The 101,069-nt window shown below is 59.5% G+C and carries 103 protein-coding genes and 1 pseudogene (1 of these 104 only partly in view); 55 read left to right on the top strand and 49 right to left on the bottom strand.

Translation table 11 applies throughout. The features are described 5' to 3' along the window. Positions 1–321 precede the first annotated feature (321 nt). The 14 genes from iolE (at position 322) to AC3WMT_RS07855 (ending at position 16,419) form a co-directional block, all read left to right on the top strand. A complete protein-coding gene (gene iolE / locus AC3WMT_RS07920) occupies positions 322–1,212 on the top strand; it encodes a myo-inosose-2 dehydratase (RefSeq protein WP_103303404.1) in 891 nt (296 codons plus the stop codon). Next, the gene (gene iolB, locus AC3WMT_RS07915) at positions 1,212–2,021 is read left to right on the top strand and encodes a 5-deoxy-glucuronate isomerase (RefSeq protein WP_103303405.1); all 810 of its coding nucleotides are present in this window, start codon (positions 1,212–1,214) and stop codon (positions 2,019–2,021) included. Before iolE ends, iolB begins: the two co-directional genes overlap by 1 nt. Positions 2,022–2,051: 30 nt before the next feature. Continuing rightward, on the top strand, positions 2,052–3,551 hold the full coding sequence (locus AC3WMT_RS07910; protein WP_103303406.1) for a CoA-acylating methylmalonate-semialdehyde dehydrogenase: 1,500 nt from the start codon (positions 2,052–2,054) through the stop codon (positions 3,549–3,551). A gap of 25 nt (positions 3,552–3,576) precedes the next feature. Beyond that, positions 3,577–4,398 (top strand): TIM barrel protein, encoded by an 822-nt coding sequence (locus tag AC3WMT_RS07905; RefSeq protein WP_103303407.1) that lies wholly within the window; start codon positions 3,577–3,579, stop codon positions 4,396–4,398. A 48-nt stretch (positions 4,399–4,446) separates the two neighbouring features. Beyond that, complete coding sequence (gene iolD, locus AC3WMT_RS07900) at positions 4,447–6,378, top strand: 3D-(3,5/4)-trihydroxycyclohexane-1,2-dione acylhydrolase (decyclizing) (protein ID WP_103303408.1); 1,932 nt, start codon at positions 4,447–4,449, stop codon at positions 6,376–6,378. 29 nt (positions 6,379–6,407) lie between these two features. Beyond that, positions 6,408–7,418: a bifunctional inositol 2-dehydrogenase/D-chiro-inositol 1-dehydrogenase gene (gene iolG / locus AC3WMT_RS07895; protein ID WP_103303409.1), complete on the top strand. Its 1,011-nt coding sequence runs from the start codon at positions 6,408–6,410 to the stop codon at positions 7,416–7,418. 184 nt (positions 7,419–7,602) lie between these two features. Then, entirely contained in the window at positions 7,603–8,463 is an 861-nt protein-coding gene (locus AC3WMT_RS07890) for a sugar phosphate isomerase/epimerase family protein (RefSeq protein WP_103303410.1), read from the top strand. 160 nt (positions 8,464–8,623) lie between these two features. After that, entirely contained in the window at positions 8,624–9,676 is a 1,053-nt protein-coding gene (locus tag AC3WMT_RS07885) for a Gfo/Idh/MocA family protein (protein ID WP_103303411.1), read from the top strand. Between the two features lie 111 nt (positions 9,677–9,787). Continuing rightward, positions 9,788–10,714 carry a sugar ABC transporter substrate-binding protein gene (locus AC3WMT_RS07880; protein WP_103303412.1) on the top strand — a complete coding sequence of 309 codons (927 nt, stop codon included), beginning with the start codon at positions 9,788–9,790 and terminating at the stop codon, positions 10,712–10,714. Positions 10,715–10,784: 70 nt separating this feature from the next. Then, complete coding sequence (locus tag AC3WMT_RS07875; RefSeq protein ID WP_103303413.1) at positions 10,785–12,350, top strand: sugar ABC transporter ATP-binding protein; 1,566 nt, start codon at positions 10,785–10,787, stop codon at positions 12,348–12,350. A gap of 169 nt (positions 12,351–12,519) precedes the next feature. Then, positions 12,520–13,542 (top strand): ABC transporter permease, encoded by a 1,023-nt coding sequence (locus tag AC3WMT_RS07870; RefSeq protein WP_103303414.1) that lies wholly within the window; start codon positions 12,520–12,522, stop codon positions 13,540–13,542. A 327-nt stretch (positions 13,543–13,869) separates the two neighbouring features. Continuing rightward, positions 13,870–14,274, top strand: a complete 405-nt coding sequence (locus AC3WMT_RS07865; RefSeq protein ID WP_103303415.1) for a TraR/DksA family transcriptional regulator — start codon at positions 13,870–13,872, stop codon at positions 14,272–14,274. Positions 14,275–14,498: 224 nt separating this feature from the next. Beyond that, the gene (locus AC3WMT_RS07860; RefSeq protein ID WP_103303416.1) at positions 14,499–16,103 is read left to right on the top strand and encodes a methyl-accepting chemotaxis protein; all 1,605 of its coding nucleotides are present in this window, start codon (positions 14,499–14,501) and stop codon (positions 16,101–16,103) included. Between the two features lie 112 nt (positions 16,104–16,215). Then, positions 16,216–16,419, top strand: a complete 204-nt coding sequence (locus AC3WMT_RS07855; protein WP_103303573.1) for a hypothetical protein — start codon at positions 16,216–16,218, stop codon at positions 16,417–16,419. A gap of 6 nt (positions 16,420–16,425) precedes the next feature. Here the strand turns inward: AC3WMT_RS07855 and AC3WMT_RS07850 are convergent, their stop codons facing one another. Further along, positions 16,426–16,662 (bottom strand): DUF2789 family protein, encoded by a 237-nt coding sequence (locus AC3WMT_RS07850; RefSeq protein ID WP_103303417.1) that lies wholly within the window; start codon positions 16,660–16,662, stop codon positions 16,426–16,428. A 48-nt stretch (positions 16,663–16,710) separates the two neighbouring features. Beyond that, positions 16,711–16,986, bottom strand: coding sequence for a hypothetical protein (locus AC3WMT_RS07845; RefSeq protein ID WP_103303418.1), 276 nt, complete (start codon positions 16,984–16,986; stop codon positions 16,711–16,713). A 422-nt stretch (positions 16,987–17,408) separates the two neighbouring features. Here AC3WMT_RS07845 and AC3WMT_RS07840 point away from each other — a divergent pair, with 422 nt between their 5' ends. From AC3WMT_RS07840 to AC3WMT_RS07830, 3 genes are all read left to right on the top strand, one after another. Continuing rightward, complete coding sequence (locus AC3WMT_RS07840; RefSeq protein ID WP_177431379.1) at positions 17,409–17,858, top strand: hypothetical protein; 450 nt, start codon at positions 17,409–17,411, stop codon at positions 17,856–17,858. 8 nt (positions 17,859–17,866) lie between these two features. After that, on the top strand, positions 17,867–18,064 hold the full coding sequence (locus AC3WMT_RS07835; protein WP_103303574.1) for a hypothetical protein: 198 nt from the start codon (positions 17,867–17,869) through the stop codon (positions 18,062–18,064). A 127-nt stretch (positions 18,065–18,191) separates the two neighbouring features. Continuing rightward, positions 18,192–19,208, top strand: a complete 1,017-nt coding sequence (locus AC3WMT_RS07830; RefSeq protein ID WP_103303420.1) for an ABC transporter substrate-binding protein — start codon at positions 18,192–18,194, stop codon at positions 19,206–19,208. A 115-nt stretch (positions 19,209–19,323) separates the two neighbouring features. On the opposite strand, the gene AC3WMT_RS07825 is transcribed toward AC3WMT_RS07830, so the two are convergent. Both AC3WMT_RS07825 and AC3WMT_RS07820 read right to left on the bottom strand, forming a co-directional pair. Beyond that, a complete protein-coding gene (locus AC3WMT_RS07825; protein ID WP_103303421.1) occupies positions 19,324–21,456 on the bottom strand; it encodes a TonB-dependent receptor in 2,133 nt (710 codons plus the stop codon). A gap of 92 nt (positions 21,457–21,548) precedes the next feature. Continuing rightward, the gene (locus AC3WMT_RS07820) at positions 21,549–21,935 is read right to left on the bottom strand and encodes a DUF2946 domain-containing protein (RefSeq protein ID WP_103303422.1); all 387 of its coding nucleotides are present in this window, start codon (positions 21,933–21,935) and stop codon (positions 21,549–21,551) included. A gap of 93 nt (positions 21,936–22,028) precedes the next feature. On the opposite strand from AC3WMT_RS07820, the gene AC3WMT_RS07815 reads away from it, so the two are divergent. After that, a complete protein-coding gene (locus AC3WMT_RS07815) occupies positions 22,029–22,469 on the top strand; it encodes a DUF3995 domain-containing protein (protein WP_103303423.1) in 441 nt (146 codons plus the stop codon). 160 nt (positions 22,470–22,629) lie between these two features. Here the strand turns inward: AC3WMT_RS07815 and AC3WMT_RS07810 are convergent, their stop codons facing one another. From AC3WMT_RS07810 to AC3WMT_RS07780, 7 genes are all read right to left on the bottom strand, one after another. Next, entirely contained in the window at positions 22,630–22,992 is a 363-nt protein-coding gene (locus AC3WMT_RS07810) for a Na+/H+ antiporter subunit G (RefSeq protein ID WP_103303424.1), read from the bottom strand. Continuing rightward, positions 22,989–23,267 carry a K+/H+ antiporter subunit F gene (locus AC3WMT_RS07805; protein ID WP_007910754.1) on the bottom strand — a complete coding sequence of 93 codons (279 nt, stop codon included), beginning with the start codon at positions 23,265–23,267 and terminating at the stop codon, positions 22,989–22,991. Before AC3WMT_RS07805 ends, AC3WMT_RS07810 begins: the two co-directional genes overlap by 4 nt. Next, positions 23,264–23,752 (bottom strand): Na+/H+ antiporter subunit E, encoded by a 489-nt coding sequence (locus tag AC3WMT_RS07800; RefSeq protein ID WP_103303425.1) that lies wholly within the window; start codon positions 23,750–23,752, stop codon positions 23,264–23,266. Before AC3WMT_RS07800 ends, AC3WMT_RS07805 begins: the two co-directional genes overlap by 4 nt. Continuing rightward, entirely contained in the window at positions 23,749–25,428 is a 1,680-nt protein-coding gene (locus tag AC3WMT_RS07795) for a monovalent cation/H+ antiporter subunit D (protein WP_103303426.1), read from the bottom strand. Before AC3WMT_RS07795 ends, AC3WMT_RS07800 begins: the two co-directional genes overlap by 4 nt. Further along, the gene (locus AC3WMT_RS07790) at positions 25,425–25,769 is read right to left on the bottom strand and encodes a Na+/H+ antiporter subunit C (RefSeq protein ID WP_008085854.1); all 345 of its coding nucleotides are present in this window, start codon (positions 25,767–25,769) and stop codon (positions 25,425–25,427) included. The genes AC3WMT_RS07795 and AC3WMT_RS07790 overlap by 4 nt, the downstream gene beginning before the upstream one ends. Further along, positions 25,769–28,687, bottom strand: coding sequence for a monovalent cation/H+ antiporter subunit A (locus AC3WMT_RS07785; RefSeq protein ID WP_103303427.1), 2,919 nt, complete (start codon positions 28,685–28,687; stop codon positions 25,769–25,771). The genes AC3WMT_RS07790 and AC3WMT_RS07785 overlap by 1 nt, the downstream gene beginning before the upstream one ends. Positions 28,688–28,938: 251 nt before the next feature. Continuing rightward, a complete protein-coding gene (locus AC3WMT_RS07780; protein WP_103303429.1) occupies positions 28,939–29,874 on the bottom strand; it encodes a DMT family transporter in 936 nt (311 codons plus the stop codon). Positions 29,875–29,959: 85 nt separating this feature from the next. On the opposite strand from AC3WMT_RS07780, the gene AC3WMT_RS07775 reads away from it, so the two are divergent. Together AC3WMT_RS07775 and AC3WMT_RS07770 are read left to right on the top strand one after the other, a co-directional pair. Then, on the top strand, positions 29,960–30,523 hold the full coding sequence (locus AC3WMT_RS07775) for a helix-turn-helix domain-containing protein (RefSeq protein WP_103303430.1): 564 nt from the start codon (positions 29,960–29,962) through the stop codon (positions 30,521–30,523). Continuing rightward, on the top strand, positions 30,524–31,927 hold the full coding sequence (locus AC3WMT_RS07770) for an FAD/NAD(P)-binding protein (RefSeq protein ID WP_103303431.1): 1,404 nt from the start codon (positions 30,524–30,526) through the stop codon (positions 31,925–31,927). A 206-nt stretch (positions 31,928–32,133) separates the two neighbouring features. Here AC3WMT_RS07770 and ppnN read toward each other — a convergent pair whose 3' ends face one another. Further along, positions 32,134–33,507 carry a nucleotide 5'-monophosphate nucleosidase PpnN gene (gene ppnN / locus AC3WMT_RS07765; RefSeq protein WP_103303432.1) on the bottom strand — a complete coding sequence of 458 codons (1,374 nt, stop codon included), beginning with the start codon at positions 33,505–33,507 and terminating at the stop codon, positions 32,134–32,136. A gap of 224 nt (positions 33,508–33,731) precedes the next feature. On the opposite strand from ppnN, the gene AC3WMT_RS07760 reads away from it, so the two are divergent. After that, the gene (locus tag AC3WMT_RS07760) at positions 33,732–34,259 is read left to right on the top strand and encodes a DUF3087 domain-containing protein (protein ID WP_103303433.1); all 528 of its coding nucleotides are present in this window, start codon (positions 33,732–33,734) and stop codon (positions 34,257–34,259) included. Here AC3WMT_RS07760 and AC3WMT_RS07755 read toward each other — a convergent pair. Beyond that, positions 34,256–34,642 carry a DUF2784 domain-containing protein gene (locus AC3WMT_RS07755; protein ID WP_103303434.1) on the bottom strand — a complete coding sequence of 129 codons (387 nt, stop codon included), beginning with the start codon at positions 34,640–34,642 and terminating at the stop codon, positions 34,256–34,258. The genes AC3WMT_RS07760 and AC3WMT_RS07755 overlap by 4 nt on opposite strands. Before the next feature lie 133 nt (positions 34,643–34,775). Between AC3WMT_RS07755 and AC3WMT_RS07750 the strand changes: the two genes are divergently transcribed. From AC3WMT_RS07750 to AC3WMT_RS07740, 3 genes are all read left to right on the top strand, one after another. Beyond that, positions 34,776–35,474, top strand: a complete 699-nt coding sequence (locus AC3WMT_RS07750; protein ID WP_103303435.1) for an AzlC family ABC transporter permease — start codon at positions 34,776–34,778, stop codon at positions 35,472–35,474. Next, on the top strand, positions 35,474–35,785 hold the full coding sequence (locus AC3WMT_RS07745; protein ID WP_177431384.1) for an AzlD domain-containing protein: 312 nt from the start codon (positions 35,474–35,476) through the stop codon (positions 35,783–35,785). The genes AC3WMT_RS07750 and AC3WMT_RS07745 overlap by 1 nt, the downstream gene beginning before the upstream one ends. Before the next feature lie 63 nt (positions 35,786–35,848). After that, the gene (locus tag AC3WMT_RS07740) at positions 35,849–35,998 is read left to right on the top strand and encodes a hypothetical protein (protein WP_177431380.1); all 150 of its coding nucleotides are present in this window, start codon (positions 35,849–35,851) and stop codon (positions 35,996–35,998) included. Between the two features lie 44 nt (positions 35,999–36,042). On the opposite strand, the gene AC3WMT_RS07735 is transcribed toward AC3WMT_RS07740, so the two are convergent. The 4 genes from AC3WMT_RS07735 to AC3WMT_RS07720 form a co-directional block, all read right to left on the bottom strand. Continuing rightward, positions 36,043–36,315 carry a hypothetical protein gene (locus AC3WMT_RS07735; RefSeq protein WP_103303437.1) on the bottom strand — a complete coding sequence of 91 codons (273 nt, stop codon included), beginning with the start codon at positions 36,313–36,315 and terminating at the stop codon, positions 36,043–36,045. Between the two features lie 332 nt (positions 36,316–36,647). Then, positions 36,648–37,328 (bottom strand): SOS response-associated peptidase, encoded by a 681-nt coding sequence (locus AC3WMT_RS07730; RefSeq protein ID WP_103303438.1) that lies wholly within the window; start codon positions 37,326–37,328, stop codon positions 36,648–36,650. Between the two features lie 47 nt (positions 37,329–37,375). After that, positions 37,376–38,218 carry an ABC transporter permease gene (locus tag AC3WMT_RS07725; protein ID WP_103303439.1) on the bottom strand — a complete coding sequence of 281 codons (843 nt, stop codon included), beginning with the start codon at positions 38,216–38,218 and terminating at the stop codon, positions 37,376–37,378. A gap of 61 nt (positions 38,219–38,279) precedes the next feature. Further along, a complete protein-coding gene (locus AC3WMT_RS07720) occupies positions 38,280–39,266 on the bottom strand; it encodes an aliphatic sulfonate ABC transporter substrate-binding protein (RefSeq protein WP_103303440.1) in 987 nt (328 codons plus the stop codon). A 293-nt stretch (positions 39,267–39,559) separates the two neighbouring features. Here AC3WMT_RS07720 and AC3WMT_RS07715 point away from each other — a divergent pair, with 293 nt between their 5' ends. The 3 genes from AC3WMT_RS07715 to AC3WMT_RS07705 all read left to right on the top strand — a co-directional run bounded on the left by AC3WMT_RS07715 (position 39,560) and on the right by AC3WMT_RS07705 (position 41,891). Continuing rightward, positions 39,560–40,507: an ABC transporter substrate-binding protein gene (locus tag AC3WMT_RS07715; RefSeq protein WP_103303441.1), complete on the top strand. Its 948-nt coding sequence runs from the start codon at positions 39,560–39,562 to the stop codon at positions 40,505–40,507. Between the two features lie 131 nt (positions 40,508–40,638). Beyond that, complete coding sequence (locus tag AC3WMT_RS07710; protein WP_103303442.1) at positions 40,639–41,538, top strand: polysaccharide deacetylase family protein; 900 nt, start codon at positions 40,639–40,641, stop codon at positions 41,536–41,538. 110 nt (positions 41,539–41,648) lie between these two features. Further along, a complete protein-coding gene (locus AC3WMT_RS07705) occupies positions 41,649–41,891 on the top strand; it encodes a DUF1652 domain-containing protein (protein ID WP_103303443.1) in 243 nt (80 codons plus the stop codon). A gap of 3 nt (positions 41,892–41,894) precedes the next feature. Here AC3WMT_RS07705 and AC3WMT_RS07700 read toward each other — a convergent pair whose 3' ends face one another. Then, positions 41,895–42,257 carry an NUDIX hydrolase gene (locus AC3WMT_RS07700; RefSeq protein ID WP_103303444.1) on the bottom strand — a complete coding sequence of 121 codons (363 nt, stop codon included), beginning with the start codon at positions 42,255–42,257 and terminating at the stop codon, positions 41,895–41,897. Between the two features lie 222 nt (positions 42,258–42,479). On the opposite strand from AC3WMT_RS07700, the gene AC3WMT_RS07695 reads away from it, so the two are divergent. Beyond that, the gene (locus AC3WMT_RS07695) at positions 42,480–42,677 is read left to right on the top strand and encodes a DUF2188 domain-containing protein (protein ID WP_103303445.1); all 198 of its coding nucleotides are present in this window, start codon (positions 42,480–42,482) and stop codon (positions 42,675–42,677) included. Positions 42,678–42,736: 59 nt separating this feature from the next. Here the strand turns inward: AC3WMT_RS07695 and AC3WMT_RS07690 are convergent, their stop codons facing one another. Beyond that, the gene (locus AC3WMT_RS07690) at positions 42,737–42,976 is read right to left on the bottom strand and encodes a hypothetical protein (protein WP_103303446.1); all 240 of its coding nucleotides are present in this window, start codon (positions 42,974–42,976) and stop codon (positions 42,737–42,739) included. 200 nt (positions 42,977–43,176) lie between these two features. On the opposite strand from AC3WMT_RS07690, the gene AC3WMT_RS07685 reads away from it, so the two are divergent. Further along, a complete protein-coding gene (locus tag AC3WMT_RS07685; protein WP_103303447.1) occupies positions 43,177–43,512 on the top strand; it encodes a hypothetical protein in 336 nt (111 codons plus the stop codon). Between the two features lie 74 nt (positions 43,513–43,586). Here AC3WMT_RS07685 and AC3WMT_RS07680 read toward each other — a convergent pair whose 3' ends face one another. After that, positions 43,587–44,135 (bottom strand): RrF2 family transcriptional regulator, encoded by a 549-nt coding sequence (locus tag AC3WMT_RS07680; protein ID WP_103303448.1) that lies wholly within the window; start codon positions 44,133–44,135, stop codon positions 43,587–43,589. 291 nt (positions 44,136–44,426) lie between these two features. On the opposite strand from AC3WMT_RS07680, the gene AC3WMT_RS07675 reads away from it, so the two are divergent. Together AC3WMT_RS07675 and AC3WMT_RS07670 are read left to right on the top strand one after the other, a co-directional pair. Continuing rightward, a complete protein-coding gene (locus AC3WMT_RS07675) occupies positions 44,427–45,629 on the top strand; it encodes an NAD(P)/FAD-dependent oxidoreductase (RefSeq protein WP_103303449.1) in 1,203 nt (400 codons plus the stop codon). A 268-nt stretch (positions 45,630–45,897) separates the two neighbouring features. Further along, positions 45,898–46,503, top strand: coding sequence for a DUF6338 family protein (locus tag AC3WMT_RS07670; protein ID WP_103303450.1), 606 nt, complete (start codon positions 45,898–45,900; stop codon positions 46,501–46,503). A 203-nt stretch (positions 46,504–46,706) separates the two neighbouring features. On the opposite strand, the gene AC3WMT_RS07665 is transcribed toward AC3WMT_RS07670, so the two are convergent. Further along, positions 46,707–47,591: a LysR substrate-binding domain-containing protein gene (locus AC3WMT_RS07665; protein WP_103303451.1), complete on the bottom strand. Its 885-nt coding sequence runs from the start codon at positions 47,589–47,591 to the stop codon at positions 46,707–46,709. A 159-nt stretch (positions 47,592–47,750) separates the two neighbouring features. Between AC3WMT_RS07665 and ydiJ the strand changes: the two genes are divergently transcribed. Next, positions 47,751–50,777, top strand: a complete 3,027-nt coding sequence (gene ydiJ / locus AC3WMT_RS07660) for a D-2-hydroxyglutarate dehydrogenase YdiJ (protein WP_103303452.1) — start codon at positions 47,751–47,753, stop codon at positions 50,775–50,777. Here ydiJ and AC3WMT_RS07655 read toward each other — a convergent pair. From AC3WMT_RS07655 to AC3WMT_RS07645, 3 genes are read right to left on the bottom strand one after another with little or no spacing between them, the layout of a single operon-like run. Beyond that, entirely contained in the window at positions 50,710–51,399 is a 690-nt protein-coding gene (locus AC3WMT_RS07655; protein ID WP_103303453.1) for a paraquat-inducible protein A, read from the bottom strand. The two genes, ydiJ and AC3WMT_RS07655, sit on opposite strands and share 68 nt — an antisense overlap. Further along, the gene (locus tag AC3WMT_RS07650) at positions 51,396–51,992 is read right to left on the bottom strand and encodes a paraquat-inducible protein A (RefSeq protein WP_103303454.1); all 597 of its coding nucleotides are present in this window, start codon (positions 51,990–51,992) and stop codon (positions 51,396–51,398) included. Before AC3WMT_RS07650 ends, AC3WMT_RS07655 begins: the two co-directional genes overlap by 4 nt. Positions 51,993–52,038: 46 nt before the next feature. Next, positions 52,039–52,938: a LysR family transcriptional regulator gene (locus tag AC3WMT_RS07645; RefSeq protein ID WP_103303455.1), complete on the bottom strand. Its 900-nt coding sequence runs from the start codon at positions 52,936–52,938 to the stop codon at positions 52,039–52,041. Positions 52,939–53,202: 264 nt separating this feature from the next. Here AC3WMT_RS07645 and AC3WMT_RS07640 point away from each other — a divergent pair, with 264 nt between their 5' ends. Then, complete coding sequence (locus AC3WMT_RS07640; RefSeq protein ID WP_103303456.1) at positions 53,203–54,738, top strand: MFS transporter; 1,536 nt, start codon at positions 53,203–53,205, stop codon at positions 54,736–54,738. A 203-nt stretch (positions 54,739–54,941) separates the two neighbouring features. On the opposite strand, the gene AC3WMT_RS07635 is transcribed toward AC3WMT_RS07640, so the two are convergent. After that, on the bottom strand, positions 54,942–56,333 hold the full coding sequence (locus AC3WMT_RS07635; RefSeq protein ID WP_103303457.1) for an aldehyde dehydrogenase family protein: 1,392 nt from the start codon (positions 56,331–56,333) through the stop codon (positions 54,942–54,944). 103 nt (positions 56,334–56,436) lie between these two features. Here AC3WMT_RS07635 and ptrR point away from each other — a divergent pair, with 103 nt between their 5' ends. Continuing rightward, positions 56,437–57,315, top strand: coding sequence for a putrescine utilization regulator PtrR (ptrR, locus tag AC3WMT_RS07630; protein WP_103303458.1), 879 nt, complete (start codon positions 56,437–56,439; stop codon positions 57,313–57,315). Positions 57,316–57,392: 77 nt separating this feature from the next. Here ptrR and AC3WMT_RS07625 read toward each other — a convergent pair whose 3' ends face one another. Together AC3WMT_RS07625 and AC3WMT_RS07620 are read right to left on the bottom strand one after the other, a co-directional pair. Next, on the bottom strand, positions 57,393–58,970 hold the full coding sequence (locus AC3WMT_RS07625) for an aldehyde dehydrogenase (NADP(+)) (RefSeq protein WP_103303459.1): 1,578 nt from the start codon (positions 58,968–58,970) through the stop codon (positions 57,393–57,395). Further along, positions 58,967–59,605, bottom strand: a complete 639-nt coding sequence (locus AC3WMT_RS07620) for a cysteine hydrolase family protein (RefSeq protein WP_103303460.1) — start codon at positions 59,603–59,605, stop codon at positions 58,967–58,969. The genes AC3WMT_RS07625 and AC3WMT_RS07620 overlap by 4 nt, the downstream gene beginning before the upstream one ends. A 99-nt stretch (positions 59,606–59,704) precedes the next feature. On the opposite strand from AC3WMT_RS07620, the gene AC3WMT_RS07615 reads away from it, so the two are divergent. Further along, positions 59,705–60,205: a winged helix-turn-helix transcriptional regulator gene (locus tag AC3WMT_RS07615; RefSeq protein WP_103303461.1), complete on the top strand. Its 501-nt coding sequence runs from the start codon at positions 59,705–59,707 to the stop codon at positions 60,203–60,205. Between the two features lie 6 nt (positions 60,206–60,211). On the opposite strand, the gene AC3WMT_RS07610 is transcribed toward AC3WMT_RS07615, so the two are convergent. Both AC3WMT_RS07610 and AC3WMT_RS07605 read right to left on the bottom strand, forming a co-directional pair. Then, positions 60,212–60,835 carry a glutathione S-transferase family protein gene (locus tag AC3WMT_RS07610; protein WP_103303462.1) on the bottom strand — a complete coding sequence of 208 codons (624 nt, stop codon included), beginning with the start codon at positions 60,833–60,835 and terminating at the stop codon, positions 60,212–60,214. A 99-nt stretch (positions 60,836–60,934) separates the two neighbouring features. After that, positions 60,935–62,350 (bottom strand): purine-cytosine permease family protein, encoded by a 1,416-nt coding sequence (locus tag AC3WMT_RS07605; RefSeq protein ID WP_103303463.1) that lies wholly within the window; start codon positions 62,348–62,350, stop codon positions 60,935–60,937. A gap of 366 nt (positions 62,351–62,716) precedes the next feature. Between AC3WMT_RS07605 and AC3WMT_RS07600 the strand changes: the two genes are divergently transcribed. Beyond that, positions 62,717–63,628 carry a LysR family transcriptional regulator gene (locus tag AC3WMT_RS07600; RefSeq protein WP_103303464.1) on the top strand — a complete coding sequence of 304 codons (912 nt, stop codon included), beginning with the start codon at positions 62,717–62,719 and terminating at the stop codon, positions 63,626–63,628. 18 nt (positions 63,629–63,646) lie between these two features. Here the strand turns inward: AC3WMT_RS07600 and argE are convergent, their stop codons facing one another. The 5 genes from argE to AC3WMT_RS07575 all read right to left on the bottom strand — a co-directional run bounded on the left by argE (position 63,647) and on the right by AC3WMT_RS07575 (position 68,767). Beyond that, on the bottom strand, positions 63,647–64,798 hold the full coding sequence (gene argE / locus AC3WMT_RS07595; protein ID WP_103303465.1) for an acetylornithine deacetylase: 1,152 nt from the start codon (positions 64,796–64,798) through the stop codon (positions 63,647–63,649). Then, positions 64,798–65,472: a DUF1028 domain-containing protein gene (locus AC3WMT_RS07590; RefSeq protein WP_103303466.1), complete on the bottom strand. Its 675-nt coding sequence runs from the start codon at positions 65,470–65,472 to the stop codon at positions 64,798–64,800. The genes argE and AC3WMT_RS07590 overlap by 1 nt, the downstream gene beginning before the upstream one ends. Before the next feature lie 343 nt (positions 65,473–65,815). Further along, positions 65,816–66,232, bottom strand: coding sequence for a RidA family protein (locus AC3WMT_RS07585; protein ID WP_038367990.1), 417 nt, complete (start codon positions 66,230–66,232; stop codon positions 65,816–65,818). A 57-nt stretch (positions 66,233–66,289) separates the two neighbouring features. Then, positions 66,290–67,609 carry a flavin-containing monooxygenase gene (locus AC3WMT_RS07580; RefSeq protein ID WP_103303467.1) on the bottom strand — a complete coding sequence of 440 codons (1,320 nt, stop codon included), beginning with the start codon at positions 67,607–67,609 and terminating at the stop codon, positions 66,290–66,292. 339 nt (positions 67,610–67,948) lie between these two features. After that, positions 67,949–68,767 carry an alpha/beta fold hydrolase gene (locus tag AC3WMT_RS07575; RefSeq protein ID WP_103303468.1) on the bottom strand — a complete coding sequence of 273 codons (819 nt, stop codon included), beginning with the start codon at positions 68,765–68,767 and terminating at the stop codon, positions 67,949–67,951. A gap of 176 nt (positions 68,768–68,943) precedes the next feature. On the opposite strand from AC3WMT_RS07575, the gene AC3WMT_RS07570 reads away from it, so the two are divergent. The 9 genes and pseudogenes from AC3WMT_RS07570 (at position 68,944) to AC3WMT_RS07530 (ending at position 73,651) form a co-directional block, all read left to right on the top strand. Further along, the gene (locus AC3WMT_RS07570) at positions 68,944–69,393 is read left to right on the top strand and encodes a winged helix-turn-helix transcriptional regulator (RefSeq protein ID WP_103303469.1); all 450 of its coding nucleotides are present in this window, start codon (positions 68,944–68,946) and stop codon (positions 69,391–69,393) included. Positions 69,394–69,620: 227 nt separating this feature from the next. Next, positions 69,621–69,878, top strand: a complete 258-nt coding sequence (locus AC3WMT_RS07565) for a hypothetical protein (protein ID WP_146041229.1) — start codon at positions 69,621–69,623, stop codon at positions 69,876–69,878. Positions 69,879–69,905: 27 nt separating this feature from the next. After that, positions 69,906–70,175: pseudogene (locus AC3WMT_RS07560) on the top strand (winged helix-turn-helix transcriptional regulator); the annotation flags it as partial. 356 nt (positions 70,176–70,531) lie between these two features. Next, positions 70,532–70,843 carry a DUF7957 family protein gene (locus AC3WMT_RS07555; RefSeq protein ID WP_213028378.1) on the top strand — a complete coding sequence of 104 codons (312 nt, stop codon included), beginning with the start codon at positions 70,532–70,534 and terminating at the stop codon, positions 70,841–70,843. Positions 70,844–71,067: 224 nt separating this feature from the next. Next, the gene (locus tag AC3WMT_RS07550) at positions 71,068–71,508 is read left to right on the top strand and encodes a hypothetical protein (protein ID WP_103303473.1); all 441 of its coding nucleotides are present in this window, start codon (positions 71,068–71,070) and stop codon (positions 71,506–71,508) included. Beyond that, positions 71,502–71,936: a hypothetical protein gene (locus AC3WMT_RS07545; protein ID WP_103303474.1), complete on the top strand. Its 435-nt coding sequence runs from the start codon at positions 71,502–71,504 to the stop codon at positions 71,934–71,936. The genes AC3WMT_RS07550 and AC3WMT_RS07545 overlap by 7 nt, the downstream gene beginning before the upstream one ends. Before the next feature lie 405 nt (positions 71,937–72,341). After that, on the top strand, positions 72,342–72,578 hold the full coding sequence (locus tag AC3WMT_RS07540) for a hypothetical protein (protein WP_103303475.1): 237 nt from the start codon (positions 72,342–72,344) through the stop codon (positions 72,576–72,578). Positions 72,579–72,751: 173 nt separating this feature from the next. Further along, on the top strand, positions 72,752–73,117 hold the full coding sequence (locus tag AC3WMT_RS07535) for a hypothetical protein (RefSeq protein ID WP_146041230.1): 366 nt from the start codon (positions 72,752–72,754) through the stop codon (positions 73,115–73,117). Positions 73,118–73,159: 42 nt separating this feature from the next. After that, positions 73,160–73,651 (top strand): hypothetical protein, encoded by a 492-nt coding sequence (locus AC3WMT_RS07530; protein WP_103303477.1) that lies wholly within the window; start codon positions 73,160–73,162, stop codon positions 73,649–73,651. Between the two features lie 112 nt (positions 73,652–73,763). Here the strand turns inward: AC3WMT_RS07530 and AC3WMT_RS07525 are convergent, their stop codons facing one another. Then, the gene (locus AC3WMT_RS07525) at positions 73,764–74,807 is read right to left on the bottom strand and encodes an LLM class flavin-dependent oxidoreductase (RefSeq protein WP_103303478.1); all 1,044 of its coding nucleotides are present in this window, start codon (positions 74,805–74,807) and stop codon (positions 73,764–73,766) included. 157 nt (positions 74,808–74,964) lie between these two features. Beyond that, complete coding sequence (locus tag AC3WMT_RS07520) at positions 74,965–75,450, bottom strand: flavin reductase family protein (RefSeq protein ID WP_016987069.1); 486 nt, start codon at positions 75,448–75,450, stop codon at positions 74,965–74,967. A 324-nt stretch (positions 75,451–75,774) separates the two neighbouring features. Here AC3WMT_RS07520 and AC3WMT_RS07515 point away from each other — a divergent pair, with 324 nt between their 5' ends. From AC3WMT_RS07515 to AC3WMT_RS07505, 3 genes are all read left to right on the top strand, one after another. After that, positions 75,775–77,214: a purine-cytosine permease family protein gene (locus AC3WMT_RS07515; RefSeq protein WP_103303479.1), complete on the top strand. Its 1,440-nt coding sequence runs from the start codon at positions 75,775–75,777 to the stop codon at positions 77,212–77,214. Between the two features lie 292 nt (positions 77,215–77,506). Then, the gene (locus AC3WMT_RS07510) at positions 77,507–78,607 is read left to right on the top strand and encodes a polyamine ABC transporter substrate-binding protein (RefSeq protein WP_103303480.1); all 1,101 of its coding nucleotides are present in this window, start codon (positions 77,507–77,509) and stop codon (positions 78,605–78,607) included. A 133-nt stretch (positions 78,608–78,740) separates the two neighbouring features. After that, positions 78,741–79,328 carry a LysE family translocator gene (locus tag AC3WMT_RS07505; RefSeq protein ID WP_103303481.1) on the top strand — a complete coding sequence of 196 codons (588 nt, stop codon included), beginning with the start codon at positions 78,741–78,743 and terminating at the stop codon, positions 79,326–79,328. Between the two features lie 184 nt (positions 79,329–79,512). On the opposite strand, the gene AC3WMT_RS07500 is transcribed toward AC3WMT_RS07505, so the two are convergent. Then, positions 79,513–80,346, bottom strand: coding sequence for an AraC family transcriptional regulator (locus tag AC3WMT_RS07500; protein ID WP_103303483.1), 834 nt, complete (start codon positions 80,344–80,346; stop codon positions 79,513–79,515). A 35-nt stretch (positions 80,347–80,381) separates the two neighbouring features. Then, the gene (locus AC3WMT_RS07495) at positions 80,382–80,885 is read right to left on the bottom strand and encodes a VOC family protein (RefSeq protein WP_103303484.1); all 504 of its coding nucleotides are present in this window, start codon (positions 80,883–80,885) and stop codon (positions 80,382–80,384) included. Between the two features lie 148 nt (positions 80,886–81,033). Here AC3WMT_RS07495 and AC3WMT_RS07490 point away from each other — a divergent pair, with 148 nt between their 5' ends. Further along, complete coding sequence (locus tag AC3WMT_RS07490; protein ID WP_103303485.1) at positions 81,034–82,371, top strand: XAC2610-related protein; 1,338 nt, start codon at positions 81,034–81,036, stop codon at positions 82,369–82,371. A gap of 13 nt (positions 82,372–82,384) precedes the next feature. Here AC3WMT_RS07490 and AC3WMT_RS07485 read toward each other — a convergent pair whose 3' ends face one another. The 3 genes from AC3WMT_RS07485 to AC3WMT_RS07475 all read right to left on the bottom strand — a co-directional run bounded on the left by AC3WMT_RS07485 (position 82,385) and on the right by AC3WMT_RS07475 (position 86,404). Beyond that, the gene (locus AC3WMT_RS07485; protein ID WP_103303486.1) at positions 82,385–84,826 is read right to left on the bottom strand and encodes a TonB-dependent siderophore receptor; all 2,442 of its coding nucleotides are present in this window, start codon (positions 84,824–84,826) and stop codon (positions 82,385–82,387) included. Positions 84,827–84,912: 86 nt separating this feature from the next. Beyond that, positions 84,913–85,875, bottom strand: coding sequence for a FecR domain-containing protein (locus tag AC3WMT_RS07480; protein ID WP_103303487.1), 963 nt, complete (start codon positions 85,873–85,875; stop codon positions 84,913–84,915). Positions 85,876–85,879: 4 nt separating this feature from the next. Further along, complete coding sequence (locus tag AC3WMT_RS07475) at positions 85,880–86,404, bottom strand: sigma-70 family RNA polymerase sigma factor (RefSeq protein ID WP_103303488.1); 525 nt, start codon at positions 86,402–86,404, stop codon at positions 85,880–85,882. Between the two features lie 280 nt (positions 86,405–86,684). On the opposite strand from AC3WMT_RS07475, the gene AC3WMT_RS07470 reads away from it, so the two are divergent. Next, positions 86,685–86,927: a transmembrane sensor/regulator PpyR gene (locus AC3WMT_RS07470; RefSeq protein WP_103303489.1), complete on the top strand. Its 243-nt coding sequence runs from the start codon at positions 86,685–86,687 to the stop codon at positions 86,925–86,927. A 141-nt stretch (positions 86,928–87,068) separates the two neighbouring features. Here AC3WMT_RS07470 and AC3WMT_RS07465 read toward each other — a convergent pair whose 3' ends face one another. Together AC3WMT_RS07465 and AC3WMT_RS07460 are read right to left on the bottom strand one after the other, a co-directional pair. After that, positions 87,069–87,737, bottom strand: coding sequence for a class I SAM-dependent methyltransferase (locus tag AC3WMT_RS07465; RefSeq protein WP_103303490.1), 669 nt, complete (start codon positions 87,735–87,737; stop codon positions 87,069–87,071). 100 nt (positions 87,738–87,837) lie between these two features. Continuing rightward, positions 87,838–88,200: a DUF6124 family protein gene (locus tag AC3WMT_RS07460; protein WP_103303491.1), complete on the bottom strand. Its 363-nt coding sequence runs from the start codon at positions 88,198–88,200 to the stop codon at positions 87,838–87,840. 634 nt (positions 88,201–88,834) lie between these two features. Between AC3WMT_RS07460 and AC3WMT_RS07455 the strand changes: the two genes are divergently transcribed. Beyond that, on the top strand, positions 88,835–89,227 hold the full coding sequence (locus tag AC3WMT_RS07455) for a GFA family protein (protein ID WP_103303492.1): 393 nt from the start codon (positions 88,835–88,837) through the stop codon (positions 89,225–89,227). Between the two features lie 159 nt (positions 89,228–89,386). Here the strand turns inward: AC3WMT_RS07455 and AC3WMT_RS07450 are convergent, their stop codons facing one another. Continuing rightward, positions 89,387–90,217 carry an alpha/beta fold hydrolase gene (locus AC3WMT_RS07450; RefSeq protein WP_103303493.1) on the bottom strand — a complete coding sequence of 277 codons (831 nt, stop codon included), beginning with the start codon at positions 90,215–90,217 and terminating at the stop codon, positions 89,387–89,389. Positions 90,218–90,474: 257 nt separating this feature from the next. Between AC3WMT_RS07450 and AC3WMT_RS07445 the strand changes: the two genes are divergently transcribed. From AC3WMT_RS07445 to AC3WMT_RS07430, 4 genes are read left to right on the top strand one after another with little or no spacing between them, the layout of a single operon-like run. Continuing rightward, a complete protein-coding gene (locus tag AC3WMT_RS07445; protein ID WP_103303494.1) occupies positions 90,475–90,930 on the top strand; it encodes a (2Fe-2S)-binding protein in 456 nt (151 codons plus the stop codon). Positions 90,931–90,943: 13 nt separating this feature from the next. After that, positions 90,944–93,106: a xanthine dehydrogenase family protein molybdopterin-binding subunit gene (locus AC3WMT_RS07440; protein WP_103303495.1), complete on the top strand. Its 2,163-nt coding sequence runs from the start codon at positions 90,944–90,946 to the stop codon at positions 93,104–93,106. 1 nt (position 93,107) lies between these two features. Then, on the top strand, positions 93,108–93,686 hold the full coding sequence (locus AC3WMT_RS07435) for a hypothetical protein (protein WP_103303496.1): 579 nt from the start codon (positions 93,108–93,110) through the stop codon (positions 93,684–93,686). Between the two features lie 60 nt (positions 93,687–93,746). Next, the gene (locus AC3WMT_RS07430) at positions 93,747–94,712 is read left to right on the top strand and encodes a GGDEF domain-containing protein (RefSeq protein WP_103303497.1); all 966 of its coding nucleotides are present in this window, start codon (positions 93,747–93,749) and stop codon (positions 94,710–94,712) included. A gap of 247 nt (positions 94,713–94,959) precedes the next feature. Here AC3WMT_RS07430 and fabI read toward each other — a convergent pair whose 3' ends face one another. The 5 genes in view from fabI to AC3WMT_RS07405 are tightly spaced (at most 19 nt apart) and all read right to left on the bottom strand, a layout consistent with a single transcriptional unit that may run on beyond the window. Further along, positions 94,960–95,754, bottom strand: a complete 795-nt coding sequence (fabI, locus tag AC3WMT_RS07425) for an enoyl-ACP reductase FabI (RefSeq protein WP_007910591.1) — start codon at positions 95,752–95,754, stop codon at positions 94,960–94,962. Positions 95,755–95,773: 19 nt separating this feature from the next. Beyond that, a complete protein-coding gene (locus AC3WMT_RS07420) occupies positions 95,774–97,384 on the bottom strand; it encodes an ABC transporter ATP-binding protein (RefSeq protein WP_103303498.1) in 1,611 nt (536 codons plus the stop codon). A 1-nt stretch (position 97,385) separates the two neighbouring features. Next, on the bottom strand, positions 97,386–98,405 hold the full coding sequence (locus AC3WMT_RS07415; RefSeq protein WP_103303499.1) for an ABC transporter permease: 1,020 nt from the start codon (positions 98,403–98,405) through the stop codon (positions 97,386–97,388). Between the two features lies 1 nt (position 98,406). Continuing rightward, positions 98,407–99,480, bottom strand: coding sequence for a microcin C ABC transporter permease YejB (locus AC3WMT_RS07410; RefSeq protein ID WP_103303500.1), 1,074 nt, complete (start codon positions 99,478–99,480; stop codon positions 98,407–98,409). Positions 99,481–99,484: 4 nt separating this feature from the next. Next, on the bottom strand, positions 99,485–101,069 hold the 3' portion of the coding sequence (locus AC3WMT_RS07405) for an extracellular solute-binding protein (protein WP_103303501.1). 257 nt of this gene lie beyond the right edge of the window; 1,585 of the gene's 1,842 nt are visible here — the last part of the coding sequence; the start codon falls outside the window, past its right edge — the gene reads right to left on this strand; its stop codon occupies positions 99,485–99,487.

Here is a 101,069-nt window from a genome sequence, read left to right as displayed (position 1 = left end):
TTTACGGTCGTATTCAATGGTTATGTAAGAACAATAAAAGGTGCAGCCATGCCCGCAATCCGAATTGGCATCAACCCGGGGAGATCGATGATGAATCGCTGATCCGCCAGGTGCAGGGCACGTTTGTCGAACTGATCGAAGCCTGGCGCAAGGCGCGTGGCTAAGCATTCACACCGAACGTGTGGGAGCTGGCTTGCCAGCGATGACGGCGGCACATTCAGCATCGAAGGTGACTGACGAAACGCCATCGCTGGCAAGCCAGCTCCCACAGGGTTTACGGTCGTATTCAATGGTTATGTAAGAACAATAAAAGGTGCAGCCATGCCCGCAATCCGAATTGGCATCAACCCGATTTCCTGGAGCAACGACGATCTGCCGTCCCTCGGTGGCGAGACGCCGTTGAGCACGGCCCTGAGTGAGGGCAAGGAAATCGGTTACGCAGGTTTTGAGCTCAACGGTAAATTTCCCAAGGATGCCAAAGGCGTCGGTGACGTGCTGCGGCCTTACGATCTGGCGCTGGTGTCGGGCTGGTATTCGAGCCGACTGGCAACACGTTCGGTGGCCGAGGAAATCGACGCCATCGCCAGCCATGTCGAGCTGCTGGCGCAGAACGGTGCCACCGTTCTGGTGTACGGCGAGGTCGCCGATTCGATTCAGGGTCAACGTATTCCGTTGGTCGAGCGGCCACGTTTTCATAGCGAACAGGCGTGGCAGGCCTACGCCGACAAACTCACTGAACTGGCGCGCTTCACCCTGTCCCGAGGCGTGCGTCTGGCGTATCACCACCACATGGGCGCCTACGTCGAGTCGCCGTCAGACATCGATAAACTCATGGCCCTGACCGGCAGCGAAGTCGGCTTGCTGTTCGATTCCGGCCATTGCTACATGGGCGGTGGCGAGCCGCTGCAAGTCCTGAAAAAACACCTCGAACGCATCTGCCACGTGCATTTCAAGGACGTGCGCAAACCGGTGGTGCAACTGGCGCGCAATAATCTGTGGAGCTTCCCGGATTGCATCATCAACGGCACGTTCACCGTGCCCGGCGATGGCGACATTGATTTTGCCGCGCTCCTGGACGTACTGGTGGCCGCCGATTACCACGGCTGGCTGGTGGTAGAGGCCGAGCAGGACCCGGCAGTGGCGCCCAGTTACCTCTACGCAAAAAAGGGCTACGACACCTTGCGCGCCCTGCTCAACGAAAGGGGTTTGTGATGAGCCTTCTAGTCAAGAGCCAGGCCCATGGCCGCACCATGGTCGAGCTGGAACAGGGACGTCTTCAGTACGTCGGGTTCGCCGCCTATCGACTGAGCCTCGGCGAAAGCCTGCCCGTGACAGCCGGCGATCAGGAGTTGTGCCTGGTGCTGCTCAGCGGCCGGGTCAGCATCAGTGGCGAGGCGCCGGGGCTGGGCGCATTCGAGTGGGACAATCTAGGCGACCGGCAATCGGTGTTCGAAGACAAATCACCGTTCGCTGCGTACCTGCCGCCCGGCAGTCAGGCGCGGGTGACTGCGTTGAGTGACGCACAAATCGCCGTCTGCGCCGCGCCCGGGTCGCTCAGCGCCAACCTCGGGCCACGGCTGATCCGCCCGGAGTCGATGAAACGCAGCGTCCGTGGCAAAGGCGCCAACACCCGTTACGTCTGCGACATTCTGCCGGACAGCGAACCGGCGCATTCGCTGCTGGTTGTGGAAGTGCGCACGCCGTCAGGGCATTCGTCGAGCTACCCGCCGCACAAGCACGACACCGATGACCTGCCGCACCAGAGCTTTCTCGAGGAAACCTATTACCACCAGATCAACCCGCCGCAGGGTTTCGTGTTCCAGCGCGTGTACACCGATGACCGCAGCATCGATCAGGCCATGGCCGTGGAAAACAGCGATCTGGTGGTGGTGCCCAAGGGTTATCACCCGGTCAGCGTGCCGTTCGGCTACGAGTCTTATTACCTGAATGTCATGGCCGGGCCGAAACGTGTCTGGCAGTTCCATAACGACCCGCAGCACAGCTGGCTGCTGGATCTCTGACTTCCTACGTTTGAACGGAGCGCGACAACAATGAGCAATGCCCCGGTAATCGGCCACTACATCGATGGTCAGGTGCAGGACAGCGGCGAGCGGTTCAGCAAGGTGTTCAACCCGGCCACCGGCGCGGTGCAGGCGCAAGTGGTGCTGGCCAGCGTCAAAACTGTGGAAGAGGCTGTCGCGTCCGCGCTGAAGGCCTTCCCGGCGTGGTCCGAGCAATCGTCCCTGCGTCGTTCGCGGGTGATGTTCAAGTTCAAGGAGTTGCTCGACCGGCATCACAACGAACTGGCTGAAATCATCACCCGCGAGCACGGCAAAGTGCTGTCCGATGCCAAGGGCGAGGTCACTCGCGGCATCGAAATCGTCGAGTACGCCTGTGGCGCGCCGAATCTGCTCAAGACCGACTTCAGCGACAACATCGGCGGTGGCATCGACAACTGGAATCTGCGCCAGCCGCTGGGTGTTTGCGCGGGTGTTACGCCGTTCAACTTCCCGGTGATGGTGCCGCTGTGGATGATCCCGCTGGCGCTGGTCACCGGTAACTGTTTCATCCTCAAGCCTTCGGAGCGTGATCCGTCGGCGAGTTTGCTGATGGCGCGTCTGCTCACTGAGGCCGGCCTGCCGGACGGCGTGTTCAACGTGGTGCAGGGCGATAAGACGGCCGTGGATGCGCTGTTGCAGCACCCGGGCATCGAGGCGATTTCCTTTGTCGGCTCGACGCCGATTGCCGAGTACATCCATCAGCAAGCCACTGCACGCGGCAAGCGTGTACAGGCGCTGGGCGGGGCGAAGAATCACATGATCGTCATGCCTGATGCCGATCTCGATCAGGCCGCCGATGCCTTGATCGGCGCGGCTTACGGCTCGGCCGGCGAGCGTTGCATGGCGATTTCGATTGCTGTCGCGGTGGGCGATGTCGGTGATCGTTTGATCGCCAAACTGCTGCCGCGTATCGATCAGCTCAAGGTCGGTAACGGTATGCAGGGCGACAGCGAAATGGGCCCGTTGGTGACGGCTGAGCACAAGGCCAAGGTTGAGGGCTTTATCAGCGAAGGTGTGGCCCAGGGCGCGCAGTTGTTGGTGGATGGCCGGGGTTTCACAGTGCCGGGGGCCGAGGGTGGTTTCTTCGTGGGTGCGACCCTGTTTGATCAGGTCAGCAGCGAAATGAGCATCTATCAGCAAGAGATTTTCGGCCCGGTGCTGGGCATCGTCCGCGTGCCGGACTTCGCCAGTGCCGTGGCATTGATCAACGCCCATGAGTTCGGCAACGGCGTTTCCTGCTTTACCAGCGATGGCGGCATCGCCCGCGCATTTGCCCGCACCATCAAGGTCGGCATGGTCGGTATCAACGTGCCGATTCCGGTGCCGATGGCCTGGCACTCGTTCGGAGGCTGGAAGCGCTCGTTGTTCGGCGATCACCACGCTTACGGTGAAGAGGGCGTGCGTTTCTACAGCCGCTACAAAAGCGTGATGCAACGCTGGCCCGACAGCATCGCCAAAGGCCCCGAATTCAGCATGCCGACTGCCAAATAAATCGTCTGCGCGGAGAACAACAAGAATGACTCAGCCCCTGCGTTTTGCCCTTAACCGGATGGTCGCGCCACGGCTTTCCCTGCCTGCGTTCATTGATCTGGCGGTGAGCCTCAAGGCCGATGCCATCGAGATCCGCAATGACCTCAAAGGCGTGGAAATCGAGGACGGCACGGCCGCGCAAACCGTTCGCCAATTGTGTGCGGCGAAAGGCATCAGCGTGCTGTCGATCAACGCGCTGTATCCGTTCGATGTGTGGAATGACGAGCGTCGAGCCCAAGCCACAAAACTCGCCGTGTATGCCCGGGAGTGTGGGGCGCAGGGTTTGGTCATGTGCCCGCTGAACGATAGCGGCGACATGCGCACTCAAGCGCAACGCGCCGTTGGCCTGCGCACGGCGTTGAGCGAACTCGCGCCGATCCTGCGTGAGCACGGCATTCTCGGCTTCATCGAGCCGCTGGGGTTTGAGGAGTGTTCGCTGCGGCGCAAGCGTACGGCGGTGGATGCGATCCAGGCGGTTGGTGGGCTGGATGTGTTTCGGCTGGTGCATGACACCTTTCACCATCACCTCGCCAGTGAGCACGAGTTTTTCCCCGAGCTGACCGGGTTGGTACATATCTCCGGCGTCGAGGATGCCGAGGCGCCGCTGGCGAGCATTCGTGATGGCCATCGGGTGTTGGTGGGCGAGGGCGACATTCTCGGTAACGCGGCGCAGATCGACACGCTGTTGAGCACCGGTTACACCGGCTTTCTATCGTTCGAACCGTTCGCTGACAGCGTTCACGGTTTGCCGGATATCGAACAAGCCATCAACGCCAGCATGGCCCACCTACAAAAATCCCTGACCTGATACGGCTCTTGCAGGGGAATGGGATTTACCTTTGGAAAAGGTGCAAGCATGACCACAACAAGACTGACCATGGCCCAGGCCCTGGTGAAATTTCTCGATAACCAGTACATCGAAGTCGATGGCGTGCAGAGCAAGTTCGTCGCCGGGATCTTCACGATTTTCGGTCACGGTAATGTGCTCGGCCTCGGTCAGGCGCTGGAGCAGGACAGCGGCGACCTGATCGTCCATCAGGGCCGTAACGAGCAGGGCATGGCCCACGCCGCCATCGGTTTCGCCAAACAGCATCTGCGCCGCAAGATCTACGCCTGTACCTCGTCGGTGGGCCCGGGCGCAGCGAACATGATTACCGCTGCGGCCACCGCCACCGCCAATCGCATCCCGTTGCTGTTGTTGCCCGGCGACGTCTACGCCAGTCGCCAGCCGGACCCGGTGCTGCAACAGATCGAGCAGTTCCATGATTTGAGCATCAGCACCAACGATGCCTTCAAAGCCGTGAGCAAATACTGGGACCGGATCAACCGCCCCGAGCAGTTGATGACCGCCGCGATCCACGCCATGCGCGTACTGACCGATCCCGCCGAAACCGGTGCGGTGACTCTGGCGCTGCCGCAGGACGTGCAGGCCGAGGCTTACGATTACCCGGATTACTTCCTGCAAAAACGCGTGCACCGGATCGAACGGCGACCGGCCACCGAAGCCATGCTCGGCGATGCGTTGGCGCTGATCAAAGGCAAGCGCAAGCCGTTGCTGATCTGTGGCGGCGGCGTGAAGTATTCCGGGGCCAACGCCGCGTTGCAGGCGTTCGCCGAGCGCTTCGGCATTCCGTTCGCCGAAACCCAGGCGGGCAAAAGCGCGGTGCTTTCCAGCCATCCGCTGAACCTCGGCGGCATCGGCGAAACCGGCTGTCTGGCAGCGAACCTGCTGGCACCCGAGGCGGATCTGATCATTGGTGTCGGCACCCGCTACAGCGATTTCACTACCGCGTCGAAATCCTTGTTCAAACACCCGGATGTGCAGTTTCTCAACCTCAACATCAGCCCGTGCGATGCGCTGAAACTCGACGGCGTGCAACTGCTGGCCGACGCGAAAAGCGCTTTGCAGGCCTTGAGCGAAATTCTCGGTGACTACCGCGCCGAGTGGGGCGATCAGCCGCGTGAGGCCAAGGCACAGCTTCACGCCGAGGTTGAGCGGATTTATCAGGCCGAATACCAGACTGAGGATTTCGTCCCGGAAATCAACGACCACATGGACCCCGCCGTACTGCGCGAATTCATCGAGCTGACCGGCTCGTGCCTGACCCAGAGCCGCGTGCTGGGTGTACTCAACGAAACCCTGGCCGATGACGCGGTGATCGTCGCCGCCGCCGGCAGCCTGCCCGGTGACTTGCAGCGCAGTTGGCGCAGCAAGGGGGTCAACACTTACCACGTCGAGTACGGCTATTCGTGCATGGGTTATGAGGTCAACGCGGCGCTGGGCGTGAAGCTCGCCGAGCCGGACCGCGAGGTCTATGCGCTGGTCGGCGACGGCTCTTACATGATGCTGCACTCGGAGCTGGCGACCTCGATTCAGGAGCGCCGCAAGATCAACGTGGTGCTGCTGGACAACATGACGTTCGGCTGCATCAACAACCTGCAGATGGAACACGGCATGGACAGCTTCGGCACCGAATTCCGTTTCCGCAACCCCGAGACCGGCAAGCTCGACGGCGGCTTTGTCCCGGTGGATTTCGCCATGAGCGCGGCGGCCTACGGCTGCAAGACCTACAAGGTGAACACGGTTGAAGCGTTGCAGGCAGCGCTGGCCGATGCGCGTTTGCAGACGGTATCGACGCTGATCGATATCAAGGTTCTGCCCAAGACGATGATCCACAAATACCTGTCGTGGTGGCGGGTCGGGGTGGCGCAGGTGTCCACCAGTGCGCGCACCGATGCGGTGGCGAAAACCCTAAATGAACGGTTGGCCAAGGCCCGCCAGTACTGATTGTCCTGAACCCGAAATGGAGAATGTTCATGTCTTTGAAGCTTGGCGTTATCGGTACCGGGGCCATCGGCCAGGATCACATCCGTCGTTGCAGCCAGACTTTGCTTAATAGCCAGGTCGTCGCTGTCACCGACATCAACTTGCAGCAAGCGGCCAGGGTTGTTGCCGATCTGAAGCTGACTGCCGAGGTTTACCCGGACGGTCACGCGTTGATCAAGGCGCCAGAAGTCGAGGCCATCCTCGTCACCTCCTGGGGTCCGAGCCACGAAGAGTTTGTGCTGGCAGCGATTGCCGCCGGCAAACCGGTGTTCTGCGAGAAACCGCTGGCGGTGACTGCCGACGGTTGCCGCAAGATCGTCGAAGCAGAAGTCGCCCACGGCAAGCGTCTGGTGCAGGTGGGTTTCATGCGTCCTTACGATGAAGGTTATCGCGCGCTCAAAGCGGTGATCGACAGCGGTCAGATCGGTGAGCCGTTGATGCTGCACTGCGCGCATCGCAACCCGAGTGTGGGCGAAAACTACAAGACCGACATGGCAATCACCGACACGCTGATCCATGAGCTGGATGTGCTGCGCTGGTTGCTTGATGACGATTACGTGTCGGTACAAGTGGTGTTCCCGCGCAAGTCGAGCAAGGCGTTGGCGCATTTGAAAGATCCGCAGATCGTCCTGCTGGAAACCGCCAAGGGCACGCGCATCGATGTCGAGGTTTTCGTCAATTGCCAGTACGGCTACGACATTCAGTGCGAAGTGGTGGGGGAGACCGGCATCGCCAGACTGCCGGAGCCGCAACAGGTGCAAATGCGCAGCGGCGCCAAGCTGTCGAACGCGATTCTGATGGACTGGAAGGACCGCTTCATCGGCGCCTATGACGTCGAGTTGCAGGCGTTCATCGATGGCGTGCGCGCCGGTCAGGTGGGGGGACCCTCGGCATGGGACGGCTTCGCCGCCGCCGTCGCGGCAGATGCATGCATCGAAGCTCAGAACAGTGGCCAGATAGTAAAAGTCAGCCTCCCTGACCGGCCACGCTTTTACGGTTGATTTTGAGATCACCCCCTCACCTCAACCCTCTCCCCGAGGAGAGGGGGCTGATCTCCTTGTCTTTGAGATATTCATTCAACCTGGACTTTCAGGTCGCTGCTCCTCCGGAGAAACACCCGGTCGGCTTCCTCTCACTCCGGGAGGCTGGGATGAGGGGGGCGCCAAGTACAATCAGGAGAAAAAGATGCGCATCGCACTGGATCCCTACATGTACCGCCATCTGCCCTTGGGCAAGATGGTCGACAAGGTCGCCGAGCTCGGTTACGAACACATCGAACTCTCGCCTCGCGAAGACTTTCTGCCGTTCTACAAAGCCCCGCGCGTCGATAAGGCGCGGATCAGGGAGTTTCGCAAAGCCTTGAGCGACACCGGGGTCAAACTCTCTTCCTTATTACCGATGTACCACTGGGCCGCCGCCGATGAAGGCTTGCGTGTTGCCGCCGTGCGCAACTGGAAGCGGGCGATCCAGATTGCCGTGGAAATGGACTGCGAGCTGGTCAACACCGAATTTACCGGGCAGTCGGACAACCCGCTGGTGTGTGAGAACCAGTTCATGCGCTCGATGGACGAGTTGATCCCCGAGTTCGAGCGCGAAGGCATCCAGCTTGATATTCAGGCCCACCCGTATGACTTCTGCGAGCGCAATAACGAGTCAGTGGACATCATTCGCGGACTCGATCGCGACTGGATCAACTACCTCTACGCCGCACCGCACACGTTTTTCTACGACGACGGCGTCGGCGATATTGCCTCGATGCTCAAGTATGCCGGCTCGAAACTCAGCCACCTGATCATCGCCGACACCTACAACCACAAGGCCTCGTCGGGGTTGCGCTACATCGTCAACCCGCCGGGTGTTACCGCGACCGTGCATCAGCATCTGGACATCGGGCAGGGCGAGGTCGACTGGCAAGCGTTTTTCAGCACCTTGCGCGAGATCAAGTTCGACGGCATTGCCACGGTCTCGGTGTTCGCCTGGGAAGACCGACCGGATGAATCCAACCGGATGATGCTCGAACGGGTGAAAAGCGAACTCTGCCGCTGACTCAGTGCGCAATACCCGTGGGAGCGAGCTTGCTCGCGAAGGCGGCAGTACAGTCAGCATCGATGTCGCCTGAAACATCGCTATCGCGAGCAGGCTCGCTCCCACAAAGGCCGCGGTGACACAGTGAGCGGCTCACAGAACAATAAGAAGGAGTCGAATCATGCGTATCGGACTTGTCGGTTACGGCCACGGCGGCCGGTTTTTTCATGCGCCGCTGCTCAGCAGTCTGCCCGGTGCCACATTCGCTGGCGTGGTGACTCGCTCCCCGGAGCGCCGACAATTGCTGGCCGCTGAACACCCCGGCGTAGCCGCGTTCGACAGCATCGGCCAACTGGTCGAGGCCGGCGTCGATGTGTTGGTGATTTCCACGCCACTGAAGGGCCGTCCGGCGCTGGTGCTCGATGGCCTCGAACACGGGGTGATGGTTGTCAGTGACAAGCCGTTCGCCGCCGATGCGCAACAGGCGCAAACCCTGATCACCATGGCCGAGCGCCAGGGTGTGCGGCTCAGCGTTTATCAGAATCGCCGCTGGGATTCGGACTTCCTGACCGTGCGTAAACTCATCGAGTCAGGCGCTCTGGGGCAGGTCACGCGCTTCGAATCGCGGGTTGAGCGCTACTCGCCGCAGTCAGTGAACAACAGCAGCGGCGGTGGTTTTCTGCGCGATCTGGGCAGCCATCTGGTGGATCAGGCGTTGTTGCTGTTCGGCCCGGTCAGGCAGGTGTATGCCGAGCTTGATTACCAGGACCAAGACCAGGCCTGCGATAACGGTTTTTTTGTCTCCCTGACCCACGTCAACGGGGTGGTCTCCCACCTCGGCGGCAGTTGCCTGCAAAGTTCGCCCGGCCCGCGCTTTCGCGTCACGGGAACGCTGGGTTGTTACAGCGTTGATGGCCTCGACGGACAAGAGGCTCAAGCGCTGGCCGGGCTCTCGCCAAAATCTGCCGGTGAACGCTGGGGTGTCGAAGAGCATCGGCGCTGGGGCTGGTTTGAACACGCTGGCGAACGCGAGCGCGTGCCGTCGGAGCGGGGTTGCTGGCAGCAGTTCTATCTACAGCTACAAACCGCGTTACAGACTGGCGGCCCATTGCCGGTCGAGCCCCGTGATGCACTGGCGAGCACTCGTGTTCTGGATGCTGCGCGGCAAAGTTTCGAGCAACGTCAGGTGGTCGAACTGAGCCCGTTTGCGGGCCATGGAATGGATTTGGAATAAAATTCTAAAATGAGTTGATATAGAAAATAAATTCCAATAGAGTCAATTTTGCCTACAGAAATCGTCACGACTGATCCATAAAACCAACAAGAATGTGGAGAAAGACAGTTCATGAAGACCCATCTGCGTTTTGCCTCGCTGGCCCTGTCCTTGATGTTTGTCAGCGGCGCTGCCCTTGCCGATATGAAGATCGGCGTCAGCATGTCCCAGTTCGATGACACCTGGCTGACTTACCTGCGCGAATCCATGGACAAGAAAGCCAAGTCCTACCCCGATGGTGTGCAGCTGCAATTCGAAGACGCCCGCAGCGACGTGGTCAAGCAGTTGAGCCAGGTTGAAAGCTTCATCAGCCAGAAGGTCGACGCCATCGTGGTCAATCCGGTGGATACCGCCGCCACCCGAAAAATCACCGAAGCCGCGGTAAAAGCCGGAATCCCGCTGGTCTACGTCAACCGTCGCCCTGATGATCTCAAGCTGCCAAAAGGTGTGGTCACGGTCGCGTCCAACGACCTGGAGGCCGGCGAAATGCAGATGCAGTACCTGGCCGAAAAACTCGGCGGCAAAGGCGAAATCGTGATTCTGCTCGGTGACCTCGCCAACAACTCCACCACCAATCGCACCAAGGGCGTCAAAGAGGTGCTGGCCAAGTACCCGAACATCAAGATCGAACAGGAACAGACCGGCATCTGGCTGCGGGATAAAGGCATGACCCTGGTCAATGACTGGCTGACCCAGGGCCGCAAGTTCGACGCGGTGGTTTCCAACAATGACGAAATGGCGATTGGTGCCGCCATGGCGCTGCAACAGGCCGGTGTCGAGAAGGGCAGTGTGTTGATTGCGGGTGTCGACGGCACGCCGGACGGCTTGAACGCGATCAAGAAAGGCAACATGGCGGTGTCAGTGTTTCAAGACGCCAAAGGTCAGGCAGACGGCTCGATTGACACTGCAGTGAAGATGGCCAAAAACGAGACGGTGGAGCAGAACGTCTGGGTACCCTATCGCCTGATCACGCCGGAAAACGTCGACACTTTCAAATAGTGCCTCGGTTCAATAACAACAATAATCCTGCAGGGTTGCTGCTGCGACCTTGCTGACGGAGTACCTGAACATGTTCGCTTCAGCGACCGCTTCGAGCACCTCGTTGGTGGATATCCAGCCAACTGCAACACCTGTCGATGAGCCGTACCTGCTGGAGATCACCAACATCAGCAAGGGTTTTCCCGGTGTGGTGGCTTTGTCCGATGTGCAACTGCGAGTACGTCCGGGGTCCGTACTGGCCCTGATGGGCGAGAACGGCGCGGGTAAATCGACGCTGATGAAAATCATCGCCGGCATCTACCAGCCCGATGCTGGCGAGTTGCGCTTGCGCGGCAAACCGGTGGTCTTCGAAACACCGTTGGCGGCACTTCAGGCGGGGATCGCGATGATCCACCAGGAACTCAACCTGATGCCGCACATGAGCATCGCCGAAAACATCTGGATCGGCCGCGAGCAGCTCAACGGCCTGCACATGATCGACCACCGCGCCATGCACCGCTGCACCGCGCAACTGCTGGAGCGCTTGCGCATCAACCTCGATCCCGAGGAGCAGGTCGGCAACCTGAGCATCGCCGAACGGCAAATGGTCGAGATAGCCAAAGCGGTGTCCTACGACTCCGACATTCTGATCATGGACGAGCCGACCTCGGCCATCACCGAAAAGGAAGTCGCGCACCTGTTTTCGATCATTGCCGACCTCAAGCGCCAGGGCAAAGGCATCATCTACATCACGCACAAAATGAACGAAGTGTTTGCCATTGCCGATGAAGTGGCAGTGTTTCGCGACGGCGCCTACATCGGCCTGCAACGGGCCGACAGCATGGACGGTGATAGCCTGATTTCGATGATGGTCGGGCGCGAACTGAGCCAGTTGTTCCCGGTGCGCGAAAAGCCGATCGGCGACCTGCTGATGTCGGTCCGCGATCTAAAACTCGACGGCGTATTCCAGGGCGTCTCGTTCGACCTGCATGCCGGGGAGATTCTCGGCATCGCCGGGCTGATGGGCTCGGGCCGCACCAACGTTGCCGAAACCATTTTCGGCATAACGCCCAGCGACAGCGGCGAGATCCGTCTGGATGGCGAGGTGGTGCGCATTACCGATCCGCACATGGCCATCGACAAGGGGTTCGCGCTGTTGACCGAGGATCGCAAGCTCAGCGGTCTGTTCCCGTGCCTGTCGGTGCTGGAAAACATGGAAATGGCGGTGCTGCCGCATTACGCCGGCCACGGCTTTATCCAGCAAAAGGCCTTGCGTGCTCTGTGTGAAGACATGTGCAAGAAGCTACGGGTGAAAACCCCGTCGCTGGAGCAGTGCATCGACACCTTGTCTGGCGGCAACCAGCAGAAAGCCTTGCTCGCCCGCTGGCTGATGACCAATCCACGGATCTTGATTCTCGACGAGCCGACTCGCGGCATCGATGTCGGCGCCAAGGCCGAGATCTATCGGCTGATCTCCTTGCTAGCCAGCGAAGGCATGGCGGTGATCATGATTTCCTCGGAACTGCCGGAAGTGCTGGGCATGAGCGACCGGGTGATGGTCATGCACGAGGGCGATCTGATGGGCACCCTCGGCCGGGACGAAGCCACCCAGGAACGCGTCATGCAACTGGCCTCGGGCATGGCCCAGGTCCATTGACAGCTTACGGTCTCTGTGGCGAGGGAGCTTGCTCCCGCTGGGCAGCGAAGCGGTCCTCCAGCATGGGCTTGCTGCGCAATCGCGGGAGCAAGCTCCCTCGCCACACGAAAGCAGCTTGCATCCAAAGGTATGTATTCGATACCGGGTTTTATTTGAAGGGTGAGTGGTTATGAACGCGATACTGGAAAACAAGCCTGCAACGGCACCGACCAAGAGCCGTCGGCGCTTTCCAACCGAACTGAGCATTTTTCTGGTGCTGATCGGTATCGGTCTGGTCTTCGAAGTGTTTGGCTGGATCGTTCGCGACCAGAGCTTCCTGATGAACTCCCAGCGTCTGGTGCTGATGATCCTGCAAGTGTCGATCATTGGCCTGCTGGCCATCGGCGTGACTCAAGTGATCATCACCACGGGGATCGACTTGTCATCCGGGTCGGTGCTGGCGCTGTCAGCCATGATTGCGGCGAGTCTGGCGCAGACGTCGGATTTCGCCCGCGCAGTGTTTCCGTCGCTGACTGACTTGCCGGTGTGGATTCCGGTGATAGCCGGGCTCGGGGTCGGGCTGCTGGCTGGGGCGATCAACGGCAGCATCATCGCCATCACCGGCATTCCACCGTTCATCGCCACGCTCGGCATGATGGTTTCGGCGCGCGGTCTGGCGCGTTACTACACCGAAGGCCAACCGGTCAGCATGCTCTCGGACTCCTACACCGCGATCGGTCATGGGGCGATGCCGGTGATCATCTTCCTGGTGGTGGCGGTGATCTTTCACATCGCGTTGCGCTACACCAAGTACGGCAAGTACACCTACGCCATCGGCGGCAACATGCAGGCGGCGCGGACCTCGGGGATCAACGTCAAACGCCATTTGGTGATCGTCTACAGCATCGCCGGTCTGCTGGCGGGGCTGGCTGGCGTAGTCGCGTCAGCCCGGGCGGCGACGGGGCAGGCCGGGATGGGCATGTCCTACGAGCTCGACGCGATTGCTGCTGCGGTGATCGGCGGTACCAGTCTGGCCGGCGGCGTCGGGCGCATTACCGGGACGGTAATCGGCGCGCTGATTCTCGGGGTGATGGCCAGCGGGTTCACCTTCGTCGGCGTCGATGCCTATATTCAGGACATCATCAAAGGCTTGATCATTGTGGTGGCGGTGGTCATCGACCAGTACCGTAACAAGCGCAAACTCAAGCGCTGAGCGCCGAATAATCGCGAAAATGCGCCACACCCGATCGGTGTGGCGTAGCCGTTTGTCTTCTATATACAGCCGCTCGACTGAATTTCTTGCTATAAACGCACTCCGATAACCGCCGTGAAGCCTGTATCAGAGCAGTTTCCGGGCTTTGTCGGACAAATTTGCTGGATTTCCAGTTGCTGAGGCCTCAAGTCGGCCTTAGACTGCCGCCCCTCGTAAATTGAGTGCCGGGTGGCGTTTGCCATAAACGATGCCTTTCCGTCGACCGGACACGGTTCGCCGGAACGCTCCCTAATTCGCCTTAATGCACGTTTTTTTATAGAGATATCAATGACAAAGGACAAGTTGCTGGCCATGCCGGCAGATGACTACATGAATTCCGAGCAACACGCTTTCTTCAGCGAGCTGTTGCAGAACATGAAAGTCGAAACCCATGAGCGCATTGAGCAAAACCGTATCGCCATCGAAAGCCTGGACACCCCGGCTGACCCGGCGGACGCGGCTTCGGTTGAAGAAGAGCGCACTTGGCTGGTCAACGCGATCGATCGCGACCAGCGCATGCTGCCGCAACTGGAACAAGCCCTCGAGCGCATCAAGGAAGACAGCTTTGGCTGGTGCGACGACAGCGGCGAGCCTATTGGCTTGAAACGTCTGCTGATCAGCCCGACCACCAAGTACTGCATCGAAGCTCAAGAGCGTCACGAGCAAATCGACAAGCACCAGCGTCAGGCCTGATTCCTGAGGCGACCCATGAAAGTGGGTCACCCCGAAAAGATCGCAGCCTTCGGCAGCTCCTAAACAGAGCTGGCGGGGCTGCGATCTTTGTTTTTGCTTGTCTGCGATATTCCCCGCCGTTCCATTGACCTGCCACAGGCCCCACGACTAACGGACCATAGATAATGGCGTTGTAGTGGCGTTTAATGCAGCCACAACAATGAGAACAAGCGTGGGGTGTTGATATGACGAGAGATGGATCTCTGGTTGGGGCGCTGCCTGCACCAGTGCTTTTGCCGAAAAACCGCTGGATCGCACCGACCCTGCAAAGCATCGCCCTGATGCTGTTGTTGGCCGGCATGACGCTGGGTGAGTGGTCGCTTTACGTTGGCATGCCGTTGGCGGTGCTGATTGTCTGGCTGCCGCGACTGCGCTCCCGGACCCTCCCCGATGTACAGCCTGCCGACAATGGCAGCGCCATTTCCGAACTGACCCGAGACCTTTCTTACACCACCAGCCATAACGCCTTGTCGGCGGCCGGGGTGGCGTTTTCGGTCAAGGAGCTGGCGAGCAAACTTGAATCGCAACTCGATGCTGCGGCGCGAATCGTCAGCAATGCCGAAGTGATGATCGCCACGGAACAGGCGACTTCGCAGCTCAGCCGCGAAGCACTTGAGGCTGCCAGCGAGGCACATCACAGCAGTGCGGCGGGACGTACCGAACTGGGTGACTCAATTACGCGTATGCATCAGCTCAGTCAGCGCGCCAATGCCAGCCGTGAATTGATCGAGGCCTTGAGCCTGCGCAGCGACGACATTCAGCGGGTGACGCTGGTGATTCAGTCGATTGCCAGCCAGACCAATCTGTTGGCGTTGAACGCAGCGATCGAAGCGGCGCGGGCCGGTGAGCATGGGCGGGGCTTTGCGGTGGTGGCGGATGAGGTGCGCGGGTTGGCGGCACGCACGGCGTCGGCAACCGGCGAAGTCGGCGAGATGGTCGCCGACATCCAGCAACGCACGGCGCAGGTGGTGGAGCAGATCCGTGAGCTGTCCAGCGATCTGCAAACGGGCGTCGAACAGGTCGAGCACACCGGTCAGCATCTGGAGAACATCGCGCGTCTGGCCGCCGGGGTGGAAAGTCAGGTCGGCGAGATCGCCCGTGGCGCGGAGACCAATCGCGAGCAACTCGACAGCCTGTTTAAAGCCATTGAGCAGATGCGCAGCGATTTGGCGATCAGCGATCAACAGACCCGTCGACTCGCCGAAGCGGCGGTGCAGATGGAAGGGCAGGCGGAAACCATCAGCGAACGTCTGGCTGAAGTCGGTCTGGATGACTATCACCAGCGCATTTATGACCTGGCGCGAGAAGGCGCGAGCCAGATCGCGGCGCGGTTTGAGGCGGATGTCGAGCAAGGGCGGATCAGCCTCGAGGATCTGTTCGATCGTCAGTATCAGGCGATCCCGAAAACGCAGCCGGCGAAGTATCAGACACGGTTCGACCGATACACCGATCAGGTTCTGCCGGCGATTCAAGAACCGTTGCTGCCGCGCCACGAGGGGCTGGTGTTTGCCATTGCCTGCACGCAGCAGGGTTATGTGCCGACGCACAATCAGGCGTTCAGCCAGCCGTTGACCGGTGATGCCCAGGTCGATGCGGTCAACAATCGCACCAAGCGCAAGTTTGCCGACCGCACCGGGATTCGCTGTGGCAGCCATCAACAACCAGTGCTGTTGCAGACCTATACGCGTGATACCGGCGAGCTGATGCATGACTTGTCGGTGCCGATCATGATCAAGGGCCGACATTGGGGTGGATTGCGTCTGGGCTATAAACCGGAAGGTCCGCGCTGAGCGATTGTTACGGTTGATGCAATGAATCTGTGCAGGGCCGTTGCTGTTTCCTCCTTGGGGAAATCATTAACATGCCGACTTAGTTAGGTGGCTAATGATTTTGGAGGTCAGCATGCAATGCAGAGTTGATGTCGCCGTGATGATCGGCAGTGGCGTGCCCGCCGGTTTGCGCGCAATGGGGCAAAGCGTCTGCTGGGTGGTGTTGCTCAATGGTGAGCGGCGCGGCACCGCGTTTGCCAGTCGCGATGAGGCCGAGGAGTGCAGGGCTGCGTGGCTCGCGCAGTTGCAGGCTGAGCCTGGGGACAGCCTGCACTGATCAGGGTTACTTGCCGTCGTGTATGCGTACGTTCAGTTCATCGAAGACTATTGCCCTGTCGTCGTCCTTGCCAATCCACTCTTCAAGCGTTTGCTTTTGCGATTCTGACCAGAAGGGGGCATCGACCAGTTTGGTGTCGGCATCCAGTGGATGGGCTTCAATGAAGTCGTCGATATCTGCGCTTTCTGAAGGCAAACCCAACTGATCGAACAGTGTTTTCAAGTTGTAAGCTTCCAGATCCATCATGTGCTCCTTTCTGAAATGCGCCGGTATGGCGCAGTCAATCACTCTTTATCTGAGGCAGCTGCTGGCCAGGAGTTCGATTTGCATTTCGAGTGAGCGAGCCAGCGCACACGCCTCGTTGTGATCTTCGCGGAAACCTCTTACGCGTCCGGTCGATTTTTCCTTTATGTGGTAAAAGGCATTGCCCGCCGGCACCACTTGAAAGCGTGGGGCCTGAGCGTTTTCGCCGGGGTGCTGCAGATCGTTCATATCGGTCACATGCAGGATCAGAGGCGATTTGAGTCGGGCGTCAGCGGACATGGCGAAGTGAGTCAGGGTGCACATGTGAAGTCCTTTTCATCAGTTGGCCGATAATTACAGGCCGTTTCGGGTAGTCGTGAAGAGCATCGCTGCTCTAGAATCGCCAGTACCTGTTGACGACAGGGCTTATCTAAAGCAATTTTTCGCGAGCGATATGTCGGAAAAGTGCTTTTTTTCGTGCGAATTTTCCCTAAAGTTCGTAGTCAGCTTTCTCTGTCAGCCGTTAAGGATTTTTCCTTCGAGCTTTGGCGACATCGGGTGGCGTTTCGCGAGTGACAATCCCGTAGTCTTGCAAACCTCGCGTTGAACGAGTTCGCTGCTCGGTTCGGGTTTTTATTTGAGTATTTCGCAGTTCCATCGGCCTGGCCGTTTTTTTGCCGTGCGCGTTTTCCGTGTGCGGTTTTTTCAGATCTGGGGATGTTTCTTTGGCAGTCAGTAATCTCGATATGCATGCTTTGTTCGTGTTGGGTGATTTGCGTGCAAAGCTGGTCAAGTTGTTCCAATCGCGTTTTGTTTACATCACCGAGCAAAACGCCGAAGGCATCTATGTCGCTGAAATCGACACCGAAAATGCTTTGGTGGTGGATGACAAGCCGGGGCTCAAGCTCAAGGTCGGCGATCATTTCAGCGCCTCGGTCTTGCCCAGCCGCGAAGGCGGCAAGATGGACATCCGTTTTCGCGAAATCAAACTGACGGTCTATGGAATTGGCGATTACGCCTTCGTCGAGACCGCTGATGGCCATGCGATCCTGTTCAAGGAAGGTCATAGCGTGGTGACCGTGTTTGCCGCCCATCAGCAATTGCAGGAAGGCCTGACCAAAACTCTGAAAGCAGTCACCGCCAAAGCCGCGAAGTGGCGCAAGGGCGAGCTGGTGACGTTCAAGGCCAGTGAGTGATCGGTGGTTTGAGCCGCGCCGATTTCCATTCGCAGAACCTCGACAGCGCGCGTGAGGACGCCAGGCGGTTGTTCGCGGCGAAGGCCGAATTGCGAGGCGCGTGGCTGGGTTGGGTGGCGTCGCAGATCTACGCGCTGCGTCCAGCGGAATACGCCAGCATGGTCAGACGCGAGTTGCAGAGCTTGCAGGAAAATTCTGATTCGTAACCTCGTCCGGGCCCAGGCCCTGAAAAAGCAGGAACCTCGTCTACAGTCAGTTGACTGAGTATTCAGAGGCTTGCGGTCTTCTCTCAGGCCATCCTGCCATTGCTGTGAACAGCACGAGGTGCAATGCATGAACGGATTTCGACGGTTACTGGCCGCCAGCGTGGCCACATTCGCTTTGCTGGGTTCGGCGCAATCGGCCGTGGCGGCACAAGCGCCGATCCATTTTGCCGACCTGAACTGGGAAAGCGGCAGCCTGATCACCGATGTCCTGCGGATCATTGTCGAGAAGGGCTACGGATTGCCCACCGACACCTTGCCCGGCACCACCATCACCCTAGAGACCGCGCTGGCCAACAATGACATTCAGGTCATCGGCGAAGAGTGGGCGGGGCGCAGTCCGGTGTGGGTCAAGGCCGAGGCCGAGGGCAAGGTTGTCAGCCTGGGCGATACGGTCAAAGGCGCCACCGAAGGCTGGTGGGTGCCGGAATACGTGATCAAGGGCGACCCGGCCAAAGGCATCAAGCCGCTGGCGCCGGACTTGCGCAGTGTCACTGACCTGAAAAAATACAAGGACGTGTTCAAGGACCCGGAAAGCCCGAGCAAGGGACGTTTCCTCAACAGTCCGATTGGCTGGACGTCGGAAGTGGTCAACAAACAGAAGCTGACGGCTTACGGGTTGCAGGACGACTTCACCAATTTCCGCAGTGGCTCGGGTGCGGCGCTGGACGCCGAGATCAGTTCTTCGATTCGTCGGGGTAAACCGGTGCTGTTTTACTACTGGTCGCCGACGCCGCTGCTGGGCAAGTTCAAACTGGTGCAGCTGGAAGAACCACCATTTGATGCCGAGGCGTGGAAGACCCTGACCGACGCCGATAATCCCAATCCGAAACCGACGCGCTCGTTGGCGTCGAAGCTGTCGATTGGCGTGTCTACGCCGTTTCAGAAGCAGTATCCGCAGATTGCCGAGTTCTTCAGCAAGGTCGATTTCCCGATCGAACCGCTGAACAAGGCATTGGCGGAGATGAGCGAGAAACACACGGCACCGCGGCAAGCGGCGGAGGCGTTCATGAAGGCGCATCCGGAAGTGTGGCAGGCGTGGTTGCCGAAGGATGTGGCGGACAAGGTTTCAGTTGAGCTGAAATAGAGGTCGTTGCGGCTGGACTCATCGCGGGCAAGCCCGCTCCCACAGGTTTTATTGTCGGGCACAAAGTGCATGTACGACACTAAACACTGTGGGAGCGGGCTTGCCCGCGATGCTTTTAGAACCGGGTTTGTACCGCCAGTTCGAAGGTACGCGGTGTGCCCAGGTAATACGCCGGCGACACATGCGCGAATTCGGCATACACCTCATTGGTCAAATTGCGCACGCGGCCGGTGACGGTGGTGTGCGAATCAACCTTGTAGCTGAGGAAGCTGCCAAACAACGTGTAAGACGGCACGGTCATGGTGTTGGCGCTGTCGGCGTACACCGAGGCCACGTAACGCGCATCGACCCCGCCTTGCCACTGCGGCGAAAAATCATAGGTCAGCCACAGATTGCCGACCCGATCCGGAACGTTGGTCGGCGTGTTGCCCTTGCGCGACACCACCACGCCAGCGGCATTCTTTTCAGTGAAGTCATCGTACTGCGCGTCGACCCAGGCGAAGTTGCCCTCGGCGAGCAGTTTGTCGGTGATCCGCAACGAACTGGCAATCTCGATGCCTTTTGACGTCTGCTGGCCGACCGGAATGCTGCTGGTCGGGTCCAGCGGATCGGTAACGGCGAAGTCCTTTCGTTCGATGGTGTAGGCCGCCACCGTGGCCGAGCCGCGTCCGTTCAGATAGTCGAACTTGCTGCCAATTTCCCATTGTTTGCCGGTCGAGACGTCGAAGTCCTGCGTGCCGTTAGGTTGCTCCGCCGCAGTGCTGTACTGCACGTAGACATTGGCCGACGGGATGAACTGATAGGTCAAACCGGCACGACCGGTCAGCGGTTCCCAGCTACGTTTGAGATGCTTGGGATTGGTCGCGGTGACGGTGCGGTGGTTGGTCACGTCGAGGTCGATATCGTCATAACGCAGGCCGGTGAGCAGCGACAGTTTGTCGGTCAGCGCCAGGCGGTTTTCCACAAACAGTGCTTTGGTGGTGACCTCGTTGGTCTTGTCGCTGATCAGCTTGGGATTGGTGCCGGGAATGTCGTAGAAATGCCCGGGCCGATAGCTGTTCGGGTCCACCGTGCTCGCGCCTTTGATGTTGAGCGGCGAGTTGGTGGTCTGATTGACCTTGTACTCGAAGCCACCGGACCACGTCGTGTCCAGACCGAACAGCGTGTTGTCGTGACGCAACTCGAACTGGTTGCCGTTCTGTTCGCCTTGATGCCGCACCTGATAGGCCGTCGAGCGGTTCACCGCGGAATTGTCGGCGTTGTACTGGTAGGTTTCGAGGTTGCGGTAATCGCGCTGGCTGTCGAGGTGATACAGCGTGTTGCGCAGTGTGGTGCTGTCGTTGATCCGGTAGTCGATGATCGAGCGTACCCAGATCGTCCGCTGCTCGTAGCGACCGTCTTCGACGTTGTAGTTGTTGAAGCGATTGTGTTTATCGATCTTCAACTCGCCGGCCTTGGGGTTGAGCACGGGGGTGCCCCAGTACGGACTGTCTTCGTGTTCATCCTGATATTCCAGAGCCAGGGTGTGCGACAGGTTTGGCGTGAGGTCGCTGAGCAACGAGAACGCCACGCTCCAGGCATCGCGCTCCTGGCGGTCGATGTAGCCGTTGCTGGTGTTGTGACTGACGTCCAGTCGCGCGTAGTGCTGCACGTCGCTACCCGGGTCGGTCAACGCATGGTTGAGACCGAACGCGGTTTCGGTGGTGTCGTAGCTGCCGTAGCTGACCCGGCCTTCAACAGCTTGTTCATCGCGGCTCGCCAGTTTGGTCACGTAGTTCAACGAGCCGCCCACTGAACCTGCGCCGTTGATCAATGACGACGGGCCGCCGACCAGTTCGACCCGATCGTAAATCCACGCGTCCACCGGCCGTGCGAGGCCGCCGGATACGTTAATGCCGTTGAACATCTGGGTGATCTGGCTGCTGGTGAAACCGCGATAGGAGACGAAGCCGCCAAAGCCCGGCGGTGCGCTGGCGTTGACTCCGGGCAGGGTGTTGGCGGCGTCCTGGAAGTTCTGCGCGCCGTGGCGTTCGATGTCGTTGCGGTTGGCGATGGCGACCGTGGCGGGCGTGTCGCGCACGCTCAAGCCGAGGCGCGAGGCCATGCCGCTGGATTGGTCGAGGCTCAGGCCCGGCTCCGTGCCGGATTCGCCATCGATGGTGATGGGCGCCAGATCTACGGTGGATTGCGCCCAGACGTTAACGGAAAGGCAGCCGCACAGGCTCGCCAGCAGAGTGAGTTGTTTCATTGTTGAATCCTGAATGCTTGTCTAGGAATCAGCGCACAGGCAAACGCCGCGCATTGGCGCAGTGAGCTGAAAAATCAAAAAGGCAAAGACACTCAGGCGAGCGGCGGGGCGCGAGGGTTGGCAGAGGGCCAGGTGAAGCGAGCAGGGAGGTCGGCACTGAAGATAGGGGCCAGTGGCGGGCTGTGTTGCTCCGGCAGGATCGCCAGGGTCAGGCTGGAGTTGAACGCCGGGCCCATGCCGCCAGTCGAGCACAATGGGCAGCCAAATGCTTTGGACAGCGTCGGCAGTTTTTCTTCGGTGGGATTGCTGGTGAGCGGCGCTTGAGTCGCCGGATCGACCGTACAGAACTGACCACCGATACCGTTGAGCTGCATCCCGACCATTTGTCCGTGACCGATGCTGCAGGCGAACACGTTGAACAGGACGCAGCAGTAAAGCATCCAGGCCAGCAGTGAACGATCGGTACGGGAGAATTTCATGGGGCGGCACTTTACCGTACCGCTGATCGGTCGTGCACTTGAAAAAATTGCGACTAGGATGATTTGTTCAAATCCCTTTCAAGGATTTCAACCATGACCTTTGTGTTGGCTCAATGGCTGGTGACTGTTTTTGCGGTAATCGCCCTGGTGCATGTGTACTGGGCGCTGGGCGGGCAATGGGCGGCGGTGGCGGCAGTGCCACAAGTTCCGGTGGCAGGCTTGGTGCCGACAGTGCGACCGGCATTCAAACCGACGGGCTGGATCACGTTGGTGGTGGCTGCGGCTTTATTGGCGATTGCCGCGCTGGTGTGTCTGCGGGTCGGCTGGGGCGTGCCGGCGGTGCATCACAAGGCGTTGCAATGGCTGATCAGTGCGATCGCGCTATTGATGTTTGCCCGGGCGATTGGTGATTCGCATCTGGTGGGGTTTTTCAAGGAAGTGAAGGGTTCGCGGTTCGCCCGGCTGGATACCTGGGTGTATTCGCCATTGTGCGCGATGTTGGGGGCGGGGTTGTTGGCGGTGGCTTGGGTTTGAGGTCAGGTCGGATTTGTGTGGTTGCTGAACTGGCCTCATCGCGGGCAAGCCCGCTCCCACAGTGATTGTGGGTGTACACAAATACCGGACCCCACCTAAAACCCTGTGGGAGCTGGCTTGCCCGCGATGAGGCCAGCACCAACACCACAAGGATTCGGAATCAACTACCGCTTTCAGTGCGGCGGCTGCTGACTTCGGCCGGCACATCATCCCCGGCCATGCGCTTGCGGAACAACGCCGCCCGGGCCAGCAGCAAAGTGGTCACCGGCACGGTGATCGCCAGCAGGATCGGAATCAGCCACGCATGCACCACCGGCCCGGATTTCAGCGCCGAAAAGCAGATGATCGAGGCCAGCGCCACGCACCACGCGCCCAGCGTCGAAGCCAGTGCCGGCGGATGCATGCGCTGGAAATAGTCCTTCATCCGCAACAGTCCGGTCGCGCCGATCAGCGCAAACAAGCCGCTGAGCACCAGCAGGATCGCCACCGGAATCTCAACCCACAGAGACAGTTCCGCATTCATTCGATCACCTCGCCACGCAGCAGGAATTTCGCCAGGGCAAACGAGCCGACGAAGCCGAACAGCGCGATCAGCAGCGCCGCTTCAAAGTAAGTGTCACTGGAGTAACGAATGCCCAGGGTCAGCATCATCAGCATCGCCACGATGTACAGATAGTCCAGCGCGAGTACCCGATCCTGCGCCGACGGCCCTTTGAACAGGCGTACCAGCGTCAGCACCATGGCCAGCGAGAACAGGAACAGCGTCAGCAGAATCGCGTTCGACAGTAATGGGCTCATTCGAAAATCTCCATCAACGGCCGCTCGTAAGCACTCTTGAAGTGCTCGATGAATTGCGCCTCGTCATCCAGATCCCAGACGTGCAGCAAGAGAATGCTGCGATCCAGCGCCAGTTCCGACCACACTGTGCCGGGCACCACCGTGCAGATCATCGACAACGTGGCCAGGCCGTGGGCGTCGCGCAGGTCCAGCGGCACTTTCACGAAGCACGAGCGAGGCGGGCGGCGACCGGCGTTGAGCACGCCCCAGGCAACGATCAGGTTGGAAACCACAACATCGCGCCCGACGAGGAAGAACAGGCGCAGGATCGTCAGCGGTCGGCGGATGCGCACTTGTTTCGGACGCAGCTTGCGCATCATCAAAGGTGCGGCGAATCCCAGTATTGCGCCGAGCAGCAGGTTGCCCGGGCTGATCGACAGGTTCAGGGTCAACCACAACGCACATAGTGCAAGAGAGAGTAACGGTGCCGGAAACACGCGCTTCATGGCTGCACCTCCAGCACGGCTGCCTTGGCTTCCGGACTCGGCACAGCTCGGGTGCCGAGCACCGCCATCACGTATTGCTGCGGATTGTTCAGGGCATCGGCCGTGGCCTGGGTGTAGCGCAGCAACGGTTCAGCCTTGAAGGTCAGGGCGATACTCAAGCCCAGCAGCAGGAAAATCGGCGCGCATTCGAGTTTGCGCAGTAGCGGTGAAGGGCGCTCTTCTGGCGTCCAGAAGCGCTGGATGCCGAGGCGCGAGAACGCCATCAACGAGGCCAGCCCCGACAGGATCAGCAGCGCCAGCAAGGCCCACGCGGCATTGGAAATCGGTGCGCCGCTGCCCAATCCCAGCGGATTGAGCAGCGCGCCGATCAGGCTGAGCTTGCCGATAAACCCGGACAGCGGCGGCATGCCGATGATCAGCAGGGCGCAGGCGATAAAGCTCAGCCCGAGAAACGCCATGGTCCACGGGATGACCTGACCAACCACGGCTTTCTGTTCGTCGTCGAGGTTGATGCCTTTGGGCGGCTGCAGGGATTCCTGCGGTCGCGGCAGCAGCTCGCTTTCGTCTTCCAGCGGGATCTCGTTGGCCGAGCGCGAACGCTCGATCAACTCGGCCAGCAGGAACAGCGCGCTCAGGGCCAGGGTTGAGCTGACCAGATAGAACAGCGCCGCGCCGATCAGGTTCGGCTGGGCGAAGCCGACGGCCGAGAGCAGGATCCCCGCCGAGACCAGAATGCTCAGGCTGGCCATACGTTCCAGGCGTTGTGCGGCAAGAATCGCCAGCGCCGCGCAGGCCATGGTCGCCATGCCGCCGTAGATCAGCCAGTCACCGCCGAAGAACGCCGACGCCCCGGCTTGCCCGGAGAACAGCAGCGTCCACAGACGCAGCAGGGTGTAGATGCCGACCTTGGTCATGATCGCGAACATCGCCGCCACCGGGGCACTGGCCGAGGAGTAGGCCGGCACCAGCCAGAAGTTCAGCGGCCACATGCCAGCCTTGGCCAGGAACGCTACGGCGAGAATCCCCGCGCCGGCATGCAACAAGCCACGGTCGGCTTCCGGCACCAGCGGAATTTTCAGCGCCAGATCGGCCATGTTCAGGGTGCCGGTCACGCCGTAGATCAACGCCGCGCCGATCAGAAACAACGACGAGGCGAGCAAATTGATCGAGATGTAATGCAACCCCGACGACACCCGCGCGCGACCCGACCCATGCAGCAACAGGCCATAAGACGCGGCCAGCAGCACTTCGAAGAACACGAACAGGTTGAACAGGTCCGCCGTCAGGAACGCGCCGTACAGGCCCATCAACTGAATCTGGAACAGTGCGTGGAAACTCGAACCGGCGCCGTCCCAACGCGCCATGGCGAAGAGCAGGGCGCTGACGCCGATGATCCCGGTCAGCACCAGCATCAGCGCGGACAGGCGATCGACCACCAGCACAATGCCGAATGGCGCCTGCCAGTTGCCCGGCAGGTACACGCCGATCGAGCCGGGCACGCCAGTGGTCTGCGTCCATTGCAGCAGCATCACCGAAATGAACAGGCCGAGGAGGCTGGAGAACAGGTTGATTTTCGCCTTCAACGGCCGGTGCCGTTCGCCGAGCATCAGCATGATCGCGGCGGTCAGCAGCGGCAGCAGGATCGGTGCGGCGATCAGGTGAGTCATCGCCATCATTCCTTGGGCTCCCGGCCGTCGACGTGGTCAGTGCCGGTCAGGCCCCGCGAGGCGAGCAGCACCACCAGGAACAGAGCGGTCATGGCGAAGCTGATGACGATTGCGGTCAGTACCAATGCTTGTGGCAGCGGGTCGGTGTAGTGCAGCAAGTCTTGCGTCACGCCGTCCTTGATCACCGGCTCCTTGCCGATGAACAGGCTGCCCATGCTGAAGATGAACAAGTTGACTGCGTACGACAGCAGGCACAGACCCATGACCACCTGAAAGGTCCGTGGTCGCAGGATCAGCCAGACACCGGAAGCGGCGAGGACGCCGATGGCGATTGCGATGACTTCTTCCATCAGACGGCTCCTTTGCTGGCGACGGACTTGGGCAGCGATGCGGTCTTGTGACCCCGCACCGATTGGTGGGCAAGGGCGGTGAGGATCAGCAGCGTCGAACCGACCACTACGCCGTACACGCCAATATCAAAGAACAGCGCACTGGCGATATGGATGTCACCCAGCAGCGGCAGGGAGAAATGCCAGGTATGCGTGGTGAGGAACGGATACCCGACCACCATCGCGCCGAGCCCGGTAGCAGTGGCGAACAGCAACCCGGTGCCCATCCAGCGCAGCGGCCGCAGGCTCATTTGCGCCTCGACCCACTGTGTGCCGGCAACCATGTATTGCAGGATGAACGCCACCGACATCACCAGTCCGGCGACGAAACCGCCGCCCGGTTGATTGTGTCCACGCATGAACAGGTAGAACGACACCACCAGCGCAATCGGCAGCAGCAGGCGCACCAGCACCGCCGGCACCATCATGAAGCCGAGCGCGGTGTCGCTGGCCGAACGCGGGTTGACCAGATCGGTGACCACGTCCGGTGCCAGCAGGCGTTGCTGGGCTGGCAGTTGCAGGCTTTCTTTCGGTGGGCGGAAGCGGCGCAGCAGAGCGAACACAGTCAGCGCTACGGCAACGAGTACGGTGATTTCGCCGAGGGTATCGAAGCCGCGGAAATCCACCAGCATCACGTTGACCACGTTGCTGCCACCGCCCTCAGGCATGGCCCGGCTGAGGTAGAACGAGGAGATGTCGTTCGGCGTCTGCCGAGTGAGCATGGCGTAGGACAGCAGCGCCATGCCGCCGCCCACGGCAATCGACAGCAGCAAGTCGCGCAGGCGTCGAATACGCGCCTTGCGCAGGCTGCTTGGCAGTGGCGAGACTTCTTCGATGCGTCGCGGCAGCCAGCGCAGGCCCAGCAGGATCAGCACGGTGGTCACCACTTCGACCGCCAGTTGCGTCAGTGCCAGATCCGGTGCGGAGAACCAGACAAAGGTTACGCAGGTCATCAGGCCACAGACGCTGACCATGGTCAGGGCGGCGAGACGGTGATATTTGGCCTGCCATGCGGCGCCGAGGGCACAGGCAATCGCCAGCAGCCACAGGGTTACGAAGACGATGGAGCCCGGAATCTTCGGCCGGTCGCCCCAACTCAGGCTGCTGTGCAGCATCGGGATCAGGCCGGCGAGTACGGCAGCCAACACCATCAGGAACAGTTGCATTTGCAGGCGCCGGGTGCCGAGTCGACGTTCTACCCGACGGGCCATGCGCATCATCTCCACCAGACTGCGCTCGAACAGGCGCTTGCCGTTGAAGCGGCCTACCAGTGGCGGATATTTGAAGCGGCCCTGTCTGAACTGATTGCGTAGCAAGAGGTAGAGCACGATGCCGCCGGACATGGCGATCAGGCTCATGATCATCGGTGCGTTCAAACCGTGCCAGATCGCCAGGCTGTATTCCGGCAGGGGACCGCCGACAACCGGCAATGCTGCGGCGGCCAGTAATGGACCGACGATCTGTGCCGGGAAAATGCCCACCAACAGGCAGGTGAACACCAGCAATTCGACGGGGGCGCGCATCCAGCGCGGTGGTTCGTGCGGGGTGTGCGGCAGGTCGGTGGCCGGTGGACCGAAGAACACATCGACCGTGAAACGCAGCGAATAGGCGACGCTGAAGGTACCGGCGATGGTCGCGACAATCGGCAGCGCGGCTTCGACCCACGCGGTGGCGTTGATGAACACGGTCTCGGCGAAGAACATTTCTTTCGACAGGAAACCGTTGAGCAGCGGCACGCCCGCCATCGAGGCGCTGGCGACCATGGCCAGCGTCGCGGTGAACGGAATCAGCTTGATCAGACCGCTGAGCTTGCGGATATCCCGCGTGCCGCTCTCGTGGTCGATGATACCGGCGGCCATGAACAGCGAGGCCTTGAATGTCGCGTGGTTGAGGATGTGGAACACCGCCGCGACCGCTGCCAACGGACTGTTCAGACCCAGCAGCAAGGTGATCAAGCCAAGGTGGCTGATGGTCGAATAGGCCAGCAGACCCTTGAGGTCGTTCTGGAACATCGCGCAATACGCGCCGAGCAGCAGCGTACAGGCGCCGGCGCCGCTGACGATATAGAACCATTCTTCACTGCCGGACAGCGACGGCCACAGGCGTGCGAGCAGGAACACCCCGGCCTTGACCATGGTTGCCGAGTGCAGATAAGCCGAAACCGGGGTGGGCGCCGCCATGGCGTGCGGCAGCCAGAAATGGAAGGGAAACTGGGCGCTTTTGCTGAGTGCGCCGATAAGAATGAGAGGTAGCAGAATAGGGTAGAGGGCATGTGCGCGAATCTGATCGCCGGCGGCCAGGACCTTGTCCAGGTCATAGCTGCCGACGACATGGCCGAGGATCATGACCCCCGCCAGAAGGCATAAACCACCGGCCCCCGTGACCATCAACGCCATATAGGCACCGCGACGGGCGTCGGCGCGGTGATGCCAGTAGCCGATCAGCAGGAACGAGAAGAGGCTGGTCAACTCCCAGAAAAACACGATCTGGATAAGATTGCCGGAAATCACCAGCCCGAGCATGGCACCCATGAACGCCAGGAAAAACGCGAAGAAACGCGGCACCGGGTCATCCGGCGACATGTAATAGCGGGCATATAAAGAGACGAGGGTGCCGATGCCCAGCACCAGCATCGAGAACAGCCAGGCAAAGCCGTCCATGCGCAGGACGAAGTTCAGGCCGAGGCTGGGCAGCCACATGAACTCTTCGCGGATGACGCCGCCATGGGCGATTTGCGGGTACAACAGCGCGACCTGGACGGTGCCGATCAAAGCGACCAGACCTGCCAGCAGGGATTCTGTATTACGCGCGTTATGTGGCAGCACCGCTGCCAGACAGCTGCCAATGAATGGCAGAAGCAGTAGAACTATCAGGGACATAGGCTTCTAATCTGCGGAAGTTTGTAAAGCATCATACGTGCCAGCTCCCCGATCACCAAACGCCAGGATGTCTCAGAATCCTACAAAGTAGTCTGAAAATTTGTGTTTGGCATTATTTCAGGAGGGGGACGTCGTCTTTGAGGGCCCCATCGCGGGCAAGCCCGCTCCCACAGTATTTGCGTCGTGCACAAACCCTGTGGGAGCGGGCTTGCCCGCGATGACTTTCGTTCAGACGCTCAAGACGTTGCGGATCAGCGCTGGGTTTCCCGCTCCAGTTCAGCCTCTGCTTCAGCAACCTTACCCTTGGTCTTCAACTCACTGACAATCACCGCCGCCACAATCAACCCGGCCCCCACCAAAGCAATTGCCGGCAGCCGCTCTCCGGCGATCCGCCCGACAAACCCGGCCCACACCGGCTCACCGGCATAGATCAACGTGGCCCGGGTCGGCGAAACGCTCTTCTGCGCCCAGTTCATCGCCACCTGAATCGCTGCACTCGCCGCGCCCAGGCCCAAAGCGGTCACCAGCAGGGTCCAGGAGAAGTCCGCAATCACCTCACCCGTTGGCACCACCAGCAGAAATGACAACACCGACGTCGTTGCCAACTGCACCACCGTCACCCGGCGCACATCGACCTGGCCGGCGTAAGTGCTGATCAGAATGATCTCGGCAGCAATCGCGATGGCGCTGATCAATGTCGCAATTTCGCCGGGACTGAAGTTCAGCGAAGCCCCGGACGGCCCGGACAGCAGCATCAGCCCGGTAAACGCCAGCATGATGCCGATGCTCGGCATCAATCCCGGACGCCGCCCGAGCACCAGCCACTGCAGCAAGGGCACAAACGGCACATACAACGCGGTAATGAATGCCGACTGACTGCTCGGAATGGTCTGCAATCCGACCGTCTGCAAGCCGTAACCGAGCATGATTGCCACGCCGATGAAGGCGCCAGCCTTGAGTTCGAACAGGGTCAGTTCACGCAGATGGCGCCAGGAGAACAGCGCAACGATGCACGCTGCAGCGGCGAAGCGCAGGCCGACGAAGAACATCGGGCCACTGACGGTCATCGCGTGTTGAACCAGCAAAAACGTGCCGCCCCAGACCATGGTGATCAGCACCAGCACGCACTCGGCTTTGCTGAAACGGGAGAAACGGAGGGGAGTGTCGGGGCGATTCACTGACGTCATGTCCTTGCACGCTGGAGAAAGAGCGACGCACAATGCGCCAAATGTTGCGCAGTATACTGCCCAACCCCATCGAGTGAGCAATATAGTGCACAAAGATTCCAGCCAACGAGCCTCCGTTCTGCAACACGTCAGCCAGAATGTGCGGCGCTTGCGGCATGCTGCCGACATGAGCCAGACCGCGCTGGCGGAAAAGTCCGGGGTGAGCCGGCGCATGCTGGTGGCGATCGAGGCCGGCGAAAAGAATGTCAGCCTGACCACTCTCGACCGCGTTGCCGAAGCGCTCGACGTTGCTTTCAGTGATCTGATCCAGGCGCCCGATGCACGCGATCCGAGCCGCATCAATGAAGTGGCATGGGCCGGGAAGATTCCCGGCAGCAAAGCGGTGCTGCTGTCCAAAGCCACCGCCACCCGCGAGGTCGAGCAATGGGAGTGGTGCCTGCAACCGGGCGAGGTCTACCCCTCACAACCGGATGCCGACGGCTGGAGCGAGCAGATCTATGTGTTCGAAGGTTGCTTGACGCTGATGCTCGGCGACCAGCCGCAGCGCATCAACGCGGGCGAGTTTTTCATGTTTGCCAGCAATCAGCCGCATGCCTATCGCAATGATGGCAACGTGGCGGCGCGGTTCGTACGAAATGTGGTGATTTGAATGAGTCAGTGCGCAGACATCCTGATCATCGGCGGTGGCCTCAGTGGCGCGATGCTGGCGGTGCAATTGTTGCGTCTGCCCGGTCAGCGCAAGATTCTGATTATTGAGCCCCGTGCCGAACTGGGTCGCGGCGAAGCTTACAGCGCGGTCGAATTGGGCCACACGCTCAACGGCAATGCTGCACGCATGAGCGTTGATCCGGACAACCCGGATGATCTGACGCAATGGCTGACCGAACATATTGCTGCTGGAGGCTGGCCGCAGTCTTCCGAGCAGCAAGTGCCGGTCTGTGAACTGTTCCCGCCTCGGGGATTGTTCGGCGTCTACGTGCAGCAGCGCCTGGCTGAAGCGCGAGAGGTTGGCGAGCAATACGGTTCGACCGTCGAGCATATCTGTGCAGAAGTCATCGACCTGCAAACCGAAGCCGAATCGGTGCAAGTCACGTTGAATGATGGTCAGCACATTCGGGGCGCTTATGCGGTGCTTGCCACGGGCATGTTCCCCGCTGCACGTACGCCACAGAAAGAGTCCAGCGGCCTGAATGCCGCCGCACTCGACCCATGGGCTGTCGCGGCCATGCGCCAGCTCGATCCGCTATCGACCGTGCTGATCATAGGTTCCGGCCTGACCATGGTCGATGCCGTGGTCTCGCTGGAGCAGGCCGGCCATCGCGGGCCTATCGAGGTGTTTTCCCGTCACGGCTTGCTGCCCCATGTGCGCCGGCAACCGCCAGCCTGGGTGGATTTCCTCGCTGAAGATCACAGCATCCGCTCGCCGCGCCAGTTGTTACGCGAACTGCGCCGGCATTGCCGTGATGCTATCGCCCAAGGCATCGATTGGCAGGCGCCGCTGGACACGGTACGGGTGCACATCGCTCGATTGTGGAGTCAGGCAACTGACGTGCAGCGTCGACAATTCGTACGGCATGTGCGGCCGTGGTGGGAAAGCCATCACCATCGTTCGCCACCGTTGAGTGCGCAGTTGGTTGAGCGTTTGCTGGGAGAGGGACGGCTGCGGATTCATGCGGCTTCTTTCAAGGGGCTCGAGCCATGCGCGGAGGGCGGTGTGCATATTCGCATTCGGCGCCGGGGTGAAGCCGAAACCCGCGTGGTGCAGGGGGCGGCGTTGATCAACTCCAGCGGGATCGAATACGACTGGCGGCGTGTTGCCAGGCCGTTGCCACAGCAGTTACTGGCCCGTGGACTGGTGCAGCCGGGGCCGTTGGCGTTGGGGATTGCGGCTGCGATTGACGGTGCGGTGCTGGACGAAAACGGCCAGGTCGCGAATCGGTTGTTCGCCATGGGGCCGCCGTTGCGCGGGATGTGGTGGGAGAGTACGGCAGTGACGGATGTGGCGTTGCAGGCCAAGGCACTGGCGGCGCGGTTGGGCTCTGAGCAAGGTTGAGGGCTTCTGTTTACGGGCTGGGCCTCATCGCGGGCAAGCCCGCTCCCACAGGACTCTGGTTGTAAACACCATTTGTGCCACGCCACAGAACCTGTAGGAGTGAGCCTGCTCGCGATAGCGGTGGTTCAGTCGATATAAAAGGTGACTGATCTACCGCTATCGCGAGCAGGCTCGCTCCTACATTTGTAGCGTGGTAAGCGAAAGAGTTACGCCACGACTCGATAGCACGGCACATATGCCGCGCCGCCCGGCAGTTTCATCCGGTGCTGGGCGACGAAGGCTTTGAGCAGCGCATCCAGCGGTTGCATGATCGCCGCGTCACCACGGATCTGATAAGGCCCGTGCTCTTCGATCAGGCGAATGCCCTTGTCCTTGACGTTACCGGCAACGATCCCTGAGAACGCCCGACGCAGGTTGGCCGCCAGTTCGTGAGGTGGCTGGTCGCGGTGCAATTTGAGGTTGGCCATGTTTTCGTGGGTCGGATCGAACGGACGCTGGAAGCCCTCGTCGATCTTCAACAACCAGTTGAAGTGGAAAGCGTCGTTGCGTTCGCGGCGGAACTGCTTCACCGCTTTCAGGCCCTGAGTCATCTGGCGCGCCACTTCAGCCGGGTCGTCGATGATGATTTCGTAGTGCTGTTTGGCGGCTTCGCCAAGCGTGGCGATGACGAACGCGTCGAGTTGCTCCAGATACGGCGCGGCATGCTTCGGACCGGTCAGGATCACCGGGAACGGCAAGCCCTCGTTGTCCGGATGCATCAGGATGCCCAGCAGATATAGGAATTCTTCAGCGGTACCGGCGCCGCCCGGGAAGATGATGATGCCATGGCCCACTCGCACGAACGCTTCCAGACGCTTTTCGATGTCCGGCAGGATCACCAGTTCGTTGACGATCGGGTTTGGCGCTTCGGCGGCGATGATGCCCGGCTCGGTCAGACCGAGGTAGCGGCCGCCGTGAATGCGTTGTTTGGCGTGAGCGATGGTCGCGCCCTTCATCGGGCCCTTCATCACGCCGGGACCGCAACCGGTGCAGATGTCGAGGCTGCGCAGGCCCAGTTCGTGGCCGACTTTCTTGGTGTATTTGTATTCTTCGGTGTTGATCGAGTGACCGCCCCAGCACACGACGATTTTCGGTTCGACGCCCGGGCGCAGGGTGCGCGCGTTGCGCAGCAGGTGGAAAACGTAGTCACTGATGCCTTGCGAGGTGCTCAGGTCGATGCGTTGGCTGTCGAGTTCGTTTTCGGTGTAGACGATGTCGCGCAGGGCGCTGAAGAGCATTTCCCGGGTGCTGGCGATCATTTCGCCGTCGACGAAAGCATCGGCCGGAGCGTTCAGCAGCTCCAGGCGCACACCGCGATCCTGTTGGTGAATGCGGATTTCGAAATCTTTGTAGGCTTCAAGGATGGTCTTGGCGTTATCGACATGGGCGCCGGTGTTGAGGATGGCCAGGGCGCACTGGCGGAAGAGGGTGTAGGTACTGCCGGATCCGGCTTCGCTCAGTTGCTGGACTTCACGTTGAGAAAGGGTTTCCAGGCTGCCTTTCGGGCTGACCGAGGCATTGATTACGTGTCGTTGGGTCATGCAATGATCCTTAAAACGATGTCATCCCAAAACCAGGCGAATGGCATCCGAATAGTGTGTATCCATGAATGAAGATGGCACGATCTGCGCTGTACCGCCATGTCCCCGTTGGACGCTGAAAAGATGAAAAGGAGCCCCAGCATAGCTAAATCCTTCGCAGAGGCGATAATGCGCGGGCGAGTTTTTTCCGTTGCTCTTTTTGTCGCTCAAGGAAGTCATAAGTGATGTTCGAGATTCAGCCGATGGACGCGGTCACCTTTCGCCAGCAGACCCGACGCAGCACACTGATCATTGCGGTGCTGTTTCTGGTGCTGGCGATGTTGTTTTCGACGACGGCAGTGGCGCTGTTCGGCGAGCCCGGTGGCGATAACCTGCGCTTCAATGTCGGCGGGGTGTTTGTCGCGTTTCTGTTGACGGCGGCGCTGTTGCGCGGGCGGTTCTGGACCCAGACGTGGATGGCCCCGGCGGTCTATAGCTGGCGGCTCAAGCGCAGCCTGATGAGCGTCACCAATGTGATGCACCAGGTGACGGCAGCGGTTGAGAAAAATGATCCGACGGCCATGAAAGTGTTGCGTTTCTATCACATGGGGCTGACGCAAATGCATGAACTGGATGGCAACTCCAGCGATCATGCGCAATTGCACCGGGAAGTCGAAACACACAAAGAGCGGATGCAGGCGCTGGGGCTCGATATCGACCAGCCACGCCTTGATCCGGCATGGCTGGAAGCCTTGAAACCGGCGTCGCGTTAAAGCGCAATACGCCGGGCGCGGCGCTGTTTCCACGAGCGAATCAGGCGCCCATACACCAGCAGGTTGACCGCCAGGACCACGCTACCCAGCACCAGTTGAATCCCCGGGGTCAGCCCGGCCGGGTAGATGATCGGCCAGATGTAGTGCTCGATGAATCCGCCGGCGTATTCGGTTTGCCCGGCAGCGTGACGCATCAGGTTTTCCCAGTAGGTCAGCGGACAGGTCAGGTGCAACACCTCGACCGCAAAGCCCCATGCAGCGGCTGGCAGGTGCAGCCACATCAGTCGTGGCCACTTGAGGACCAGCAGCCCGCCGAACAGCACGAACAATATGAACAGCAAATGAAACAGCACCAGCCCGTCGGCTGCGATTCGGTACAGCATGTCGTCTCCCTGACGCAATTGTGAGTGGCGCTATGTTACGCGCAGGGCCTGGGTAATTGCGCAAGATTGTTCAAGACCGGGCGGCGTTTTTACTGGCACAGTCGTCGACCGTTTTCCTGGGTTGAAAAGCGTTATGTCTGACTCTCTTATGCCGCGCAGTGCGTTTCTTCGCGGCGCTGCGGCGATCATACCGCTGTCTCTGGCGACTGCGCCGTGGGGGCTGCTTGCCGGTTCCATGACGATTGAAGCCAACCTCACACCACTGCAAGGGCAGGGCTTGTCGAGCATCGTGTTTGCCGGCGCTGCGCAGTTGGTGGCAATCGGCATGCTCAAGGGCGGTGCCGGGATCTTCTCGATTCTGCTGACCACGCTGCTGCTGACTTCGCAACATCTGTTGTATGGCATGAGCATGCGCTCGGTGATTTCGCCGCTGCCGGGACGTTGGCGGATCGGGCTGGGTTTTTTGCTCACCGACGAGTTGTTCGCCCTGACCAGCCAGCATGATCGTCAGCAGTTCAATCGCTGGTATGCCTTGGGGGTTGGCCTGACGTTCTACATCGCGTGGAACCTGTTTACCCTCGCCGGGATTGTCCTGGGCAGCAGCATTCCGGGCCTTGAGCATCTGGGCCTGGATTTTTCGATTGCCGCGACCTTCATTGCCCTGATCACGCCGGTGGTGCGCAACGTGCCGACCGTGGTCTGCGTGGCGGTCTCGTTGTTCTGTTCGGTGTTGTTCAGTTATTGGCAATGGGGCTCGGCGCTTGTCCTGTCGGGATTGGCCGGGATGACTGCAGGGTTTATCTGCAACAAGCTGTATCGGGGGCGCACATGATGGTTTGGGCAGTCATTGTCGGGATGGGATTGCTGGTGTTCCTCAACCGCTATGTGTTTCTTGAGCCGCGTTTGCCGCTACGTCTGAGCAGTAACGCGCGGCAGTTTCTCGGTTTTGCGGTGCCGGGCATGTTGACTGCAATCTGTGGGCCGATTGTATTCATGCCGGAAAAACAGCTGAATTTGCAGTGGGATAACCCGTATTTGCTTAGTTCGCTGGTGGCGATCGGACTGGTGATCTACACACGCAGTACGCTACTGAGCATGTTATTGAGCATGGCGTTTTTCTTTTTGCTGCGTTGGTGGTTGTAAGTTGTCCGATGAAAACTGATCTACGCTTTATGGAAGATGATTTCCTCTGAGAGCGAGGTGGGCATGGCAACCGAGAAAACGCGTCCGAATGATGACGATGAGCCGACAGAAGCGGAGATTGAGGAACAGGAAAGAAGAGAAAAGCAGACCTGGAAACACGACGACAGCAGAGAGCTGTCTGATCGTGATCAGGAAATGCCTTTGAAACCCTGAATGCTGCAAACAAAAAGCCCCGATCATGCGGGGCTTTTTGCGTTTCAGAGGTCTTCCAACTGCGTGAAATCGGGGTGTGCCGCCCGATAACCCAGCGTTCTGTCGATCCAGGCATTGAGCTCGTTGACCATCACCGGCGGATGGCCGGGATAGCCTTCGAGGGTGGTGCGCAAGATACGTTCGATGTCAGGCACTGAACGCAGGTTTCGAGTCTTGATGTAGTGGCCGATAAAACAGTCGAGTTGAAAGCGTTCTGTCATGGACAGATAAATACACTCCAGGCCGTTGGCCTGTTTGATTGCAAAATCGTCGCGCAACTTAGTTCTCTGCAAGGCTTGTTAAAATTGTAGGGGATTCCTGGTTTTGTTGACTCTTTGGTCAACTGGTATGCCAAATGGAAATGCGGCGCGCATGCTATCCGTAGTGCAACTAAATGTATGTATGACGGTTGAAATGTCAGACAGGCGGTTAGTTCGCTCAAACGATTGTTTTGTCAGCCTTGTCTCAAGGCTGAAACACCCCCTGTAAAGATCGCGCATCAGCCTGCAGACGGTGCCGAAGGCTCCGATCATTGACTTTGGATTTGCAGATCAAAAGATCGCAGCCTTCGGCAGTTCCTACAGAAAGAACGGGCGCCGTCGATGGATTTTTAGGCGACCTGGGCAATCAGGTTCGACCCCTGATTGCGTGCGTTGCCCACGGCTTTGTCGACTTTATGCCATTCGAACGCCTCCGCAGCTTCACCCTCGAATAGCAGCATTTGTTCGGCGCGCTCCACGGGCGTGGCAGGATCGAGCCATTCGCGGGCCAACTCTGCGCACAGCACCACAGGGCGGCGATCATGAATGTCGAGCATGCCGCCGGCACTGTCAGCGGTGATGATCACGAAACCATCGTCGTCGCGGGGGGCCGTGCCGGGTGTGGGAAATTGCCCGATTCCAGCGCAGAAAACCGGCCCGTGATCCGCCCGACGGATCAGCCACGGTTGTCGGCTTTTATCCTCTGCGTCCACCCACTCGAACCAGTTGTCGACAGGCACGATCAGGCGCTGACGCCAGATCGCCCGGAAGAACGGCCCGTGGGCGACTTTCTCCACTCGGGCGTTGATCGGCGCAGCACGGTCCTTCGCCCAATGCGGGCGCCAGCCCCAGCGCAAATTGTCGGCGTAGATACGCTGATCGTGCTGGTGGAGAACCGCCAGCGCGGTAGTCGGCGCAGCGTTGTAGCGAGCCAGCGGCGCGTCGCCGACGTGATTGATCAACGCATCGGGAATGCTCAGCGCCGCGACGAAGTCGTGAATGCCACGGTACTGCGAGAGTCTTCCGCACATCGGCTGAATCTCCTGGTGGACGATGTCAGCTTAGTCGGCGCTGCGGCTCACTCCTTGGCGGCCTGACCGGTGAACGTGTCGCGCCATCTCAGCCAGCGACGTTCCAGTGCGGCGAGCAAGCCGTCGCTGAGTTTGCCGAGGAGGGCGAGGACGATGATCGCCGCCAGGACGATGTCCGGGCGCGATGTCTCGCGGCCGTCGCTGAGCAGGTAGCCCAGGCCTTTGGTCGCGGCGATCAGTTCGGCGGCGACGAGGAACATCCACGCCAGGCTCATGCCGCTGCGCAGTCCCGTGAACAGGCCGGGCAGGGCGGCGGGTAGCAGAATCCGCCGCACCAGTTGCAGGCGGCTGAAGCCGTAGATGTGGCCGACCTCGACCAGTTTGCGGTCGATGTTGCGAATCGCCGCAACCACGTTGACGTACACCGGAAAAAACGCGCCGATGGCGATCAAGACAACTTTCGAGGTCTCGTCGATGCCCAGCCATAGCAGCAACAACGGCACCCACGCCAGGCTCGGAATCGAGCGCAGCGCAGCGAAGGTCGGCTCCAGATACGCCTCGGCTTCTCGGCTCAAACCGACCCACGCGGCGAACACCAGGGCCAGACCGGCACCGATGGCAAAGCCCAGGAGCACGCGAATCAGGCTGGCGCCGATGTGTTTCCACAGCGCGCCTTCGGCAAGATCGGTGAGGGTCAGGGCGATCTCGCTCGGCGCCGGCATCTGATAAGACGGCAACCAGCCGACGCGCACGATGATTTCCAGCGCAATGACGATCAGCAGCGGCAGGGCGAGGCCTTTGAGTCGGCGCTGCCATGCGGGGTTAAAAATGGGCGGCTGCCGATGCGGCGCTGTGAGTGGCGCGGGCAGGTCTTTGCTGTGACTGGTCATGGTGATGGCTCCGCTCACGACGAATCCACGACGCGCGCGGATTCGGGGTGAGGCTTTTCGATTACTGGCGGGCGACGGCTTGCTGCACACCGCTGTCGAGCAACTGGTCGATGACTTGATCGACATTCACGCCACGGCGCACCAGTTCTTCGGAGACCAGAATCGGCGCGGCCGCTTTCGAGGCGACGACATCATTGGCGGTCAGTTGCGGGCTGCTCAAGTCGGTGCGCGACAGCTGCAGTTTGGCCACGTCCAGCGGCAGGCCCGACTCCTTGGCGAGCAGGGCGGCGAACTCATCAGGGTTTTTCAGCGCCCATTCGCGGGCCTGTTCGTAAGCCTTGATCACCGTGTCGATGGTCTGCGGATGTTCCTTGGCGTACTGCTCGGTAACGCTGACCACGCCGTAACTGTTGAACGCCGGGTTGCGATACAACAGGCGCGAACCCGCCTGCACCTGGCTGGCGGCCATGTGCGGATCGAGGCCGGCCCAGGCGTCGACATCGCCTTTTTCCAGCGCGGTGCGGCCGTCCGGATGTTGCAGGTGCACCAATTCCACGTCGTCCTTTTTCAGCCCGGCCTGTTGCAGGCTGCGTAGGGTAAACAGATACGGGTCGGTGCCTTTGGTCGCGGCGATCTTCTTGCCCTTGAGGTCGGCGATGCTCTGGTACGGCGAGTCTTTGCGCACGACCAGCGCAGTCCATTCAGCGCGGCTGTAAACGTACACCGATTTGATCGGGCTGCCATTGGCGCGGCTCAGCACGGCGGCGAGGCTGGCGCTGGAGGCGAAATCGACGCCGCCGCTATTGAGGTACTCCAGTGAGCGATTGCTGCCCTGGCTCAGCACCCAGCTGACTTTGCTTTGCGGCAGGGCTTTTTCGAGGAAGCCGAAATGTTTAAGCACCAGGCTGACCGGGGAGTAATAGGCGTAGTCCAGGTGTACTTCCGCCGGAGCGGTTTCGACGGCTTGGGCCAGCGGTTGCAGGCTCAGTGCCATTGCGCTGGCGGCGAGCAGTGTTTTGAGACGGGAAAAGGGCAATGACAATTTCATGGGTCGCTCCGGCAAAGGCAAAGGTTCTTATGTCCAAAAAGATATTTTTTTTGAATGCTTTCTGCATGAATGGAATATTGCAGGCTCTGTGCCATGTGCCTCGAAGTGCCGGTTTACAAGGGGTTTATTGAAGAATGCCAAGGTGTCGCTGTTGCTCTGCGAACAGTGTGATTTGCCACTGTTGCTGGATGGACAGTGGAGATCCGAGGTGCTGAGCTTATGCATTAATCGAATTTCAAAGTGATCATTTAACGGCGTTATGTTCTATGCAATCTCTCTTTGCAGGACTCGCCATGAAGCTTTCCCGTTTCCTCCGTTGCGCGTTGACCGCTGCGCTGTTTGCGTCGCCGCTTTCCTACGCTGCCGAACCTTTGGTCCTGCATGTCGGTGACCAGAACTACTACAACATTCGAGCTTCGGTGGAAGCTTCCGGTGTGTTGAAAGACGCGCCTTACACCGTGGACTGGAAACATTTCCAGGCGGCTGCACCGTTGGCGGAGGCTTTGCAAACCGGTGCGATTGATCTGGGATTCCTCGGCGATTCCGGTTTTCTGTTTCTGGCAGCGAAGCAAGCGCCGGTGAAGTTGATCGGCGTCTCCCGACAAAACCCCGACACGATTGCCTTGCTGGTGCCCAAGGATTCTCCGGTGAAAACCATCGCCGACCTCAAGGGCAAGAAAGTCGCCTATTGGCCCGGCGCCTGGAGCCAGCAATTGACCTTGCGCGCATTGGAGCAGGGTGGCCTGCCGGAGAATTACGTCGACTTCGTCAAACTGATGCCAATTGATGCCGCTGCCGCTTTGCCGCAAGGCAGCATCGACGCCTTTCCGGTTTGGGAACCGTACATTTCCCAGCAGATTGTCTTCTCTGGCGCTCGACCAATTCTCACGGCGAAGAATCTGATGCCGGGGCTCAGCGCGATCGCGGCTTCAACCCCTTCCATTGATAGCAAACGTGAAGTGATCGCCGATTTTCTCGGACGTTTGAAGCAAGCGCGGGCCTGGGTCGATAGCCATACCGATGAGTACGCTGACCTGTGGGCGAAGAAAGCCAATCTTGATCAGGAGGTTTCGCGGCACTGGCTGCGCCAGGCGCACATGACGGTCGGGCCGGTGGATCAACAGGCGGCCACGGATCTGCAAAGCACCGCAGACTTCCTGTTTAAAGTGAAAGCGCTGCCGGCACCGCTGGCCACGGCGGGGATTATCGACAGTTCCTTTCAGCAGGCACTGACGCACTGAGCGAGCGCCGGAACCAAACCCTGTGTACCTTATCCAACCTCGGCTCTCAGAACCGGGCACAAGGATGGATAAGGGCGAGGGAGTTTTGCCAATCGACAACATGACCGCAGTGGTCGGGCTCAAGGCAAAACATGACATCCGGATTCAGACTTCTTTGTGCAGCGGCCATGGTGTTGGGGTTGGCCGGCTGCATCGCCGCGCCCATCGAAATGACCGCACAAACCGAAACACGCCTGAAGGTTCAAGCCCCCGTGCGTTTTCTGCTGACGTTCGATGACGGCCCCAGCGCTTCGAGTTTCTGGAACCCGTCGGCCACCGTACTCGACAGTCTCAAGGACAATCCTGTGCAGCCGGGCATCAAAGCGGTGTTCTTTGTCCAGACCCGTGCGCCCCGGGCCGGCAACAGCGATATCGGCCGCGGCATCATGCGTCGAGAGTTTGCCGAGGGGCACATTCTCGCTTTCCACACCGCGACTCACTGGCACACCAATCACCGATCGCTCGATCCTCAAGAGCTCGAAGAGTCGCTGACCAACGGCACAGCGGACATCGCCGCCATCACTGGTGCGCCACCGACGTTGTTGCGTCCGCCGTTCTGGAACTACGACAAACGTACATTCGCTGCCTATCAACAGCATGGGCTGCACGTGTTACTCACCGATTTGAGCGCCAATGACGGCAAGATCTGGGGCTTCAATGCCAGTCCGCGCCGGCGGGCAAACATGCTGCGGCAGTTATCGGAGGTTCGTGAGCGCATTGCGCTGGGGCAATTTCCGACCGTCGATGGCGTGATTCCGGTGGTGGTGACGTTTCACGACCTCAACCGTTACACCGCGCGGCACACTCGCGAATACTTGCAGATCCTTCTCGATAGCGCTGCGGCTACAGGTGTGAGGCTGGCGGACAAGCCCTTCTACGATGATCACGCCGATCTGGAACGGGCCGCGTTGGCGCGTACCGTGGAAAAAAGCTCGGAGCCAGTGCAGCTGCCGGGTATCTGGAACTGGATTTGGGATCACGACGCGCACTGAGTGACTGCGTGAAAGTTGTGACCGGGTTAACGGTTTTGTACCGGGCACGGTACAAATTGCTCATCTATGCTCTACGGATCGATTGATTTTCGCCTGCGAGGCGTCCGTCCATGCTTGCCATTGCCGAGATTTGCCGCATCGTCGAATCCGGGTTTCCGGCGTTCAAGTGCGACTGCGTTCCCTCCACGCAGGGGCTGCTGCAGATCAAGGTGTATGAGCCAGAAAGCGGACGCGTCGAATTGCTGCTCAATGGCGTTTCCCCAGAGCACCTCGTCACCATCCGTGACATTTCCAACTTCATTGGTGAGTTGCGCACGGAAATGAGCGCGGGTCGCCGGGCGTTCGCCGGTTAGTCCTCATAAACGCCGTTGAAATGCCTGGACGATGCGCAATGTCGCATCACTGGTGTTGAGGTTGCACACCGCATTCAGCGGGTGCCAGATGCAGTCGATAATTTCATTTTGCGGGCGCACCTGATCAATGTTCAGCACTGATGCCTCGTAGACGTGATGCCGGGTGCCACCGCTTTCCAGTTCCATCAGATACAACATTTCGTCGGCATTCAGGCCGGTCTCTTCCTGCAATTCGCGTACGGCAGCATCGGCTCGGGTTTCCCCGGGCTCGACCTTGCCGCCGGGCAATGTCCAGCGGCAGCGGGGTTTGCGCACCAGGAGAATATGTCGATCCTGTTCGCAAATGACGGTGGCACGTACTTTCATCGGTTACCTGATTACTGCTTGTCACAAAATAGTCATAAAACTGCAATATTCGAGCCGAGCCCTTGGTTAAAGGTTCCTTCTCGGTTTGGAGCTTTTGCTTGTACGAAAAGTGCCAGGCCCCTGACTGGCAGGCGTGACGACACCGGGTAGGCACCGCGGCGAAAACAGGGTGTAAGGTAAAAGCGTGAAGCTGAACCTGTCCGTTAGCGAAAGGAGGTGACCATGAGCATTGCGATGCTGAACAAGATGCACATGAACGGTTATGACGTGCTCAGCGTGAACAACGGCCCATGGCGGGTGTGCACCCAGGGTGATCGGCTGGCGTCATTTGCCAGCAGAGAAGAGGCGCTGGCCTACGCGGCCGCACTTCCCGGTTACCAAAAACGCTCGAAGTGTGCGCAAAGTCACAAGGCCAGTTGAATGGCGGCAATGAACAGCCCCGGTTTAGGCCGGGGCTTTTGTTTGGGGGCGAGCCAGTGTCAGTGGACTTTGGTTCGACTGATCGCGCGGGCCTTCACTTCCTTGGCGTACAGTTGCAGCCGCTCCTCATCACTCTGCAGGACTTCGCAGGATCTCAGCACTGCCTGGGCGTCCGCCTCGTTGCCGGACTTGCGCAGTTGCTCGGCGATGCGTTTGAGGTCGACTGCCGACCAGCGCAGATCCGATGCAACGCTTTGCAGGTCGCGCTGAAGTTCGTGTTCGTATTCATTGAGCCGCATGATCACCTCCAGAACATTCTCGGTAGAAAATAGTAGTCGGATTTTTTGCGGGTAGCGTGTAGCTCGTCTGTCAGTGGCCAGAAAGGTTGTGAAAAATTGTGCCGTCTCCCCCGAGGGCGCGGTGCCACGATGGATGTGTATCCTGTTAGGCGTTACATTCGCTTTTTTTTCAGCACGCTTTCTACAAATAAGGAAACACCATGCGGATATGGATCGGAGGGCTGGCGTTAGCCATGTTGGCAGGCTGTTCATTGCCGACATCGTTGGTGCCGGGTGAACCGAACGTCAGCAAGACCAGTAACAAGGCGCCGAAGGATTACGCCGCGTGTGTATTGCCGTTGTGGCAGCAGGATGTGGCGAAAACGTCGCAGACATCAATTTCCAACGGCTATCGCATTACCGCCCCGAGCATCATTACCGCTGACGAGATTCTCGATATCGTCAAGTACAAGGATGGCAGTCGCGTTTCGTTGTATCAGGGGCCGCCGTGGGCCAAGTCCGGCTCGTTGCGCAAATCGGTGCGTGATTGTCTGTAGCGCTCTTGTCTGGCGCAAAAAAGCAGAAACCGGATCAGCGGTTTCTGCTTTTTTTTCGATTTTTTGCGGGGCGGTCAGTCGGAAATGTCGGTCAAAGGGATGGTCGCGAAGTTGCCTTTTTTCTCGCGTCGATCCTGAATCCAGTCTTCCACCTGTTGGCCAAATTCTGCTGGTGCCTTGCGCCCGACCTTTCTGGCGATGTCGAGAATGGTCTGTTGGGCGAGGGCCTCTTCCATGCGTTGCTGCGCGGTCATCATCGCGGCGTGGATCGAGCAGGTGCCTTCGGTGGCCCATTCTGGCGGCTTGCCTTCAAACAGGGCGCAACGCCCACGGATGTCGCGACATTCGAAAATGTTCTTGCGCCCATCGATCGCTTTGACGATATCGAGCAGGGTGATTTCATCGGCCGGGCGCGCCAGGCTGAACCCACCGCGTACACCTTCGGACGCCACCACCAGTTTGCTCTTGGCCAGTCTGGTGAAGATTTTCGCCAGATATTCCACCGGCACGCCCTGCAGTTCGGCGAGGTCACGCACGCTGGCCTCACGAGTATCGCCGCCGCTACCGACCAGAAATGCCAGGCAATGAATGCCGTATTCGACGCCTGCGCTGTATAGAGACATGGTTAAGTCCGACTTGATTTGTCGTAAATGTTATCAGCCATGATCCGAGTGGGCAATCTGCGGAGAGAGGTGGAATTGCATCAATAAAGGGCTGTGAGTGCATTGTCTGTGCGATTTGTCCGGATTTTAGCTGCCGGTGTCATCGATAAGTCCGATCAAACCTATCGGATAATCTGACTTGTGAGAAATATGTCCGACTAATAAAGTCGGCGCTATTGAGTTGGCAGTGACTGACTCAAAACGAATTCGATTTCTCTCTTACAGTCGCTGGGCGTTTTCTGGAGAAACACAATGAAGCAGCAGATTCTGGTTATCGGCGCAGGTTTTGGCGGCATGTGGTCGGCATTGAGTGCTACGCGTCTGGTCGACCTTCATGGCCGCAACGACGTTGAAATCACCGTTCTCGCGCCTCAGGCGGAGCTGCGTGTACGTCCGCGATTTTATGAGCCGAACGCTCATCAACTGGCTGCACCGTTGCATGAACTGTTCGAAGCAGTCGGCGTTCACTTCATCAAGGGTGCGGCGCAAGCCATCGATGTGGCAGAAAAAACCGTCGGTTACACCGATCAGTCGGGTCAGAAGCAGACGTTCCACTACGACAAACTCGTTCTGGCCAGCGGCAGTGGTCTGGCGCAGTCGGCGACACCGGGCGTCGCGCAATACGCATTCGACGTCGATCAGATCGAAGCGGCGATTCGTCTCGAAGCACACCTCAAAGCCCTGAAAGACCTCCCTGACAGCAAAGCGCGCAACACGGTTGTCGTTGCGGGCGGTGGTTTCACCGGTATTGAAACCGCGACAGAAATGCCGACGCGCCTGCGCGCAATTCTCGGCGAACAGGCCGACATTAACGTCATCCTCGTTGATCGCGGGCAGAAGATCGGTGCTTCGATGGGTGAAGAAATCAGCAAGTCCATCGTCGAGGCCAGCGAGGAGCTGGGCGTTGCATGGCGTCTCGGCGTGTCGGTACAGTCGGTCGATGCCGACGGCGTGACGCTGTCGGACGGTCAGCATATCGAGGCGAAAACCGTCATCTGGACAACTGGCGTACGCGCCAGCTCGCTCACCGAGCAAATCCCGGCCGAGCGCGATAAACAAGGGCGCCTGCACGTCGATGCGCACCTGAAAGTTATCGGTCAGGAAGACATTTTTGCCACCGGCGACGTGGCCTACGCCGCCACCGACGACATCGGCAATTACGCGCTGATGACTTGCCAGCATGCGATCTCGCTGGGTCGTCACGCCGGCAACAACGTCGCGGCGCAGATTCTCGGTGTCGACCCGACGCCGTACAGCCAGCCGAAATACGTCACCTGCCTGGACCTCGGTGCCTGGGGTGCGGTGTACACCGAAGGCTGGGACCGTCAGGTGAAACTGGTCAAACAGGAAGGCAAAGCGTTGAAGACCCAGATCAACACGCAATGGATCTATCCGCCTGTGGCTGATCGTGCCAGCGCGCTGGCGGCAGCGGACCCGATGATTCCTGTGGCGTAATCCATGCTGCGCAGAAAAATCCCGCTCATTGAGCGGGATTTTTTTGTCTGCGCAATAGGCTGTTACCAGGCTTCTCGACGCATGCTTGTCAAGTTTGTCGCTGCGTTAGAAGGGGGCGGCGCTGATCTGGCTTTGCGCAGATCGGCGCCTGCAATGAGAAGTGACAGTTGTGCGAGGGCGGCTTTCTTGGGTCGGCTAGGCTTTATCACGCCAGCCCTTGAAAGAGGCGAGGGAAGGATTGTTTCGATATCTGAAGGAGATGCGGATCATGGATGATCTGGTGAAAGAGGTAATTCCGCTGTTGCAGTACTTGATTCCCGGGTTTCTATCGACCTGGATTTTTTACTCGCTCACAGCGTTCAGGCGACCGGATACATTTGGTCAGATTGTGCAGGCTTTGATTTTTACGTTTGTGATTCAAGGAGCGGTGTCGGGGATCGGAGGGATATGTTTGTGGGTAGGGACCAAAGGCATCTCAGTTGGTCCGTGGAGTGCCAAGGCAGAAACACTGTGGGCTCTGGTTGTTTCAATCTCTCTCGGTCTGTTTTTCTGTCGCCTCGCCACCAGTGGCAAGTTGCACGGGTGGTTGCGAGGCAGAAATCTGACGAAACAATCTTCCTACCCCAGTGAGTGGTTCAGCACTTTCGCGCAGCATCATCGTCTGGTCACACTGCATTTGACCGATGATAGACGCCTTTTCGGCTGGCCCGCAGAGTGGCCTCCCGAGTCCGCCAAAGGTCAGTTTGTGATGCAGAACCCCAGATGGTTGAAAAGTGATGGAACCGTGGCGTCTTTTGGCGCTGAGTATTTGGTGATAGATTCCGCGAAGGTCCAATGGGTTGAATTCAGCCCGCTATCAGGGGGTTCGACATGACTGCCAGAGCAACGCAACCAATGCCTCCCAGCGTGGCGCGCCTTTTTGTCGGCCCGGACGGCAAGCCTTCACCAAACCTGAAAGGCCCCAGCGCACCACCTCCGGCACCAAAGCGCTAACACGCCAGGCGCGCCGCTTTATGAGCGGCGCTTCATTGGTGCGGCAGTTATCCAGGATTAGTGGTCCGCTGCCGCACACCGCGGTCAAACCGTCTCCACCAACCAATCCCGAAACGCCTTCAACGACGGCAACGCTTCATTGCGTGGCGGATACACCAGGTAATAGCTGCGCCGGCTGGTGATCGGCTCGCCCAGTTGCAGCAACTCACCGTTGAGCAACTCATCCTCGACCAGAATTCGCGGCACCAGGCCCACGCCAATGTTGGCCCGCACGGCCTGAATCAAATGCGAGGTCATTTCAAAGCTCGGGCCGATGCGCATGCTGCGGTGCGGCAAGCCGTGATGGCTGAACCATTCGGCCCACGCCTGAGCATTGCTGCTGACATTGAGCAGCAATTGCCCGGCGATGTGCTGCTCGGCGTCGTTGCGCTCAGCGGCCGACAATTGCGCACTGGCGATCACCACCAGTTCCTCGGTGTGCAAGGGCAGCGATGTCAGCCCTGGCCATTCACCCCCTCCAACGCAAATCGCCGCGTCGATTTCGCTGGTGTCGAAGTCGATGGCTTCGATACGCGAATGCAGGTGCACGGTCATGCCCGGGTGCGCGGTGTAGAAATCCTTGAGGCGCGGCAGCAGCCACTTCGAACCGAAGGTCGGTAATGTCGCCAGGCGCAAACTGTGGATGCCGGAACCGAACGCCATTGCTTGCAGCGTGGCACTGCGGATTTGCCCAAGGACTTCAGCCAGTTCGCGCTGATACATGCGCCCGACATCTGTCAGCACGACTTTGCGCCCTTCGCGATTGAACAGGCGCATGCCGAGCATCTTCTCGAGAATCTGTACCTGACGGCTGACCGCGCTTTGCGTCAACGACAGTTCGTGGGCGGCGCGGGTGTAGCTTTCATGGCGAGCGGCAGCCTCGAAGGCGAGCAGTAACGACATGGAAGGGGTGAGCGTTCGCGGATTCATTCGGAAAAGTCATTAATAACGGGTCGAATTTACGGTTGTCCCAACGAGTCTCAACAATGAACATGGGCAACATGAGATGGCGGAGCCTGACGCAATCATTCGTTGCGTACAACTGTTCACCGCCACACGGCCTGATTTTGACCCGAGATGCCCTGACCGATGATTGCCCAGCTGTCGCCCGATACCGCTCTGACATCCGATTACCAGCAGTTCCTCAAAGCCCTGAAAATCAGTGGTTTTCGCGGCGAGATCAGCGCCGACTACGCCAGCCGCGTGGTGCTGGCCACCGATAATTCGATCTATCAGCGCCTGCCGCAAGCCGCTGTATTTCCCATGGACGCTGACGATGTAGCGCGGGTCGCACGACTGATCGCCGAGCCGGCATTCCAACAAGTGGTGATCACCCCGCGTGGTGGTGGCACCGGCACCAATGGTCAGTCGTTGACCGACGGCATCGTTGTCGACTTGTCGCGGCACATGAATCGCATTCTGGAAATCAACGTTGAACAACGCTGGGTGCGCGTGCAGGCCGGGGTGGTCAAGGATCAGCTCAATGCCGCGCTGAAATCCGCCGGATTGTTCTTCGCGCCGGAGCTGTCGACCTCCAACCGCGCCACCGTCGGCGGGATGATCAACACCGACGCCAGCGGCCAGGGCAGCTGCACCTACGGCAAAACCCGCGACCACGTCCTTGAACTCGACATGATTCTGCGTGGTGGTGAACGTCTGCACGGTCAACCGCTGCAAGAAAGTGAACTGCAAACGCTGTGCGCCCGGGAGGATCGGGTCGGTGAAGTCTACCGTTGTGCGCGGCAGATCATTGATGAGCAGGGTGAGCTGATCAAACAGCGTTTCCCGGATTTGAACCGTTGCCTGACCGGTTACGACCTGGCGCACCTGCGCGAGGCGGACAACCGTTTCAACCTCAACAGCGTGCTGTGTGGCGCTGAAGGCTCGCTCGGTTTTGTGGTCGAGGCGAAGTTGAACGTGCTGCCGATCCCCAGGCACACGATGTTGGTGAACATCCGTTACGCCGGCTTCATGGATGCGCTGCGCGATGCCCGTGCCTTGATGGCGCTCAAGCCATTGTCGATCGAAACCGTGGACTCGAAGGTGTTGTTGTTGGCGATGCAGGACATCGTCTGGCACGGCGTTGCCGAGTATTTCCCGGAGAATGCCGAGCGAGCGACGTTGGGCATCAACCTCGTCGAGTTCTGTGGTGATGATCCCGAAGAGCTGCAACGGCGGGTCGAGGCGTTTGTCGAACACCTGAGCAGCGACCTCACCGTTGAACGTTTGGGGCACACGCTGGCGGTCGGTCATGCGGCGGTGAACAAGGTTTATGGCATGCGCAAACGCGCGGTCGGCCTGCTCGGTAACGTCGCCGGGGAAGCACGGCCGCAGCCATTTGTCGAAGACACCGCCGTGCCACCGCAACATCTGGCTGAATACATCGCCGAGCTGCGCGACCTGCTCGACAGCCACGGTCTGCAATACGGCATGTTCGGGCATGTCGACGCCGGCGTGTTGCATGTGCGGCCGATTCTCGACATGAAAGATCCGCAGCAAGCGGCGCTGGTGCGCCCGGTGTCCGATGGCGTTGCTGCATTGACTCAACGTTACGGGGGCCTGCTGTGGGGTGAGCACGGCAAAGGTCTGCGTTCGGAATATGCCCCGGCATTTTTCGGTGAGCTGTATCCGGCGCTGCAAGCATTGAAATCGGCATTCGACCCGTTCAACCAGTTCAACCCCGGCAAGATCGCCACCCCGGCCAACACGGGCGCGGCGTTGTTGAAAATCGACGAAGTGACCCTGCGTGGCGAACTGGACCGGCAGATCGACGAGAAAGTCTGGCAGGACTACGGCGCCGCCATGCACTGCAACGGCAACGGCGCCTGCTATAACTTCGATCCTGACGACGCGATGTGCCCGTCGTGGAAAGCCACCCGCGAACGCGCGCAATCGCCCAAGGGCCGCGCCTCGTTGATCCGCGAATGGCTGCGCTTGCAGGGCGAGGCAGGCGTCGATGTGTTGTCCGATGTGATCCGCCGGCCGGGGTTTTTCACCACGTTGTGGCAGCGCTGGCGCAACAGTCGTACGCAGACTGAGGATTTTTCCCATGAGGTTTATGACGCCATGGCCGGGTGCCTGGCGTGCAAATCCTGCGCGGGGCAGTGCCCGGTGAAGGTCAATGTGCCGGAGTTTCGTTCGCGGTTTCTTGAGCTGTATCACACGCGATATCTGCGTCCGGCGCGGGATTACCTGATCGCCTCGCTGGAGTACAGCATCCCGTACATGGCGCGGATTCCGGCGCTGTACAACGGTTTGATGGGCGCGTCCTTTGTCCGCAAGCAGCTGGAGCGTCTTGGCGGCATGGTCGATGTGCCATTGCTCAGCCGCTTCGATTTCCATGCGGCACTGCGTCGCTGGCAGGTGCAGCCGGCGACGCTGGCGACCTTGTCTGCGCTGACCCCGGCGCAGCGTGAGCGCAGTGTTGTGCTGGTGCAGGACGCGTTTACCCGTTACTTCGAAGCACCGCTGCTGGCGGATCTGCTCGAGCTGATCTCGCGCCTCGGTTATCAGGTGTATCTGGCACCGTTCAGCGCCAACGGCAAGCCGCTGCATGTGCAGGGTTTTCTGTCGGCGTTCAATCGTGCGGCGTTGCGCAATGCACGGCAACTGCGTGAGTTGGCCGATATTGGCGTGCCACTGGTGGGGCTAGACCCGGCGATGACACTGGTCTATCGCCAGGAATACCTGAAAGTGCCGGGCATGGAGCAATGCCCGGAAGTCTCTTTGGTGCAGGAATGGCTGCTCAAAGTGATGCCGCAGCAGACGACTCACCGCAGCGCTGAGACCTTCCGCTTGCTGGCGCATTGCACGGAGAAAACCAACGCACCGGCCGCCACTCGGCAGTGGGAACAAGTGTTCGAGCGCGCAGGCTTGAAACTGGCGACCCAGGCCACCGGTTGCTGCGGCATGTCCGGGACCTACGGCCACGAGGCGCGCAACCAAGAAACCTCGGCGGTGATTTATGAGCAGTCGTGGGCGCGTCATGTCGATGCGCCGGCGGAGCAGGGCGAGGCACTGGCCACCGGTTATTCGTGCCGCAGCCAGGTCAAGCGCCAGTCGGATCGGGCGTTGCGCCATCCGTTGCAGGTGCTGCTGGAGGGCGTTCGTCGCTGAGCGGCTCGTCGTCCGCGGCGTTGTCCCAGATCAGGCGTGGGTCGAAGCTCATCGCCGAGAGCATGGTAAATACCACCACCATGCCAAAAAACAGGATGCCCGGGCGCGGCTCGATGTCGCCCAGCGCCTGGAACTTCACCAGCGCCGCGACCAGCGCGACCACCAGCACGTCGAGCATCGACCAATAGCCGATCAGCTCGACGAAACGGAACAGCTTCGAGCGCTCCCGGCGCGCCCAGGCACTGTCGCGCTGCACGGTGATCAGCAGCAGCGACAGCGCGACAAATTTGATCCCCGGCACCGCGATGCTGGCGATGAAAATGATCAGCGCGATGTCCCACGCACCTCCTTCCCAGAACTCCAGCACGCCGCTCATGATCGTGCTGTCGGCGCCGTTGCCGAGCATCACCGTATTCATCACCGGCAGCAGATTGGCCGGCACATAAAACGCCAGCGCAGCGAACAGATAGGCCCAGGTGCGAGCCAGGGAATTGGTCTTGCGCCGGTGCAACGGCGCATCGCAGCGCGGGCACTCGTGTGGCTCATCACTCATGTCACAGGCCAGCCCGCAGCTGTGGCACAGGCACAGATTGAGTTCACTGGCAATCGGTGGCCGTTTCATAGGATGTCCCAGAGCTCACGGATATCGCGGCCGGCAATGCGGATCATCATCAGGCTCAGCACGGCCAGCGCGAACAGGCCGATGCCGGGCAAGACATCGAGCAGCCCGGCGAGTTTGAACACCGCCACCATCGCCCCCAGCAGGCACACTTCGAGCATGCTCCACGGGCGCAAGGTTTCCAGCCAGCGCATGCACAACTTGAAGCCGGGGGCGCGTCGCGAGGAGAGGGCGTAACCGAGCACCCAGGCCAGCAACACCAATTGAAACGCCGGGGCGATGATGATCGAAATGGCCGCGACCATGGCCATGAACGTGATCGGCCCCTGACTCAGCGCCAGAACCGAATCCCACAGCGTTGCGCTGTTTTTCAGGCCTTTCATGCTGATGCTCATCACCGGATAGAAATTGGCGAACAGCCACAATATCGCCGCCGTGAACGTCAGGGCCAGACGTTGCTCGACGGTCAGACCATTGAAGCGCTGGAGCACCCCGCCACAGCGCAGGCACAGGGTCTTCTGATGCTTGGCGAGCACGGCTTTTTCGTACACGCAATCGCAGTGCTCACAGATGATCAGGTGTTCGGTGTTGACCATGGACAACGCTCGACGCAGGGACCTGATCACTATAGACGCTGATCCGTCAGAGGCGCGGCGGGAAGTGGCGGGCGAAGTCGATGAACGCCTTGAGCGGAGCCGGGACGTGGCGGCGGCTCGGGTAATACAGGTTCAGGCCGGGGTAACTGGGGCACCAGTCGGCCAGCACTTGCACCAGACGCCCGGCGCGCAGATGGTCGCTGACCATCTCTTCGAACACATATGCCAGCCCCAACCCTTGCAGTGCCGGGCCGACCATCAGGCTGACGTCGCCGAGGGTCAGCGGGCCGTTGACTTCGATTTCCTCGGCGATGCCGTCCCGTTCGAATTCCCAGCGATACATCGCGCCGCTGGGGAAACGATGGCGGATGCACGGCAGGTCATGCAGGTCCTCGGGTTTCTGTGGCGCGGCGTGGCGCTGGAAAAATGCCGGCGAACCGACCACCACCGAGCGCATCGACGGCCCGATCGGCAGCGACACCATGTCTGCCTCCAGGCGATTGCCAAAGCGCACGCCGGCATCAAAGCCGTTGGCGACGATGTCCAGCAAAGCGTCGCTTTCGACGACTTCCAGGCGAATGTCCGCATACGCCTGTAAAAATTCACTGGCAATCGGCAACAGCACCAGTTCGCAGGCTTGGCGCCCGCAGGTGATGCGCAGATTGCCCGAGGGCTTGTCGCGAAAGTGGTTGAGGTCTTCCAGCGCATCGTCGATGTCGCGAAACGCCGGTTTGAGCCGCGCGTACAGGCGCTCGCCGGCCTCGGTCAATGCCACGCTGCGGGTGGTGCGATTGAACAGACGCACGCCGAGTCTGTTTTCCAGCGCCTTCACCGAATGGCTCAGCGCGGAGGGCGTCAGGCCGAGTTCGATGGCGGCTTTGCTGAAGTTCAGCTGCTGCGCCGTGCATAAAAATACCGAGAGATCTGCCGCTGAGGGGGATTTCATCTGTGAATGCCTTTCACAAAGCCATGCGATTTTGCTGGGATTATCACATCAGTAGCACGGCCTTAAAGTCGCATCAACTTTCGAGCAGGGCCGGCACCTCGGCTGAGTCGCAGATCCTGTGGGAGCGGGCTTGCTCGCGAAGAGGGCGTGTCAGTCGACAAATCGTGTGACGGTCGAATCGTCTTCGCGGCAAAGCTGCTCCCACAGCGAAAGCGCTGTGCAGTGTATTCACGCAATGATTTTCTTTTGACAAGGGATTGCCTCATGACTTCTGTAGTTGAACAGCGCGGAGCACGCGACAAGCTGCTGATCCTCGCAGCCGTGTGCCTTTCAGCACTGGTACTTCCTTTGAGTTTTACTGGCGGCGCGGTGGCGACACCGGCCATTGGTCGTGATCTGGGCGGCAGCCCCGCGGCGCTGACCTGGATCACCAATGCGTTCATGTTGTCGTTCGGCAGTCTGCTGATGGCAGCGGGGGCACTGGCCGATGCTTACGGGCGCAAGCGGCTGTTCACGTTCGGCATGTTGCTGTTCACCGCGGCATCGATTGCGCAGAGTCTTGCGCCTTCGGTGTTCTGGCTGGATGTGCTGCGTGCCGTTCAGGGCGTGGCCGGTGCGGCGGCACTGGCCAGTGGTTCGGCCTCTCTGGCCCAAGAGTTCGACGGCCATGCACGGACGCGGGCGTACAGTCTGCTCGGCACCACATTCGGCATTGGTCTGGCGTTTGGGCCGTTGCTGGCCGGAGCGCTAATCGAGGCGTTCAGTTGGCGGGCGATTTTTGTCTTCACCGCGCTGGTTGGCGTGATCGCCATGGTCTTCGGCCTGCCACGCATGCATGAAAGCCGCGATCCGGACGCTAAAGGTCTGGATTGGCCGGGCACCGTTCTGTTCAGTTCAATGTTGGCGCTGTTCACGTTTGGTCTGATCCAGGCGCCGGACAGTGGTTGGGGCAGCCTGTGGGTGATCGGTTTGCTAGGTGCTTCGGCATGCTTGCTGGTGGCCTTCGTGATGGTTGAAATGCGCGTCAAGCGGCCGATGCTCGATCTGACCCTGTTCCGCTTCCCGCGCTTCATCGGTGTGCAGGTGCTGCCGATTGGCACCTGTTTTTGCTACATCGTGCTGGTGGTCATGCTGCCACTTCGCTTCATCGGCGTGGAAGGCTTGAGTGAAATCGATGCCGGCCTGCTGTTGCTGGCGTTGTCGGCGCCGATGCTGGTAGTGCCGATGTTTGCCGCGTCGATGACACGCTTTGTCTCGGCAGGCATCTTGTCCGGTGTCGGCTTTCTGGTGGCTGCCGTGGGCCTGCACTGGTTAAGCCTGTACAACGTTGGCGAGCCGAAATTCGCGCTTATCGTGCCGATGGTGTTGATCGGAATTGGCGCCGGGTTGCCGTGGGGCCTGATGGATGGTTTATCGGTCAGCGTGGTGCCGAAAGAGCGCGCCGGCATGGCGGCGGGGATCTTCAATACCGTGCGGGTGGCGGGAGAGGGGATTGCCTTGGCGGTTGTGGCGGCGATCCTGGCTTCACTGCTGCACACCGATCTGTCGAATGCGCTGGCGGGCGATGCCGATTCGGCACTGATTGCCGAAACGGCGCATCGTGTCACCACCGGCGACATGGCCCATGCGATCAACAGCGTGCCGGGGCTGGCCAACGAGCGATTGATGCAAGGTTACGCCTCGGCGTTCCAGTATCTGCTGCACATCCTGACGGTCATCACGTTGCTGTCGGCGGCAGTGGTGTTGGGGTTGCTGAGCAGGGATCGCAACGTCACAGCGACGCAAAAGGCAGCGGCATAACACCATCCCTGTGGGAGTGGGTGTACTGAAATTCAGGGCCACGGCAAATCCCTGTGGGAGCGGGCTTGCCCGCGAAGACGTCGGCCCGGGCAACATCGATTTTGCCTGACCCACTGCCATCGCTGGCAAGCCAGCTCCCACAGGTTTTACGGGTGTACTGAAATCCAAGGGCCACGCAGCTTCCACAGGTTTCGGTGTCGCTTTTACTTGCGATCCAGCCACACCGTTTGCGCGTTGCAGAACTCGCGCACGCCGAAGTGCGACAACTCACGGCCGAAGCCGCTTTTCTTCACGCCACCAAAGGTCACGCGTGGGTCGCTGGCGGAGTAGCCGTTGATGAACACGCCGCCGGTTTCCAGTTCGCTGGTCAGTTGCTGGGCCAGTTGCACATTGGCGGTGTAGATCGTCGCGGTCAGGCCGAAATCACTGTCGTTGGCCAAAGCGACGGCATGCGCACAATCGCGGGCGGTGATGATCGAGGCGACCGGGCCGAACAGTTCCTGTTTGAACGAAGTCATGCGATCGGTGACGTCGGCCAGCACAGTCGGTTCGTAGTAGTTGCCTGCACCTGCGGATTTACCGCCACCGAGCAACAGCGTTGCGCCTTCTTCGAGGGTGTCGCGCACTTGCTGATCGAGTTCGTCACGCAGATCGAAGCGCGCCATCGGCCCGATGTAAGTCTCGGCGGACAGTGGATCGCCGACCTTCAGCTTGCGCGTCGCTTCGACGAATTTGCGGGTAAATTCCTCGACCACGCCTTCTTCGATGATCAGACGCTTGGCTGCCGCGCAGACCTGGCCGGAATTCTGGTAGCGACCGATCACGGCGGCCTCAACGGCTTCGTCGAGGTCAGCGTCATTCAACACGATGAATGGATCGGAACCGCCCAGTTCCAGTACGCATTTCTTCAGTGCAGCGCCGGCCTGCGCGCCGATTGCCATGCCGGCACGCACGCTGCCGGTCAGAGTCACGGCGGCGATACGCGGATCGGCGATGGCTGTCGAAACGCCTTCAGGCGTGACATTGATCACCTCAAATACACCGGCGGAAAACCCGGCGCGGGTAAACGCATCGCGCAGCAGATAAGCGCTGCCCATCACGTTCGGCGCATGCTTGAGCACGTAGGTGTTGCCAGCGATCAGCGCGGGCACCGCACCGCGCAGCACTTGCCAGATCGGGAAGTTCCACGGCATCACCGCGAGGATCGGGCCAAGCGGACGGTATTCGATGCGCGCCTTGCCACCTTCGACTTGCGTCGGCTCGGCGTCGAGCATGGCCGGGCCGTGTTCGGCGTACCACTCGCAGAGCTTGGCGCATTTTTCGATTTCGCCACGGGCCTGGGCGATGGGTTTGCCCATTTCCAGGGTGATCATGGTGGCCATTTCTTCGGCGGTTTCACGCAGGGCGCCGGCCAGCGCAGTCAGTGCGCGGGAGCGGTCTTGCAGCGGCTTGCGTTTCCATTTGCCAAAGCCGAACGCGGCGCGGGTCAGGGCGGCGTCGAGGGCTTCGGCGGATTCAAAGGCGTAGGCGCCGATTTGCTCGCCGGTGGCGGGGTTGATCGAGATGGCGTGGGTCTGGCTGGAAATCTGGCTCATGGCGTCGTCCTGCGTGTTCAGTGGATGGGCCTAGAGTAGGGTGGCGTTTGTTTTCTGGAAACTGAATAATAAAGATCGTTTCTTTCACGTTTGGAGAATGACTGTGGATCTGGTGCAGCTGGAAATCTTCAAAGCCGTGGCCGAGCACGGCAGCATCAGCGCGGCGGCGGCGCAGATCCATCGCGTGCCGTCGAACCTGACCACGCGGATCAAGCAGCTGGAGCAGGATCTGGGTGTCGATCTGTTTATTCGCGAGAAAAGCCGTTTGCGCCTGTCACCGGCCGGATGGAGTTTTCTCGAATACGCGCGGCGCATCCTCGATCTGGTTCAGGAAGCCCGGGCCACCGTCGCGGGCGAAGAACCGCAGGGTGCCTTTCCCCTCGGTTCGCTGGAAAGCACGGCGGCGGTGCGCATTCCCGAACTGCTGGCGGCGTACAACCAACTGCATCCGAAAGTCGATCTCGATCTGTCCACCGGGCCGTCCGGAACGATGATCGACGGCGTGCTTTCCGGGCGTCTGGCGGCGGCATTTGTCGACGGTCCGGTGCTGCACCCGACGCTGGAAGGCGTGCCGGCATTCGAAGAAGAAATGGTCGTGATCGCGCCGCTCAATCACCCGCCGGTGCGGCGCGCGGCGGATGTCAACGGCGAAAACATTTACGCCTTTCGCTCCAACTGCTCGTACCGCCATCACTTCGAAAAATGGTTCAGCACCGACGCCGCCGTGCCCGGCAAGATCTTCGAAATGGAGTCCTATCACGGCATGCTCGCCTGCGTCAGTGCGGGTGCCGGTCTGGCCCTGATGCCGCGCAAGATGCTGCAGAGCATGCCCGGCAGCGCGACGGTGAGCGTCTGGCCGCTGGCGGCGGATTTTCGCTATCTGACCACTTGGCTGGTGTGGCGGCGGGGCACGGTGTCGCGCAGTCTGAGCATGTTTGTGCGCTTGCTTGAGGAGCGCGGTGTCGTGCGGGCTGAAGAGTAACTGACACGTTGTGTCATGGCCGTAGCGTTCTTGGCCAGTCCTGAAACGGCTGTAAACCTTATTCAGGACCGGACATATCAGACAGCGCTGTGTGCCCCATCGACATTGCGCGGTAGATTCAGCGGATTGTCTTCGCGCAACACCTCGGGCAGCAACGCATCGGGAAACCCCTGGTAGGCCACCGGCCGCAAAAAACGCTCGATCGAAGTCATGCCGACCGAAGTAAACCGGCTGTCGGAGGTGGCCGGGAACGGCCCGCCATGGACAGTGGCATAGGTCACTTCCTGCGGATGAGCGAAGGCGTTGACCACGATGCGCCCGGTGCGGCGTTCCAGAATCGGCAGCAGGCGCCGGGCCAGTCCCAGATCGCGATCTTCAAGATGCATCGCCGCGCTGAGCTGTCCTTTGAACGAGCGGGCGACCGCCAGCAGTTGCGCTTCATCATCGACTGAAACCAGCAGCGCCGACGGGCCGAACACTTCGTGGGCCAGCGCTGGTTCGTTGAGCAAACGTTGCCCGTCGACTTCCAGCAATGCCGCGCGACCGTCCAACGTTGCATCGGCTGGCGTGCCCACGGCGATCAGGTCAGCCCCGGCACTTTCCATCGCCATCAGTCCTTTCACGTAGGCACCATGAATGCCCGGTGTCAGCATCGTGCGCGCCGGTGCCTCGCTGACCCGTTTGCGCATGGCGCTGCGCAGCGTTTCAAACCCGGCGCCTTTGATGGCGATCAGAATCGACGGGCACAAACAGGCCTGGCCGACGTTGACCAGCATCCGTTCGATAAAGCCGTCACCGATCTCTGCGCCGCGAACGGCCAGGGCATCGGGAAGGATGAACGTCGGGTTGACGCTGGTCATCTCGGTGAACACCGGTATCGGATCAGGGCGCAGTTGCGCGCGACGATAGAGGGCCATGCCACCCTGCTCGGAGCCGGTGAATGTCACCGCTTTGATCAACGGGTGATCCACCAGCGCCTCGCCAATGGCATTGCCGTCGCCGCGCACCATCGAGAACACACCTTCGTGCAGACCATGGGCCTGCACGGCATTGCGAATGGCGCGTGCCTGGATTTCCGATGCGCCGGGGTGCGCGTTGTGTGCCTTGAGAATCACTGGCGCGCCGGCGGCCAGTGCCGACGCGGTATCGCCACCCGCCACCGAATAAGAGATGGGGAAATTGCTCGCACCAAAAATCGCCACCGGGCCGAGGGCGATTTTTTGCAGGCGATGATCCATGCGCGGGCGCGGCTGACGTTCGGGTTGCGCAGGGTCGATCGCCAATTGCAGGAAGCGACCCTTGCGCACCACGTCGGCGAACTGGCGGAACTGGGTGGCGGCCCTTGCGGCTTCGCCTTCGAACTGAGCGTGCGGCAGACCGGTTTCCAGTGCCGTGCGCGCCGCCAGCTCAGAACGAACGGCGTCGAGGTTGTCGGCAATGGTTTCTAGAAACGCCGCGCGTTCGGCCAGTGAGGTGTGGCTGTAGCTGTCGAATGCTGCATCGGCAAGCATCGCGGCCTGATCGACCTGCGCGGGTCCACCGAAGGCGAACTCGGGCTCGATCAATTGGTTTGTTGCCGGATTCAACGCTTTCATCGTGCCTTCGCTGGCGGGCACATCAGCCGCGCCGATCAGCAGGTGGCCGCTCAGTCTCATTTCGCTTCACCCTGTGGTTTGAGGTTGGCGATCAGTTCGTCGGTGCTGGCGATGACATGGGCAAAGGTCGGACCATTGAGTTCGTGGGCGGCGTGCATCATCTCTGGCTTGAACGCGGCGGTCGCGTCGCGCACCAGGGTCACGTGGTAACCCAGTTCTGAGGCGTAACGCGCAGTGGCCTCGATACAGGTGTTGGCCAGCAGGCCGACGATGATCACGTGGGTAATGCCTTTCTGCTTCAGGCGAAAATCCAGATCGGTATTGGCAAAACCACTGGAGCCCCAGTGTTCCTGCACCACGATGTCGCCGTCCTTCGGCGCGAAATCCGGGTGCCACTCGCCGCCCCATTCGCCCCGGGCAAAATGGTGCATGTGCATGATCTTGCATTGCGTGGGCGTCGGGTGCTGCCAGTTTTCGTAGTCGCCTTTTTCCCAGCGGTGATGGGGTACGATGACCACCGGAATTTCCAGCGCACGCACGGCGCGGTCGAGTTTGCGCAGGTTGTCGAGCAGGCCGTTGTCCTCGGCCATCGGTTTGATCAGCGGGAAGATCTTGCCGCCGTCCGAGAGGAAATCGTTATACGGATCGACCAGCAGGTAAGCGGTTCTGTCCAGCGGATAGAGAGAGTTCGACATGACTGTTTGCTCCGGCAATGGGATTGATCGGTGCGCAGGGCTTGTCCCGGCATCTTGTAGATATGATAATCATAGTAACTGTAAAAGAGGCAAGCCCTGATGTCAGTAAACGATAGTCCTGCCGCGCAGACGCTGTGCCCGATTGCCCGGGCCGAGGCGATCGTCGGTGACCGCTGGACGGTGCTGGTCTTGCGCGAGTTGTTCATGGGCAATCATCGCTATGACGAGATCCAGGCGCAGACCGGCGGCACGCCGCAAATGGTCGCCGCTCGTCTGAAATGCCTGGAAGCGGACGGGCTGGTCGAGCGTCGCTTGTACAACGAGCGGCCGAAACGCTACGAGTACCACCTCACCGCGAAAGGCGAGGCGTTCTACCCGGTGGTCATTGCTTTGCGTAAGTGGGGCGAAACCTGGTGCAAGGCACCGGCGGAGGGGCTGGCGGTGAACATGACCCACAAGCTCTGCAATCACAGCGCCGGTCTGGGCCCGCTGTGCGATCACTGTGGCGAGCCGTTGCGCCGTGAGGATTTGATCAGCCAACCGAGAGAAGCCTACGCCGCCGAACGGCAGGCGCGGCGTGAGGCGTTCAAAGCGAAATAGTGTGCGTCATGGCGTGCCGTTGCGCCCGTGCAGTCGATAGCCGGGCCGTTGAGTCAGGCGTTCGTAGTAGGCGCTCACCGCTGGAAAATCAGGGTGATCCAGTGGCGTCTCAAACCAGCGATTGACCGACAGCCCGATAGGAATATCAGCGAGCGAAAACTGCTCGCCGCTGATGTAGGCGCCGGTTTTCTCCAGCTGTCGGTCGAGGATTTTCATGGTGTTGGACCACTGCTCGATACCGTTGGCCAATGCCGCGCGATCCTGATGGCCCGGCGACTTGCGCACCAGCGACAAAAACGCATATGACCACGAGCGATTCAGCTCCGACGCCTGCCAGTCGATCCACTGATCGACCCGCGCTCGGCCTTGCGCGTCAGTCGGGTAAAGGTGCGTGCCGTCATAGCGCGCCACCAGATAACGGATGATGGAATTGGATTCCCACAAAGTGAAATCACCGTCCTGAACCACCGGCACCATGGCGCACGGATTCAATGCGAGAAACTCCGGTGTATCGGTCGGTTTGAACCCGGAACCCCAGTCCTCACGCTCGAACGGAATCTGCAATTCGGCGCAGGTCCACAGCACTTTGCGCACGTTGATCGATGAAGCTTTACCCAGGATTCGCAGCATTGGAGTTCCCTTTCCGGTAGTCGTCGGTCGCAAACAAATACCACAGGACAATGCAAAAGGCCCGCACATGGCGGGCCTTCCTGGGGCATCGAAGCGATTTCAGAGACTGCTCGCCAGGTTGCCACCGGTCATCCGCCGACGGTAAGCGCTGTCCCGATTGGCCAGCCAGAAATACAGCGGCGACGTCACCAGCAATCCCACCAGCCACGACAGGTCCGCGCCGTTGATGTGCGCCGACACCGGGCCGACGTACAGCGGCGTGTTCATGAACGGAATCTGCACGGCGATGCCGATCGCGTAGGCCAGCAAGGCCTGCGGGTTGTAACGCCCGTAGATGCCGCCGTCGACCTGGAAGATCGACTGGATGTCGTACTTGCCCTTGTGGATCGCGTAGAAGTCGATCAGGTTGATTGCCGTCCACGGCACCAACACCACTAGCAGCACCAGCACCATATCGACGAAGTGACCGATGAAGTCCTTTGAGGCGCCCACGGCGGCAAAGCAGCAGCCCAGCAACACGATGATCGAGATCACCGCACGGCTCTTGGCGGTCGGAATCCAGCGATAGGCGAAGGTCTGCACCAGGGTGATCAGCGACAGCACTGCGCCATACAGGTTGAGGGCGTTGTGGCTGATCACGCTGAGCAGGAACAGCACCAGCATCAGCGGGCCGATGGAGCCCGTGGCGAGTTTGACTGCATCCATGGTGTCCATGCCCACCGGCGTCGCCAGCACGGCAACGGCGCCGAAGATGAACGCCAGGCTCGAACCCAGTGCCGAGCCCAGATAGGTGGTCCAGAACGTCGACGACACCTTTACATCGGCCGGCAGATAACGCGAGTAGTCGGAAACGTAAGGCGCAAACGCGATCTGCCACAACGCCGCCAGCGACACGGTGGCCAGCCAGCCGGAGAGGTTGAAGCTGCCCCGGGTGAGGAAATCATCGGTCTGGATGTGCGTGAAGATGTAGCCGAAACCGACGACGATGCCGATCCCCAGCACCCAGGTGCCGATGCGGTTGAGCACGTGGATGAAGCGGTAGCCGATGATGCCGATGATCCCCGAACCGAAGGCGCCGATGACGATGCCGACCGGCACCGGAACGCTGTCGACCACGCCATGCAGCGACTTGCCCGCGAGCACGATGTTGGAGGCGAAGAAGCCGATGTACATGACGCCGGCAATCAGCACCACCAGCAGGGCGCCGAGGGAACCGAACTGGGCGCGGCTCTGGATCATCTGCGGAATGCCCATCTGCGGGCCTTGCGCCGAGTGCAATGCCATCAGCACTCCGCCAACCAAGTGGCCGACCAGAATGGCGACGATGCCCCACACCAGATTCAAGTGAAACAACTGCACGCCCAATGCACCGGTGACGATGGGCAACGGCGCGATGTTGCCGCCGAACCAGAGCGTGAACAGATCCCTGACCTTTCCGTGGCGATCTTCGGGGGGCACGTATCCTATCGTGTGTTTTTCAATGAGCGGGGCGGACGTTGTTGCAGAGGTGGACATGACGAACTCCAAGGCAAGGATGAGTACGTGGACGTACTTCGGTAAGCGCCGACACGGACGGCGCATTTCTTGTTGAAGCGATCATGTGCAAAGGTTCGGGAGAGATAAATTAGTAAGTTTGTTGCTATAGACCTTAAAAAAAGTATGCCGCGCGTGGCGGGGCTGTCCGGTATGTTCAGTCTTCACTCTTATCTGAATTTGCACAGTCCTGTGGCGAGGGGATTTATCCCCGATGGGCTGCGCAGCGGCCCTTGGTTTTAGAGTCAAAAGTGTGGCCGCTGCGCGACCCATCGGGGATAAATCCCCTCGCCACAGATGAGTCCTTTTGCCACAAAAGTGATGTCAGGCTGATCCACCGGAGGTTCCATGGCCGCCTACAACCTGCGCCAGCTCAAATATTTCGTCACCACCGCCGATTGCGGCAGCGTTGCCGAGGCCTCGCGCAAGCTCTATATCGCCCAGCCGTCGGTGTCGACCGCCATCAAGCATCTGGAAGAAAGCTTTGGCGTGCAGCTGTTCATTCGTCATCACGCCCAGGGCGTTTCCCTGACGCCGAGTGGTTCGCGGTTTTATCGCAAGGCTATGGAACTGTTGCGGGTGGCCCACGAGTTCGAGCAGAACGCCCTCGCCGATAACGACGTGGTGTCCGGCCAGATCGATATCGGCTGTTTCGAAACGGTCGCGCCGCTGTACCTGCCACGGCTGATCGCCGGCTTCAAGGAACGCTGGCCGGGGGTGGAAATCCGCATTCGCGACGGTGAGCAACAGGAATTGGTGCAGGCGCTGACCGCCGGCAGTATCGACATGGCCATGCTGTTCGAACACGACCTCGACAGCACCATCGAAACCACGCCACTGATGCCGCCACAACAGCCGTACGCCTTGCTGCCGGCCAATCACCGCTTTGCCCAGCAGGCGAAAGTCTCGCTGCATGAGCTGGTGCTGGAACCGATGATTCTGCTCGACGTGGTGCCGAGCCGGACCTACTTCGTGAGCATCTTTGAAGAGCGCGGCTTGACCCCGCACATTGTGTTCAGCTCACCGTCGATTGAAATGGTGCGGGGCATGGTCGGCAGTGGCTTCGGCTTTTCGATTCTGGTGACCAAACCGTTCAGCGACTACACCTACGACGGCCAGAAAGTCGTGTGCGTGCCGCTGGCAGAAAGCGTGACTGGTTCGGGATTGTCGGCCGCGTGGCTGCGACGCGTGCAACTGACCAAACCGGTGCAGTTGTTTGTCGATCATTGCCGGGAGGAGTTGGCTCGGCTGTACCCCTGAGTAGCGCCGAGCCGGTTTTCAGCCGCTGATAGACGTCAACATCCGATGCAGCATTGCATCGCAGGCCTGCAGTTGAGCGAGGCTGACGAACTCATCCGGTTTGTGGCCCTGATCCATGCTGCCGGGGCCACAGACCACGGTGGCAATCCCTGCCGCATCGAACAGGCCGCCCTCGGTACCAAACGCCACCGTGCCGAATTCACTTGAACCGCAGAACGCGGCAATCAGCTCGGCGGCCTGACTGTGCGCATCGGTGGCCAGGCCCGGATAGGCCGACAATTCACTGAAGCGGATATCGGCGTGTTCGCTGACTGCACGCATGCGCGGCAGCAGCTGTTGTTCGGCGTAGGTTTTCAGCGCGGCGGCGACCAAAGCGGGATCCTGCGAGGGAAGGGCGCGGATCTCGAAGTCGAAGCGACAGTCGGCGGGGACGATATTCAAGGCCTTGCCGCCGCTGATCACGCCGGTTTGCACGGTGCTGTAAGGCGGGTCGAAGCGTGCGTCGTGATGCTCCGGCGCTTTCAGTTGCTGGCCGAGGCGCCCGAGTTCGCCGATCAATTCGGCGGCGTACTCGATGGCATTTACACCCAGCGGCGCATAAGCGGAATGACACGGGTGGCCGTGCACGTCACAGCGCATCGCCAGTTTGCCCTTGTGCCCGAGCACCGGTTTCAGTTCGGTGGGTTCACCAATGATGCACAGCAGCGGCTTGATCGGACGCTGTTCCAGCACCTTGAGCAGCGAGCGCACGCCGAGGCAGCCGACTTCTTCGTCGTAGGACAAGGCGATGTGCACCGGCAGGCGCAATGCTGCGTTCACCAACGCGGGTACCAGGGCGAGCACGCAAGCGATGTAGCCCTTCATATCCGCCGTGCCACGACCGAACAGTTTGCCGTCGCGCTCGTTGAGTTCGAACGGCGGCAATGTCCACGGCTGGCCATCGACCGGCACCACATCGGTGTGCCCGGACAGCACGATGCCCGGTTGATCCGCCGGGCCAATGGTCGCGAACAGGTTGGCCTTGCTGCGCTCATCGTTGTAGATCAGCGCGCACGGCACGTCGAAGCGGGCGAGGTAATCGCGCACAAACTCGATCAACTGCAAGTTGGATTCACGGCTGGTGGTATCAAATCCCACCAGCGCCTTGAGCAACTCGACGCTGCCGTTCATCAATCATCTCCGGCGACGCCGTAGCCCGGGGCCTTGGCCGGGTCGAGGGCGCGATCGATGTAGTCCTGCAGCTGCGGCTGGTAGGCGTCCCAGAGTTTCTGTAACTGGCCGATCGGGTTTTCATCAGCCCAATCGACCCGCAGGTTGACGATCGGCCAGGTCTGCTCGCCGACTACCACAACGGCGGCCGAATGCACCGGACCGGCTTCACCGCCGAGTGCCTGGGCGGCGTGCAAGGCTCTGAGCAGGCGGTCGGTCAACTGGCCTTCAGCGTCTTCAAAGGCGCTGACCATGGCTTCGATCACCGAACGCCCGGCGAGCATGTTGCCGGCCGCCACGCATTGTTCGCCGGCCACCGCGTTGTGCACACCGAGGGTTTGCGCGCCGCTGAAATGTGCGGTCTGGCCGAGGTGGTTGATCGCGGTGATCTGGCGGTACTGGCTGTAGCCGTTGCGGGTCAGCACTTTGTCCAGTGCGTCGTCCGGCGCCAGGCCTTGTTCCATCAACGCGAGGACTTCCGGGCCGAGCGACGGCAGGGTGATGTTCTGGCTCGACACTGCGCCCACGCCGGGCAACAGCCACGGGCAGCGCGCGCCTACAGCGATGCTGGAGGAACTGATGGCGACACCGAACTGGCCGGTTTCGGGGCAACGTGCGGCGATGGAAAAAGTCATGGTTATGCTCCTTGTTGTGTGTGTCCCGGCCTCTTCGCGAGAAGGCTCGCTCCCACAGGGAAATGCATTTCAAGCAGGGAGGATGAGGTACCTGTGCTGGCCTCATCGCTGGCAAGCCAGCTCCCACAGTAATTTGTGTATGTCACAGACTTTGTGAACACCCCCGATACCTGTGGGAGCTGGCTTGCCAGCGATGGCGGCGACTCGGTCTGTCGACTTACCCCGGAATTACCGCCACCACATCAATTTCCCAAAGTGATCTGTGTGTGTCACAGACTTTGTGAACACCCCGATACCTGTGGGAGCTGGCTTGCCAGCGATGGCCGCGACTCGGTATGTCGACTTACTCGGGAATCACTGCAATCACATCGATCTCCATCAACCACTGTGGCTGCCCCAGCGCCGAGACCACCAGACCGGTCGAAATCGGGAACACACCCTTGAGCCACTTGCCGACTTCGCCATACACCGCTTCGCGATAGCGCGGGTCGATCAGGTAAGTGGTGGTCTTGACGATGTGGCTCATGTCGCTGCCGGCTTCTTCCAGCAGTTGTTTGACGTTGCGCATGGCTTGTTCAGCCTGCGCACGCGGATCGCCGAGACCCACCAGGTTGCCGTCGAAATCAGTGCCGACCTGACCCCGGACATAAATGGTGTTGCCAGCGCGGACGGCCTGGCACAGATCGTTATCCAGCGTCTGGTTCGGATAGGTGTCTTTGGTGTTGAACATGCGAATACGGGTGTGAGTGGGCTGGCTCATGGAAAGCTCCTGACGAATAAAGGCACGGCGCAATCGGCGCCGCGGAGAAAGAGGAATTCAAGCGTCGACGGTGTCGGCGGTTTTGTGTTGGGCGCTTGCATGCAGGGCGGCTTCACGCTGCTCGGCATCTCGGTAGTCCAGATACTTGCGCTGGGTGGCGATGTGATCAGCGACATGTTTGGCGTCATGCCACACGCCCCAGATAAACGACGAGCCCCGCCGCGACTGCCACGGCAGGCCGAGGAAATACACGCCCGGCTCACTCGACACGCCACGCTGATGCACCGGTTTGCCCTTGTCATCGAACGCCGCGACTTGCAGCCACGAGTAATCCACGGCAAACCCGGTGGCCCAGATGATCGAGGTGACACCAGCCTTGGCCAGATCCAGATCGGCCAGCGGATTTTTCACACACTCCGGGTCCGGATAGGTCTCGCGTGCTTCAGGTTCTTCCGGCAGGTCCAAGCCGTTACGCTCGATGTAGGCGTCAGCGGCATCCAGCAGCGCCAGATAGTTCTCATCACCGCGAGTGAGGTTGCCGAGCAGATCCTGCTTGAAAGTCACTACGCCGTCGTTGAGCGACTCGGTCACGCCGACCAGGGTCATGCCGCGATGGGCCAGACCACGAAAATCGATGGTGCGCCCGCCATGGGCTCCGCTGACCGCAATGGTCACGTGCTCGCGGCCGGGTTTCATCGCCGCTTGATCCCACTCGCCAAGCACCCCCAGCCACCAGCAGAAATCACGATTGCGATAGGCGCGAGGCGGGCGGTCATGCGCGCCAACGGAGAGGTAAACCTGCTTGCCGGATCGCTGCAGTTCATCGGCAATCTGCACGCCTGAAGAACCCGCGCCAACCACCAACACTGCGCCGGCAGGCAGTTGCTGCGGATTGCGATAGTCAGCGGAGTGAATCTGCAACAGGCGTTCGTCTTGGGGCGCAATCGCCGGGATCACCGGTTTCTGAAACGGGCCGGTAGCCGCCACCACGCGGGCGGCCTCGATCACGCCTTCGGACGTCTCGACGGTGAAGCCCGGGCGACCGATATTGCGCACCACGCTTTTGACGTCGACGCCGGTGCGGATCGGTGCATTGAATTTCTTCGCATAGGCCTCGAAGTAATCGGCCACGCGTTCTTTCGGGGCGAAACCGTCGGGATCGACGTCATCGAATTCCAGCCCGGGAAAGCGGTCGTGCCACGCCGGACCATTGGCGACCAGCGAATCCCAACGTCCGGTGCGCCAGCGCTCGGCAATGCGATTGCGCTCCAGCACCAGGTGCGGCACACCCAGTTTGCTCAGGTGTTCGCTCATGGCCACGCCTGCCTGGCCGGCACCCACGATCAGCGTGTCTGTTTTTATTATTTCAGTGGTCATCTCTACATCCTTCCTAGCAAGGCAGTGGATTCGGGCGCTGTTGGCTTGTCCGTTTTGCTTGCGGTCAGACTAGGGAGGAGGGGGGTATCGGTAAAATATTATTAAGCTGGGATGTGAAGATAATTTTCTGATGCAGAGGGCTGAAAGCCTTTAAATACGGGCATTTCCTGGAAGAGCAATAGCAAGGTTTGCGTACAAAAAAGCAATGTCTGAGTGATTATCGTGGCGAGGGGATTTATCCCCGATGGACTGCGAAGCAGGCCCATTCTTTTTGGGGCCGCTGCGCGACCCATCGGGGATAAATCCCCTCGCCACAAATGCAGCAACACGCGAGCGCTATTAGCGGTTAAGGAACGCCAGCAGATCCTCATTCAACGCCTGCGCATGCGTCACCGCAAAACCATGCGGCGCGCCTGCGTAGACCTTCAGTTCAGCACCCTTGATCTGCGCCGCTGCCTGCTTGCCGGTGGTTTCGAACGGCACGATCTGGTCGCCGTCGCCGTGGATCACCAAGGTCGGCACATCGATTTTGGCCAGGTCCGCACGGAAGTCGGTTTCCGAAAACGCGGTGACGCAATCCACCGTGCCTTTGAGCGAGGCCAGCAGCGCGACATTCAGGGTTTGCGTGAGCACGCCGTCAGAGACGGTCTGGCCCTGATTGGTGCCGTAAAACGGTGCCGCGAAATCGGCGATGAACTGCGCGCGATCCTTCAGCAGGCCAGCCTTGATGCCGTCGAACACCGACTTGTCGACGCCCTCGGGGAAGTCGGCTTTCTTGCCGAACAGCGGCGTTACCGCGCCCAGCAACACCAGGCCGGCAACGCGCTCGCTACTGTGGCGGGCAATGTAGCGGCTGACATCACCGCCGCCCATGGAGAAGCCCACCAGGGTCACTTCACGCAGGTCCAGATGATTGATCAACTGCGCGATGTCATCGGCAAAGGTGTCGTAGTCGTAACCGGTCCACGGCTGATCGGAACGACCGAAACCGCGACGGTCGAAGGCGATGGTGCGATAACCGCGGCTGCTCAGGTATTCCATCTGGTATTCCCACATGTCGGCATCCAGCGGCCAGCCGTGGCTGAACAGCACGGGCTTACCGCTGCCCCAGTCCTTGTAATAGATTTCGGTGCCGTCTTGGGTCTTCAACGTGCTCATGGAAACTCCTGCGTTTTGAGTTCAATCGTGGGCATAGCAGCCGCCACTATCTGCGCAAAATCCGCTGACAACTTGTACGCAGGTGCTAAGTTTGCCCGCTCGCTTGCGCAACCAATTTTCATCAGGAGTTGTAAGATGCAACCGCACGAAACTGTCGTTTGCCGGAGACACCTGAAATGAAACGCAAAAGTCTTGAGGGTAATGCCTGCCCCGTCGCCCGCACGCTGGATCTGATCGGCGATTGGTGGTCGTTGTTGATCGTCCGTGATGCGCTGGATGGCATTCGCCGATTCAGTGATTTCCAGAAGAACCTGGATATCGCCAAGAACATGCTCAGCGCCCGCCTCAAAAGTTTGGTGGAGCAGGGGATCCTGCAAACGGTGCCCGCCGCTGACGGCGGTGCCTATAAGGAATACGTGCTGACGGAGCGCGGCAAAGCCTTGCAAACGGTGATTGTCGCGTTGTCGCAGTGGGGCGGCGAGTTCATGTACGCACCGGGCGAGCCGGGCTCGGTGATGGTCGATGCGAAGCATCGGCAGCCGATTCGCAAGCTGGAGTTGATGGCCGCCGATGGCCGTCTATTAGCGCCGGAAGACGTGGCGACCAAGCTCAGTGTTGAGCATTGACGGACGAGGTCTGTTGCGGTTGTCTGTGACGTTCACCTGATAGTTGCCAGGCTTAATGGTTGTATTTTTATTGATGTTCTTTGACTGGCAGAAGGCGCAAAAGAGTTGGATGACTTTATGTCAGCGACTGTAAAGGTCATCAATACTCCCTTCTCGCTTTCTTTTCAGTAGTCGATCTACACCGTTAGAGATCGCGAACTGTTGACGTACAAGAGAATGATTGAACCTTGATGATAAGTGAGCTATTCCAGCGCTTCCTGGATGAGGAACTTGACTGGCGAATTTGTGAATTGTTGCGCACGGAAATTTTCACTACCCAACAGTCCGACGGGGTCGTGTGCATTCGTGAGTTCACTTTTAATCTGTTTGATGTCGTGATTGATTTTGAAGCGCGCACAGTCGTGGTGACGGATGTGCTATTGCCGGAAAGTGATGCAGGTGCGGTCATGTCACTGGACGAGTTTACGAGTGTCTGCAAGCTTTGATAGATCAGGTGTGAGGCAGTCGTTTCGGTGGAGCAGGGGATTCTGCAGACGGTGCCCGCCCCTGACGGCGGCGCCTATAAGGAATACGTGCTGACGGAGCGCGGCAAAGCCTTGCAAACTGTGATTGTCGCGTTGTCGCAGTGGGGCGGCGAGTTCATGTACGCACCGGGCGAGCCGGGCTCGGTCATGGTCGATGCGAAGCATCGGCAGCCTATTCGCAAGCTGGAATTGATGGCCGCCGATGGCCGCGTGCTGGCACCGGAGGATGGCGCAACCCGCCTGGCTGTTGAGCACTGATTGGCTAAGGCGCTACGTCGCGGAGCCGTGGTAGCTCCCATTGTTCAATCCTCGATACAAACCCGACGCAAGGTCAAAACGATTGTTTGACGCCAAAATGATGGCCATCTAGTATCGCGCCACTATTGTGATGTCACTTTCCGTCTCGAGGGATCGAACATGTACCCACCCGTCCTCGTGACGAGGTTGTGCGTAGCGTTGCTGTGCCTGCCTTCAGTCCAAAGTGCTTTCGCTGCACCCACTCCTGGTGAAACCGACCTGATTCGCAAACGTCAGAATCGCTTGCTCGAAGAGCAGCAGCCAAGCCTCGAAGAACTGATACCAAGTGAAAGTTTTGGGGTTTCGAGGGCCTTGTGATGACTAGAGTTATTGAGATGGATGCAGTTTCAAAAGCTATTGCCGTTTCAGAGTTGTTTAGTGTTGTTCTACTTGATCGTCTGGGTCAGGAGGCGTTATACGGATCGAAGGAGTGCTCAAGCAATATTTTTCTGGTTGATAACGTGGGAAACGTAGTTTGGCAGGTGAGTTCTGATTTTGATTCGGATGGGGGGGCATTCACCCATATTTTTGTGGAGGGGGGACAGCTTAAAGCTTACAGGTGGGATGGTGGTAGTTATAACCTCGACTTTCAAACAGGTAGAGCGGTTCCGAGCCAGCTATTGAAATGAGTCATCCCGGTGAGAGGTGAATGGTGAGGATTAAATGGGGACAGACCACGTTTAGATAAAGGGGGTTGGGCTACGGCTTTCAAATTTACTCAAAAAAGCCTGGTCTGTCCCCGTTTTCTCCCGTCTCTCTTTGACCGATTGCTAAAAGTGTTTGGGAGAAGCACATCAAAGGGATGAAACCTGAGGGTGTCAAAATCTCAAATAATTTAAAGGGTCTTTAGTCTATGAAGATTGAGAATGAAGAAGGCCAACTCCTAAATGTTATTGCTGATATCGGCGCCTTGGAGTGGCGGAAGTATCGGCAGAGGTTTCCTGAGGTGTGGGTTGGAAATGAAATTCGGCGAGAAGATCATTCTGCTTTTCCCCCTTTCATCGCTTTCAGGTTTAAGTGTGTTGCCAAAGATAAAATTGATAAGTTGAGGGCCGCGGTGGATGGCTACAAGGGGGCTTTGCCATGGTCGTTTGTTGGTCGGGCACGCGAAACTCTACCGGGGACTAACTTTATGATCGCTCCCACAAGGCTGTTGGAGGCGAGTGAATGCGGTATGACAAATATGGCTGCTGCAGTGTATTTATCTATTCACGAACCGCTACTTGGCCCACTGGCGTACGAGGATTTGGTTGGGCTGGCGGATCATATTCGCTCGGAGTTTTCGTTGTGTTAACTACTGTTGTGTTTAGGCAAGATACTAAAAGTGGGTGTGTTTATCTAGATGATCATATCGAGATTGGAAAAGATTTAACGTTCACTGCGCTTGTTGAGCAGGGTGTTAAATTTGATGGTGAAATAGATATGGGTAATGGCTGGATGCTGTTTTCCAGTTGGAATCATTGCATTTTAGGTCGCCAAGTTAATGTGAGTTTCGGTTTTTTCAAAGGTTGTCTGAAAAAATTTGGCTTCGCATTGATAAGTGGTGATGGGCGTGATCTCGAAGGGCTAAAGATCAAACACGACGCCTTATTAAATGAGCTGTTTGGTATTCCTCAGAAAAAAAATGAAATTCTAATAGCTTATGATTTTGTATGGGGGACTGTATCTTCACAATTGGACCCAAGAGGTGGCTCGTGTAGCGTGGAGTTCTATTGGAAGTGAATGTGGAGAAAAAGCCTGCATGGTTTCCGATTGAGATTGATAGCCACGTTTTCCGCCTACCTAACGCTCAGCAATACGATCCGCGAAATTCCAGTTGAGTAGACTGGTCGAGACATGGAGTAAATGGGGGGAGACCGGCTGAAAAAATACGTAAAATTTTGCCGACATTTTAGCCTTGCTGCCCGCTAAGCTTTCAGTTCGACCCATTGAAAGGATTCTGTACTTGAAAGTTTTTTTGAGCTTTGCCAAAGCTTGGCCTTGTATTTTACATGACGTAGACGACGCCGTTCTTTCCTGTCGTTTGGTCTTGGTGAAATATGAAGCTTGTTTGGGATAGAGGTAAGTGGGGGTGTTGATTTTGTTTTGGGCCAATTTATTGTTCAATTGTTGAGTTGAGTAGCCGATATGGCGTTTTATATAGAGATGGATAAAACAGCAGAGACTGAGGAGTATGTTGAGTATACGTTTGGCCGGGGGGTGGAGGTGGGTTTGATAAGGCTGGATAAAATAAAGGGAACTATTGCTGTTCTAAAGGAGTGTCCATTGGATGCGAAAGGTCAATGGTCAGATAGAGTCGGTATGAAATTGGCTCGTTTTTTCGTGAGTGGCGAGTTTCCTGAAAAAACCCAGTGGGCGTCTTGATAGAAAAAGCGACGTGTGCAACGTTATGCTGGAGTTGATGTGCAGGAAGCCGATCCAGTAAAGACTGACGTAAAACACCAGCCATTGATGACTTCAAGCCGATGAGCGGTGTATAGCCGTTGCGGATCTGCAGAAGAGGCGAATCTTCGGATTATTGACTGTGGTAACCCCTAATGAATGAATCCTGCGGCGTGAAGTGCGAGCAGTGTGGGGGCAATTTGATCTTCTTCGAAGAAGGTCGTGCCCAGGGAACACGATGCGATCAGTGTGACTGGTCGGTAGTGACAACGAATATGCCCGGCATCCAGCTGGATAGGTGCAGGTATGAAGTTCGCTGTCGCGGCGACTATCGGAATCAAGCCCAGGTAAAGGCTGTCTCCGAGGTGACAGGTCAAAATTATTTGATTTCCAGGCTTACACTCCAGCAAGGCGATGCTCTGGTATTCAGCGGTCAGGCGCAGGAGGTCTTACAGGCTAGAAATATTCTTGCGTCAGCGGGTGTTGTTTGTGAAATCACGCCTGATTTTTCCTGGATATGAATAGAAATCTGGCGATAGGAGCAGTTTTTTCGGAGGCGGGCTATGAATCAACAACAGCAGGACTTGATGATTGATCTGGTGTCGCATCGGATCTCAACAGACTGTTTTCTTGAGTCCTTATTTAATGGTGGGGATATCCCCGAAGATTACCTGCGTGCTGAACTGGAAACTGCGCTTGAAATTAAAGACGCTGACAGTGTGGAATGCTTGCTGATATTCGGTGCGGTGTTCGGTTTCACTCAAGACTGTGCGGATGTGTTATGCCGCTTACTCGTTGAAGAATGGCACATCAGTCACGAGAATATTGCAAGGGAATTGAAGGTTTTCAGATACCCTGGGGCGGTCGACTATTTATTCAAGACGGCGCTGACCTGCTTTCCGTATATCGCTTCCGAGCATGCTCTGGGTGTGAAATGCATTTATGCTTTACACGAGATCGGTACCGATAAGGCTAGAGAAAAATTGCAATTGCTGGCCAAGGTTGATAACGCTGAAATGTCCGAGCGTGCACGCCGTTTATTGGCGCGAGTGTGATGTTGCTTTAAAAGTGGTTGAGTTCGCAGGCAGGAATATGCATTTTCCGATTTAAAATAAAAAGCCCCGAATTGCTCGGGGCTTTTTATTTCGGCTGGCCATCGGCAGTGACTTAACGAAACGCCGGCACCACGTGCTTGATAAACAACTCCAGCGACTTCTTCTTCTCCGCATGCGGCAAGCTGTTGTCACACCAGAAACTGAACTCATCCACCCCCAGCTCTTGGTAATACTTGATGCGCGGAATAATCTCTTCCGGCGTACCAATCATCGCCGTTTTGTGCAGGCTCTCCAGCTCAAACTCCGGACGCCCGGCAAACTTCTCTTCCGGGCTCGGCGCGAGGAAGCCGTTCACCGGGGTTTGCTTGTTGCCGAACCACGCATCGAAGGTGCGGTAAAAACGTGAGATGGCTTTCGCGCCGATTTTCCAGCCGTCCGGATCATTCGCCGTGTGCACGTGGGTGTGGCGCAGCACCATCAGTTGCGGGCGCGGCACTTCAGGATTGTTGTCCAGCGCGGTCTGGAATTTGTTCTTCAGATCGAGGACTTCTTCGTCGCCCTTCATCAGCGGCGTGACCATCACGTTGCAGCCGTTGGCCACGGCAAAGTTGTGCGAATCCGGGTCGCGTGCGGCGATCCACATCGGCGGGTTTGGCTTTTGGATCGGTTTCGGCACGCTGGTGGAAGTGGGGAATTTCCAGATATCGCCGTCGTGGGCGTAGTCGCCTTGCCACAGGGCGCGCACGACCGGGACCATTTCCCGCAGGGCCTGGCCGCCGGATGAGGCGGGCATGCCGCCGGCCATGCGATCGAATTCAACTTGATAAGCGCCGCGTGCGAGACCGACTTCCATGCGGCCGTTGCTGATCACGTCGAGCAGTGCACATTCGCCGGCCACCCGCAGCGGGTGCCAGAACGGCGCGATGATGGTGCCGGCGCCGAGGTGGATGGTAGTGGTTTTCGCGGCGAGGTAGGCGAGCAGCGGCATCGGGCTCGGCGAGATGGTGTATTCCATGGCGTGGTGTTCGCCGATCCATACGGTGCTGAAACCGCCGGCCTCGGCCATCAGGGTCAGTTCGGTGAGGTCTTCAAACAGTTGGCGGTGGCTGACGCTTTCGTCCCAGCGTTCCATGTGGATGAACAGGGAAAATTTCATGACGCTTCCTCGGATCTATTGTTGTTATGGCTACAAAACTGTAGGAGCGAGCCTGCTCGCGATGGCGGTGTGTCAGAAAACTCATCGACATCGGATAAATCGCTATCGCGAGCAGGCTCACTCCTACATTTGATTTGTGCGGGGCTTGAGGTTTTGATCAGGCCAGGACGGGCAGGGCGCCCATCTTGCCGTGGCAGTAAACCAGCGGCCCGGCGATCTGTTCGGGCACGATGAGGTTCTTCACCGCGCCGACCATGATGGCGTGGTCGCCGCCTTCATATTCGCGCCACAACTCACACTCGATGATAGCTGTTGCATTGGCCAGGATCGGGTTGCCCAACTCGCTCAACGTCCACTCGATGCCTTGCGCCTTGTCCTTGCCTTTACGGGCGAAGGCGTAGGCTTCGCTTTGCTGGCCGCCGGACAGGACGTGAATCGCAAAACGCTTGTTCTTGATCAGGACAGGATAGGAGTCGGAACTGTAATTGGGGCAGAACAGCACCAGGGCCGGGTCCATCGACAGCGAGCTGAAGGCGCTGGCGGTCAGGCCGACGATCTGTCCGTCGTCATCCAGGGTAGTGATCACGGTGACGCCGGACGGGAACGAACCCATGACTTGTTTGTAGATGGCCGCATCGATCATTGGACGATCCTCGGGTGGCGTGACGCTGTTTTTATGTGTTTGTTGGTCTGATGGTATACCACTATTTTATCTTTGCAAGGGCTTTTAAGCTGAACCGATAAACGTACCGCGTTCGTCGGAAACTCAATGTTTATGGGGCTTTCGGCTGGCCGCTGAGCTGCGGTATCAGCGAGGATGGCGCATCAGATAGCGCCGTAAACTACGGATCAGTCTTGTGAATTGTTTGGAATACCATAATATGGTTTCCATCTGAGGGGTGATCAAAGCGTCCCCCCGGTTTGGCTTCACACAACGATAAGAACAGACAAACTCGAGTTCATGCATATGTCCCAGATGTCCCGGCAAGATCCGTTGATCGAGAATCACACGGTCGATTACGTCCCACTCGCGGAACGCCACGGGAAGGCCCGCGACCTTTTCACTCTTTGGTTCAGCACCAACATTGCGCCACTGCCCATCGTCACCGGCGCCATGGTGGTTCAGGTGTTCCATCTCGATTTGCTCTGGGGGCTACTGGCGATTGTGCTGGGGCACATGATCGGTGGGGTGGTGATTGCGCTGGCGTCGGCACAGGGCCCGCGCATGGGCATTCCGCAAATGGTTCAGAGCCGTGGCCAGTTCGGGCGTTACGGCGCGCTGTTGATCGTGTTCTTTGCGGCGATCATCTACATCGGTTTCTTCATTTCCAACATCGTGCTCGCCGGTAAATCCATCGTCGGGATTGCGCCGTCGGTGCCCGCGCCGTTGAGTATTCTGATCGGGGCGCTGGCCGCTACGGCGATCGGCGTGATCGGTTACAACTTCATCCATACGCTGAATCGCATCGGTACCTGGGTGATGGGCAGTGCGCTGCTGGCGGGGTTCATCTACATCTTTGCCCATGACTTGCCGGCGGATTTTCTCAGCCGTGGCAGTTTCAACCTGTCCGGCTGGCTGGCGACGGTGTCGCTGGGGATCATCTGGCAAATCAGCTTTTCGCCGTACGTCTCCGATTACTCGCGTTACCTGCCGGCGGATATCGGTATTGCCAAGCCATTCTGGGCCACCTATCTGGGCGCGACACTGGGCACGATTTTGTCGTTCAGTTTTGGCGCGGTGGCCGTGCTGGCGACTCCGGAAGGCACCGAAGCGATGGTCGCGGTCAAGCAGTCGACCGGTTGGCTGGGGCCGATTCTGATGGTGCTGTTCCTGCTCAATATCATCAGCCACAACGCGCTGAATCTGTACGGCGCGGTGCTGTCGATCATCACCTCGATCCAGACCTTCGCCAGCCAATGGACGCCGAGCATCAAGGTGCGCGTGGTGCTGTCGAGCGTGGTGCTGGCTGGTTGCTGTGTGGTGGCGCTCGGGGCGTCGGCGGATTTCATTTCCGAGTTCATCGGGCTGATTCTCGCGCTGTTGCTGGTGCTGGTGCCGTGGGCGTCGATCAACCTGATCGACTTCTACCTGATCAAGCGCGGCAACTACGACATCACCTCGATCTTCCGCGCCGACGGCGGGATTTACGGGCGCTTCAATCTGCACGCGATCATTGCCTATTTCATCGGCATCATAGTGCAGCTGCCGTTCGCCAATACCTCGCTGTACGTCGGGCCTTACGCCAACCTGGTCGATGGTGCGGATCTGTCGTGGCTGGTCGGCCTGGTGGTGACCGTTCCGCTGTATTACTGCCTGGCAACGCGCGGCCAGACGCAGCAGAGCAGGGCGCTGCGGTTGGGGCGTGGCGAGGGGATTTATCCCCGATCGGCTGCGAAGCAGTCGTGAAATCTGCGAATGCGGTGTCCTTTGGTTGAGGGGACCGCTTCGCAACCCATCGGGGATAAATCCCCTCGCCACAAGTGATGCTCGCCCGGTCCTCCGCATTCCGGCGGTCATTCAAATTGGCCACATCGATCCCCTTTTGGCCAATCCCCCACTGTGCTCCGTCTGCGCTGTCAGCAAGAATCAAAGCCATAACGAGACGCCAGACCTTTTTGCCCTCGGCGACCTTTAACGCCGCTGCCGTGTACAGAACATAAAAACCATCGAACTCACGCCGCTTTTTGGGGAAACAACCATGGTCACGATGAAACGTATTCTGGGTGCCACCGTGTGTGGGCTGACGCTGCTGGCCAGCGCCGTCCACGCCGAGCAGCGCGAACTGCGGGTGTACAACTGGGCGGATTACATCCTGCCGTCCGTGCCCAAGGATTTCGCCGCGAAAACCAACATCAAAGTGACCTGGGATACCTTCGACACCAACGAATCCCTGGAAGCCAAACTGCTGACCGGCAACTCGGGTTACGACCTGGTGGTGCCGTCGAACCAATTCCTTGATACGCAGATCAAGGCCGGCGTTTTCCAGAAACTCGACAAGACCAAGCTGCCGAACTGGAGCCATCAGGATCCGGAACTGTTGAAGCTGCTGGACAAAAACGACCCCGGCAATCAGTACGGCGTGCCCTACATGGTCGGTACCGTGCTGATCGGCTTCAACCCGGCCAAGGTCAAGGCGGCACTGGGCGACAACGCGCCGGTGGACAGTTGGGATCTGGTGTTCAAACCCGAGAACATGGAGAAGCTCAAATCCTGCGGTGTGGCGATGCTCGATTCGCCCTCGGAGATCTTGCCGCTGGCCCTGCATTATCTCGGCCTCGACCCCAACAGCCAAAACCCTGCCGACTATGAAAAAGCCAAGGAGTTGATGCTCAAGGTTCGTCCGTACGTGACCTACTTCAACTCGGCCAAATACATGACAGACATCGCCAATGGCGATATCTGCGTGGCCATCGGTTACTCCGGCAGCTTCTACCAGTTCGGCAACCGCGCCAAAGAAGCGGGCAACGGCGTGGTGGTCGACTGGCGTTTGCCGAAGGAAGGCGCGCCGATCTGGTTCGATACCTTCGCCATTCCGAAGAGCGCGAAGAACGTCGCCGAGGCCCATGAATTTCTCAACAACCTGCTCGATCCGAAAGTCATTGCGCCGATCAGTGACTTCCTCGGTTACCCGAATGCGAACAAGGATTCGATGCCGTTGATCAACAAGGAAATCACCGGCAATCCCAACCTGACACCGACCCCCGAAGCGCTGAAAAACCTTTACGTCGTCCAGCCATTGCCGCAGAAGCTTGAGCGCGTACGGACCCGGGTCTGGACCAGCATCAAGTCCGACAAATAACCATCAGCACAATCCTGCAAGGTATTGTCGGTGGACGAAGGATTTGTGCTGTCAGGGCGATTTTCTTCAATACCCGAGGGCAGGGCGCTGGTTACTTTGAGCGCCTTGTTCCTCGTTTTGAAGAAGGTGTGCAATGAGTCTGATTGTTTCGATGGCGGCGTTTGCCCTCGCCGCGTCCATCACCCCCGGGCCGGTCAATATTGTGGCGCTGAGTGCCGGTGCGCAGTTCGGCTTTCGTGCCAGTCAGCGGCATGTCGCCGGGGCGACGCTGGGGTTTGTGCTGCTGTTGGTGCTGATGGGGTTGGGCCTGCATGAAGTGCTGAAGCTATGGCCGTTCATGACTCGGCTGGTGCAACTGGCGGGGGTGGCATTTCTGCTGTTCATGGCCTGGAAACTCGCCAGCGATGACGGGCAACTGAACACTGGCGACTCGGCACGTGCGCCGTCGATGCTCTATGGCGCAGTGATGCAATGGCTCAACCCCAAAGCCTGGCTGGCCTGCGTGGCCGGGATGGGCGCGTTTGTCGCCGATGGCGAGGCGCGGCTGGTCTGGCAGTTTGCGGCGGTGTATCTGGTGATCTGCTATGTGTCGGTGGGTTGCTGGGTGTATGCCGGGACGTTTTTGCGCGGGTATCTGGGCAATCCGGCAGGGATGCGCTTGTTCAATCGACTGATGGCGGGGTTGTTGGCGGTGAGTGCGATCTACTTGCTGCTACCTTGACGAGGAGCAACCCTGACTCCAACGCTGACCTTTGTGGCGAGGGAGCTTGCTCCCGCTGGGTTGCGCAGCGACCCCAATCCGGCACAACCAGAGCTGCCAGATGTAGCGCATTCTTGCGGATTTGGGCGTGCTTCGCCCTCCTGCGGGAGCAATCTCCCTCGCCACAGACATCGATGCGTTCCGGTCAGCCGCGATACTGCCCCGGCGTCGCCGCCAGATGCTGTTTGAACGCTCGCTGAAAATGCGCCTGATCGGCAAACCCCGCTTCCAGCGCCACATCGGCGATCAACTGACCACTGCGCAAACGGCCACGGGCGAACTGGATGCGCTGGTTCACCAGAAACGCATGCGGGGTCATCCCGTAATACTGTTTGAAGGCGCGAATCAGGTACGACGGTGACAGCTGCGCCGCGAGGCAAATGTCATCCAGGCTCAGCAGGTCCGTGCAATGTTCGCGGATGTAATCGGCGGCGCGTTCAAGCTTGAAATTCGGCTCGCGCACGGGAGCTTGTGCCGGGTTCAGACGCAGTTGCAGATCGCTGAAGAATTCCACCGCCACGCTCTGTTTGCGCAAGACGTCCTGCTGCTCGTCGATCAACACCTCGTACAGCCCGTTGAGATCGCCGAACAGCTTGGCGTCGTCGAGATGAGTGGTGGCAAAGCGGCGAAACTCAAGCTCGGCACTGAAGCCCAGTTGATGTTGCAGATCGGTCAGCCATGGCGTCTCGACGTACAGCATCAGGTACGACCACGGCTGATCATCGATAGGGTTGCACGCATGCACATCACCGGGATTCATCAGCACCACGGTGCCCGCCGTGACTTCGAACTGCGCTTGTTCGTGTACATAGGTGCTGCGCCCGGCGGTGATCGCTCCAATCGAAAAATGCGCATGGGAATGCCGGGCGTAACACACCTCGCGACCATCGGCGATCGCCCGCGCCTCGATGAAGGGCAGGGCGTCGTCGCGCCAGAAGCGCGGGGCTTTTTCAGGGTTTTTCGCGGCAGCGTGTTTCATCAACGTCATTCCCGGCAGGCCAGCGCCCGAGTGTATTAGCTCTGGCCGGCAAAGGCCCGTTCCAGTTCGGCGATGTCGAGTTTTTTCATCTGGAACATGGCCTGCATCGCCCGCTGGGATTTGCTGATGTCCGGATCTTGCATCATGTGCATGAACGCCACCGGCACGATCTGCCACGACACGCCAAACTTGTCTTTCAGCCAGCCACATTGCTGGGCCTCCACTGGCCCGCCGGCCGACAGATTGCCCCAGAAATGGTCGACTTCCTCCTGGTTCTGGCAATTGACCTGAAACGAGATGGCTTCGCTGAACTTGAACATCGGCCCGCCATTCAGCCCGGTGAAAGCATGGCCATCGAGTTCGAAACTGACGGTCATCACTGCACCTTCCGGCTTGCCGTGAAATTCCTGACCGACCTTGCTGTAGTGGGTCACGCCGGTGATTTTCGAGTGGTCGAAGATCGCGCAGTAGAACTTCGCCGCCGCTTCGGCCTGATCGTCGAACCACAGGCACGGTGTGAGTTTTTGAAAGCGTTGCATGGCAGTCATCCTCGGCAGGTTAGACACGCAGGATTAACAGCGTAGTCAGTCCTTGGTCGACTGGCGGTGCTGTAGATCGACAAGTGCGCCGCCATTGGATTGTCGATAGACTTGCCGCCCCGATTTTGCCGCAAGGACGCTTCGCATCATGGTTGCCCCACGTTCCCTGTTTTTCGCCTGCCTGTTCGCCACTGCATCGGCCAGCGCGGCCCCATTGAGCTGTCAGCTCCAGGACCCGGCCGGCAAATACCTTGTCGACGTGCGTGTCGAGCAGCCGCCGACAGACAGCTTCGACCCGGTATCGGCGCAGATCATCTTGCGCGATAAAGTCAGCGGCGATGTGCTGCAAACAATCGCAACACCCGACGCTTCCGAGCTGTTGAAGACTGATGGCGCAGACCCAACCCTGCGCTGCGATGAACAGCGGCTGCTGGTGTTCGACGACTTCAATTTCGATGGTCAGCAGGATCTGGCCGTGCGCAACGGCAATGACGGTGGTTACGCGGCGGCGTCATACGACATTTACCTGTTCGATGCGGCGAATCCGCTGCTGATGCCGAACAAGGCATTCTCCGCGCTGACCCGTGAGCCGAACTTGGGCATGTTCGAGATCGATAGCACAGGCAAACGCCTGATCACCCGCTCGAAAAGCGGTTGCTGCTGGCGCCAGCGTGCGAGCTGGCAGGTTCAGGACCAGCGCCCGCTGCGCGTGGCTGAAACCATCGAAGTGGCGCAGGCGCCCTCCGAAGCCAATCCGTTCATGCCCAAAGGCTACACCGAAATCACCCAGCGCAATTTGCAGGGCGGTCAGTGGGTCGAGCAACGTCGTTTCGAAGGGCCGACGGGTGAGGCGCCAGTGATGTTGCGCGGCAAGCTCGACGGGAAAATCGCTTTCCAGTTGTGGTGGCAATTGCAGGGCGCTGTCTACATCGGCGAAGTGCGCTACACCGGTAGCAGCGGCAAACCCATCCGACTGGTCGGCGAACCTTACGACGATGGCGGCATTGCCCTGCACGAGATCAGTGAGCAGGGCACGATTACCGGCAACTGGTTTATTGACGGTGAGCCCGATGAGAACGGCTTCCAGGGCGGGACCTGGCACAGCGGTGACAAGTCGTATTCCGTTGAATCGCGCCCGACCGGTTTCCATATTGCGCCGCAGAAACTCGCCGCGGTGGCGGCCGATCAACGCGAAGGGCGCTACGTCATGGTGACCGATGATCAGCGCTCGGCATGGCTGACATTGAAGATCACCCGCGATCCGCAGGGTAGCGAAGTGGCGTCCCTGCAGATGGCGGTCACGCAACCGGACAAACCGGCTGGTCAGGTGAATGAACAGTGGCCATTGTTGGCGGGCAATCTGCTGATCGCACAGAAACAAGTGACTGAGCCGCTCTACCGCGTACGTCTGCTCGACGGTGCTGTGTGGGTGGAAGCCTATGGCGAGTACGACGCTTTCCGGGGCACGTATCTGAAGCAACCGTAACCGGCGCGCACCATCAGAAATCCCAACGCGTGGTCAGTTGCAGGCTGCGCGGTTCGCCATAGAAGCCGGTGCCGAAGTTGCCGAGCCCGGTGTAGTAGGTTTTGTCGAACAGGTTCTTGATGTTGAGTGTGGTGCTCAGGTGCTCGTTGAAGCGATAGCGCGCCATCGCATCGACCAGGTAGTAACTGTCCTGAGTGATGCGCACGTTCTCGCCAGCATCGGGTTGGAACACGTTGCCGAAAAACTCGCTCTGCCAACTGACGCCGCCGCCCAGTGTCAGGTTCTGCCAGTGGCCGGGCAGTCGATAGCTGCTGAATAGCCGGATCAATTGCTCCGGTGCGGTGGTTTGCAGGATCGAGGCGTACACCGGCTTGCCGTGGGTATCGCGGGTGTGGTTGTAGGCGTAGCCGGCGGAGAGGTTCCAGCCGTCGGCCACCTCGCCCGCCAGTTCGAATTCAAAGCCCTTGGTGGTCGCGCCTTGCACGCCGCGGTACACGGCCTCGTTGTCGAAGCCGCTGACTTGTTCGGCGACGTTGTCTTGCTCGATGCGAAACACGGCGAAACTGGCATTGAGTCGACCGTCGAAATACTCGGCCTTGATGCCCGCTTCATAGCTGTCGCCCTGCACAGGGTCGAGGACCTGGCGCGAGGCGTCTTTGCTGAGCTGCGGTTGATAGATGCGCGTGTAACTGGTGTACAGCGAATAGGAATCGTCGAGATCGTAGACCATGCCCGCGTACGGCGTGACCACACCGGTCTGGCGGTAGCCGTCGCGCACATCCGCTGTGGCCGGATCGCGGTAGTCGAGGTGGTCGCTGGCGGTGAAATCGCTGACCCGTCCGCCAAGGATCAACGCCAGATCGTCGCTGGCCTTGAAGCGCGTTGAAAAGTACGCGCCGGTCTGGCGCTGAACGATGGCGTCCGTGCCGATCTGCGGGATGTCGGGCTTGGGATATTCGCCACGCCAGTCAAAAATGCTGCCATTGAGCGGCGGGTAGACCGAGCCGTAAACCGGGTTGTCCTGTCGGGTGTTCATCGACATGAAACCGATAAGCAGCTGATGTTCGCGGCCGAACAGGCTGAACGGTCCGCCGAGGTTGATATCGACGTTGTCTTGCACCTCATCGCCCTTGAACTTGCCCATGTACAGAAACATGCCGCCGCCGGTTGCCGGGTCCGGATTGCCGCCGCTGGCCGAGCCGAGGAGGGTGTCGTGCTCGCGGTGTTTGCGGTCGTAGCTGAGTTTCAGCGTCCAGTCGTTTTGCAGTTGGTGGGCGAGGGCGGCGAACAGCGTCTGATTGATGAAATCGCGGCGGCTCCAGTCGGTGGCCGGGTTGAACGAGCGCGAGAAATGGGTCCGTGAACCGTCGCTGAAAAACATCGGGAACCCGGTCCAGCTCGCACCGCGCGAGCGGGTGTTCTGCTGGTCAAAACCGAGGGTCAGCAGCGTGTCCGGGGTCAGGTCGGCTTCGACGATGCCATAGGCAATGTCCTTGGTGTTTTGGTAGTGATCGGCGTGAGCGCTGCGCTGCTGATGGACGCCGACAAAGCGTGCGCGCACGTTGCCGCTGGCAGACAACGGGCCGGCAATATCGGTTTCAGTGCGCACGTTATCCCACGAACCGAGGCTGCCACTCAGCGCCGCCTGGAACACTGGCGTCGGGCGCTTACGGATCAGATTGACCGTGGCCGATGGATCCCCCGAACCGGTCATCAGGCCGGTGGCGCCCTTGATGATTTCGACGCGGTCGAAGGGCGCCATGTCGGTGCTGGTGGTGCCGTAATCGTAGACCCCGTCGTAGTCGGTATTGACGCCGTCGTACTGGAAATTGCTGATCGGCGCGCCCCGACTGGAAAACTCCCAGCGCTCACTGTCGTAGTTCTGCACGCTGATGCCCGGCGCGCGACGCAGGACATCAGCAATCGCGGTGGCGCCCTGGTCGTCGAGTTGCTGGCGGGTGATCACCGTGACCGATTGCGGGGTTTCGCGCAGGGACACCGGCAGGCCGGTGGCCGATGACGATTGGCCGGTGGTGTAGGCGTGGCTGCCTTCGGTGATGGCGCCAAGCGGCTTGCCGGAAATCGTCGTGGCGTCCAGTTGCACGGGGCTTGCGGTATCGCTGATACGCAGGACAAAACCGCCGCCGTTTTGCTGCTGCGCTTGCAGGCCGCTGCCATCGAGGAGGATTTGCAAGGCTTGCCGCACGCTGTAATCGCCGTTGAGGCCGGGGCTGCGCTTGTCGGCGGCGAGATCGTTATGGCCGGCGAGGAACACGCCGCTCTGCTCGGCAAAACGGTTGAGCACCGTGACCAGTGGGCCGGCAGCGATGGAATAGTGATGCCTTGGCGCTTGATCGACAGCGGGCGCCGCCAGCGCCATCGACACGCACGCCCCCGGCAAGGCAGATGCCAGGGCCAGGGCGAAACGGCTGCGGGCGAGGGTGGAGCGCAACATGAAGTTCCCGGGGCGATCAACGAAAAGAGGGGCTGCTGAGGGTCAACCGAACGAATCGGCAAAAAGGGAACCGTGCGCCGAAAAAATCACACGCTCGGCCCGACGCTGACCCACCAGTTGAAGGTTTTATCGACACGAATGGGCAGCGCCGCTTCCAACAAACGCAGGGCTTGATCGGTATCCTTGAGCGGGAACGAGCCCATCACCGGCAGACTCGCCACGACCGGATCGCAGTGCAGATGCCCCGGGCGATAACGGCTCAATTCTTCAATCAACTCGCCCAGCGGCAGGTTGTCCGCCAGCAACAGGCCCTGACGCCAGGCCTCGCGGGACGGGCTGGCCGGAGCTGTGTTGCCCAGGCGCTCGATGCTGAAGGCCAGTTGTTGGCCGGCCTGCACAACCAGGCTTGCGCCTTGCTGGTTACGCACCTCGACCGCGCCCTGATAGACATTGAGCAAGGTATTGCGCTCGTTCTGGCGCACGCTGAACCGCGTGCCCAGTGCGCGCATCCGGCCGTGCTCGGTATCGACCAGAAAGGCGCGGCCCAGCTCCTTGGCGGTGTCGATCAGCACTTCACCGGCATGCAATTGCAACAGGCGTTGCGTGGCGTCAAATCGCACATTCACGGCGCTCAGGGCGTTGAGCCAGATGCGGCTGCCGTCGCTGAGGGTGGCCTCGCGGGTTTCTCCAGTGCCTGTCGACAGATCCGCGCTGAGGCGTTCGACCATCGGCGTACTGCGCCACGCGGCCCAACCGGTCAGCCCGGTCGCCGCCAGAATTAACAGCCCTTTGAGCGACTGTCGACGGCTGATCGAGGTGCGTGTGCTGGTGCGCAGGGTGTGGCTGATAGCGTGGGCCTCGTTATCGCCCTGCAACGGCGCAAAGCGCTGGCCGACGCGTTCGACATAACGCCAGGCAGCCTGATGCTCAGGGCTTTGCGCCAGCCACGCCTGCCAGCTCAGGCGCTCGTGCTCGGCGACGTGGTCGTCATGCAACTGCACGTACCACTGCGCCGCTTGCTCAAGGCTGGTGTGGCTGAGCTTGTTCACCGGGCTATTCAATCAGCAAACCATCGAGTTCGGCTTCGAGCATGGCGCAATGCATCATCGCCTGAGCCAGGTATTTCTTGATCATCCGCTCGCTGACGCCGAGCTGTTCGGCGATCAGTTTGTAGGGCATGCCATGCAGCTGCGCGAGGATGAACGCATCGCTGACCCGCTGTGGCAGACGCTGCAACATGGCGTCCACTTCGTGCAGGGTTTCGACGATGATCGCCTGTTGCTCGGGCGAGGGCTGCAAGTCCGCCGGGCGACTGGCGAGTGTTTCCAGCCAGGTCTGCTCCAGTTGCCGACGTCGCCAGTGATCGACGCACAGGCCCCGGGCAATGGTCGCCAGATAGGAGCGTTCGTGAACTTCGCCATTGAAGGTTTGCGGGCGTTTGAGTACGCGGATGAAGGTGTCGTGCGCCAGATCCGCGGCATCCATCGCGTTGCTCAGGCGCCGACGCAATAGCTCATGCAGCCAGCGGTGATGGCTGAGGTAGAGATTCTGCACGAGAGAGGCGTCGGCGACCGTCATCAGAGCAAGCGTCCAGAGCGACCGTTTCGGGTCTAAATAAGAATGGGTCGCGATTAAAGCAAAAGGACGGATGGTGTGCAAATGATATTGGTTTGCTTTTGGGTGGTTGGGATGTCGGGCGTGGAGTTGTGTAGTCTTAATGACAATTCAGTGAGTCAAAATGACTTTTATTGATCTGGGTCAAATTGACTCTTTTTTTCGCAAGTAGCTGATTTTATGGGGGAGGAAATCTGGCACAAGAATTGACACGGCTTCTGTACCTACTCAGGAGTACCGCGCTATGTTCACCTTCCTCGAAAGTCCGCTGAACGTTCTGCACCTGTCGAGCAAAGTGCTCGTCGCTGGCCTGATTGTCTTGCTGGCGGGTATTTACGGCGCTTATCTGTATCAAGGCAACATGCCGATCGCGCTGCTGGTGGCCATGCACGCCATGACCATCCTCGGCCCGACCTTGCTGAAAATCGGCTACGTCATGCGCCTGCTGGCGCAGTACCAGACTCGCCGCACACTCGCCATCCACTGAATTCCTGTGGGAGCTGGCTTGCCAGCGATGAGGCCAGCAGCCATGACATCAAGGTTGCCTGACCCAACGCCATCGCTGGCAAGCCAGCTCCCACAAGTGCGGGGCGTATGCAAGACCCATGTCTCGACGATGATTCCTGCATCATCGGCGTTCAGCGATCATCAGCAACGACTGCGACACCGGGCTCTGCGGGTGCTGGGGTTCTTGCAGTCCGATCAAACGAAAACCCGCCATGTCGAGCGCATTAAGCCAGCTCGACAAGGTGCGGAAATACCAGGGCATCGGCTGCCACTGGCCCTTGAAGCCGTCGAAACTTTCCTCGCGCCAACCATCCTGATAATCACCTGCCGCAGCCGCCCACGGGTGCAGCGTCTGAATTACCAGCGCACCACCGGGCACCAGCAACGCATTCATCGCGGCGAGCAACGGGATGATGTCTTGATGCAGCAGCGAGAAGTTGGCGCAGATCAGGTCGTAGTCGCGTCCGATGTCCACCGTCGCCTCGACCAACGCCTCATAAGTGGCGACATGCACCGCCGAAGCTCCGGCCACCCGTGCAGCCTCGATCAGCGTCGCATCGCCATCCACGCCTGTCGCGTCGATGCCGCGATCTGCCAACGCCCGCAACAACCAGCCTTCGCCGCAACCAAGGTCAAGCACGCGTGCTGGTTGTCGGCCCATGATCGCCAGCAGAATCGCCTGGTCGGTGATCTGCTGACGGCTTTCAATCGCGCCGCTGCGGATCACCTCGATCCAGGCGTGGGCGTTGTCGTGCCAGCTCTGCAAAAGGGTGGATTCGGGGGAGGGCATGTCGTGGTCCGATGCGGTGCAAAAAAATCAGTATGGACGCCGGATTGAAGATCGCCATGCAGGACGTGCCAGCCCTGCATGGCGATCCGTCTGGCAACGACTACGGCAGTCGTAGCTTATCCAGTAATCGATTGACCAATAGCTCGTTCAACATGATCACCTGTTGCAGCGCCAGCAACGGTTTGCGCTCCGGGCCACCTACGGAGTTGGCGATATTGCCGGCCATGGCGTGGGCGTATGAAAGCGATTCACAGGCCTCGACCAGCAGGGTTTCGTCATCCAGCGTGGGGTCGACGAGATAGACGGGGCGAAACTTGGGCGATGCTGGCGGAGCCGCCAGGTCTTCGGGCTTGAGGTAGTAGTCGAGGGCGCGATCAGTCGCTTCTTTGACCTTTTGCGGGTCAAGCGCGGGGTCGTGGGGGATGGGATCGGTGGACGGTGGGTTTGGCGTGATTTTGAACATAGATAAAGCTCCAATTTAAAAAATGGGAGCCATCACCCTCGCTACCAAACGGCGGGTGGCGGCCATGCGCAGGTTGGTAGACCGGTTAAATTGGGAAACCCGGCGCTCACAGAGGAGCCCCACGCATGCCCACCATCAAAGCTGTACCTCAAAAAAGAGACAGCATCGAAGGTGTCGCAACAACGACAATTTAAAGCGGGCTACCAAACCCGATCACTGTTTTTCAGTGACAGGGAAACGATATAGCCCGGCCCATAGCCGTGTAAGCCGGCGGATTCTGGCGCACGCGTAGGTAACGGCGCAAGGTCTTGTAGGTAGGATGGCGTAACGGTTTGTGTGCTTTAAACGCGATCACGGCTTTGTGTTTATTGATGAGAATACGGGATGGCGGGGCTTTGGGTTCTGGGGTGTGTCAGTGGGAATCCCCCTCACCCCAGCCCTCTCCCCCAAAGGGGGCGAGGGGGAAAGGGAGCCGATCTCCATGTACTCCAGAACCTGATTTCAACTCGATATTTCAGGTCGGCGTATTTCGAGCATCCAGCTCGGTCAGTTCCCGCTACCTCTGGGAGAGGGTTAGGGTGAGGGCTGTCGTCTGGATGATCGGTAATTTCAAATTCTGAAGTGGAGGTGAGACATGAATCGATTGACTGGTGGTTGCCTATGCGGCGACGTCCGTTTCGAAGTGACAGGTCAGCCCTATCGCGTCGGCATTTGCCACTGTCTCGACTGCCGCAAACGCCACGGCGCGCTGTTCGGCACCTCGGCAATATTCCCCGAAGATGCGTTGAAGGTCACCGGCGAAACCCGCGACTATAACGGGCGCTTTTTCTGCCCGCGCTGCGGCTCTCCGGTGTTCACGCGTTCGGCGGATGAAGTCGAGGTCAACGTCGGTTCACTCGATCAACCCAATCAGTTCAAGCCTACTTACGAACTCTGGACCATCCGCCGCGAGTCATGGCTGTCGGCGCTGCCATTGGCTCACCATTACGAGCGTGATCGTGAAAGTTCAGGGCGCACAGAGGAGTAATGGGGCCCTTGTGGTAACCGAGATGGATGTCATCTCACAAAACCTGTGGGAGCTGGCTTGCCAGCGATAGCAATCTGTCAGACACATCAATGCTGGGTGTGCCGTCGTCATCGCTGGCAAGCCAGCTCCCACAGGGGACCGCGAACAAGATTACAAATGTCAGCCGCGAATAAAGGCCAACAGATCAGCGTTGATCGTCTCGGCCTCCGTTGTAGGCATCCCGTGCGGGAACCCCGGATACGACTTCAACGTGCCATTGGGCAGCAGTTTCGCCGACAAAGGGCCGGAGTTCGCGTACGGCACAATCTGATCATCCTCGCCGTGCATCACCAACACCGGCACGGTGACTTTCTTCAAGTCTTCGGTGAAATCGGTCTGCGAGAACGCCACGATTCCGTCGTAATGCGCCTTAGCGCCGCCGATCATGCCCTGACGCCACCAGTTCGCAATGATCCCCTCGGAAGGAATCGCCCCCGGCCGGTTGTAGCCATAAAAAGGCCCGCTCGGAATATCCCGATAAAACTGCGCCCGATTCGCCGCGAGTTGCGCCTGAAAATCATCGAATACCGATTTCGGTAAACCGCCCGGATTGCTTTCAGTCTGCACCATCAACGGCGGCACGGCGCTGATCAGCACGCCTTTGGCAACGTTGTCCTGTCCATGCCGGGCGATGTAATGGATGACTTCACCGCCGCCAGTGGAGTGGCCGACATGCACGACGTTCTTCACGCCCAGGTGATTGACCACCGCCAACGCATCATCGGCGTAGTGATCCATATCGTGGCCGTCCCAGACCTGGCTCGATCGCCCATGCCCACGGCGATCATGGGCAATGACCCGAAAGCCCTTGCCGAGAAAGAACAGCATCTGCGCATCCCAGTCATCCGAACTCAGTGGCCAGCCGTGGTGAAAATGAATCACCGGGGCGTCTTTCGGGCCCCAGTCTTTGTAAAAGATGTCGACGCCGTCTTGGGTGGTGACAAATCCCATGCTCGCTACTCCTGACCAATGTGATGGATAACCCGCGCAGTGTTCGCGGACCGGTTTCGCTCATGCAGCGTGGCTGGCTCGGTGAGAGCCGTTATCAACTGTAGGATTAAAGTCGACATCTGCATGACCGGTGGTCGCAACGTCTGGCTTCAAACGCAAATTACGCTTAGCTGAAAGGGATAAGCCGAGGCGCGCGCAGGCTGTTGTGGCCGCAGCGACGCCCCTTCAGAACACCGTGAGTCTGAGGAAATCCCCCGATGCTGACCTTGAATATCAATGGCAAGGATCAGGAGCTCGATGTCCCCGCGGACATGCCGTTGCTCTGGGTCCTGCGCGATGTCGCGCACCTGACCGGCACCAAATTCGGCTGTGGCATGGCCCAGTGCGGCGCCTGCACGGTGCATGTTGACGGGGCGCCGTTGCGCGCCTGTATCACCCCGGCCACCGCCGTCGCCCACGGGCAGAAAATCCTCACCATCGAAGGCTTGTCCACGGACGGCTCGCACCCGGTGCAGCAAGCCTGGGCCGAACTCGACGTGGTGCAGTGCGGTTACTGCCAGTCGGGGCAGATCATGTCGGCCGCCGCGCTATTGGCGAAAATCCCCAAGCCCACTGACAGCGATATCGATCAGGGGCTTTCCGGCAATATCTGCCGCTGCGGCACTTATCCAAGAATTCGCGCAGCCGTGAAGCGTGCGTCCGAAATTGGCTGATGGGGGATAGACGATGAACAGTCCTGTATCGCGTCGCGGTTTTCTCAAGGGCAGCGCTGTGTTGGGCGGTGGGTTGGTGGTGGCGTTTGTCGTCCCCAGCGGTCACAAATTTGCCTTTGCGGCGGAGAATGAGGGCAAGGTTTTTGCGCCGAATGCCTTCCTGCGGATTGCCGCTGATAACAGCGTCACGGTGCTGCTCGGCCATTCGGAGATGGGCCAGGGCATCTGGACCGGCCTGACCATGCTGATTGCCGAAGAGCTGGACGCCGACTGGTCGAAAATTCGCGTCGAACACTCGCCCGCATCCGCAGCCGATTACGGTATGCCCGGGTTTGGCGGTATGCAGATTACCGGCGGTTCGACGTCGACCTGGATGGAGTTTGATCGCTATCGATTGGCGGGCGCGACGGCGCGGCAGATGCTGGTGGAAGCGGCGGCCAAGCGTTTCGACGTGGCGCCCTCGACGATTCGCACCGAGTCGGGCGTGGTGATTGCCGGCGACAAGCGTGCGACCTACGGCGAACTGGCGGACGCCGCTGGGCAACTGCCTGTGCCGGATCCGAAGTCGATCACCTTCAAGGAAGCCAAGGACTGGAAAGTCATCGGTAAACCGACCAAGCGCCTCGACACCCCGGAGAAAATCACCGGCCGCGCCAAGTTCGGCATGGACGTGCAATTCGAGGGCTTGATGACGGCCATGGTCGCCCGTGCGCCCGTGTTCGGGGCGACGGTCAAATCCTTTGAAGGCGCCGAAGCACTGGCGGTGCCCGGCGTACACAAAGTGCTGCAGGTGCCGACCGGTGTGGCGGTGATTGCTGATCACTACTGGGCCGCGAAACTCGGCCGTGATGCGCTGAAAGTAGATTGGGACCTGGGGCCGAATGCGGAACTGAGCAGTGAAAAATTGCTGGAAAGCTTTCGTAAGCTGGCCACCACGCAGGGTACTTCAGCCAGTCAGGCCGGGGATGCCAAAGGCAACTTCAGCAAAGCGGCGAAGAAGATCGACGTTGAGTACAGCGTGCCGTTTCTGGCACATGCACCGATGGAACCGCTCAACTGCACCGTGAAGATCAGCGCCGAGAAATGCGAAATCTGGACCGGCACGCAGTTTCAGACGCTGGATCAAATGGTCGCCGGCAAAATCACCGGGCTCAAGCCTGAACAGGTCGAGATTCACACCGAATTCCTCGGCGGCGGTTTTGGCCGCCGCGCCAACCCGACTTCGGACTTTGTCGCCGAAGCCGTGCAAGTGGCGAAAGCCGCGGCGATGCCGGTGAAAACCGTGTGGTCGCGTGAAGACGACATTCGCGGTGGCTATTACCGTTCGATGTTTTTGCATCAGGCGCGCATCGGCCTAGGTGCCGATGGCATGCCGCAGAGTTGGCAGCATGTGTTGGTCGGGCAGTCGATCATGACCGGCACGCTGATGGAAGCGACCATGGTCAAGAACGGCATCGACCCGACATCGGTCGAAGGCGTTGCCGACAGCCCTTACGTCAAGGGTCTGGCCCATCATCAGGTCGATCTGCATTCGCCGCAGACCGGGATCAACGTGCTGTGGCTGCGTTCCGTGGGGCATAGCCACACGGCATTCGTCATGGAATCGCTGATCGATGAAATGGCCACGGCGGCGGGCAAGGACCCGGTCGAATACCGACGAACACTGCTCAAGGAACACCCGCGGCATTTGGCTGTTTTGAATCTGGCAGTGGAGAAGGCCAACTGGACAGCGCCGCTGCCGGACGGACACGCGCTCGGTGTGGCGGTGCATGAATCATTCGGCAGTTATGTCGCGCAGGTCGCGGAGGTATCCCAAGACAATCTGGCGATCCGCGTGCACCGTGTGGTGTGCGCGGTGGATTGCGGGATTGCGGTCAACCCGCAAAGCATCGCCGCGCAGATGGAGTCGTGCATCACCTTCGGCCTGGGCATGGCGCTGCACAGCAAGCTGACGCTCAAGGACGGCATGGTCAAACAGTCCAACTATCACGATTATCAGGTGCTGCGGCTCAACGAGATGCCGGTGGTCGAAGTGCACATCGTACCGAGCAGCGACAAACCCGGCGGCATCGGCGAGGCCGGTGTACCGCCGACGGCTCCAGCGGTGGCCAACGCGGTGTACGCCCTGACCGGGCAACGCCTGCGCGAACTGCCACTGCAACTGTCGGGGGTGTGAGATGAAACGACATCTGCTGTTGGGCGCGGTAGTTTTGCTGGGGCTGGGCGGCTATGCCTCGGACCTGTTTGCCGATGATCAGCAAGCCTTGAAGGCTTTCGACACGATTCAAAAAGTCTTCCAGAGTCCGCGTTGCCAGAATTGCCACATTCCCGGGGATTCGCCGCTGCAGTTTGACGCCGGCATCCCCCACGCGATGAACGTGGTGCGCGGCATGGACGGCAAGGGCGCCGCCGGTTTGCCTTGCGCCACCTGTCACGCCGAAAGCAACCCGCCCGCCAGTTACGGCCCCCATGCACCACCGGGCGCGCCGCACTGGAGCCTGCCGCCGGCCGCGCACAAAATGGCCTGGATCGGCCTGCCGCCAGACAAGCTCTGCGCGATGATCAAGGATCGTTCCAGCAATGGCGACCGCGATTTTGCCGCGCTGCTCAAACACGTCAGCGAGGACAAGCTGGTGCTGTGGGGCTGGAACCCCGGGGCAGGGCGCGCGCCGGTGCCGGTACCGCACGATATATTCGTGAACCAGTTCAAGCTCTGGGCCGATGCGGGCGGGCCATGTCCGGTGGCGGGCAGTTGATGGGGTGCCATCGGCCATTAAGCGCTACTCTAAAGGCCATTGATGCCAATGGAGTGTGTGATGCTGGTTCCCGGAAAACCCGCCAATGAAGCAGCGCGAATCCAAGTGCTGCACGGTCTCGACCTTCTCGACTCGGCGCCTGAAGAGCGTTTCGACCGGCTGACACGGCTGGCCAGACGCCTGTTCAACGTGCCGATCGCCCTGGTGACGCTGGTGGACAAGGATCGCCAGTGGTTCAAGTCCTGTGTGGGGCTCAACGCCACGGAAACCTCGCGAGACGTTTCCTTCTGTGGTCACGCGATCCTCAATGACGACCTGCTGCTGGTGCGCGATGCCCGCGAGGACGAACGCTTCCACGACAATCCGCTGGTCACTGGCGAGCCGAACATTCGTTTCTATGCCGGCTACCCGCTGACCGTGCCCAATGGCAATAAGATGGGCACGTTGTGCCTGATCGACACCAAACCCCGTGACCTCGACGAAGAAGAGCGCGCACTGCTGCGGGATCTGGCCGAGATGGCCGAGCAAGAGCTGACGGCCGTGCAAATGGCGAGCATGGACGAGCTGACGTTGCTGTCCAACCGTCGCGGCTTCAAGCAGTTGGCCCAGCATGCGCTGGACGCCTGTGCGCGACTGGAGAAACCGGCGACGTTGCTGTTTTTTGACTTGAATGATTTCAAACAGATCAACGACCTCTACGGCCATGCCGAAGGTGACAGCGCGTTGAAAACCTTCGCCGACGTATTGCGCATCGCCTTTCGCGAAAGCGACGTGGTCGGGCGCCTCGGTGGTGATGAATTCGTCGCACTTCTGACCGGTTCCAGCCATATCGAAACCACCGCAATCATGGCGCGACTCAAGGAAATACTTGAAGAGCGCAATGCTACGTTGCACCGCGGTTATGCGATTCGCTTCAGCGTGGGTCAGATCGAATACGACCCAAAACGCCACGAAAGCGTCGACCGCTTGCTGGCGGATGCGGATGGCGCGATGTATGCGCACAAGCAGGCCCTGAAACGTATCTAGCCAGGACGCCATCGCTGGCAAGCCAGCTCCCACAGGTTTCTCGGGTGTTCACAAAGTCCCGGTTCACTGCAGATTCCTGTGGGAGCTGGCTTGCCAGCGATGGCGTCTGCCCGTTCAACTTTCATTGACTGACCTACCGCTATCGCGAGCAGGCTCACTCCTACAGGGGGATTTGGGGCGTGGCGGGAATAGTGGGCGCACAAAAAACCCGCCTGAGAGGCGGGTTTTTTTATTGGCTAACCGAAGATCACTCTTCGATGTTGCCCATCGCGGTGGTGTTGAAACCGCCGTCGACGTACATGATTTCACCGCTGATGCCCGACGCCAGGTCGGAGCACAGGAAGGCGCCGGCGTTGCCGACTTCGTCGATGGTGACGTTGCGACGCAGCGGGGTTTGCGCTTCGTTGGCGGCCAGCATCTTGCGGAAGTTCTTGATGCCGGAAGCGGCCAGAGTACGGATCGGGCCAGCCGATACGCAGTTGACGCGGGTGCCGTCCGGGCCCAGGGAGCCGGCCAGGTAACGGACGCCAGCTTCCAGCGAAGCCTTGGCCATGCCCATCACGTTGTAGTTAGGCATGGTGCGCTCGGCGCCCAGGTACGACAGGGTCAGCAGGCTGCCGTTGCGACCTTTCATCATTTCGCGGCCGGCTTTGGCCAGGGCCACGAAGCTGTAGGCGCTGATGTCGTGAGCGATACGGAAACCGTCACGGGTGGTGGCTTCGGTGAAGTCGCCGTCCAGTTGGTCGCCCGGGGCGAAGCCAACGGAGTGGACGATGCAGTCCAGGCCGTCCCACTTCTTGCTCAGCGCTTCGAAGACCTTGGCGATTTCTTCATCGCTGGCCACGTCGCACGGGAAGCACAGCTCAGGGCTCGAACCCCAGCCTTGGGCGAATTCTTCAACACGACCTTTCAGTTTGTCGTTCTGATAAGTGAAGGCAAGCTCAGCGCCCTCGCGATGCATGGCGGCAGCGATGCCGGATGCGATGGACAGCTTGCTGGCGACACCGACGATCAGTACGCGCTTACCGGCGAGAAAACCCATGTGTTGCTCCTCTTTCAGGTTATTGCGCAGTGGCTGGTGCCAAAAAAGCGGCTTCCAGCAACTGCTGTGTATACGGATGTTGGGGGGCGGCAAAGATTTCTTGCGCGTCTCCCTGTTCGACCACTTGGCCATGCTTGACCACCATCAACTGGTGGCTCAGCGCTTTAACAACAGCCAGATCATGGCTGATGAACAAATACGTCAGGTTGTACTTGGCTTGCAGTGAACGCAACAGCTCCACCACTTGCCGCTGCACCGTCCGGTCGAGCGCGGATGTCGGCTCGTCCAGCAGAATCAGCGCCGGTTTCAGCACCAGGGCCCGGGCAATGGCGATTCGTTGCCGCTGCCCACCGGAAAATTCGTGGGGGTAGCGGTGCCGGGTTTCCGGATCCAGACCTACCTCCTTCAATGCCGCAATGATCGCCGCTTCCTGCTCGGCGGCGGTACCCATCTTGTGAATCCGCAGGCCTTCGCCAACGATATCGCTGACGCACATACGCGGGCTCAGGCTGCCAAACGGGTCCTGAAACACCACCTGCATCTCCCGACGCAACGGGCGAACCTCGTTCTGCGTCAGGCAGTCTAGCTGCTTGCCTTCAAAACGAATGGCGCCTTTGCTGCCGATCAGCCGCAAAATCGCCAGACCCAGCGTGGATTTGCCGGAACCGCTTTCCCCCACAATCCCCAGAGTCTGACCCTGAGGCAGGCTGAAATTGATGCCGTCCACTGCCTTGACGTAATCCACCGTGCGCTTGAGCAGGCCTTTCTTGATCGGGAACCAGACTTTCAGGTTCTCGACTTCGAGCAGCGGCGCCCCGATTTTATTGCTCGCCGGGCCTCCGCTGGGCTCCGCGCCGAGCAATTCCCGAGTGTACGGATGCTGCGGCGAACGGAACAGCTCTGCGCACGATGCCTGTTCGACGATGCAACCGCGCTGCATGACACATACGCGATGCGCAATTCTTCGCACCAGGTTCAAATCGTGACTGATCAGTAGCAGCGACATGCCCAATCTGGCCTGCAATTCCTTGAGCAAATCGAGGATTTTCAGCTGAACGGTCACGTCCAGAGCCGTGGTCGGTTCGTCGGCAATCAGTAGTTCCGGCTCGTTGGCCAGGGCCATGGCGATCATCACCCGCTGACGCTGACCGCCGGACAATTCGTGGGGCAGGGCCTTGAGGCGCTTGTGCGGCTCGGGGATGCCAACCATCTCCAGCAGCTCCAGCGTGCGCTTGGTCGCGACTTTGCCGGTCAGGCCTTTGTGGATGCCGAGGACTTCGTTGATCTGCTTCTCGATCGAGTGCAGCGGATTCAGCGACGTCATCGGTTCCTGAAAAATCATCGCGATACGATTGCCGCGAATGTGGCGGATGGTTTTTTCGCTGAGGCCCAGCAGGTTTTGCCCGGCATAGTTGATGCTGCCAGCCGGATGACGCGCCATCGGGTAGGGCAGCAGGCGCAGGATCGAGTGTGCCGTCACCGATTTGCCCGAGCCGGATTCGCCGACCAGCGCCAGGGTTTCGCCGCGCTTGATGTCGAAGCTCACGCCTTCGACGACCCGGTGCATACGCTCGCCGAAACCGAATTCGACGGCGAGGTCGCGTACTTCGATCAGATTGTCCTGATTCATTTCACTTCCTCGGGTCGAAGGCATCGCGAGCGGACTCGCCGATAAACACCAGCAAACTCAACATCAGCGCCAGCACGGCAAACGCGCTCATGCCCAGCCACGGTGCTTGCAGGTTGGACTTGCCCTGCGCGACCAGTTCACCCAGCGACGGACTGCCGGCCGGCAAGCCGAAACCAAGGAAGTCCAGCGCGGTGAGGGTGCCGATGGCGCCGGTGAGGATGAACGGCATAAAGGTCATGGTCGAGACCATGGCGTTGGGCAGGATGTGGCGGAACATGATCGCACCGTTCTGCATGCCTAGCGCCCGAGCTGCGCGCACGTATTCGAGGTTGCGGCCACGGAGGAACTCGGCGCGCACCACATCGACCAGGCTCATCCACGAAAACAGCAGCATGATCCCCAGCAGCCACCAGAAATTCGGCTGGACGAAACTGGCCAGAATGATCAGCAAATACAGCACTGGCAAACCCGACCAGATCTCCAGAAAGCGCTGGCCAGCCAGATCGACCCAGCCGCCATAGAAACCCTGCAACGCACCGGCAATCACGCCAATGATCGAACTCAACACGGTCAACGTCAGGGCAAACAGCACCGAAATACGGAAACCGTAAATGACCCGCGCCAGCACATCACGACCTTGATCGTCAGTGCCGAGCAGGTTGTCCGCCGAGGGCGGAGCCGGCGCCGGGACCTTCAGGTCGTAGTTGATGCTCTGGTAGCTGTAGGGGATCGGCGCCCACAACACCCACGCATCCTTGGCCTTGAGCAGTTCGCGGATGTACGGGCTCTTGTAGTTGGCTTCCAGCGGGAATTCGCCGCCGAAGGCGGTTTCCGGGTAGCGCTTGACCGCCGGGAAATACCAGTTGTTGTCGTAATGCACCACCAGCGGCTTGTCGTTGGCGATCAGCTCGGCGCCCAGGCTTAGCCCGAACAGCACCAGAAACAGCCACAGTGACCACCAGCCACGCTTGTTGGCCTTGAACAGTTCGAAGCGGCGGCGGTTGAGAGGGGACAGGTTCATCTCAATGCTCCCGGCTTTCGAAGTCGATGCGCGGATCGACCAGGGTGTAGGTGAGGTCGCCGATCAGTTTCACCACCAGCCCCAGCAGGGTGAAGATGAACAGGGTGCCGAACACCACCGGGTAATCGCGGTTGATCGCCGCTTCGAAACTCATCAGTCCGAGGCCGTCGAGGGAGAAGATCACCTCGACCAGCAACGAGCCGGTGAAGAAAATGCCGATGAACGCCGACGGGAATCCGGCGATCACCAACAGCATGGCGTTGCGGAACACATGGCCGTAAAGCACACGATGACGGGTCAGCCCCTTGGCCTTGGCGGTGACCACGTATTGCTTGTTGATCTCGTCGAGAAAGCTGTTTTTGGTCAGCAGGGTCATGGTCGCGAAGTTGCCGATCACCAGCGCCGTCACCGGCAACGCCAAGTGCCAGAAGTAGTCAAGGATCTTGCCGCCCAGGCTCAGTTCATCGAAGTTGTTCGAGGTCAGCCCGCGTAACGGGAACCAGTCCAGATAACTGCCGCCGGCAAACACCACGATCAGCAGGATCGCAAAGAGGAATGCCGGGATCGCGTAGCCGACGATGATCGCCGAACTGGTCCAGACGTCGAAGTGACTGCCGTGCCGCGTGGCTTTGGCGATCCCCAGCGGGATCGACACCAGGTACATGATCAGCGTGCTCCACAGTCCCAGCGAGATCGACACCGGCATTTTTTCCTTGATCAGGTCGATGACCTTGGCGTCGCGGAAGAAACTGTCGCCGAAATCCAGCTTCGCGTAGTTCTTGACCATGATCCACAGGCGTTCCGGGGCCGATTTGTCGAACCCGTACATGTGCTCGATTTCCTTGATCAGCGCCGGGTCCAGGCCTTGCGCGCCGCGATAGGACGAGCCGGCCACCGACACCTCGGCACCACCGCCGGCAATACGGCTGGTGGCGCCCTCGAAGCCTTCAAGTTTGGCGATCATCTGCTCCACCGGTCCACCGGGCGCGGCCTGGATGATCACAAAGTTGATCAGCAAAATGCCGAACAAGGTCGGGATGATCAGCAACAGTCGTCGAAAAATGTACGCCAGCATCTGATTACTCCGTGCCCACAGGTTCGGCTTGCAGTTGGTTTTGCACTTCTACCGCAGGTTTCGCATCGGGTTTTACCCACCAGGTGTTAATGCCGATGTCGTACTTGGGGGAAACTTTGGGGTGGCCGATGTGGTTCCAGTACGCCACGCGCCACGTCTTGATGTGCCAGTTGGGAACCACGTAATAGCCCCACTGCAACACGCGATCCAGCGCCCGGGCGTGGGCCACCAGATTTTTGCGTGAATCGGCGTTGATCAGGTTCTCGACCAGTTGATCGACGATCGGATCCTTCAAACCCATGGTGTTGCGACTGCTCGGTTTGTCGGCGGCGGCGCTCATCCAGTACTCGCGCTGTTCGTTCCCCGGCGAGTTGGACTGCGGGAAGCTGCCGACCACCATGTCGAAGTCCCGCGAGCGCACACGGTTGATGTACTGCGAGACGTCGACGCGACGGATCACCAGATCGATGCCGAGGTCGCTGAGGTTGCGTTTGAACGGCAGCAACACGCGTTCGAATTCGGTCTGGGCGAGAAGGAACTCGATGACCACCGGTTTGCCGGTGGCGTCGACCATTTTGTCGTCGACGATCTTCCAGCCAGCTTCTTGCAGCAGTTGATAAGCCTCGCGCTGTTGGGTGCGGATCATGCCGCTGGCGTCGGTCTTCGGGTTCTCGAAGGCTTCGCTGAACACCTGCGCCGGCAGCTTGCTGCGGAACGGCTCGAGGATCGCCCGTTGATCGGCATCAGGCAGGCCGGTGGCGGCCATCTCCGAGTTCTCGAAATAGCTGCGGGTGCGGAAGTAGGCACCGTTGAACAGTTGTTTGTTGGTCCATTCGAAGTCGAACAGCAGACCGAGCGCCTGACGCACGCGTGCATCCTGAAACACCGGGCGGCGCAGGTTGAAGACGAAGCCCTGCATGCCGGTCGGATTGCTGTTGGCGATCTGTTCCTTGATCAAGCGACCTTCGGTGACCGCCGGGATGTTGTAGGCGTTGGCCCAGTTCTTCGCGGTCATTTCCAGCCAGTAATCGAACTGGCCGGCCTTCAGCGCTTCGAGGGCGACGGTGTTGTCGCGGTAGTAATCGGTAGTCATCACGTCGAAATTGTAAAAGCCGCGATTGACTGGCAGATCCTTGCCCCAGTAGTCCTTGACCCGTTCGTAACGCACCGAACGGCCGGCCTTCACTTCGGCGACCTTGTATGGGCCACTGCCGAGCGGAATTTCCAGATTACCTTTGCTGAAATCGCGATCGGCCCACCAGTGTTTCGGCAGCACGGGTAACTGGCCGAGAATCAGCGGCAATTCGCGGTTATTGGTGTGCTTGAACTTGAACAGCACCTTGAGCGGGTCTTCGGCGATGACTTCGGCGACATCGCTGTAGTAACCACGAAACAGCGGCGAACCTTCTTTGGTCAGGGTGTTGAAACTGAACACCACGTCCTCGGCGCGTACCGGGTGACCGTCGTGGAAGTGCGCTTCGGGGCGCAGGTAGAAACGCACCCAGCTGTTGTCCGGGGCTTTTTCGATCTGGCGGGCGATCAGGCCGTACTCGGTGAACGGCTCGTCGAGGCTGTGCTTGGTCAGGGTG

The sequence above is a fragment of the Pseudomonas sp. FW305-7 genome (assembly GCF_058786735.1).
The sequence above is the reverse complement of the archived record's forward strand: the minus strand, read 5'-3'. Positions and strand labels throughout refer to the sequence as shown.

What these genes read in the sequence shown, in the direction of transcription:
- AC3WMT_RS07620 (WP_103303460.1), bottom strand. Translation starts at nt 59,605, where the DNA reads ATGTCGAACTCTCTCTATCCGCTGGACAGAACCGCTTACCTGCTGGTC.
- AC3WMT_RS07750 (WP_103303435.1), top strand. Translation starts at nt 34,776, where the DNA reads ATGTCTGACTCTCTTATGCCGCGCAGTGCGTTTCTTCGCGGCGCTGCG.
- AC3WMT_RS07745 (WP_177431384.1), top strand. Translation starts at nt 35,474, where the DNA reads ATGGTTTGGGCAGTCATTGTCGGGATGGGATTGCTGGTGTTCCTCAAC.
- AC3WMT_RS07680 (WP_103303448.1), bottom strand. Translation starts at nt 44,135, where the DNA reads ATGTCTCTATACAGCGCAGGCGTCGAATACGGCATTCATTGCCTGGCA.
- AC3WMT_RS07555 (WP_213028378.1), top strand. Translation starts at nt 70,532, where the DNA reads ATGACTAGAGTTATTGAGATGGATGCAGTTTCAAAAGCTATTGCCGTT.
- AC3WMT_RS07530 (WP_103303477.1), top strand. Translation starts at nt 73,160, where the DNA reads ATGAATCAACAACAGCAGGACTTGATGATTGATCTGGTGTCGCATCGG.
- AC3WMT_RS07670 (WP_103303450.1), top strand. Translation starts at nt 45,898, where the DNA reads ATGGATGATCTGGTGAAAGAGGTAATTCCGCTGTTGCAGTACTTGATT.
- AC3WMT_RS07885 (WP_103303411.1), top strand. Translation starts at nt 8,624, where the DNA reads ATGCGTATCGGACTTGTCGGTTACGGCCACGGCGGCCGGTTTTTTCAT.
- iolD (WP_103303408.1), top strand. Translation starts at nt 4,447, where the DNA reads ATGACCACAACAAGACTGACCATGGCCCAGGCCCTGGTGAAATTTCTC.
- AC3WMT_RS07655 (WP_103303453.1), bottom strand. Translation starts at nt 51,399, where the DNA reads ATGAAACGGCCACCGATTGCCAGTGAACTCAATCTGTGCCTGTGCCAC.
- AC3WMT_RS07825 (WP_103303421.1), bottom strand. Translation starts at nt 21,456, where the DNA reads ATGAAACAACTCACTCTGCTGGCGAGCCTGTGCGGCTGCCTTTCCGTT.
- AC3WMT_RS07415 (WP_103303499.1), bottom strand. Translation starts at nt 98,405, where the DNA reads ATGAACCTGTCCCCTCTCAACCGCCGCCGCTTCGAACTGTTCAAGGCC.
- AC3WMT_RS07795 (WP_103303426.1), bottom strand. Translation starts at nt 25,428, where the DNA reads ATGATGGCGATGACTCACCTGATCGCCGCACCGATCCTGCTGCCGCTG.
- AC3WMT_RS07760 (WP_103303433.1), top strand. Translation starts at nt 33,732, where the DNA reads ATGTTCGAGATTCAGCCGATGGACGCGGTCACCTTTCGCCAGCAGACC.
- AC3WMT_RS07510 (WP_103303480.1), top strand. Translation starts at nt 77,507, where the DNA reads ATGGTCACGATGAAACGTATTCTGGGTGCCACCGTGTGTGGGCTGACG.
- AC3WMT_RS07800 (WP_103303425.1), bottom strand. Translation starts at nt 23,752, where the DNA reads ATGAAGCGCGTGTTTCCGGCACCGTTACTCTCTCTTGCACTATGTGCG.
- AC3WMT_RS07695 (WP_103303445.1), top strand. Translation starts at nt 42,480, where the DNA reads ATGAGCATTGCGATGCTGAACAAGATGCACATGAACGGTTATGACGTG.
- AC3WMT_RS07550 (WP_103303473.1), top strand. Translation starts at nt 71,068, where the DNA reads ATGAAGATTGAGAATGAAGAAGGCCAACTCCTAAATGTTATTGCTGAT.
- AC3WMT_RS07815 (WP_103303423.1), top strand. Translation starts at nt 22,029, where the DNA reads ATGACCTTTGTGTTGGCTCAATGGCTGGTGACTGTTTTTGCGGTAATC.
- AC3WMT_RS07460 (WP_103303491.1), bottom strand. Translation starts at nt 88,200, where the DNA reads ATGTTCAAAATCACGCCAAACCCACCGTCCACCGATCCCATCCCCCAC.
- AC3WMT_RS07855 (WP_103303573.1), top strand. Translation starts at nt 16,216, where the DNA reads ATGCAATGCAGAGTTGATGTCGCCGTGATGATCGGCAGTGGCGTGCCC.
- iolE (WP_103303404.1), top strand. Translation starts at nt 322, where the DNA reads ATGCCCGCAATCCGAATTGGCATCAACCCGATTTCCTGGAGCAACGAC.
- AC3WMT_RS07705 (WP_103303443.1), top strand. Translation starts at nt 41,649, where the DNA reads ATGCTTGCCATTGCCGAGATTTGCCGCATCGTCGAATCCGGGTTTCCG.
- AC3WMT_RS07520 (WP_016987069.1), bottom strand. Translation starts at nt 75,450, where the DNA reads ATGATCGATGCGGCCATCTACAAACAAGTCATGGGTTCGTTCCCGTCC.
- AC3WMT_RS07860 (WP_103303416.1), top strand. Translation starts at nt 14,499, where the DNA reads ATGACGAGAGATGGATCTCTGGTTGGGGCGCTGCCTGCACCAGTGCTT.
- AC3WMT_RS07465 (WP_103303490.1), bottom strand. Translation starts at nt 87,737, where the DNA reads ATGCCCTCCCCCGAATCCACCCTTTTGCAGAGCTGGCACGACAACGCC.
- AC3WMT_RS07820 (WP_103303422.1), bottom strand. Translation starts at nt 21,935, where the DNA reads ATGAAATTCTCCCGTACCGATCGTTCACTGCTGGCCTGGATGCTTTAC.
- AC3WMT_RS07740 (WP_177431380.1), top strand. Translation starts at nt 35,849, where the DNA reads ATGGCAACCGAGAAAACGCGTCCGAATGATGACGATGAGCCGACAGAA.
- AC3WMT_RS07635 (WP_103303457.1), bottom strand. Translation starts at nt 56,333, where the DNA reads ATGAGCCAGATTTCCAGCCAGACCCACGCCATCTCGATCAACCCCGCC.
- AC3WMT_RS07875 (WP_103303413.1), top strand. Translation starts at nt 10,785, where the DNA reads ATGTTCGCTTCAGCGACCGCTTCGAGCACCTCGTTGGTGGATATCCAG.
- AC3WMT_RS07880 (WP_103303412.1), top strand. Translation starts at nt 9,788, where the DNA reads ATGAAGACCCATCTGCGTTTTGCCTCGCTGGCCCTGTCCTTGATGTTT.
- AC3WMT_RS07905 (WP_103303407.1), top strand. Translation starts at nt 3,577, where the DNA reads ATGACTCAGCCCCTGCGTTTTGCCCTTAACCGGATGGTCGCGCCACGG.
- AC3WMT_RS07495 (WP_103303484.1), bottom strand. Translation starts at nt 80,885, where the DNA reads ATGCAACGCTTTCAAAAACTCACACCGTGCCTGTGGTTCGACGATCAG.
- AC3WMT_RS07730 (WP_103303438.1), bottom strand. Translation starts at nt 37,328, where the DNA reads ATGTGCGGAAGACTCTCGCAGTACCGTGGCATTCACGACTTCGTCGCG.
- AC3WMT_RS07410 (WP_103303500.1), bottom strand. Translation starts at nt 99,480, where the DNA reads ATGCTGGCGTACATTTTTCGACGACTGTTGCTGATCATCCCGACCTTG.
- AC3WMT_RS07720 (WP_103303440.1), bottom strand. Translation starts at nt 39,266, where the DNA reads ATGAAATTGTCATTGCCCTTTTCCCGTCTCAAAACACTGCTCGCCGCC.
- AC3WMT_RS07625 (WP_103303459.1), bottom strand. Translation starts at nt 58,970, where the DNA reads ATGAGACTGAGCGGCCACCTGCTGATCGGCGCGGCTGATGTGCCCGCC.
- AC3WMT_RS07455 (WP_103303492.1), top strand. Translation starts at nt 88,835, where the DNA reads ATGAATCGATTGACTGGTGGTTGCCTATGCGGCGACGTCCGTTTCGAA.
- AC3WMT_RS07585 (WP_038367990.1), bottom strand. Translation starts at nt 66,232, where the DNA reads ATGAGCCAGCCCACTCACACCCGTATTCGCATGTTCAACACCAAAGAC.
- AC3WMT_RS07785 (WP_103303427.1), bottom strand. Translation starts at nt 28,687, where the DNA reads ATGTCCCTGATAGTTCTACTGCTTCTGCCATTCATTGGCAGCTGTCTG.
- AC3WMT_RS07715 (WP_103303441.1), top strand. Translation starts at nt 39,560, where the DNA reads ATGAAGCTTTCCCGTTTCCTCCGTTGCGCGTTGACCGCTGCGCTGTTT.
- AC3WMT_RS07600 (WP_103303464.1), top strand. Translation starts at nt 62,717, where the DNA reads ATGGCCGCCTACAACCTGCGCCAGCTCAAATATTTCGTCACCACCGCC.
- AC3WMT_RS07710 (WP_103303442.1), top strand. Translation starts at nt 40,639, where the DNA reads ATGACATCCGGATTCAGACTTCTTTGTGCAGCGGCCATGGTGTTGGGG.
- AC3WMT_RS07575 (WP_103303468.1), bottom strand. Translation starts at nt 68,767, where the DNA reads ATGAGCACGTTGAAGACCCAAGACGGCACCGAAATCTATTACAAGGAC.
- AC3WMT_RS07690 (WP_103303446.1), bottom strand. Translation starts at nt 42,976, where the DNA reads ATGCGGCTCAATGAATACGAACACGAACTTCAGCGCGACCTGCAAAGC.
- AC3WMT_RS07485 (WP_103303486.1), bottom strand. Translation starts at nt 84,826, where the DNA reads ATGTTGCGCTCCACCCTCGCCCGCAGCCGTTTCGCCCTGGCCCTGGCA.
- AC3WMT_RS07590 (WP_103303466.1), bottom strand. Translation starts at nt 65,472, where the DNA reads ATGACTTTTTCCATCGCCGCACGTTGCCCCGAAACCGGCCAGTTCGGT.
- AC3WMT_RS07890 (WP_103303410.1), top strand. Translation starts at nt 7,603, where the DNA reads ATGCGCATCGCACTGGATCCCTACATGTACCGCCATCTGCCCTTGGGC.
- AC3WMT_RS07430 (WP_103303497.1), top strand. Translation starts at nt 93,747, where the DNA reads ATGCTGGTTCCCGGAAAACCCGCCAATGAAGCAGCGCGAATCCAAGTG.
- AC3WMT_RS07810 (WP_103303424.1), bottom strand. Translation starts at nt 22,992, where the DNA reads ATGAATGCGGAACTGTCTCTGTGGGTTGAGATTCCGGTGGCGATCCTG.
- AC3WMT_RS07845 (WP_103303418.1), bottom strand. Translation starts at nt 16,986, where the DNA reads ATGTGCACCCTGACTCACTTCGCCATGTCCGCTGACGCCCGACTCAAA.
- AC3WMT_RS07535 (WP_146041230.1), top strand. Translation starts at nt 72,752, where the DNA reads ATGAATGAATCCTGCGGCGTGAAGTGCGAGCAGTGTGGGGGCAATTTG.
- AC3WMT_RS07570 (WP_103303469.1), top strand. Translation starts at nt 68,944, where the DNA reads ATGAAACGCAAAAGTCTTGAGGGTAATGCCTGCCCCGTCGCCCGCACG.
- AC3WMT_RS07830 (WP_103303420.1), top strand. Translation starts at nt 18,192, where the DNA reads ATGAACGGATTTCGACGGTTACTGGCCGCCAGCGTGGCCACATTCGCT.
- AC3WMT_RS07440 (WP_103303495.1), top strand. Translation starts at nt 90,944, where the DNA reads ATGAACAGTCCTGTATCGCGTCGCGGTTTTCTCAAGGGCAGCGCTGTG.
- AC3WMT_RS07790 (WP_008085854.1), bottom strand. Translation starts at nt 25,769, where the DNA reads ATGGAAGAAGTCATCGCAATCGCCATCGGCGTCCTCGCCGCTTCCGGT.
- AC3WMT_RS07445 (WP_103303494.1), top strand. Translation starts at nt 90,475, where the DNA reads ATGCTGACCTTGAATATCAATGGCAAGGATCAGGAGCTCGATGTCCCC.
- AC3WMT_RS07840 (WP_177431379.1), top strand. Translation starts at nt 17,409, where the DNA reads ATGCATGCTTTGTTCGTGTTGGGTGATTTGCGTGCAAAGCTGGTCAAG.
- iolG (WP_103303409.1), top strand. Translation starts at nt 6,408, where the DNA reads ATGTCTTTGAAGCTTGGCGTTATCGGTACCGGGGCCATCGGCCAGGAT.
- AC3WMT_RS07615 (WP_103303461.1), top strand. Translation starts at nt 59,705, where the DNA reads ATGTCAGTAAACGATAGTCCTGCCGCGCAGACGCTGTGCCCGATTGCC.
- AC3WMT_RS07420 (WP_103303498.1), bottom strand. Translation starts at nt 97,384, where the DNA reads ATGAATCAGGACAATCTGATCGAAGTACGCGACCTCGCCGTCGAATTC.
- iolB (WP_103303405.1), top strand. Translation starts at nt 1,212, where the DNA reads ATGAGCCTTCTAGTCAAGAGCCAGGCCCATGGCCGCACCATGGTCGAG.
- AC3WMT_RS07770 (WP_103303431.1), top strand. Translation starts at nt 30,524, where the DNA reads ATGAGTCAGTGCGCAGACATCCTGATCATCGGCGGTGGCCTCAGTGGC.
- AC3WMT_RS07475 (WP_103303488.1), bottom strand. Translation starts at nt 86,404, where the DNA reads ATGACGGTCGCCGACGCCTCTCTCGTGCAGAATCTCTACCTCAGCCAT.
- AC3WMT_RS07685 (WP_103303447.1), top strand. Translation starts at nt 43,177, where the DNA reads ATGCGGATATGGATCGGAGGGCTGGCGTTAGCCATGTTGGCAGGCTGT.
- AC3WMT_RS07725 (WP_103303439.1), bottom strand. Translation starts at nt 38,218, where the DNA reads ATGACCAGTCACAGCAAAGACCTGCCCGCGCCACTCACAGCGCCGCAT.
- ppnN (WP_103303432.1), bottom strand. Translation starts at nt 33,507, where the DNA reads ATGACCCAACGACACGTAATCAATGCCTCGGTCAGCCCGAAAGGCAGC.
- AC3WMT_RS07805 (WP_007910754.1), bottom strand. Translation starts at nt 23,267, where the DNA reads ATGAGCCCATTACTGTCGAACGCGATTCTGCTGACGCTGTTCCTGTTC.
- ydiJ (WP_103303452.1), top strand. Translation starts at nt 47,751, where the DNA reads ATGATTGCCCAGCTGTCGCCCGATACCGCTCTGACATCCGATTACCAG.
- AC3WMT_RS07850 (WP_103303417.1), bottom strand. Translation starts at nt 16,662, where the DNA reads ATGGATCTGGAAGCTTACAACTTGAAAACACTGTTCGATCAGTTGGGT.
- fabI (WP_007910591.1), bottom strand. Translation starts at nt 95,754, where the DNA reads ATGGGTTTTCTCGCCGGTAAGCGCGTACTGATCGTCGGTGTCGCCAGC.
- AC3WMT_RS07645 (WP_103303455.1), bottom strand. Translation starts at nt 52,938, where the DNA reads ATGAAATCCCCCTCAGCGGCAGATCTCTCGGTATTTTTATGCACGGCG.
- AC3WMT_RS07505 (WP_103303481.1), top strand. Translation starts at nt 78,741, where the DNA reads ATGAGTCTGATTGTTTCGATGGCGGCGTTTGCCCTCGCCGCGTCCATC.
- AC3WMT_RS07450 (WP_103303493.1), bottom strand. Translation starts at nt 90,217, where the DNA reads ATGGGATTTGTCACCACCCAAGACGGCGTCGACATCTTTTACAAAGAC.
- AC3WMT_RS07610 (WP_103303462.1), bottom strand. Translation starts at nt 60,835, where the DNA reads ATGCTGCGAATCCTGGGTAAAGCTTCATCGATCAACGTGCGCAAAGTG.
- AC3WMT_RS07755 (WP_103303434.1), bottom strand. Translation starts at nt 34,642, where the DNA reads ATGCTGTACCGAATCGCAGCCGACGGGCTGGTGCTGTTTCATTTGCTG.
- AC3WMT_RS07540 (WP_103303475.1), top strand. Translation starts at nt 72,342, where the DNA reads ATGGCGTTTTATATAGAGATGGATAAAACAGCAGAGACTGAGGAGTAT.
- AC3WMT_RS07605 (WP_103303463.1), bottom strand. Translation starts at nt 62,350, where the DNA reads ATGTCCACCTCTGCAACAACGTCCGCCCCGCTCATTGAAAAACACACG.
- AC3WMT_RS07500 (WP_103303483.1), bottom strand. Translation starts at nt 80,346, where the DNA reads ATGAAACACGCTGCCGCGAAAAACCCTGAAAAAGCCCCGCGCTTCTGG.
- AC3WMT_RS07580 (WP_103303467.1), bottom strand. Translation starts at nt 67,609, where the DNA reads ATGACCACTGAAATAATAAAAACAGACACGCTGATCGTGGGTGCCGGC.
- AC3WMT_RS07910 (WP_103303406.1), top strand. Translation starts at nt 2,052, where the DNA reads ATGAGCAATGCCCCGGTAATCGGCCACTACATCGATGGTCAGGTGCAG.
- AC3WMT_RS07700 (WP_103303444.1), bottom strand. Translation starts at nt 42,257, where the DNA reads ATGAAAGTACGTGCCACCGTCATTTGCGAACAGGATCGACATATTCTC.
- AC3WMT_RS07675 (WP_103303449.1), top strand. Translation starts at nt 44,427, where the DNA reads ATGAAGCAGCAGATTCTGGTTATCGGCGCAGGTTTTGGCGGCATGTGG.
- argE (WP_103303465.1), bottom strand. Translation starts at nt 64,798, where the DNA reads ATGAACGGCAGCGTCGAGTTGCTCAAGGCGCTGGTGGGATTTGATACC.
- AC3WMT_RS07665 (WP_103303451.1), bottom strand. Translation starts at nt 47,591, where the DNA reads ATGAATCCGCGAACGCTCACCCCTTCCATGTCGTTACTGCTCGCCTTC.
- AC3WMT_RS07640 (WP_103303456.1), top strand. Translation starts at nt 53,203, where the DNA reads ATGACTTCTGTAGTTGAACAGCGCGGAGCACGCGACAAGCTGCTGATC.
- AC3WMT_RS07870 (WP_103303414.1), top strand. Translation starts at nt 12,520, where the DNA reads ATGAACGCGATACTGGAAAACAAGCCTGCAACGGCACCGACCAAGAGC.
- AC3WMT_RS07865 (WP_103303415.1), top strand. Translation starts at nt 13,870, where the DNA reads ATGACAAAGGACAAGTTGCTGGCCATGCCGGCAGATGACTACATGAAT.
- AC3WMT_RS07650 (WP_103303454.1), bottom strand. Translation starts at nt 51,992, where the DNA reads ATGGTCAACACCGAACACCTGATCATCTGTGAGCACTGCGATTGCGTG.
- AC3WMT_RS07780 (WP_103303429.1), bottom strand. Translation starts at nt 29,874, where the DNA reads ATGACGTCAGTGAATCGCCCCGACACTCCCCTCCGTTTCTCCCGTTTC.
- AC3WMT_RS07435 (WP_103303496.1), top strand. Translation starts at nt 93,108, where the DNA reads ATGAAACGACATCTGCTGTTGGGCGCGGTAGTTTTGCTGGGGCTGGGC.
- AC3WMT_RS07490 (WP_103303485.1), top strand. Translation starts at nt 81,034, where the DNA reads ATGGTTGCCCCACGTTCCCTGTTTTTCGCCTGCCTGTTCGCCACTGCA.
- AC3WMT_RS07470 (WP_103303489.1), top strand. Translation starts at nt 86,685, where the DNA reads ATGTTCACCTTCCTCGAAAGTCCGCTGAACGTTCTGCACCTGTCGAGC.
- AC3WMT_RS07515 (WP_103303479.1), top strand. Translation starts at nt 75,775, where the DNA reads ATGTCCCAGATGTCCCGGCAAGATCCGTTGATCGAGAATCACACGGTC.
- AC3WMT_RS07525 (WP_103303478.1), bottom strand. Translation starts at nt 74,807, where the DNA reads ATGAAATTTTCCCTGTTCATCCACATGGAACGCTGGGACGAAAGCGTC.